The sequence below is a fragment of the Pseudomarimonas salicorniae genome (assembly GCF_023156535.1).
GTDB classification, from domain to species: domain Bacteria; phylum Pseudomonadota; class Gammaproteobacteria; order Xanthomonadales; family Xanthomonadaceae; genus Pseudomarimonas; species Pseudomarimonas salicorniae.
This window is the reverse complement of sequence record NZ_JALNMH010000002.1, coordinates 288358-403700: the sequence shown is the minus strand read 5'-3', so window position 1 is coordinate 403700 and position 115343 is coordinate 288358. Positions and strand designations below refer to the sequence as shown.

Annotated in this window: 87 protein-coding genes and 2 tRNA genes (2 of these 89 only partly in view); 42 read left to right on the top strand and 47 right to left on the bottom strand. The window is 69.5% G+C overall.

The window, feature by feature from the left end; translation table 11 throughout:
• On the top strand, nt 1-277 hold the 3' portion of the coding sequence (locus M0G41_RS04150) for a hypothetical protein (protein ID WP_248205389.1). Its footprint begins 230 nt before the window's first position; the window shows 277 of its 507 coding nt (coding positions 231-507); its start codon lies off the left edge, out of view; the stop codon is at nt 275-277.
• Nucleotides 278-673: 396 nt separating this feature from the next.
• On the opposite strand, the gene M0G41_RS04145 is transcribed toward M0G41_RS04150, so the two are convergent.
• The 3 genes from M0G41_RS04145 to M0G41_RS04135 are packed head-to-tail and all read right to left on the bottom strand — an operon-like array spanning nt 674 to nt 3323.
• Complete coding sequence (locus M0G41_RS04145) at nt 674-1243, bottom strand: nucleoside deaminase (protein ID WP_248205385.1); 570 nt, start codon at nt 1241-1243, stop codon at nt 674-676.
• The gene (locus tag M0G41_RS04140; RefSeq protein ID WP_248205383.1) at nt 1243-1590 is read right to left on the bottom strand and encodes a hypothetical protein; all 348 of its coding nucleotides are present in this window, start codon (nt 1588-1590) and stop codon (nt 1243-1245) included. The genes M0G41_RS04145 and M0G41_RS04140 overlap by 1 nt, the downstream gene beginning before the upstream one ends.
• The gene (locus tag M0G41_RS04135; protein WP_248205378.1) at nt 1587-3323 is read right to left on the bottom strand and encodes a glutamine--tRNA ligase/YqeY domain fusion protein; all 1737 of its coding nucleotides are present in this window, start codon (nt 3321-3323) and stop codon (nt 1587-1589) included. Before M0G41_RS04135 ends, M0G41_RS04140 begins: the two co-directional genes overlap by 4 nt.
• A 154-nt stretch (nt 3324-3477) precedes the next feature.
• On the opposite strand from M0G41_RS04135, the gene M0G41_RS04130 reads away from it, so the two are divergent.
• The 4 genes from M0G41_RS04130 to M0G41_RS04115 all read left to right on the top strand — a co-directional run bounded on the left by M0G41_RS04130 (nt 3478) and on the right by M0G41_RS04115 (nt 7239).
• On the top strand, nt 3478-3780 hold the full coding sequence (locus M0G41_RS04130) for a putative signal transducing protein (RefSeq protein WP_248205374.1): 303 nt from the start codon (nt 3478-3480) through the stop codon (nt 3778-3780).
• Nucleotides 3777-5978, top strand: coding sequence for a diguanylate cyclase (locus M0G41_RS04125; protein WP_248205371.1), 2202 nt, complete (start codon nt 3777-3779; stop codon nt 5976-5978). Before M0G41_RS04130 ends, M0G41_RS04125 begins: the two co-directional genes overlap by 4 nt.
• A 71-nt stretch (nt 5979-6049) precedes the next feature.
• Entirely contained in the window at nt 6050-6712 is a 663-nt protein-coding gene (locus M0G41_RS04120) for a glutathione S-transferase family protein (RefSeq protein WP_248205369.1), read from the top strand.
• A complete protein-coding gene (locus tag M0G41_RS04115) occupies nt 6709-7239 on the top strand; it encodes an adenine phosphoribosyltransferase (RefSeq protein ID WP_425511228.1) in 531 nt (176 codons plus the stop codon). The genes M0G41_RS04120 and M0G41_RS04115 overlap by 4 nt, the downstream gene beginning before the upstream one ends.
• Before the next feature lie 93 nt (nt 7240-7332).
• Here the strand turns inward: M0G41_RS04115 and M0G41_RS04110 are convergent, their stop codons facing one another.
• The 16 genes from M0G41_RS04110 to M0G41_RS04035 all read right to left on the bottom strand — a co-directional run bounded on the left by M0G41_RS04110 (nt 7333) and on the right by M0G41_RS04035 (nt 26706).
• Nucleotides 7333-7983 (bottom strand): prepilin-type N-terminal cleavage/methylation domain-containing protein, encoded by a 651-nt coding sequence (locus tag M0G41_RS04110; RefSeq protein ID WP_248205363.1) that lies wholly within the window; start codon nt 7981-7983, stop codon nt 7333-7335.
• 85 nt (nt 7984-8068) lie between these two features.
• Complete coding sequence (locus M0G41_RS04105; protein ID WP_248205360.1) at nt 8069-9115, bottom strand: histidine kinase; 1047 nt, start codon at nt 9113-9115, stop codon at nt 8069-8071.
• Nucleotides 9108-9761: a response regulator gene (locus M0G41_RS04100; RefSeq protein WP_248205357.1), complete on the bottom strand. Its 654-nt coding sequence runs from the start codon at nt 9759-9761 to the stop codon at nt 9108-9110. Before M0G41_RS04100 ends, M0G41_RS04105 begins: the two co-directional genes overlap by 8 nt.
• A gap of 10 nt (nt 9762-9771) precedes the next feature.
• A complete protein-coding gene (locus M0G41_RS04095; RefSeq protein ID WP_248205354.1) occupies nt 9772-9975 on the bottom strand; it encodes a hypothetical protein in 204 nt (67 codons plus the stop codon).
• On the bottom strand, nt 9975-10742 hold the full coding sequence (locus M0G41_RS04090; protein ID WP_248205353.1) for a type II secretion system protein: 768 nt from the start codon (nt 10740-10742) through the stop codon (nt 9975-9977). Before M0G41_RS04090 ends, M0G41_RS04095 begins: the two co-directional genes overlap by 1 nt.
• Before the next feature lie 20 nt (nt 10743-10762).
• Nucleotides 10763-11638 (bottom strand): hypothetical protein, encoded by an 876-nt coding sequence (locus tag M0G41_RS04085; protein WP_248205351.1) that lies wholly within the window; start codon nt 11636-11638, stop codon nt 10763-10765.
• On the bottom strand, nt 11635-12084 hold the full coding sequence (locus tag M0G41_RS04080) for a hypothetical protein (protein ID WP_248205347.1): 450 nt from the start codon (nt 12082-12084) through the stop codon (nt 11635-11637). The genes M0G41_RS04085 and M0G41_RS04080 overlap by 4 nt, the downstream gene beginning before the upstream one ends.
• Nucleotides 12081-12752, bottom strand: a complete 672-nt coding sequence (locus M0G41_RS04075) for a hypothetical protein (RefSeq protein WP_248205345.1) — start codon at nt 12750-12752, stop codon at nt 12081-12083. The genes M0G41_RS04080 and M0G41_RS04075 overlap by 4 nt, the downstream gene beginning before the upstream one ends.
• The gene (locus M0G41_RS04070) at nt 12749-14239 is read right to left on the bottom strand and encodes a hypothetical protein (protein ID WP_248205342.1); all 1491 of its coding nucleotides are present in this window, start codon (nt 14237-14239) and stop codon (nt 12749-12751) included. Before M0G41_RS04070 ends, M0G41_RS04075 begins: the two co-directional genes overlap by 4 nt.
• The gene (locus tag M0G41_RS04065) at nt 14239-15447 is read right to left on the bottom strand and encodes a type II secretion system F family protein (RefSeq protein WP_248205338.1); all 1209 of its coding nucleotides are present in this window, start codon (nt 15445-15447) and stop codon (nt 14239-14241) included. The genes M0G41_RS04070 and M0G41_RS04065 overlap by 1 nt, the downstream gene beginning before the upstream one ends.
• Nucleotides 15444-17153: a GspE/PulE family protein gene (locus M0G41_RS04060; protein ID WP_248205336.1), complete on the bottom strand. Its 1710-nt coding sequence runs from the start codon at nt 17151-17153 to the stop codon at nt 15444-15446. The genes M0G41_RS04065 and M0G41_RS04060 overlap by 4 nt, the downstream gene beginning before the upstream one ends.
• Nucleotides 17150-18829: a tetratricopeptide repeat protein gene (locus M0G41_RS04055; protein ID WP_248205331.1), complete on the bottom strand. Its 1680-nt coding sequence runs from the start codon at nt 18827-18829 to the stop codon at nt 17150-17152. The genes M0G41_RS04060 and M0G41_RS04055 overlap by 4 nt, the downstream gene beginning before the upstream one ends.
• Nucleotides 18826-20574, bottom strand: a complete 1749-nt coding sequence (locus tag M0G41_RS04050) for a hypothetical protein (RefSeq protein ID WP_248205609.1) — start codon at nt 20572-20574, stop codon at nt 18826-18828. Before M0G41_RS04050 ends, M0G41_RS04055 begins: the two co-directional genes overlap by 4 nt.
• Nucleotides 20575-20576: 2 nt before the next feature.
• Nucleotides 20577-21998, bottom strand: coding sequence for an ExeA family protein (locus M0G41_RS04045; protein ID WP_248205328.1), 1422 nt, complete (start codon nt 21996-21998; stop codon nt 20577-20579).
• The gene (locus M0G41_RS04040; protein ID WP_248205325.1) at nt 21995-25051 is read right to left on the bottom strand and encodes a hypothetical protein; all 3057 of its coding nucleotides are present in this window, start codon (nt 25049-25051) and stop codon (nt 21995-21997) included. Before M0G41_RS04040 ends, M0G41_RS04045 begins: the two co-directional genes overlap by 4 nt.
• Nucleotides 25052-25221: 170 nt before the next feature.
• On the bottom strand, nt 25222-26706 hold the full coding sequence (locus M0G41_RS04035; RefSeq protein ID WP_248205321.1) for a RimK family protein: 1485 nt from the start codon (nt 26704-26706) through the stop codon (nt 25222-25224).
• A gap of 49 nt (nt 26707-26755) precedes the next feature.
• Here M0G41_RS04035 and M0G41_RS04030 point away from each other — a divergent pair, with 49 nt between their 5' ends.
• From M0G41_RS04030 to xerC, 8 genes are all read left to right on the top strand, one after another.
• A complete protein-coding gene (locus M0G41_RS04030; RefSeq protein ID WP_248205320.1) occupies nt 26756-27241 on the top strand; it encodes a GNAT family N-acetyltransferase in 486 nt (161 codons plus the stop codon).
• Nucleotides 27242-27566: 325 nt separating this feature from the next.
• Complete coding sequence (locus M0G41_RS04025) at nt 27567-28136, top strand: DUF2179 domain-containing protein (protein ID WP_248205317.1); 570 nt, start codon at nt 27567-27569, stop codon at nt 28134-28136.
• A 139-nt stretch (nt 28137-28275) separates the two neighbouring features.
• Nucleotides 28276-30363 carry a prolyl oligopeptidase family serine peptidase gene (locus M0G41_RS04020; protein ID WP_248205607.1) on the top strand — a complete coding sequence of 696 codons (2088 nt, stop codon included), beginning with the start codon at nt 28276-28278 and terminating at the stop codon, nt 30361-30363.
• Between the two features lie 405 nt (nt 30364-30768).
• A complete protein-coding gene (locus M0G41_RS04015) occupies nt 30769-31281 on the top strand; it encodes a hypothetical protein (RefSeq protein WP_248205315.1) in 513 nt (170 codons plus the stop codon).
• Complete coding sequence (lptM, locus tag M0G41_RS18885; protein ID WP_425511227.1) at nt 31220-31462, top strand: LPS translocon maturation chaperone LptM; 243 nt, start codon at nt 31220-31222, stop codon at nt 31460-31462. The genes M0G41_RS04015 and lptM overlap by 62 nt, the downstream gene beginning before the upstream one ends.
• Nucleotides 31463-31471: 9 nt before the next feature.
• Nucleotides 31472-32293 carry a diaminopimelate epimerase gene (gene dapF / locus M0G41_RS04010; RefSeq protein ID WP_248205312.1) on the top strand — a complete coding sequence of 274 codons (822 nt, stop codon included), beginning with the start codon at nt 31472-31474 and terminating at the stop codon, nt 32291-32293.
• Nucleotides 32290-32985, top strand: a complete 696-nt coding sequence (locus M0G41_RS04005) for a DUF484 family protein (protein ID WP_248205308.1) — start codon at nt 32290-32292, stop codon at nt 32983-32985. The genes dapF and M0G41_RS04005 overlap by 4 nt, the downstream gene beginning before the upstream one ends.
• Nucleotides 32985-33890: a tyrosine recombinase XerC gene (gene xerC / locus M0G41_RS04000; protein ID WP_248205305.1), complete on the top strand. Its 906-nt coding sequence runs from the start codon at nt 32985-32987 to the stop codon at nt 33888-33890. Before M0G41_RS04005 ends, xerC begins: the two co-directional genes overlap by 1 nt.
• Before the next feature lie 447 nt (nt 33891-34337).
• Here xerC and lptG read toward each other — a convergent pair whose 3' ends face one another.
• Both lptG and lptF read right to left on the bottom strand, forming a co-directional pair.
• On the bottom strand, nt 34338-35432 hold the full coding sequence (gene lptG / locus M0G41_RS03995) for an LPS export ABC transporter permease LptG (protein WP_248205302.1): 1095 nt from the start codon (nt 35430-35432) through the stop codon (nt 34338-34340).
• On the bottom strand, nt 35429-36517 hold the full coding sequence (gene lptF / locus M0G41_RS03990) for an LPS export ABC transporter permease LptF (RefSeq protein ID WP_248205300.1): 1089 nt from the start codon (nt 36515-36517) through the stop codon (nt 35429-35431). Before lptF ends, lptG begins: the two co-directional genes overlap by 4 nt.
• 112 nt (nt 36518-36629) lie before the next feature.
• Here lptF and M0G41_RS03985 point away from each other — a divergent pair, with 112 nt between their 5' ends.
• Together M0G41_RS03985 and M0G41_RS03980 are read left to right on the top strand one after the other, a co-directional pair.
• Nucleotides 36630-38102, top strand: a complete 1473-nt coding sequence (locus tag M0G41_RS03985; RefSeq protein WP_248205298.1) for a leucyl aminopeptidase — start codon at nt 36630-36632, stop codon at nt 38100-38102.
• A gap of 163 nt (nt 38103-38265) precedes the next feature.
• Nucleotides 38266-38706: a DNA polymerase III subunit chi gene (locus M0G41_RS03980; RefSeq protein ID WP_248205604.1), complete on the top strand. Its 441-nt coding sequence runs from the start codon at nt 38266-38268 to the stop codon at nt 38704-38706.
• A 38-nt stretch (nt 38707-38744) separates the two neighbouring features.
• Here the strand turns inward: M0G41_RS03980 and M0G41_RS03975 are convergent, their stop codons facing one another.
• On the bottom strand, nt 38745-39800 hold the full coding sequence (locus M0G41_RS03975; protein WP_248205294.1) for a glycosyltransferase family 9 protein: 1056 nt from the start codon (nt 39798-39800) through the stop codon (nt 38745-38747).
• Between the two features lie 190 nt (nt 39801-39990).
• Between M0G41_RS03975 and M0G41_RS03970 the strand changes: the two genes are divergently transcribed.
• From M0G41_RS03970 to M0G41_RS03960, 3 genes are all read left to right on the top strand, one after another.
• The gene (locus M0G41_RS03970) at nt 39991-42756 is read left to right on the top strand and encodes a valine--tRNA ligase (RefSeq protein ID WP_248205291.1); all 2766 of its coding nucleotides are present in this window, start codon (nt 39991-39993) and stop codon (nt 42754-42756) included.
• Nucleotides 42757-42996: 240 nt separating this feature from the next.
• Entirely contained in the window at nt 42997-43620 is a 624-nt protein-coding gene (locus M0G41_RS03965) for a glutathione S-transferase family protein (RefSeq protein ID WP_248205288.1), read from the top strand.
• A 62-nt stretch (nt 43621-43682) separates the two neighbouring features.
• On the top strand, nt 43683-44189 hold the full coding sequence (locus M0G41_RS03960) for an arsinothricin resistance N-acetyltransferase ArsN1 family A (RefSeq protein ID WP_248205286.1): 507 nt from the start codon (nt 43683-43685) through the stop codon (nt 44187-44189).
• A 418-nt stretch (nt 44190-44607) separates the two neighbouring features.
• On the opposite strand, the gene mutS is transcribed toward M0G41_RS03960, so the two are convergent.
• The gene (gene mutS / locus M0G41_RS03955) at nt 44608-47187 is read right to left on the bottom strand and encodes a DNA mismatch repair protein MutS (protein WP_248205601.1); all 2580 of its coding nucleotides are present in this window, start codon (nt 47185-47187) and stop codon (nt 44608-44610) included.
• Between the two features lie 222 nt (nt 47188-47409).
• On the opposite strand from mutS, the gene M0G41_RS03950 reads away from it, so the two are divergent.
• The 13 genes from M0G41_RS03950 to M0G41_RS03890 all read left to right on the top strand — a co-directional run bounded on the left by M0G41_RS03950 (nt 47410) and on the right by M0G41_RS03890 (nt 61291).
• On the top strand, nt 47410-48360 hold the full coding sequence (locus M0G41_RS03950) for a lysylphosphatidylglycerol synthase transmembrane domain-containing protein (protein ID WP_248205282.1): 951 nt from the start codon (nt 47410-47412) through the stop codon (nt 48358-48360).
• A gap of 141 nt (nt 48361-48501) precedes the next feature.
• Nucleotides 48502-51054, top strand: coding sequence for a phosphoenolpyruvate--protein phosphotransferase (gene ptsP, locus M0G41_RS03945; RefSeq protein ID WP_248205278.1), 2553 nt, complete (start codon nt 48502-48504; stop codon nt 51052-51054).
• A 243-nt stretch (nt 51055-51297) separates the two neighbouring features.
• Nucleotides 51298-53085: a PTS glucose transporter subunit IIBC gene (gene ptsG, locus M0G41_RS03940; RefSeq protein WP_248205275.1), complete on the top strand. Its 1788-nt coding sequence runs from the start codon at nt 51298-51300 to the stop codon at nt 53083-53085.
• Between the two features lie 68 nt (nt 53086-53153).
• Nucleotides 53154-53228 (top strand) — tRNA-Val (locus M0G41_RS03935).
• Between the two features lie 211 nt (nt 53229-53439).
• Nucleotides 53440-55347 carry a threonine--tRNA ligase gene (gene thrS / locus M0G41_RS03930; RefSeq protein WP_248205272.1) on the top strand — a complete coding sequence of 636 codons (1908 nt, stop codon included), beginning with the start codon at nt 53440-53442 and terminating at the stop codon, nt 55345-55347.
• A 44-nt stretch (nt 55348-55391) separates the two neighbouring features.
• Nucleotides 55392-55910, top strand: a complete 519-nt coding sequence (gene infC, locus M0G41_RS03925) for a translation initiation factor IF-3 (protein WP_248205599.1) — start codon at nt 55392-55394, stop codon at nt 55908-55910.
• A 279-nt stretch (nt 55911-56189) separates the two neighbouring features.
• Nucleotides 56190-56387 (top strand): 50S ribosomal protein L35, encoded by a 198-nt coding sequence (gene rpmI, locus M0G41_RS03920; protein WP_248205269.1) that lies wholly within the window; start codon nt 56190-56192, stop codon nt 56385-56387.
• 14 nt (nt 56388-56401) lie between these two features.
• Entirely contained in the window at nt 56402-56761 is a 360-nt protein-coding gene (gene rplT / locus M0G41_RS03915; protein ID WP_248205265.1) for a 50S ribosomal protein L20, read from the top strand.
• A gap of 228 nt (nt 56762-56989) precedes the next feature.
• Nucleotides 56990-57988, top strand: coding sequence for a phenylalanine--tRNA ligase subunit alpha (gene pheS, locus M0G41_RS03910; protein ID WP_248205262.1), 999 nt, complete (start codon nt 56990-56992; stop codon nt 57986-57988).
• Between the two features lie 101 nt (nt 57989-58089).
• Nucleotides 58090-60462 carry a phenylalanine--tRNA ligase subunit beta gene (pheT, locus tag M0G41_RS03905; protein WP_248205260.1) on the top strand — a complete coding sequence of 791 codons (2373 nt, stop codon included), beginning with the start codon at nt 58090-58092 and terminating at the stop codon, nt 60460-60462.
• Nucleotides 60463-60495: 33 nt separating this feature from the next.
• Nucleotides 60496-60795, top strand: a complete 300-nt coding sequence (gene ihfA / locus M0G41_RS03900; RefSeq protein ID WP_248205258.1) for an integration host factor subunit alpha — start codon at nt 60496-60498, stop codon at nt 60793-60795.
• Entirely contained in the window at nt 60776-61132 is a 357-nt protein-coding gene (locus M0G41_RS03895) for a MerR family transcriptional regulator (RefSeq protein ID WP_248205255.1), read from the top strand. Before ihfA ends, M0G41_RS03895 begins: the two co-directional genes overlap by 20 nt.
• A gap of 82 nt (nt 61133-61214) precedes the next feature.
• Nucleotides 61215-61291: transfer RNA gene (locus M0G41_RS03890), tRNA-Pro, on the top strand.
• Between the two features lie 469 nt (nt 61292-61760).
• Here the strand turns inward: M0G41_RS03890 and M0G41_RS03885 are convergent.
• The 5 genes from M0G41_RS03885 to M0G41_RS03865 form a co-directional block, all read right to left on the bottom strand.
• Nucleotides 61761-65072 carry a S41 family peptidase gene (locus tag M0G41_RS03885; RefSeq protein ID WP_248205250.1) on the bottom strand — a complete coding sequence of 1104 codons (3312 nt, stop codon included), beginning with the start codon at nt 65070-65072 and terminating at the stop codon, nt 61761-61763.
• A gap of 558 nt (nt 65073-65630) precedes the next feature.
• The gene (locus M0G41_RS03880) at nt 65631-66530 is read right to left on the bottom strand and encodes a dienelactone hydrolase family protein (RefSeq protein ID WP_248205249.1); all 900 of its coding nucleotides are present in this window, start codon (nt 66528-66530) and stop codon (nt 65631-65633) included.
• A 120-nt stretch (nt 66531-66650) separates the two neighbouring features.
• The gene (locus tag M0G41_RS03875; protein ID WP_248205247.1) at nt 66651-69209 is read right to left on the bottom strand and encodes a TonB-dependent receptor plug domain-containing protein; all 2559 of its coding nucleotides are present in this window, start codon (nt 69207-69209) and stop codon (nt 66651-66653) included.
• Between the two features lie 339 nt (nt 69210-69548).
• Entirely contained in the window at nt 69549-70415 is an 867-nt protein-coding gene (locus M0G41_RS03870; protein ID WP_248205244.1) for a helix-turn-helix transcriptional regulator, read from the bottom strand.
• A gap of 876 nt (nt 70416-71291) precedes the next feature.
• A complete protein-coding gene (locus M0G41_RS03865; protein WP_248205239.1) occupies nt 71292-72155 on the bottom strand; it encodes a helix-turn-helix transcriptional regulator in 864 nt (287 codons plus the stop codon).
• A 245-nt stretch (nt 72156-72400) separates the two neighbouring features.
• Here M0G41_RS03865 and M0G41_RS03860 point away from each other — a divergent pair, with 245 nt between their 5' ends.
• From M0G41_RS03860 to M0G41_RS03850, 3 genes are all read left to right on the top strand, one after another.
• Entirely contained in the window at nt 72401-73183 is a 783-nt protein-coding gene (locus M0G41_RS03860; protein ID WP_248205237.1) for an AraC family transcriptional regulator, read from the top strand.
• A 168-nt stretch (nt 73184-73351) separates the two neighbouring features.
• The gene (locus M0G41_RS03855; protein WP_248205234.1) at nt 73352-73723 is read left to right on the top strand and encodes a response regulator; all 372 of its coding nucleotides are present in this window, start codon (nt 73352-73354) and stop codon (nt 73721-73723) included.
• A 44-nt stretch (nt 73724-73767) separates the two neighbouring features.
• Nucleotides 73768-74616: a chemotaxis protein CheX gene (locus tag M0G41_RS03850; protein ID WP_248205230.1), complete on the top strand. Its 849-nt coding sequence runs from the start codon at nt 73768-73770 to the stop codon at nt 74614-74616.
• 215 nt (nt 74617-74831) lie between these two features.
• On the opposite strand, the gene M0G41_RS03845 is transcribed toward M0G41_RS03850, so the two are convergent.
• Nucleotides 74832-77705, bottom strand: coding sequence for a choice-of-anchor D domain-containing protein (locus M0G41_RS03845; protein ID WP_248205228.1), 2874 nt, complete (start codon nt 77703-77705; stop codon nt 74832-74834).
• Nucleotides 77706-78179: 474 nt separating this feature from the next.
• Here M0G41_RS03845 and M0G41_RS03840 point away from each other — a divergent pair, with 474 nt between their 5' ends.
• From M0G41_RS03840 to M0G41_RS03825, 4 genes are all read left to right on the top strand, one after another.
• Nucleotides 78180-80987, top strand: coding sequence for a carboxypeptidase-like regulatory domain-containing protein (locus tag M0G41_RS03840; RefSeq protein WP_248205225.1), 2808 nt, complete (start codon nt 78180-78182; stop codon nt 80985-80987).
• 375 nt (nt 80988-81362) lie between these two features.
• Entirely contained in the window at nt 81363-83378 is a 2016-nt protein-coding gene (gene tkt, locus M0G41_RS03835; RefSeq protein WP_248205222.1) for a transketolase, read from the top strand.
• Nucleotides 83375-84157, top strand: coding sequence for a S1/P1 nuclease (locus M0G41_RS03830; protein WP_248205220.1), 783 nt, complete (start codon nt 83375-83377; stop codon nt 84155-84157). The genes tkt and M0G41_RS03830 overlap by 4 nt, the downstream gene beginning before the upstream one ends.
• Before the next feature lie 72 nt (nt 84158-84229).
• Complete coding sequence (locus tag M0G41_RS03825) at nt 84230-85768, top strand: aminotransferase class V-fold PLP-dependent enzyme (RefSeq protein ID WP_248205217.1); 1539 nt, start codon at nt 84230-84232, stop codon at nt 85766-85768.
• Nucleotides 85769-86640: 872 nt separating this feature from the next.
• Here the strand turns inward: M0G41_RS03825 and recD are convergent.
• From recD to M0G41_RS03805, 4 genes are read right to left on the bottom strand one after another with little or no spacing between them, the layout of a single operon-like run.
• Nucleotides 86641-88398: an exodeoxyribonuclease V subunit alpha gene (gene recD / locus M0G41_RS03820; RefSeq protein ID WP_248205213.1), complete on the bottom strand. Its 1758-nt coding sequence runs from the start codon at nt 88396-88398 to the stop codon at nt 86641-86643.
• Nucleotides 88395-91880 (bottom strand): UvrD-helicase domain-containing protein, encoded by a 3486-nt coding sequence (locus M0G41_RS03815; RefSeq protein WP_248205210.1) that lies wholly within the window; start codon nt 91878-91880, stop codon nt 88395-88397. Before M0G41_RS03815 ends, recD begins: the two co-directional genes overlap by 4 nt.
• A complete protein-coding gene (locus M0G41_RS03810) occupies nt 91877-95209 on the bottom strand; it encodes an exodeoxyribonuclease V subunit gamma (RefSeq protein ID WP_248205207.1) in 3333 nt (1110 codons plus the stop codon). The genes M0G41_RS03815 and M0G41_RS03810 overlap by 4 nt, the downstream gene beginning before the upstream one ends.
• A 10-nt stretch (nt 95210-95219) precedes the next feature.
• On the bottom strand, nt 95220-95525 hold the full coding sequence (locus M0G41_RS03805; RefSeq protein WP_248205203.1) for an Mpo1-like protein: 306 nt from the start codon (nt 95523-95525) through the stop codon (nt 95220-95222).
• Nucleotides 95526-95882: 357 nt separating this feature from the next.
• On the opposite strand from M0G41_RS03805, the gene M0G41_RS03800 reads away from it, so the two are divergent.
• Both M0G41_RS03800 and M0G41_RS03795 read left to right on the top strand, forming a co-directional pair.
• Complete coding sequence (locus M0G41_RS03800; protein WP_248205199.1) at nt 95883-98402, top strand: S8 family serine peptidase; 2520 nt, start codon at nt 95883-95885, stop codon at nt 98400-98402.
• A gap of 407 nt (nt 98403-98809) precedes the next feature.
• A complete protein-coding gene (locus M0G41_RS03795; RefSeq protein ID WP_248205196.1) occupies nt 98810-100669 on the top strand; it encodes a S8 family serine peptidase in 1860 nt (619 codons plus the stop codon).
• A gap of 1058 nt (nt 100670-101727) precedes the next feature.
• On the opposite strand, the gene mazG is transcribed toward M0G41_RS03795, so the two are convergent.
• Genes mazG through gspG form a run of 12 tightly spaced genes read right to left on the bottom strand, consistent with a single transcriptional unit; the run spans nt 101728 to nt 110067 of the window.
• Nucleotides 101728-102540, bottom strand: a complete 813-nt coding sequence (mazG, locus tag M0G41_RS03790; protein WP_248205193.1) for a nucleoside triphosphate pyrophosphohydrolase — start codon at nt 102538-102540, stop codon at nt 101728-101730.
• 31 nt (nt 102541-102571) lie between these two features.
• Complete coding sequence (cysQ, locus tag M0G41_RS03785; RefSeq protein ID WP_248205187.1) at nt 102572-103375, bottom strand: 3'(2'),5'-bisphosphate nucleotidase CysQ; 804 nt, start codon at nt 103373-103375, stop codon at nt 102572-102574.
• The gene (gene nudE / locus M0G41_RS03780) at nt 103372-103926 is read right to left on the bottom strand and encodes an ADP compounds hydrolase NudE (RefSeq protein ID WP_248205186.1); all 555 of its coding nucleotides are present in this window, start codon (nt 103924-103926) and stop codon (nt 103372-103374) included. The genes cysQ and nudE overlap by 4 nt, the downstream gene beginning before the upstream one ends.
• On the bottom strand, nt 103923-104714 hold the full coding sequence (locus M0G41_RS03775; protein WP_248205182.1) for an inositol monophosphatase family protein: 792 nt from the start codon (nt 104712-104714) through the stop codon (nt 103923-103925). The genes nudE and M0G41_RS03775 overlap by 4 nt, the downstream gene beginning before the upstream one ends.
• 9 nt (nt 104715-104723) lie before the next feature.
• On the bottom strand, nt 104724-105488 hold the full coding sequence (locus M0G41_RS03770) for a type II secretion system protein N (RefSeq protein WP_248205181.1): 765 nt from the start codon (nt 105486-105488) through the stop codon (nt 104724-104726).
• Nucleotides 105489-105523: 35 nt separating this feature from the next.
• The gene (gene gspM, locus M0G41_RS03765; RefSeq protein WP_248205177.1) at nt 105524-106003 is read right to left on the bottom strand and encodes a type II secretion system protein GspM; all 480 of its coding nucleotides are present in this window, start codon (nt 106001-106003) and stop codon (nt 105524-105526) included.
• Nucleotides 106000-107139, bottom strand: a complete 1140-nt coding sequence (gspL, locus tag M0G41_RS03760) for a type II secretion system protein GspL (protein WP_248205174.1) — start codon at nt 107137-107139, stop codon at nt 106000-106002. Before gspL ends, gspM begins: the two co-directional genes overlap by 4 nt.
• 43 nt (nt 107140-107182) lie before the next feature.
• Nucleotides 107183-108121 (bottom strand): type II secretion system minor pseudopilin GspK, encoded by a 939-nt coding sequence (gene gspK / locus M0G41_RS03755; protein ID WP_248205171.1) that lies wholly within the window; start codon nt 108119-108121, stop codon nt 107183-107185.
• The gene (gspJ, locus tag M0G41_RS03750; RefSeq protein ID WP_248205168.1) at nt 108118-108714 is read right to left on the bottom strand and encodes a type II secretion system minor pseudopilin GspJ; all 597 of its coding nucleotides are present in this window, start codon (nt 108712-108714) and stop codon (nt 108118-108120) included. The genes gspK and gspJ overlap by 4 nt, the downstream gene beginning before the upstream one ends.
• The gene (gene gspI, locus M0G41_RS03745) at nt 108711-109106 is read right to left on the bottom strand and encodes a type II secretion system minor pseudopilin GspI (protein ID WP_248205167.1); all 396 of its coding nucleotides are present in this window, start codon (nt 109104-109106) and stop codon (nt 108711-108713) included. Before gspI ends, gspJ begins: the two co-directional genes overlap by 4 nt.
• Nucleotides 109103-109612 carry a type II secretion system minor pseudopilin GspH gene (gene gspH / locus M0G41_RS03740; RefSeq protein WP_248205164.1) on the bottom strand — a complete coding sequence of 170 codons (510 nt, stop codon included), beginning with the start codon at nt 109610-109612 and terminating at the stop codon, nt 109103-109105. Before gspH ends, gspI begins: the two co-directional genes overlap by 4 nt.
• On the bottom strand, nt 109609-110067 hold the full coding sequence (gene gspG, locus M0G41_RS03735) for a type II secretion system major pseudopilin GspG (RefSeq protein ID WP_248205161.1): 459 nt from the start codon (nt 110065-110067) through the stop codon (nt 109609-109611). The genes gspH and gspG overlap by 4 nt, the downstream gene beginning before the upstream one ends.
• 40 nt (nt 110068-110107) lie before the next feature.
• Between gspG and M0G41_RS03730 the strand changes: the two genes are divergently transcribed.
• Nucleotides 110108-111460, top strand: coding sequence for an adenosylmethionine--8-amino-7-oxononanoate transaminase (locus M0G41_RS03730; protein ID WP_248205158.1), 1353 nt, complete (start codon nt 110108-110110; stop codon nt 111458-111460).
• On the top strand, nt 111453-112187 hold the full coding sequence (locus M0G41_RS03725) for a 16S rRNA (uracil(1498)-N(3))-methyltransferase (protein ID WP_248205154.1): 735 nt from the start codon (nt 111453-111455) through the stop codon (nt 112185-112187). Before M0G41_RS03730 ends, M0G41_RS03725 begins: the two co-directional genes overlap by 8 nt.
• Nucleotides 112188-113095: 908 nt before the next feature.
• On the opposite strand, the gene M0G41_RS03720 is transcribed toward M0G41_RS03725, so the two are convergent.
• Entirely contained in the window at nt 113096-114214 is a 1119-nt protein-coding gene (locus M0G41_RS03720) for a prephenate dehydrogenase (RefSeq protein ID WP_248205151.1), read from the bottom strand.
• Nucleotides 114211-115343, bottom strand: partial view of a threonine ammonia-lyase, biosynthetic gene (gene ilvA, locus M0G41_RS03715; protein WP_248205149.1) — the 3' portion only. The gene runs 454 nt beyond the window's last position; the window shows 1133 of its 1587 coding nt (coding positions 455-1587); the start codon falls outside the window, past its right edge; its stop codon occupies nt 114211-114213. Before ilvA ends, M0G41_RS03720 begins: the two co-directional genes overlap by 4 nt.

Here is a 115343-nt window from a genome sequence, read left to right as displayed (position 1 = left end):
CACCAGCCTGAACTTCTATGACCGCGGCGACGGCCGATGGCACCAGCTGTGGGTCGACTCACAGGGCAACGTTCTGCGGCTGGCCGGCAATGCTCCGGCCAGCGGCGAGATGCGCCTCGAATCCGACCCCGCCGCTCCTGGTCCTCGGCAGCGCATCCACTGGCGCCTGCGCGAGGACGGCGTTGTCGTCCAGCACTGGGAGCAGAGCACCGACGGCGGCGAGAGCTGGACCACCGCGTTTCTCGGCGAATACCGCAAGGCCGCCGAAGGGAAGTGAGGGCGTGAACGAGACCTTCCGCAGAAGCCGAATGTAGGAGCCAGCTTGCTGGCGATCGTCCCGTCCGGGGCGCCTATCGCCAGCAAGCTGGCTCCTACACACGCAACAGCATTTCCAGGTCAGGTTTGCGCCGCGAAGCAGACCTTGCCGCAGTCAGATTGTGGGAGCGCCCTTGGGCGCGACCTCGGCGCTACGGATTCACCACGGACCGCGGCCAGAGCGGATCTCCGCGGTCGCGCCCATGTGCGCTCCCACAGTCGGGCTTCGTTGGGCGTCAGCGAGACCCATAGGGCGTGCCTTGGCGCACCGATACGGGCGTTCGGACGGTACGCCCGGTGCGGCCAGCCGCACCCTATGAACGTCTTCTTCGCGCCCGCAGCTGCCGGTCCCTTCCGGTCAGTACCGCACCCCGGATTCGGCATACTGGCGGAGCACGGCGCGGGCGTTCTCGCGGAGGATGTCGCGCTGGACGGAGATTCCGCGGCGCTCCAGCTCGCCGATCCAGTCGGCGGGCAGCGGGCCCTCGTCGAACTCGGTCAGCTCCATCACGTCTTCGGAGCGGGCGCCGATCAGCAGGCGGTCGAGGCCGGCCCAGAAGCTGGCGCCGTAGCACATGCAGCAGGGCTGGGCCGAGGTGGCGAGGGTGATCGGGCCGTGGGCGCCGCCAGCGGGATCGTTCAGGCGGAACAGCTGCAGGCGCTGCTGCGCGGTCATGAAGGCCATCATCTCGGCGTGCGCCACCGAGCAGGTCTGAGGGACCACGCGATTGACCCCGGCGCCGATCAGCCGGCCCGACCCGTCGAAGATTGCCGCGCCGAACGGGCCGCCGCTGGCCTCTGCGACGTTGCGCGCGGCAAGGTCGATGGCCAGGGCCACCTGCGACTCGGCGTCGGGGTAGCGGCGCTCGTGGATGTCCAGCTGGTGCAGCCAGGCCGGCAGGGTGAGATGGACCTGTGCATAGAGCATCACTGCACCTCGGCACCGGCGGCGGGGGCCGCCACGCAGCGGTTCTCGACGCACTGGCAGGCGTCGATCTCGGCGAATCCGCAGATCGCCATGCGGCCCTCGCGGGCGCACTCGGCCTTGACCTGTTCCGGGAAGGTGGCGGCGTCCTTGTGGACGCAGGCCGGGAAGTAGCCGCAGCAGTTGCCGACGTTCTTCACCGCGCAGTCGGCGTCGACTTCGCAGTGCCGGGATGGCTCCTGGACGGCAGCTTCGGCTGGCTGCGCGGGCGGCGACTCCTCGCGCGGCGCGGCGCCGGCGCAGGCCGCCAGCCACACGCAGCAGGCCAGCGCCAGGCCGCGCCCGATCATGCCTTGCTGGCCCAGGTGTCGCGCAGCGAGACGCTGCGGTTGAACACCGGTGCGTCGCTGCGATGGTCGCGGCGATCGGTGACGAAGTAGCCGGTCCGCTCGAACTGGATGCTGTGCTCGGCGGGCAGGGTGGCGGCGGCCGGCTCAACCCAGCCGCGGACGATGCGCTTCGATTCGGGGTTGAGGTGGGCGCGGTAGCCCGGTCCGCCCTCGTCCTCGTCATCCGGATCGGCGACATTGAACAACCGGTCGTAGAGGCGGATCTCGGCGGCCACGGCGTGTCTTGCGCTGACCCAGTGGATGGTGCCCTTGACCTTGCGGTCGGCGCCGGCCATGCCGGGCCGGGTCTCGGGATCCAGCGTGCAGCGCAGCTCGACCACGGCATCGCCGTCCTTGATCACCTCGTTGCAGCGGATGATGCCGACACCGCGCAGGCGCACCTCGCCCTCGGGCTTCAGGCGGTGGAAGCCCTTCGGCGGAACCTCGGCGAAGTCGTCCTGCTCGATCCATACCTCGCGGGAGAACGGCACCTCGCGCTCGCCCTGCGACGGATCCTTGGGATGGTTCGGGAAGCGCAGGGTTTCCTCGTGTCCGGCGTCGAGATTGGTCAACACCAGCTTGAGCGGATTGACCACCGCCAGGCGGCGCTGGGCGTGGGCATCGAGGTCGTCGCGCAGGGCGGCCTCGAGCAGACCGAAGTCGGTCATCGAGTTCTGCTTGCTGATGCCGACGCGCTGGGCGAAGAGGCGCAGCGAGGAGGGCGTGAAGCCGCGCCGGCGCAGGCCCTGGAGGGTCGGCATGCGCGGGTCGTCCCAGCCGTCGACCAGCTGCTCGGCGACCAGGGCGATCAGCTTGCGCTTGCTCATCACGGTGTAGTTGATGTTCAGCCGCGAGAACTCGATCTGACGCGGTTTGGCGGCCTCCTCGTGCCAGCCGAGGCGGTCCAGCGGGGCCAGCAGCTCGCGGTGGTTGACCAGGTCGACGTGGTCGACGAACCAGTCGTAGAGCGGTCGGTGGTCCTCGAACTCCAGCGTGCACAGGGAGTGGGTGATGCCCTCGATGGCATCGCTCAGGCAATGCGCGTAGTCGTACATCGGATAGATGCACCAGGCGTCGCCGGTGTTCTGGTGGGCGACGTGCTTGATCCGGTAGATCGCCGGGTCGCGCAGGTTGATGTTGCCGCTGGCCATGTCGATCTTCGCCCGCAGGGTGCGCGCGCCGTCCGGGAACTCGCCGGCGCGCATGCGGCGGAACAGGTCGAGGTTCTCCTCGACGCTGCGCGAGCGGAACGGCGACTCGCGGCCCGGCTCGGTCAGGGTGCCCCGGTACTCGCGGACCTGCTCGGCGTTGAGGTCGCAGACGAAGGCAACGCCGTCTCGGATGAGCTTCTCGGCAGCTAGGTAGAACACCTCGAAGTAGTCCGAGGCGTGGCGCAGCTCGTGCCACTCGAAGCCGAGCCAGCGCACGTCGTCCTTGATCGCCTCGACGTACTCGGGATCTTCCTTGGCCGGATTGGTGTCGTCGAAACGCAGGTTGCAGGTGCCGCTGAATTCCTCGGCGACGCCGAAGTTCAGCACCAGCGACTTGGCGTGGCCGATGTGCAGGTAGCCGTTGGGCTCGGGCGGGAACCGCGTATGCACCTGAGCGTGCTTGCCCGAGGCGAGGTCCTCGCGAACGATGTTGCGGATGAAATCGAGGCGCGGGGCGTCGGTGGCGGGATCGGCGGCGGTCATGGTCTGTGCACTGCGGAAAGCGCGACATTCTAGCCCGCGCGCCCCATCACCGCAGGCGGCGGCCGAACGTGGGCGCAACGCCCACCAAGTGGGGCAGGCTCGGCACGCTCGGCGTATGCTTGGAAGCGCCGGGCGCGGAAGCCGAGGACGACGCATGCAGGTGGTCTACCAAGCCGAGCACCTGATAGATGCCCACCTGGTCAGGGGCCGGCTGCAATCCGAAGGCATCGACGCCCACGTGCGTGGCGAGTGGCTGACCGGTGCGCTGGGTGAGTTGCCCCTTCAGGGCCTGCTCGGCGTCTGCGTGGCGGAGCGCGACGTCGAGGCGGCGCTGGCCCTGCTCGCGACCTGGCAGGACGAGGCGCGCCGGGAAGCAGAGGAGGAGCGCGCCTCGAATCCGGATGGCGGCGACGACGAGGATGCCGGCCCCGATCCCGACGCGGCCTTCCTCGCATGATCCGCTTCCGGGTCACACTGCTGATTGCCCTGTGTGCGTTGATCGCCGCGCCTTCGCTGTTCGCGGCGGCGCGCATCGAGCTCGCCCGGCTGGATGCCTCGATGGATCTGGCCGAGGTGCTGCAGCAGGACGGCGCGTTCGAGGCGGTTTCGGATGATCGGATCGTGCTGGAACCACAGCAGGGCAGCCGCTACTGGCTTCGTATCGAGCCGATGCAGGAGCCCGGGCGTACCCAGGTCCTGCGCCTGGACCGGGTGCCGGTGTCGCGCCTGGTGGCCTGGTATGACCCGCTTCCGGGCGAGGCCCCCGGGGAACTGATCGACAGCTTCCTTGCGCCCCCGTCGGGTGAGCCCCTGCGCTCCGACTTCAGCCTGCCGTTGCGCGATGCGCGGCGCATCCTGGTCGCCATCGATCCGCTTCTGCCGGCCACGGTCAGCTGGTCGCTGGGCGGCGAGCGCGAGGCGCTGATCGCGTCGCGCGGGGCGGGCAACCTCGCAGCCGCCAGCTATGCCGCGATCTTCGCCACCGCCCTGGTCAGCCTCGCCCTGACCCTCGCCGTGCGTGAGCCTGCCTACCGGGACTTCACCGCCTTCGCCGTGCTCGCCGGCGGTTTCCTGGCCCTCGCGCAGGGCCATGCCTTTGAGCTGCCGCTGCTTGGCCCCCTGCTCGGTGCCTGGGGAATCGGTGTGCTGTGGATGGCCGCCGCGCTCTGCGCCGCGTCCGCGCTGTCCGCGGCCCAGGGACTGCTCGGGCTGTCCGGACGCGCGCCGGCGCTGGTCCGGGTGGCGAGGGCGCTGGTCTGGACCCTCGCCGGATTCGGACTGCTGCTCGGCATACTGCCCGCGACCGTCCACGCGCAGTTCGCCCCGGCGGCATCGGCCGTGCTTTCGGCCGGCCTACTGTTGCCGGTGCTCGCCACCGGTTGGGGCTGGGCGCATGGCGCCCGGCCGGCCGCGGCGCAGTGCCTGATGTGGGCCGTGTTCTGGCTGGCCGCCACCTCGCAGCTGGCCCTTCTGTCCGGGTGGCTGGCCGACTCCGGCGGGCTGGCCTGGCTGCAGCAGGGGGGCACGGCGCTGGCCGTGCTGGGCCTTTCCATCGCGCTGACCGACCGGGTCATCGCGCTGCGCCAGCGCGCCGAGGCGATGCAGGCACTGCACGCCTCCAGCAGCGCCGTACTCCGGATCGAGCAGAAGCGCCGCGAGCTGGTCGAGACGCTCGAAGCCTCGACCGGCACCGCGGTGGAGCCGAGCGACCTCGAGTGGCGGGCGTTCCGTCAGCTGCTGGTGGTCCTGCCGGACGTGCTGCCACTGCGTGCGCAGGCGCTCACCGTCAGTGGCTACCGCGGCTTCGATTACCTGCTCGCCGAGCCGATGAAGGAGAAGCCGCGCATCTGTGCCCTGCTCGCCGACCGCAGTTCGACGCTGAAGGGGATCTGCCGGGCGCGGACCGCCATGTCCCTGCCGCCGGAGGGCGCCGATCCCGCGGGGCCGCGTTTGGGCGTCGTGCCGCTTCCGGTGCCGCGACCGGGCTGGGGCGCGCTGCTGCTGGAGCGGCAGGAGGGCGCGTTCGCAACCGAAGAGCTGGAACTCGCCGGCGAGTTCGCCGAGCTCGCCTTCAAGGCGGTGGAGCAGGGCGCCCGCGCTGTCGAACTCAAGCGGCGCGCCGAGACCGATCCGCTGAGCGGGATGCTGAACCATCGTGCTGGAGAAGAGCTGCTGGACAGCCAGCTTCGCGCTGCGCGCCACGCCGGTGAGCCGCTTGGGGTCCTGTTTCTCGATGTCGACCTGCTGCGGACGGTCAACGAGCGGTTCGGCATGGCGGTCGGCGACCACTTCCTGCGCAGCCTGGGCGGCAACCTGCGCCCCCTGCTGCGCGACGACGACCTGATGTATCGCCACGGTGGAGACGAGTTCGTGATCGTCCTGCCTGGCCTTGGCATCGAGCAGAGCGAGGCGGTGGCCGAGCGCATGCGCGCACAGGTCGCCAGCCAGCGCTTCCGCAGCGAGCAGGGGCCGATCAAGATCACCGTCAGCCTGGGGGTTGCGGCGCTGCAGCCGGGCGACGAATCGGCACGCCGATTGGTCGAGCGTGCCGCCCGCGCCACCGAGATGGCCAAGGGTCAGGGTCGCAACCAGGTGGCGCGTGCCAAGGGTTTCGGAGCCTCTGCCGAGGCCCCCGATGCGCCGCCGATATTCTGAATCCAACATGCCGGGGCTTGGTGGCCCGGCGCGGCTCGGCGACACTGTCGCGGGATTCTGCGGAGACAGGCATGCAACCGCTTCTGGTCATCGGAAACAAGAACTACTCTTCCTGGTCGCTGCGCCCCTGGCTGCTGCTCAAGGCCTTCGGGGTTCCCTTCGAGGAGCGCCGGCTGGCGCTGGGCAGCGAGGAGTTCCGGCGCGAGATTGCGCGCTTCTCGCCGAGCGGCCGGGTGCCGGTGCTGCATCACCAGGGCCGGGTGATCTGGGATTCGCTGGCCATCGTCGAGTACGCCAATGAAGTCTTCCTCGATGGCCGCGGCTGGCCGACCGACCTCGACGCACGGGCGCTTGCCCGCAGCGCCTCGGCCGAGATGCATTCGGGCTTCACCGACCTGCGCACCCAGTTGCCCATGAACTGCGGCCGCGACCCCTCGACCGGCGTCTACCGCTGGGATGCCAATGCCCAGCGCGATATCGACCGGGTCCAGCAGCTCTGGCGCGAGCTGCGCGGCCGCGCCGGGAGCGGCGAGTTCCTCTGCGGCGCCTTTGGTATCGTCGATGCGATGTTCGCCCCGGTGGCGGTTCGCTTCCGTGGCTACGGCGTCGCCCTGGACGACACGGCGCGGGCCTATTGCGACGCGGTAGAAGCCCTGCCGGCGATGCGTGAATGGCGGGAGGGCGCGGCGGAGGAATCCGAGCGTCTGGCCAAGTACGACAACGTCGGTCAGTGAGCGCCCCGGACTGGCGCGGCCGGATCCGCCGGTACGCCGACTTTCCCCGGCCTGGTGTCGGCTTCCTCGACCTGATGCCGGTGCTCGCCGACGGCGAGAGCTTTGGCCAGCTTCTGGAGGCCCTGGCCGAACCCTGGCGCGGCTCGATGAAGCCGGATGTCGTGGCTGGCGTGGAGTCCCGAGGCTTCCTGATCGGCGCACCGCTGGCCCGGGTCCTGGGCTGTGGCTTCATTCCCCTGCGCAAGCCGGGCAAGCTGCCCGGCACGGTGCATCGCCGGTCCTACTCGCTCGAGTACGGAGAGGACGCCCTCGAGATGCAGGCGGACGCGCTGGCGCCCGGCCGCCGGGTGCTCCTTGTCGATGACGTGCTTGCCACCGGCGGCACCCTCGCCGCCGCGCTGGCGCTGCTGGGCGAGCTCGGTGCCGAGGTGGTCGGCGCCGGGCTGGTGCTGGAGATCGTTCCCCTTGGCGGTCGCGCCCGGCTGCCGAGCGACTGCCGCGTCGAGGTGCTTGAGCGGGTCGGCTGAGCTGGCCGCTTGCGCGGCGAACTTTCCTGGTCCGCAAACGACGACGCCCCGCGGTGCGGGGCGTCGAAGGAGACAGCGGGAGACCGCTGGCGGTTACAGCTCGGCGCAGACGGTGAACACCAGGTCTTCGGCGTAGGCTGCGGCAGCATTGGTCGGCGCCGCGTTCACGCCGGCACCGCTGGTGAAGCCGCGGAAGGAACCGGTGGTCGGATTGCCGTCGTCCAGGCGGTTGTCCAGCGCAGTCGCCGCCTTGCCCGGCACCTGGCTGACGCAGACGGCGCGGCCATTGATGCCCGGAACACCGTTACCGGCGACGCCCAGCAGGCCGCCCCAGGGGTTGCGCGGCATGGCGGCCGCGCCAACCTGGGCCGGGTCACCCGAGATGAAGCCGGCGGCACGCAGCTGGCGGAAGAAGTTGTCGACTTCGCCCTGTCCGGTGAAAGTCTGGGCGGCAGTGGCGTCGAGCACGCCGTTGTTGTTGCCGGCCATGTTGGCGGTCCAGGAGCCGCCACGAGCAGCCACGGCGGCGCCGGGGCCATCATCGCCCGGCAGGCGGCGGTAGCGGTCGAGGTAGGCATTGACCGCGGCGCGAGTGCCGTTGATGTCATTGGTGGCGTTGGTGACGCGGGAGTTCTCGATCAGCTCCTGACCCTTGAGGATGCCGCCGAGGAGCAGGCCGATGATGACCAGCACGATGGCGATCTCGACCAGGGTGAAGCCGGACTGCTGACGATGGGAAGTCATGCTCGCGTTGTCCTGTGGGAGGGAGGATGGAACGTACTCTAGTGGCCTGCGGGCCAGCGAGGGAGTGCAGAATCCTTACGCGGGTTCAACCCGATGGCAGGGTCAGCGCGTAGACCAGGCCCTCCCCGCGGGGCTGGGCGGTCAGTCCACCGCCCAGCGACAGCGCGGCGGTGCGGGACTGGTACAGACCGAGCGCCGGCAGGCCGTGCTCGTCGCGGATCCGCGGCTCGAACAACCGGGCAAGGCTGATCGGCGGGCGGCGGTCGGAGCGGATTTCGATCTTGGTCCAGCCGTCTTCCTCACGCAGGTCAAGGGACACCTTGGGTGGTGGCGTGATGCCGGCGAGGCTGGCGAACAGCGGGTCGAGGATGCGTTCGACGTTTCGCTTGGGCAGCGCCACGCGGAGCGCGCCGTCGGGAGTCTGCAGGTCGAGGCCGTGGAGGGAGGCGAATATTCGCGCCTCCTGCAGCAGGTCGTAGGGCTTCTGCTGCTCACGGATATCGCCACGCGGATCGCTGAGCTGGTCGACCAGTCGCTCGGCGCGCTGGCGCGCAAGCGGGGCGTGCTCGCGAAGGTGTCGGGCGAGCATCAGCAGTTGGTCATCATCGGCAGCCGCGAACTGGTCGGTCACCAGCAGCACCCATTGGGTGAGGTTCTTCAGGTCGTGCTGCAGATACAGGGACAGCTCGGCCTGCTGGGCCAGCGCCGCGGCCACTGCCTCGGACTTGGCCAGCACCGACTGCTGCAGCAGCAGGTCGAACACCGAGAGCACGCCCTCGCGCAGCATCCGCCGCTCGCCGCGCATCGGGCGAACCCATAGTTCAACCGTCAGGCTGAGGTCGCCCGCATTGAGCATCCGCGTGCGGCGCTCGCCGCGTCGCTCGCCCCAGTCGCCCTCGACCTGGCCGCCGAACCACAGGCCGCGATAGCGCAGCCCGTTCACGCCGGCCTGCTCGAGCGTGGTGCGGCAGGCGGCGAACCAGGACAGCACGTCGCCGCCGATGTCGGCGCGGCGGGCGGTCAGCTCCTGCGCGAGGGAGACGTACTGCCTGGCCGCGCGGCGCAGCCATGACAGGCTGAGCACCATGCTGAGCCCGACCAGCACCAGACTGCCGGCGAACCACTCAAGCATCGCGCTGGATGCCGAACTTCTTGATGAAGTAGTAGAGGTTCTCGCGCTGCAGGCCCAGCCGGCGGGCGCTCTCGGCGACATTGAAACCGGTGTCGGACAGGACCTGGCGCAGCAGTCGCTCGGCCGCCGCCTCACCGGCCTCGCGAATGCCCTCCTCGAGTTTCGCGGCGATGGTGATCCGCGATTCGCCGGCTTCGAGAAGATTGGCCTCGGTCCGCACGAAGAGCTGTGCTCGCTCCACTGCCGCCAGCACCTGGGCAGGTGCCACCGGCTTGGCGAGGAAGTCGAACGCGCCGGCGCGGATCGCCGCCAGCGCCGCGGCCTGCTGGTCCTGGCCGGTGACCACGATGATCTTGAATTGCGGCCGCAGCTGCAGCAGCTGGCCGATCAGGGTGATGCCCTCCTCGACCTGGTTCGGTCGAGGCGGCAGCCCGAGGTCGCAGAGTGCGATGCTGGTCTCGGGATAGGCGCGGGCCAGCTGCATCGCTCCTGCACGGTCGCCGGCGGTGACCACGTGGTGGCCGGCGCCGGCGAGCATGAAACCGAGCAGGTCTGCCAGCGAGGCATCGTCCTCGACCACCATCACCGCCTGCGGGCGGGCGGTGGTCTCGGCGTCAGGGGTTTCTTCGGCTACTCCGTGTTCCATGCGCGGGCTCTCAGATCCAGCGGCTGAGTATGGCCAGCCCCGCCCCGGCGATCACCAGCGCCATGCCGGTGAAGGCATGGTCGGTGGCCTCGTCGGGGCTGACCTCGGGATCGACAAACAGGTGCCAGTATCCGCCTGCGATCAGGCCCAGGCCCAGGACCAGAAGCCCCCAGCGCAACCACCTGAGATCGCGGCGGCGATGGGCCAGCGTCATCAGGGCAGGCGGCCTGCTTGCACCATGCGGTGCATCAGGATCGAGGGCACAACCCAGTCCAGCTCGTCGTCGAACTCGCCGGCGGCGGCGCCTGCATCGCGGCGCGGACCACTTCGAAACTGGTCGTCCGCATCACTGTTCTCGACTTCATCGGCACTGCCGCCAGCCACCTGGACGCCGCTGATGATGAAGCCCCCGGCCTGGTTGGGGCCATGCGAGACCATGACGGCGGGAACGTTTGAGGCCAGAGGCGTGCCGGCGCCGCCGGGGTTCTGCACCGTGAGGGTGGCGAGCGAACAGATCGCAAAGGCCGATTGCGCGGGTGCGCTGGCCGGCGCGGTCGCGCAGGCGTACTGGTTGGTCGGGCGGGCGGGGCCTGCGGTTCGGGCAAAGGTGGCATCGACCCGGTAGCTGATGCGCCCGCCATAGGCGTCGGTCTCGGCAAGGCCCAGGGTGGCCCAGGGCAGGACGCCGCTGAGGGCCGCAGCTCCGCCGGTGCAGCCGGCGGCGGTCGGCACCCGCTCGATGCCCGCGTTCGCCGCGCCCGAGGCAACGTTCGGCGCAGCCGGGCAGGGCAGGCGGCCATTGGTCATGGCAAAACCGTAGAGCGCCTCGCGGGCCTGGCTCAGATAACGCCGTGTCTCGGCCTGCCGGGAGGCATCCTGCTGGGCACCCAGGGTCATGATCAGGCCGGTCAGCAGGATGCCGACGATGGCCAGGGTGACGCCCATCTCGATCAAGGTGAAGCCGTGCTGGCGCGCGCTCATGGCAGGGATCTCCGGATCGGCTAGCAGCTCTGCAGGGCAGTGATGGCCGCCTGGCACTGGGGTGGATTGAGGTTGTTGATGCAGGGCGGATTGACGAACTGCTGGGCCTCCGTCGCGCAGCTGCAGGCGTTCGCCGGGTCGGTCAACGCATTCGCCGCGGCCTGGCAGCTCGCCGAAACCGAATTGCCGGGCGGAACCCGGCAGTTGTTGGAGTTGCCGCTGACGTTCGAGAGCAGGGTTTGCGCGTTGCTGGTGCAGGCAGAGGCGGCCGGGCAGGCGGTGGCCGCCTGCTGCAGGTCGGCGTAGCGGATCTCCAGGATGCTGTCGTTCGGCATCGGCGGTGGGGCGGTCCGCTCGATGTAGTCACCGGCCACGCCGTGGTTGCCACATGCTCCGTTCTGGCTGCCCGGGCGCGACTGTCCCTGCAACGCCGGCCCGGGCGCCAGCACCCGGGCGACGACGGTGTCCGGCGGCGGCGCGGGGGAGACCTGATTGGGCTCACGCTCGTACCACAGGCATTCCGCCGCGGCATCCCGGAGCGGCCCGGTCACCAGCGTTCGCCAGGGCAGGCGACCGGTTTGCCGGGCGGTGGAGCTGCAGGCCCCGAGCGCGTTGCCATCGCTGTTGGCGCCTGCCGGGCAGGGAAGCCGCCACTGGGGAGTCTGTCCCGGCTGGGGACTGCTGCACCATTGCTGGGTGGCGAAGGCGACCAAGGCATCGCGGCCTTCGGCAAGGTGTCGCTGCTGCGTCTGCTGTCGCTTCTGCGGCCGGTGCTCGTTCTGGAAAGTGGCGAGCATGAAGGCCACCAGTCCCACCACCGCCAGCAGGACCAGGGCCAGTAGCGCCGCCCCGCGCTGGCGGTGTCGGCGGCAGGGCAGGTTGCGGGGCAGGTTCATGGCGGGCTGCTCAGCGAATGCGGTGGCAACGGGTCGACGATACGCCCTTGTTCGCGCATCAGGGACTGACCCACCAGAAGTCGGACACGCTGTCCGTCGGCGCCGAGGAGGGTGACACTGCTCGTGCCGGCGACGACCCGGTACTCGAGGATCGCGCCGCCGTCCTCCACGGGCCGCCCGTTGAGGAAGGCGATGGAGGGCTGCGCATCGCGGTGGACCAGTCCATCGAGGCGGAGCATCGGGACGGCGATGGCGACCGGCGTGGCGGTGTCGGTCGGCTGTACCCCGGCGAGCGGCTCGGGGCCCGGCGCGAGGCGCATGCCAACCAGTGCCACACGTTCGGCGGGGGTGAAGAACAGGCGCCCGAGCTGGGTCGAGGTCCCGCTGTCCTGGGCGGCCGCCCATGCAGGGACAAGCGCTACGAGCAGAGTCGCCGCGCGGATCACGGGGCGGCCTCCTCGTAGTCTTCCTCCAGGAACTCGGGCTCGGGCGCTGGCGGGGGCAGGTAGGTCACCCAGCGAAGGGTGCAGTCGAGCGCCAACCCGATGCCACGGGGGTCGCGCTCCATCTTGCAACGCTGCACCCTGAAGAACCCCACCTGTTCGGCCTTGAGCTGGGCCAGCAGCGCCAGCACTTCGCCCTCGTGCACGCGCTGGATCTGGATCCTGAGGTCGTGGGCGAGCGGCCCCGAGGCGGCGGCCGTCTGGCCGTCGACCGGAGGCAGGGACGGGTCGGTCATCGGCGGTTCGAGCATCTGCTGCGGGGCCAGTTCGAAACTGGTCTCCGGGAGACCGAGGCGCTGCTGCACGCGCAGCAGCGCCTCGGTCCACGCTATCCGGTCGCCGCCGCCGATGAAACCGCCGCGCTCGAGGCTGCGGTAGCGTTCGACGTTCCCTTCAAGCATGGCGAGCGACTCCTCCAGCCCGGCGCTTTCGCCCTGCAGGGCCGCCAGCTGGGCCTCGGCCTCGCTGCGCGAGCGCTGCTCGTCCCCGATGTCCGCTCGTGCGACCAGCAGGGCCGCGGCACCCACCACCAGCATCGCCGCCGCGATGCCGATATGCATCCCGGCCCGGCGAAGGCTGTCGCGGCGCAGGGACATGGCAAGCAGGCTCACGGTGGGGGCTCCATCGACAGGCAGTAGTTGAACGCCCGCTGCGCCGCTTCCTCGCCGCCGCCGCGGAGCACGCCGGTGCCACTGGAGTCGACGGCAGCGGATTGGGTCTGCAGCGAGAATCCCGGCACCTCGCCGAGCAACGCATCGAATCGTTGCCGGGCGTCCAGCATCTGGCGCAGGGAGGTGTCGCCCACGAACTCGCCGGACAGGGAGAGGCCGACCCGGGGCAGCACCGGGCGCTCGCCGGTCAACGGGTTTGCCGGCCAGGAAAGCGGGCAGTTGCCCGTCGGGGCTTCGGCGGCCAAGCCGCTCATGGGGTCGATGCGGGGTGGATCAGCTACCGACCAGACGAGGGTGTCGAGGCGATACGCGGATTCGGCATCGAACGCGCGGCTCGTTGCGACGAGAATCGGTGACAGCTCGGGCAGCTTGCCGAGATGCGTATCGAATGCGCGAATGCTTTCCGCAACGGTCTGCGGGTCGGCGGCGATCGCCTCGATCCGCTCACGAAGCGCGGTGTTGGCCTCTTCGACGGCCGTTGCCTGCATTTCCAGCTCCAGCCGCTGCGCCCGGAGGTCTGCTGCGCCATACCAGCTCCAGGCTGCGACAAGGGCCAGCAGCAAGCCGCCGGATGCGCCCCCCAGAAGCAGGCCGCGGCGCAGCCGGGCGAGCGCGTGGAAGCGGCGGATCGCGTCCGGTGCGAGCTGTTCGGCGGGGGGATGTTCGGCCGCAAGGCGGAGCAGGCATCGCATGCCTTCCCGGGTCGGGTCACCGAGTCTTGCATCCGCCGGTCCCTGGGCCTGCTGCAGGCCCGCCAGCTCCCGCTCACGAAGACCCTGGCAGGCAGGCTCGCTTCCCCACACCCACATCTCGATGCGCTGGCCCCGGTCTACCAGGCGCGCGTTGTAGAAGTACTGGACGGTGCGCTCGATCTCTTCTGCGAGTGCGGGCGCGCCCTCCGGGTCGGACGGATCCACGCCCGATGTGAGGCGCGACAGCACCGCCTGGCTGCGGTCGAGCAGGACGAAGCGCACGCCGGCCGGCGTCGGCAGGACCACGAGCCGCGGTGCGACTGGAGCGCGCCCGCGGCGGGCCCAGTGCGCCACCAGCATGGACGGCGTGTAGATGCCCCGGACCGCCACTCCCTGTTCCACCAACGGCCGCAGCCGCTCGTCGAGACGCTTGGCGATGGGCAGCCCGACGAACAGGAAGTCGAGCTGCTTCTCGGTGCGCGAAGCCCCCAGTCGCATGGCGGCGCGATACGGAGTCTCGCGGAACTCCTGCTCGAGGCGGCGCTGGACCAGGGCCTGCATGTCGCGACCGAACATCTTCGGCAGTGATGCCCGGACCAGGGTTTCCTCGACAAAGTCGGCGACTACGCTCAGCGTCTCGAATCGCGTATCGGAGGCAACCGGCGCCAGCCCCCCGCGCTCGACCCGGTAGAGCTGTTCGACTTCCGATCCGAGGTAGAGCAGGCCGTGCGCCATCAGGTCTTGATCTTTGAAATGGTGTCGTAGATCGGGCCGAGGACGGAGAGCATGATCCAGCCGAGGATCAGGCCCATCACCACGGTCATCGCCGGTTCGATCATGGTCTGCAGGCGGTCGACCGACTCCCGGATGTCCCGCGAGTAGAAGTAGCTGACGTTGCGCAGGGCATTGTCCAGCTCGCCGGTCTGCTCGCCGACCTTGATCATGCGCAGCACAAGGGGCGGGAACAGGCCCACCGTGGCGAAGGCCTCCGAGACCGGCACGCCCTGGGTGATCAGATTGCGCACCATATGGATGGCATCGCCGACTTCGAGGTTGCCGGCGGCCTCCTCGCAGCTGGTCAGCCCCTCGATGATGGTGAAGCCGGATGAGTACATCAGGCCGAAGGTATTGGCGAAGCGCGCCAGCAGGATCTTCTGGATCACCTCTCCGATCACCGGCACGCGCAGCCAGTGGCGGTCGATCCACAACCGGACCGAGCGGTTGCGGGCAGCGAGCCAGCGGATGCCGAGGAACAGCGCCACGGGCACCGTGATGATCGCCCACCACCAGGCGATGACGAAGTCCGAGGTGGCGATGAGGGCCCGGGTGTGCAGCGGCAGGTCCTGGCCCATGTTCTGGATGAAGGCCACCAGCTGCGGCACCAGGTAGGTCATCAGGAAGAAGACCACGCCGGTGATGACCACCGCCACAAAGGCCGGGTAGGTCACCGCCTTCTTCAGCTGCGCCGTGACCTCGTCCTGCCACTTCAGGCTGGCGGTGATCTCTGCCAGAACCTCGGGCAGCTTGCCAGCCATCTCGCCAGCCCGCACCAGACCGATCAGCAGCTTCGAAAAGGTTTGCGGGTAAGCCTCCATCGCAGTCGACAGGGGCGAACCGGTCTCGATGCGGTCGCGCAGGCCACCGGCCAGTTCGCGCATGGCAAGGGTGTCCGCCGAATCACGGAGATCGGCCAGCGCCTCGAGCATCGGCACGCCCGCGCGCAGCAGCGACTCCATGTGGAAGAAGAAGTTGATCAGCTCGCGAGAGCCGACCTTGCGTCGTCGCAGCAGGCTGGCGCCATCGTCGCGCAGGGCATCGGCGCGGATCAGGGAGAGGCCGATGCGTGACAGGCGTGACTCCAGTTCCGGCAGGTTCAGCGCGTCGGCCTGGCCGGACACCACCTTGCCGTCCTCCGCCACCGCGCGGTACTTGAACTGGCTCATGCGTGGACGAGACCGGTGAGGTCGATGACGCGGGCGACCTCGTCGATGGTCGTGATGCCGTCGCGGACCCGGCGCAGCCCATCCTGGGCGATCGGAATGAAGCCCTGGGAGATGGCGTAGTCGCTGATGTCGCGCTGGGTGGCGCGGCGCGCGATCAGTTCGTCGAGCCCGGTATCGAACTTGAGCGTTTCGATGATCGCCACCCGGCCCTTGTAGCCGCTGAAGTTGCAGCGGTCGCAGCCGACAGCTCGGTAAAGGGTCAGCGGCTCGTCGTCCTCGGCGCCCAGCAGGGCCCGCTCGACCGGCTCCGGAGCGTATTCCTGGCGGCAGTGCGCGCAGAGCTTGCGCAGCAGGCGCTGGGCGACGATGCCGATCACGTTGCCGGCGATCACCTCGGGTTGAACATTGAGATCCAGCAGGCGCGGAATCGAGCGGATCGCCGAGTTGGTGTGCAGCGTGGTGAACACCTGGTGGCCGGTCATCGCCGCGCGGAAGGCCATCTCGGCGGTGTCCTGGTCGCGCACCTCGCCGACCAGGATGATGTCCGGGTCCTGGCGCATCATCGAGCGGATACCCTCGGCGAAGCCAAGCTTCGCCGCCTCGGACACCGCGGTCTGCCGGATCATCGGAATCGAGTACTCGACCGGATCCTCGAGAGTCATGATGTTGACCTGCTCGGAATTGCGGTAGTTGAGGATCGAGTACAGCGTGGTGGTCTTGCCCGAGCCGGTCGGGCCGGTGACCAGCAGGATGCCCTCCGGTCGCGACAGCATCAGCTTGAGCTGGGTGAGCTGGTCGTCGCGCAGGCCGAGGGAATCGATCGGCACGATGCCTTTCTTGCGGTCGAGGATGCGGACGACGTAGTTCTCGCCGTGAATGGTCGGCTGCACCGCGGCGCGGAAGTCGAACTCGCGTCCGGCCAGCACCAGCGAGATGCGGCCGTCCTGGGGCGCGCGGTTCTCGGCGATGTTCATGCCTGCGAGGATCTTCAGGCGCACCAGCATCGCCGCCCAGTAGCGCGAATGCAGGGCACGCACCTGACGCAGCACGCCGTCGACGCGGTAGCGGATGCGCAGGAAGGAGGGCTCGGGCTCGAAGTGAAGGTCCGAGGCGCCCATGAGGGCGGCGTCGGCGAGCAGGGCGTCGACCAGGCGGACGACCGGATGGCTGTACTCCGAGGCATCCGAGGCGGACAGCGAGGTGAAATCGATCTCGCCGGTCTCGATCTCGTTGAGGATGCCGTCGATCGACAGCTCGTGGCCGTAGTACTGCTCGATCGCACGCAGGATCTCGCCGCTGGAGGCCAGCCGCCACATCGGTTCGGCGCGGTCACCGAGCAGCGCCCGCGTCTGGTCCATCGCGATGATGTTGTTGGTGTCCGAGATCGCCAGCGTCAGGCGTCGCGTCTCGCGGTCCAGGCTGACCGGGAACAGGGTGTGTCGGCGCGCGACCTCCTTGGGCACCAGGAGCAGGGCCTCGCGGTCGACGAAGATGTCGGACAGCGAGATCGACTCGAAGCCGAGGTTCTCCGACAGCGCCTCGCGCAGCGTGTTCTCGGTGAGGAAGCCGAGGGTGACCAGCACCTCGCCGAGCGGCTTCTTCAGCCGGTTCTGCTCGAACAGGGCGATCTTCAGCTGGTCGGAGGTGATCAGCCCCTGGTGGAGCAGTTCGTCACCCAGCCGGCGCTTGGTCGGCTGGGCGCTCATCGCGTGCCGTCTCCGCTACGGGCCAGCTGCTGGCTCAGGGTGGTGATGCGCGCTGCCAGCGCGTAGGGGTCGTAGTTGGCGGGACGGGCCCGGCGCAGTTCCTCCGCGCGCAGGTAGTGGTCGAGCGCCAGACGTGGCTTGTGCAGCCGGTCCAGTGCGACGCCGAGGTTGAACACGACGTCAGGGTCATCAGGGGCCAGCACGGCGGCGTCGAAGTAGGCCTGCTGGGCTTCGTCCCAACGGTTGGCTGCTGCGAGCAGGTTGCCCAGGGCGAAGTGCAGGGCGGGCGAGCGTGGCTGCGCCGCCAGCGCCTCGCGGAGTTCGCTCTCACTCCGCCGGCCGGCAGCCGGCGGCGCGCTTCCGATCAGGGCGGCAAGGGCGGTTGGATTGCGCGGGTCGACCTTCAGCACCTCGCGGTAGCGGCGGGTGGCGCCCTCGTAGTCACCCTCCCGTTCGGCGATCACCGCGAGGCCAAGCAGAGCGTCTGGATGGCCGGGGTGCAGCTGCAGGGCGCGCTGGTAGTCACGCCGGGCCGCGGGCAACTCGCCGCGATTCAGCGCGGCATAGCCCGAGAGCAGGGGTTGCTGGGCCTGGCGGGCACGTTCGATGCGCAGGGTGGGGGCCGGATCAACGCGTTGCGCCGGTGAGGCGATCAGGACCGGGGTGGCGGCCGCGGGCATTCCGGGCGCAGTTTCACCGCCGCCCCCCGCGAAGGCAGCCGGGCCGGCGGCGGGCGCGACGGCGTCCGTATTCGGCTGCGGCGGGTTAAGCGTGCCCGGCGAGCTCCCGTCGGACCCTGCCACGAGGCCGGTGGTCTCGGAGGGGGGCGCTGCTGTCACGGTCGGGTCGGCGGTCGGGAGGGCATCGCCGGCGCCGGCATCGAAGCCCTGCTCGGCCTCGGCCAGCACCGCGTCGGAGACCGGCTGCACGCCCGTTGGCGTGGTCGCGAACTGGCTCTGGTTCTGCTGGGTCAGCCACCACATGCCGCCGGCGAGGAGCAGGGCGACCACCACCAGGGCGCCGAGCAGGACGCGCCAGCCCCTGCGTGGCGTTGCGGGACGCTGCTGGGCGGCGGCCGCCATCACCTCGCGGGCCGCCTTGCGCCGTGCATCGGTCCCGGGGCCAGGACGCGACGGGGGCTCGATTCGCGCGGCCTCGGCCGGCGTCGGCGTGCGCGGCGCGGGGCCGGGGGCAGGCGCGGAAGGAGGCGCCTTCGTCACGGGTGGCGGCACAGGGGCAGCAGGTTCGGAGGGGCCTGGCGTGGGTGCCGGGACGTCGGCTTCGGCCGGGCCTGGCCCGGCGCTACGCGGGGCAGGCGCCGGCTGACTCGCAGCAGGCGCGGAATCAGCGGGCGGGTCCTGCTCCTGCGCTTGGCTGGCGGGCTTCCCTTCGTCGGAGTCTTCGGACGGCGCCTCGCGCGTGGGCTCCCGCGGGGGCCGCTCCTCCTGCGGGGCGAGGCTCAGCTGCAGACCGCCCTCGCTATTGCCGGAGGACGCCTCCGCTGCCGGCGCGCCGGCAGCGTCGGCGCCGGTTTCGGGTGTCGATTGGGCCGCGGCCTGGTCGTTGTCCTTGTCCTTTGCCTCGTCCTTTGCCTCGTCCTTGCCTTCGCCGGGCTTGCCGCCCTTGGGGCCCTTGCGGGCCTCGGCCTGCTTCAGGGCTTCGATCAACAGGCTCATGGCCGTCCGCCGGTGACCGGCGCCTCGCCTTCGAAGAAACGTTCATTGGGCAGACGATCGGCCAGCCCGCGGTAGTCACCCTGCAGGCTGGGGTCGCGGATGATCGTGGGACGCAGGAAGATCACCAGCTCGCTCTTGCTCTTGCGGTCGTTGCGGTAGCGGAACAGCTCGCCGACCACCGGGAGCCGGCTGGCGCCCGGCACGGCGTCGCTATTGCGCTCGCTCTGGTCGCGCATCAGGCCGCCGAGCACGGCGGTCTGTCCGTCGCGCACCTTGATGATCGACTCCATTTCGCGGGTCTGGATCTCGGGCACCAGGCTGGAAATCGCCGGCAGGCTGGCGGCGCTTTGCCGGGCCAGGGCCAGCGTCAGGGCGACGCCCGGGTCCTGCACGTAGCGGGTCAGGCGCGAGATCGTCGGCCGCAGGTTGAGGGTGACCTGGTCGTCGTCGCCGATCTGCGGAGTGACGTTCATCAGGAAGCCTACCGGCACCGTGCTGGGCGTCGACTGCACGGTAATCTGCGGCGGCGTGTTGTCGGTGGCCGGAGTCGAGTCGATGGTCAGGGTGAAGTAGACCAGGTTGTCGACCACCTTGATCAGCGCGGTCTGGTTGTTCAGCACGCTGATCTTGGGGCTGGAGAGGACCCGCGTGCGGCCGAAGTGTTCAAGCAGCCGGATCGACAGCGCGACGTCGACGCTGCCGATCGAACCCAGGTGTTCAAGCACGCCCAGTGCCGGGATATCGCTGTCCACCGGCGTGCCTCCGGGCAGCTGGGTGCCGCCACTGGGCCCCTGGCTCAACCGGAACCGCGAGTTGCTCTGCCGCAGCAGGTTCCAGTCGATGCCCTGCTGGTAGCCGTCACCCAGTTCCACCTCGACCACGGTCGCCTCGATCAGCACCTGGCGCTGGGCGTTGTCGATCAGTCCATCGATGAATTCGCGCACCTTGGCGTGCTGTCGCGAGCTGGCCCGCACCGCGAGCATGCCGGTCTCGGCATGTGCAATCACCGAAGCGGCTTCGCGGAACCTGACCGGTTGCGCCTGCGCAGGCGTGGGGGCCCCGCCCTCCGCGGCCGATGCGGCCGGCGCCGCGGCTCCGCCACTGCTGGTTTCCGGAATCAGCCTGTCGGTCTCGCGGAGCAGGTCCTGCACCGCGGTGATCAGGCTCTCCCAGAACCGGTTGTTGGCGGTGTTCGACAGCTCGGTCGAGGAGTTGTTGCCGACTTCGCCCTGCGCCTCGCCCAGACCACCGGGGGCCGCGACCTGGGTGGCGATCGACACCCGCGAGACCGCCTCGCGGGACATGTTGAGGTAGTCGATCTTGTACATCTGCAGGTAGGGCGAGTCCGGCATCACCGTCAGGTTGTCCTCGCTCAGCTCGTAGCGCATGTCGACCTGGCGGGCGATGCGATCGAGGATCTGCGGCAGGGTCTGGTCAAGGGCGTTGAGGCTGACCGTGCCCTGGATCGCCGGGTGGACGTCGACATTCAGCCGGGCGTCGCGGGCCAGGGCGAAGAGCAGCTCCTGGGCCGGCACGCCATTGACCACCACGTTGTAGGTCTCGACCGGCGGAAGGGTCCGCGGCGGCGGCAGGCTGGCGCTGCGCTGTACGGGCTGCGGGATGTCCGCGGCGGGCATGCTGGGCAGCGGCCCCTGGAGGTGACCTTCGGAAACCTGCGGGGGCTGGTGGGCACAGCCGGCCACGAGCAGGGCAAGCGGCAGGGCGAGGCGCAGTCGGGGGAGCATGTTCACCGGATCGAGTCTCCGCTTCGCAGGGTGGCGCGTGAGCGCACGATGGGCTGGTTGGTTCGGATGGCGGCCGGCAGCTGGTCGACGGCGGCGGCGGCGCTGGCGGCATCCTCGTGGCTGCCCACGAAGACCACCAGCGTCGGCGCCGCATCGCTGCCGCGCAGCGCGGCCATCGGCGGGCGCCCGTCGAGTTCGGCGGCCAGGGTGTCGAGCTGGCGCAGCAGTCCGGCTCGCTCGCGCCCGGCCAGCGTCGCCACCTGCAGGGTGTAGGCATTGCCTTCGGCAGACAGCCAGTGGGCGAGGCGTTGGGCCGCCAGCTGCAGGGTGTCGCCGCCCATCGGCGCAGCCGTGGGCGGCGCATCGGCGGGAGTCGGCGACGACGCCACCGCGGCGGGCTCGGGAGGCATTGCCGCCGGGGATTCGGGGCTGGCCGCGGCGCGGTCCGGACGCCCCTCGGGCCGGGGTGCCGGGACCAGGCTTCCGCTCGCCGGCGCCGCGTCGGCAGCGGCGGGGCCCCCACCGGTGCCGGCGCTGAAATGACCGATACCGAAGGCCAGGGCCACCGCCGCAGCGATCCCGGCGGCCCGCCATCCGGGGCGCCAGGCCGAAGGCAGGGCCAGGCCGGCGTCGCGGCAGGCACGGCGCACATCCTCGGACTCGGCGCGCGGCGCATTGCGCGCAAACGCCGACAGCAGGGCCTTGTCGGCCAGGATGTGGATGCGACGGGTGATGCCCCCGGCGGCCCGGGCGATCAGCGCCACGGCGGCGTCGCTGAAGGGCAGCGCGCCCCGGTAGCCCGCTGTCTGCATTCGGTAGGCGAGGTAGTCCCTGAGCTCGCCACGTGGCAGGGGCCCCAGCTCGAAGCGCTGGACCACCCGCTCGCGCAGCTGGCGCAGATCGCGCTGGGCGAGCAGCTCATTGAGCTCGGGTTGGCCGAAAAGGACGATATTGAGCAGCTTCTGCGTGCTGGTCTCGAGGTTGGACAGCAGGCGGACCTCTTCCAGCGAGTCACGCGGCATGGCGTGGGCCTCGTCGATCAGCAGGACCACCCGGCGGCCCGCTCCGAAGCGGCGGATGAGTTCGGCGTTCAGGGCGTCGACCCGGGTCGGTGCCTGACTGGTGTCGACGCCCAGGTCATGGGCGATCGCGTCGAGGATCTCGTTGCGCGAGAAGGAGGGGTTGGCGAGATAGATCGCGTCGATGCCCTCGGGCAGGTCGTCGAGCAGCATGCGACAGAGCATGGTCTTGCCCGACCCGACCTCACCGATGACCGTGACGATGCCCTCCTCGGACTGCACCGCATAGCGCAGCGCCTGCAGCAGCGAGCCGCGCCCGCTTCCGGCGTAGAAGAAACGCGGATTCGGCGTGATCGAGAACGGCGCCTCGCCCAGTCCGAAGTGCTCGAGGTACAGGGTGCTCACGGGGCGTCGAACCGGATGATCGTGGTCACTGGCGGATTGCCCGCGGAGATCGGACAGCTCCAGCTGCCGCTGATGGTCGTCCCGCTGTTCAACACGAAGCTTGCCGAGGTGGCGCCCTGCTCGTTGGTCGGCGCGATCGTGGTGGGTGCCAGGATAAAGAATCCGGACGAACTGCCCGGATCACAGGCGCCGACCACGGGACGGATGCCGGAGACCGGCACCAGCGTGCCGCCGCCGCCCTGGGCGAACACCGCGATCTGTACGTTGAGCTCGGCGTTCTGCTGGTCGGGCTGGATGCTGAAGGTGCCGGGAATCGCATCCACGCGGACCACGTTGGGTGTCGCGGCATCGAAGCGGACGTCCGCCGACTGGTCGCCGGCCAGGATGCTGCAGGTCACACTGCCCAGCGGCAGTGCCCCGGCGTCGATCTCGAAGGTCAGCGTGGTGGTGCCGGTACTGTCGGTGGCGCCGATCGTCGCGGGTTCGGTGATCTGGAAATCGGCCGCATTGGCCGACGGGGTGCAGCGAACCCCCGGAGTCACGCCCGAGAACGGACGGCGCTCGTTGCCCGTGCCGGCGAAGACGCCGACGCTGACGGTCACCCTGCGATCGGCATCATTGGGCTGGACGGTGAACTGGCTGGGGTTGACCACCACCGAGCCGACCGAGGTGTCGCCTCCCTGGCAGCCCGGGGGCAGCGGGGCCGGCAAGGCGTCGCAGGCGCGGATGTCGGTCACCGTGATCTGCCGGCGGCTCACCACGCCGGAAGGCGAGGACACCGAGACCGTGAGCTGCCCGCTCGAGGGCTCACCGTCACCGATCAGCTGGGCCTGCAGGCGCAGCGGCCCGCGGGCATTGCTGTTACCCACGGTGAAGCTGGCCTCGCTCAGCAACTCGCCATTGCTGGTGGTGACCTCGACCGTACTGCCGGCGGGAGGAAGATTTCCGTTGAGGTCGGAAATGTCGATCAGCACCGTTCGCGGCGACAGTTCGTCAAGGCTGAGCTGGGAGGGCGAGATACTGATCGAGGCGCTGCTGGTCGAGAATACGATAACCGTGCTCGCGCGCACATCGACCTCGGAGCCCTGCGGGCAGCCGGCGCTGGTGCAGAGGATGCCGTCGTAGCGGCCGTTGCCGGGGTCGCGCACGCCGTTGCCATTGCGGTCAACGAAGGGCTCGCCAATCTGGTATCGCCCGTCCTCATTGTCGTCGCGGAACGCTTCTGCCAGGTCCTCGAACGGCTCGCCGGTGTCGTACTGGCCGTTGCCGTTCTGGTCGGTGAAGCTCTCGTCACCGGGCAGGGTGAGCAGAACGCTGACGCGTCCATCGGCCGGGCGGGGATTCTGCGAGCGCAGGACCACCGAGCAGACGCCGCCTTGCAGCACACAGACCGGATCCACGGCGCCGCCCTCGGTGGACAGGACAGCAAGGGTGCCGTCGGCGACCGGGTTGTTGAAAAAGTCCGCGGCGCGCAGGGTCAGCTCGGTGTCCACGCCGTCGATGTTGAAGCCCTCGATGTTGAAGGTACGCACCGCCAGTGACGTCGAATCCTGGTCCGCCGTGCCCGAGGAGATGCTCAGCGTCGTCGACTGCGCGACCAGGCCGTTGTCGAGGCTGGCCAGCACCCGGAAACCCACCGCGCGGGTGCCGCTGGTGACGTTGACCGCAACCAGGCCCTCGCTGTCGCTGACCGCCTCGGTCGGGCTCAGTGAGATGCCGCCGGCCGAATTGCTGAGGCTGAAGCGCACCCGCGCCCCCGGAACCCCGATGCCGCTGCTGCTGCTGGCTCGGAAGCGCAGGGTGGCGGACTCGGGGCGCCCGCTGCCGCCGCGTCCACGCAGGGCCAGCTGGGTCGCGCTGGCGTCGACGAAGACCAGTCCACCGGCCGGCGCCTGCTGCACCGACAGCACCGCGCTGGCGGTGGCACCGAGCACCTGGCCGGGCAGCCGGGCATCGGCCTCGATGAGGTCCTCGCCCAGGCAGCCGGACTGTGGGGTGTAGCTGGCGTTGAAGCGGCCGTTGAGGGCGCGCACCGGGCTGGTCAGCTGGGCGCTGCCGAGCGCGGCGCAGCGGCTGCTGAGGAACACATCGACCGGCGCGGCGAAGACCACGCCATTGGCGTCACGCAGTTCGCCGCTGACGGTCACGGTGTTGCCGACCGCAATGCTTGACTGCGACAGGGCCAGACGACCCGGGGTAAACGGGCTGCCGCTGCCCAGCACCAGGCTGGGCAGGCGGATCTGCAGGCTGCGCGAGGCGCTGAGGGTCGTGTCCTCGCCGAGCTGCAGGCTGGCGGTGACCTGGAAAGCGCCGGCGGCGGTGCCGGCACGCAGCTGGGCCACTGCCACTCCGTCCGGGCCGGTCAGCACGCGCCCGCTGGCCGGCTCGAACTGGCCGCCATCGGTGCTGAAGACAATCTCGGCATTGGCCATCGGCTGGCTGTTGACGACGCTGCTTCCATCGGAACCCAGGGTGACCTGGGCGGCCCGCGCCTCGACGGCGACGACCTCGCCGGCGCGCAGGGTGCTGGTCTCGATGCCGGTGGCGTCAAGCACGCGCAGGCTGATCCGCGGCGTCGGCCCCGGGACGATCTCGAAGTTCAGGCTGGCAATGCCCTGCACCCCGCCCGAGCTGGCGCTGGCCTGCAGCACGCTGGCGCCGGTTTCGCTGCCGGCAATCAGCACCGCCCGGCCGCGGCCCTGACTGTCGGTAAGCACGTTGCCATTGCTCGGCTCGAAGCTGGCGCCGCCGGCGCTGAGCGCGACGATCAGGTTGCCAAGCGGGGCGCTGGTGTCGCTGGTGACCCGTCCACCCTGGCTGACCACCGTGCGCAGCACCGCAGTCACTTCGACCTGGCGGCGCGAGCCCGCCGGCACCCGGGTCGACGGCTGGCCCGCCGGATCGAGCAGCACGAGGCTCAGCTGCAGCGTGCGGCTGGTGGTGGTGGGAATCGGATTGCCATCGGCGTCGGTGCTGGATCCGCCGCAGGCGGCGAGCAGGCAGCTGCACAGCAGCAGGAGGATGAGATGTGCGCTGCGGCCGAGTCGTTGCATCCAATGCTTCCCCGATAGAGCAGGCTGGACCCGCCCCGCGGGGCAGGTGGTTGGCCTGCATTGTGCAGCACCGGCGCGGTGCGTGCATTCGGGAATGCCCCCCGTTCTCGGGGGAGGTGGTACAGCCGCCCTCGGGCGGAACGCCCGATGGGGTCTGTCAGCGGGAAGTGCTAGTGGGGAATGCCGAGGCGCTTGCGCTCAAGGCGGCGGAGGAACTCCTCCATCACCCGGCGGTACAGGTCATCGCCGAGGTAGGCGTCCTCGATGCCGGCGTCGATGTTCGGGTTGTCGTTGACCTCGATGATCGCGAGGCGCTTGTCGGCGGCCTTGATGTCGACCCCGTACAGGCCATCGCCGATCGGCGCGGTGGCGCGCAGGGCCAGCTTGACCACCTCGGGCGGCGCCTCGCGGATCGGCAGGGTGCGGAACTCGCCGCTCTTGGCCGCGCCGGTGGCGCCATGGTTGTAGATCTGCCAGTGGCCACGCGACATGAAGTACTGGCAGGCGAACAGCGCCTGGTTGTTCAGCACCCCGATCCGCCAGTCGAACTCGGTGTACATGTACTCCTGGGCGAGCAGCAGGGCGGTGTGCTGGAACAGCTGCTCGGCCCCGGTCTTGAGCTCGGCCAGGGACTCCGCCTTGGTGATCCCGCGCGAGAAGCTGCCGTCGGGAATCTTCAGCACGATCGGAAAGCCGAGCAGCTCGGGCAGCTGCTCGAGCCGCTTGAGGTCATCGCGGAACACGGTCTCGGTCCGCGGCACCGGCAGCTTGCGCGACTTCAGCAGATCGTTGAGATAGATCTTGTTGGTGCAGCGCAGGATCGAGACCGGGTCGTCGATGACCACCATGTCCTCGCGCTCGGCGCGGTGCGCGAAACGGTAGGTGTGGTTGTCCAGCGAGGTGGTCTCGCGGATGAACAGGCCGTCATATTCGGCCAGCCGGGCGAAGTCGTTGCGGCCGATCGGATCGACCTCGATGCCCAGTTCCTTGCCCGCCTCGATGAAATGCTTGAGGGCCTTCTTGTTCGAGGGCGGCATCGCCTCGGCCGGGTCGTGCAGCATGGCCAGGTCGTAGCGGAACTTGCGCCGTGCCCTCGGCTTGCGCCACAGCTTCTTGCTGAAGGCGTCCAGCGCGGCGGCGAAGGCGTCCTCCTGCTGGTCGGTCAGGGTGTGGAAACCGGCCGGGCGCAGGGAGGCGATCTGCCAGACCTTCTGCCGCTCGAACTCGATCTTCAGGATCGGGCAGGGAAAGGTCTCGAACACCTGGCGGGCGAGGTCCTGCAGCGGGCCGTAGCTGGTCTGGCCGAAGTAGACCAGCAGGCTGAAGTCGGTGGTGTCGCGGCCGTCCTCGGGCAGGAACTTGGCCAGCTTCTGGTTCAGGTCCTCGATGTCGATGCCGTAGAGGGAGCGCCGGCGCAGGTCGTTGATCGTGCGCACCGAGGGGATGACCTTGTGCCCGCGGGCCTCCGCCAGCAGGGAGACGTAGTAGCCAAGGCCTAGATACTTGAAGTTGCGGCACAGGTTGATCACCTGTACGCGCTCGTCATCGGCACCGACCGGCTGCTTCAGGTAGTCGATGGCGGCGACCACGTTCTCCGAGGGATAGTAGGACCCCCAATCGGACAGCTTTTCGACAACAATGACGAGGCGGCTCATGGCACGGGCGCGGCAAGGGACGGCAAAGTCTGAAGCAAAGCGGCCGTCGGTGCACCCCGCGGCGAAGCGGGACGTTCAGGCGGCGGCCGAGCGCATACGCCCGGCAACCCTGACGGATCTGCCTCGCCTTCTGGACCTGGAGGCGCGCTTCCCCGGCGACCGGCTCAGCCCGCGCCAGTTCAGGCATCACCTGCGCTCGCCGCGTGCGGTCCTGAGGCTGGCCGAGGCGGGCAGCGTGGTCGGCTACAGCATGCTGCTGCGCCATGGCCAGCGGCCGGCCTGGCGCCTCTACTCCATCGTCGTGGATCCGGACTGCCGCGGCCGCGGCTGGGGTGCCCGACTGCTGGACGACGCCCTGGAGCAGGCGCGGCGCGCCGGGGCTCCAGGCCTGACCCTTGAGGTACGCGCCGACAACGCCGCAGCTCTCGCCCTGTACCGGGCGCGCGGCTTTGAGGAGATTGGCCTGCGCGCCGGTTACTACGACGATGGCGTGGCCGCGGTCTGCCTACGGAGGGTGTTGCTACCGGGCTCGTAGCGGCCGAGCTTGCTCGGCCGGCAACTGCCGGCGTTTCGATGGCGGGCCACGGCTCGTCAGTTGTATTTGGTTTCGCGGTGTCGCGGTGTCGCGGTGTCGCGGTGTCGCGCTCGCACCGGGGGCTCGGGCGCGATGGTCTGCCGCAACGCTTCGGAGTGGCTGGGTTGCAGAGCAGCAAGCTGCGCTCCACGAACGCCGGTGCCGCCCGTTCCCCGTTCCCGAGCCCCGACCGAGCGCAGCGAAGACGCAGGCAGCGCAGCTGCCGTGGCCGCGTAGCGGCCGACTCCCGAGTCCCTGACCCCAACCCCCGGTACACTTCGCCGCCATGATCTCCCCCGACCTGATTCCCTGGCTGCTGGCGCCGGCCATCTTTCTTGCCCGCGTCGCCGATGTGTCGCTGGGCACGGTGCGGATCATCATCGGCTTCCGCGGATACCGCTGGCTGGCCGCGCTGATCGGTTTTGTCGAGGCGCTGATCTGGGTGCTGGCGGTGCGCCAGGTGCTGCTGCACCTCGACGCCCAGCCCTGGCTGGCGGTGGCCTATGCCTCGGGATTCGCCGCGGGCAATTACCTCGGCATCTCGCTGGAGCGGCGCCTGGGCGTCGGCCGCGAGCTGGTCCGGGCCATCTGCTACCGCGAGGACGCCTCGCTGGCCGGCCACCTGCGCGAGGCCGGCTACCGGGTGGTCGAGCTGGAGGGCAAGGGCAAGGGCGGGCGGCGCGTCCAGGTGGTCTACGTGGTCGAGCGGCGGCGCAAGGTGCCTGCCCTGGTCGCACGGATCGCCGCCTTCGACGCCGAAGCGATCTATACCGTGGCCGACGTCAAGACCCACGTCGGCGAGGAGGGTGACCTGCCCCCGGAGAGCGGGTTTTCGCTGCGGTTCAAACGAAAGTAGGGGTGCGGTCGGCGTGACTTCCGGGACTGGACCATGCCCGGCAGCCCCGCAGACTGCCCGCGCATCGGGTCTCCGGACCAGACCATCGACGAGGGAGAAGAGCGTGAATCGGAACATCTGGACGCTGGGCGCCGTGGCCATGTTGGCCGCGCCGCTGGCCATGGCGGAGAAGGCAATGCAGGAAGACCCCTACCTCTGGCTGGAGGACGTGGGCGGCGACAAGCAGCTCGACTGGGTCCGCGCCCGCAACGCGGAGTCCGAGAAGCTGCTCAAGGACGACGTGGCCTTTGCCCAGCTCGAGGCCGACCTCAAAGCCATCCTCGACTCCGACGAGAAGATTCCCTACGTCAGCAAGCAGGGCGACTACTACTACAACTTCTGGAAGGACCAGAAGCACGAGCGCGGCATCTGGCGGCGTACCACCCTGGCCGAGTACCGCAAGGACGAGCCGGAGTGGGAGGTCCTGCTCGACATTGACGCGCTGAACAAGGCCGAGGGCGAGAACTGGGTCTGGCACGGCGCCAACTGCCTGAAGCCGGACTACACGCGCTGCCTGGTCGCGCTCTCGCGCGGCGGCGCCGACGCCGACGTCACCCGCGAGTTCGACCTGTCGACCAGGCAGTGGGTCAAGGACGGTTATTTCCGCCCCGAGGCCAAGGGCGGCCTGCAATGGATCGACCGCGACACCGTCTACGTCTACACCGACTTCGGTGACGGCAGCCTGACCAGCTCCGGCTACCCGCGCATCGTCAAGGAATGGAAGCGCGGCACGCCGATGGTCGAGGCCAAGGTGGTCTACGAGGGCACCGACGAGGACATGTATATCGCCGGCTACCGCGATCTGAGCACCGGCTTCGAGCGTGACTTCGTCAGCCGGACCATCGCCTTCTACAACGACGAGCTGTACCTGCGCGGTCAGGACGGCAAGCTGACCAAGATCGATGCCCCGAACAGCGCCAACAAGTCGGTGCACAAGGACTGGCTGATCCTCGAGTTGCGCGAGCCGTGGAAGGTTGGTGACAAGGAGTATGCCGCCGGCTCGCTGATCGCGTCCCGCTTCGATGACTTCATGGCCGGCAAGCGCGAGTTCGACGTGCTCTTCGCGCCGACCGACACCACCTCGTTCGCCAGCTTCAGCCCGACCAGGAACCACCTGATCCTCAACGTTCTGGAGGACGTCAAGAACCGCCTCTACGTGCTGACCCACAAGGACGGCAAGTGGGAAAAGGCGCCGCTCAAGGGCGCGCCGGCCTTCGGCACGGTCAGCGCCGGCGGAATCGATGATGAGGAGTCGGATGCCTACTTCCTGACCGTCAGCGACTACCTCACCCCGACCACGCTGATGATCGGCGAGATCGGCAAGGACCCCGAGCCGCTGAAGAAGATGCCGGCCTTCTACGACTCGTCGAACTACGAGATCGCCCAGCACTTCGCGACCAGCAAGGACGGCACCCGCGTTCCGTACTTCATGGTCGCCCGCAAGGGCCTGAAGCTGGACGGCAGCAACCCGACCCTGCTCTACGGCTACGGCGGCTTCGAGATCTCGTTGACCCCGAACTACGCGCCGGCAGCCGGCCGCGGCTGGCTGCAGTACGGCGGCGTGTTCGTGGTCGCCAATATCCGCGGCGGCGGCGAGTACGGCCCGCGCTGGCACCAGGCGGCACTCAAGCAGAACCGCCTGCGCGCCTACGAGGATTTCGCCGCGGTAGCCGAGGACCTGATCAAGCGCGGGGTGACCTCCAGCGAGCGGCTCGGCATCCAGGGCGGCTCGAACGGCGGCCTGCTGGTCGGCAACATGGTCACCCTGTATCCGAGCCTGTTCGCCGCGGCGGTGTGCCAGGTCCCGCTGCTCGACATGCAGCGCTACAACAAGCTGCTGGCCGGCGCCTCGTGGATGGCCGAGTACGGCAATCCGGACAAGCCCGAAGAGTGGGAGTTCATCAAGACCTTCTCGCCGTACCACAACGTGAAGGCCGGCGTGGACTACCCGGCCGTGCTGTTCACCACCTCCACCCGTGACGACCGCGTCCATCCCGGCCATGCCCGCAAGATGATGGCGCGGATGAAGGAGCAGGAGCACGAGGTGTACTACTACGAGAATATCGAGGGTGGCCATGGCGGCGCCGCCAACAACCAGCAGTTGGCCCACATGCAGGCCCTGGCCTACACCTTCCTGCGCCGCCAGCTGATGCCGGCGCCGGGACAGCAGGCAGCCGGCGCCCGCTGAAGCCGCGTCGGCGCGCCCGAACGGGCGCGCCGACGGTCCCGATACCCCGGTGACGCCCAAGCCCCTCCGGACCCCTCGGGCCAGGGGATGCGCACGACCCCGCCGCCCCTCTCCCCGCCCGGCGTGCCGCGCAGCATCGCGGTGCCCGGCCGCGCCCACGCGTGCGCGGCTCGTCTGCGTTGGCTCGCCCGTCTGTCATCCGGACTGACTGTGCGCCCGCCGGAATCTCCCTCCGAGACATGCGCCGAACCGGAGGGGCCAGGCAGCCAAGGCTCCGGGAAAATCCCTTGGGCACCTCGCTAAACTGTGACAGGCTTCATGAATCGGGCCGGATTCGCCCCTAAAGTTTCCGCAGAACCGGCCGATAGCCCCCAACAGGCACCAATCCGTTTACCGAGTCGCGTCGTGCAGATCTCTCCGAGCCAAGTGGTAGTGCAGCTGGCCTCGACCTCCTTCGGGAGCGCCGAGATGCCGGTATTCAGCATTTCCACCTCGCCCTCGCCCTCCGGGCAGGCGGGTACGGTGCAGATTTCTGCCCTGGCCCGGGCCATGGCCGGGGTAGCGCCGGTGGGGGCCACTCCGCAGCTCAACCTGGCCGTGCAGTACGTCGGCAGCTTTGGTACCGGTTCCTCCCTCAGCTTCACCCCCTTCTCCCCGGCGGCTGCTGCAGCGGATCGCTACTCGGTGATCGACAGCGATCCGGGTGAGGCCGCGCGCACGGCGGCGGCCGACGCTGCCGCCGAGAAGTTGGCTGCGGAGCAGGTCGCGGCAGGGGCAGCGCAGCAGGCCGAGCCGATTCCGCTGGCGGCATCTCTGCCCGCTGCTCCCGCTCCCGCTCCGGTGGCCAGTGCCGCCTATGCCAGCACTGCGTCCGCCGCCCCGGCGCCGGCCGCGACCACGGTCGACGTCAGCGTCTGAGCGCGACTGTACGCCTTCGGGTGCTCAGCCGCGTCGTTATACTTCGTCGATGACTACCTCCCGCCTGGCCGCGCGCCTGTTACTGATCCTCTGTATTGCCAGCCTTGCCGCGCTGGTCGGTTGCGGCAACAAGGGGGACCTCGTCCGCCCGGGGCCGGCCCCGCCCGCCAGCGCCGGCTGAGACGCCCCGATGGGGCTTCGTTTCACCAAGATGCATGGGGCCGGGAACGACTTTGTCGTGATTGATCGCCGCAGCGCCACGGCGCCGCTCGATGCCGCGCTGATCGCCCGGCTCTGCGACCGTCATCGCGGCGTCGGCTGCGACCAGCTGCTGACCATCGAGCCGCCGCGCACTGCAGGCAGCGCCTTTGGCTATGGGATCTGGAACCAGGACGGCTCGCCGGCCGGGCAGTGCGGCAACGGCGCCCGCTGCGTGGTGGCCTGGGCCCGCCGGGCGCGGATCTTCGAGGGCGCCAGCGTACGCGTCGACAGTCCCAGCGGTCCCGTGCAGGCGGCCCTGCAGGGTGAGGGCATCGAAATCGACATGGGTCGCCCGGATTTCAGTCCGCATGCGGTGGGGTTCGACGGTGACCGGCCCGAGGCGACGCTGCGGGCGGAGGGACACGACTGGTGGTTCGGACTGGTCTCGATGGGCAATCCGCACGCGGTCACCCGGGTGGACGGCGTTGAGGACGCCCCGGTGTCCGCGGTGGGGCGCGCGCTACAGGCCGACCGGCGATTCTCGGACAGCTGCAATGTCGGATTCGCCGAGCTGATCGGTCGCGACCATATTGCGCTGCGCGTCTTCGAGCGCGGGGTCGGCGAGACCCTGGCCTGCGGCAGCGGCGCCTGCGCGGCGGTGGCCGTGTTGCACCGGCAAGGCTTGCTCGATGACCAGGTGAGGGTCACCCTGCCCGGAGGCGACCTGCATATCCGCTGGAGCGGCGATGGATCGCCGGTGCGCATGCGTGGGCCGGCGCAATTCGTATTCGAAGGAGAGATCGAGGCATGAGCGACATCGACCGCGAAGGTCCCTCGCCGCACGAGGTGGCGTCCTACCTGCGGCGCAATCCGCGTTTCCTCGCCCAGTTTCCGGATCTGGCGCTGGGTCTGGTGGTGCCGCGCGACAGCGGCCCGGCGACCTCGCTGGCGAGCTACCAGCTGGAAGTGCTGCGCGACAAGAACCGCGAACTCAACCGGCGGCTGCAGGAGCTGTTTGCCAACGCCCAGGACAATGAGCGCCTGGCGGTGCGGGTGCACCAGCAGGCGCTGCTGCTGATGCGCCAGCGCAGCGCCACCGACACCCTGCGCGCCCTGGCCGCCAACCTTGCCGAGGACTTTGCAGGCGAGCTGTTCCAGGTCCTGCTGTTCGAGCGCCCGGCCGATCTTGAAGACGACGCACCCTGGCTGCGGGTGATTTCCAGAGGCAACCCGCGCCTGGCCCCGTTCGAGGAGTTTCTTGCCGCCGGCGAGCCGCTGTGCGGGCGCATTGATCCGGACAAGCTCGAGGTGTTGTTCGACGCGCGTACGGTCGAGGTCCAGTCGGTGGCGCTGCTGCCCCTGAACGGGCGCGGCATGCTGGCCGTCGGCAGCCACGATGCGAACCGCTTCTTCCCCGGCATGGGCACGCTGTTTCTGCGCATGATGGCGGACAGCCTGGAGGCGGCCCTGGCCCGTTTCGACGAAGCATCGCCGGAGCGCTGATGCAGGCCCTGCCGCAGCAGCGCGAGATCGAGGCCTTCCTCGAGCGCCTGCGCGTCGAGCGGCGGTTGTCGCCGCACACCCTGCTTGCCTACCGGCGCGAGCTGGAGGTGCTGTCGAGGATGATGGCCGATCAGGGCATCGATGGCTGGCAACGGCTCGACGCCGGCGCCCTGCGCCAGTCGCTGGCCGCGGCGCACCGCAGCGGCCTGTCGCCGCGCTCGATCCAGCGCAGGCTGTCGGCTTGGCGCTCGCTGTTCGACTACCTGGTCGAGGCCGGGCATCTGAAGGCCAGCCCGGCGCTGGGAGTGAAGGCGCCCAAGCAGGCCCGGCGCCTGCCCCAGGTGCTGGACGTCGACGAGGCCAGCCGGCTGGTCGAGGTGGAGGGCGATGATGCGCTTGCGCTCCGCGACCGGGCGATCCTCGAACTTTTCTATTCCTCGGCCCTGCGCCTGTCCGAGCTGTGCGGGCTGCGCTGGGCCGACATCGATCTTGGCGAGGGCGAGCTGCGGGCCCTGGGCAAGGGCCGCAAGGTGCGCGTGGTGCCGATCGGCCGCGCCGCGCGCGAGGCTCTGCAGGCCTGGCGCGCAGAGTCCGCTGGCCCACCCGACTCGCCCGTCTTCCCCGGCCGCGGCGGCCGCCCACTGTCGCCCCGGGCCGTGCAGCAGCGCCTGCGCCTGCGCGCCCAGCAGCAGGGCGTGTGGAAGCGCGTCCATCCGCATCTGCTTCGCCACTCCTGTGCCAGTCACCTGCTCGAGTCCTCCGGCGACCTGCGCGGCGTCCAGGAGCTGCTCGGACACGCCGACATCGGCACCACCCAGATCTACACCCACCTGGACTTCCAGCACCTCGCCCGCGTCTACGATGCCGCCCACCCCCGCGCCAAGCGCCGGCAGGGCAAGGACTAGGCGCGTTCCCTGCGCAAATCAGGCCCTCATAGGGTGCGGCTGGCCGCACCGGGCATACCGTCCGAACGCCCGTATCGGTGCGCCCAAGGCGCACCCTATGGAGCTCGCCGACGCCCAACGAAGCCCGACTGTGGGAGGGTCCTTGGGCGCGACCGCGGAGATCCGCTCTGGCCGCGGTCTGTGGTGAATCCGTAGCGCTGCGGTCGCGCCCAAGGCGCACCCACAGTCGGGTCTCGTTGAATTGCGAGAATGCGGTCGAAAGAGGGTGGGATTCAGACGCGCCGGAAGGGCGCAAGCTGGACCTGGCAGCGCCGTTGCACGTAGGAGCCAGCTTGCTGGCGATAGGTGCCCCCGGACGGGAGGATCGCCAGCAAGCTGGCTCCTACGTTCGGCTTCTGCGGAAGGTCCGCTTCGCGCCAGAAGCCGCCCCTCGCTCCGACCGCGGGCCTAGCCGCTGCGCCGGAAGTACAGCCAGGCACCGGTGGTTGCGAGGGCCATGGGGGCGATGTTGGCGAGCCTGAGGTCGATGCCGTAGACCTGGGCAAGGTCGACCGAGAGGCGCTGCAGCAGGAAGTAGCCGAGACCGAAGACCAGGCCCAGGAAAAGCCGCTTGCCGAAGCCGCCCGAGCGCAGGGCACCGAAGGCAAACGGCATGGCCGACAGGCACAGCACCAGGGCGTGCAGCGGGTAGAAGAAGCGCGACCAGTAGGCGACGGCGAACTGTCCGGGGTCGAGGTTGTTGCGTTCGAGGTAGTCGAGGCTTTCGCGAAGGGTGGCGGTCGAGAGGTAGCGCGGTCGCTGAAGCGACAGGTTGAGGATCTCCGGGGTCAGTCGCGACTCCCAGGCCTCGCTTTCGGCCTGGGCGCTGCGCACCCGTCGCGGTTCGAACTCGACACGGTGGATCTCATGCAGCGTCCAGCGGCCGTCCGTGTGCTCGGCGCGCGCGGCATGGGTCAACGAGGCCAGCTTGCCTTCGTCATCGAAGCGGTACAGTCGCACCTGGTCCAGCACCACCCGCGCGCTGGCCGCGCTGCCCTCGACGCGTCCGGCACGGGCGTTGAGGAAGGTGTCGCCCTCTCGGGCCCAGATGCCCGACCCTTCGGCCAGCGCGACGTCATCGCGGGTCGCCGTGAGCTGCAGGGCCTGGGCCTTCTGCTCGCCCCAGGGGCCGAGGGTCTCGCCGCTGGCCACCATCAGCGCGGTGAGCAGCAGAACGCTACCGGCAGCGCCGAAGCAGATGCGCAGTTTGGACAGGCCCGCGGCGCGCAGCGCGGTGAGCTCCGAGCTGGCCGCCAGCGCGCCAAGACCGAGCACGCAGCCGATCATCGCGGCGCTGGGAAACAGCTCATAGGCGCGACGCGGGATGGTGTACAGGGTGTGCAGCAGCCCCGTGCCCACGGTATAGCTGCCCCGGCCGATGTCCTCGAAGGTGCCGGAGAAGGCGACCAGGGCATCGAAACCGAGCAGGGCAGCCCAGACCAGCAGGGCAGAGAACAGCACCTGCCCGCCGATCAGACGGTCGCTCTGGCGCAGCAGGATCACGCGGCGGCCCTCCGCCGCGGCTTGCGCAGCCGATCGCCCCGCCAGATCAGGATCAGCGCGCAGGCCAGTACGGGCAGGTGTACCCACCACAGGCCGAGCGCTGCCGGTACGCGCTCCTCGCCGATCCAGGAGCGGCCGAGGAGCAGGGTGTTCAGGTAGACCAGATAGCCGAGCAGGGCGATCAGCAGACCACCGTAGCGAGCGGCCCGCGGCGGGCTCCGTGACAGCGGCAGGGCAAGCAAGGTCAGTGCGAAGGCGGCGATCGGCGCCGCCAGGCGCCAGTGCAATTCGGCGCGCCGCGGCGCCTGCTCCTCTTCGAGCAGCTGCAGGGTCGGCACGCGGCGGTCGCGGTCGCGGTCGCTGCCAGGCTCGCTGTCCGGCACCCGGATGTCGTTGCGCTCGAAGCGCATCACGCGGAAGTCGTTGCGCCCCGGCACCCCTTCGACGCGGAACCCTTCCTCCAGCCGCAGGTAGCGCTCCTCGCCGACGCTTTCGGTGAACAGCTCGCCGGCCCGGGCGGTGACCACGTCGATGCGATCCTCGCGTTGGCTGTGTACGAACAGGCGTTGGAAGCGACTGCCGTCGCTGCTCATCGCCCCCAGATAGACGACGCTATGGCGCCCGGGCAGCTCGACGAAGCGGCCGGGCTCGAGGCCTGCCACCAGAAGCGAGCGGTTGGCTTCGTCGAGCATGCGTTTGGACAGCGCCATCGCCGCCGGAGCCGCCCACAGCGAGAGCAGGCCGACCAGCAGGGCGACCAGGCCGCCAAACAGCAGGGCCGGCCGCAGGAGCTGGCGCAGGCCCTGGCCGGCCGAGGCCAGCACCGCCATCTCGCTGTCCCGGTACAGGCGCGAGTAGCACAGCAGTACGGCGACGAAGAGTGCCAGCGGCACGAGCATCGGCAGGGCATCGACCAGGCGCAGGCCGAACTGCGAAAGAAGGAGGCTGGCCGGCACCTTGCCCAGCGCGATGCGCCGCAGCAGGTCGACCAGCACGCCGGTCGCCGAAGTGAGCAGCAGCACGGTCAACGAGGCGGCAAACGCACCGGCCAGTTCTCGCAGCAGATATCGGTCGATCAGGCGCATCGGGCTCAGGCGAATGGCTCCGGGCTGGTAACATTACGGGTCCTGCCCGCGAAACCGGCCGTGCAAAGCCCGGGGCGGCAGTATCTCCCACCGACTGCAACCCGGAAAACCCATGAACCTGAACTATCGCCTGCTCGATCACGATCCCGCCCAGCTCGACGTCGACTGCATCGTGGTGGCGGTGTTCGCTGATGGCAGCCTGTCGCCGGCAGCCCAGGCCCTGGACGCGGCCAGCGGTGGCGCCCTGCGCGGCTGGATCGAGAGCGGCGACGTCCAAGGCAAGGCGGGCAAGTGCGCGCTGCTGCGTGGCCTGCCGGGCGTGGCCGCCCGCCGGGTGCTGGTGGCCGGTGCCGGCCCGGCCGGCGAGGTGGCGCCCCGCACCTTCCTCAAGCTGTGTGCAGAATCGGCGAAGCTGCTTGCCCAGGGCACCGCGCGCTCGATCCACGTCACCCTCCACGAGCTGTCGATCGCAGGCCGCGATGCCGACTGGGCCCTGCACCAGGCGCTGCTGGCCTTCGACCACGCGGCCTACCGCTACACCACCACCCGCAAGCCACGCAGCGACGCCGGCTACCACAGCGTCAGCTTCGCCGGCAGCGATGCGGCGACGGCCGTGCTGCAGCGTGCCCAGGGCATCGCCGAGGGCGTTGCCTTCGCCCGCGAACTGGGCAACCTGCCGCCGAACATCTGCAACCCTGCCTACGTGGCCGACAAGGCGCGCGAGTTCGCCGCCGCCCACGAGGGCCTGCGCTGCGAGGTGCTGGAACGCGAGCAGATGGAAGCGTTGGGCATGGGCTCGCTGCTGGCAGTTGCCCGTGGCTCGGCCAATGCGCCGCGGCTGATCGTGCTCGAGTACCGCAACGGTGGCGAGGCCAAGCCGCTGGTGCTGGTCGGCAAGGGCATCACCTTCGACTCCGGCGGCCTGAACCTCAAGGTGCAGGGCGGCATCGAGGAAATGAAGTTCGACATGTGCGGCGCGGCCAGTGTGTTCGGCAGCTTCGTCGCCGCGGTCAAGGCAAAGCTTCCGGTGAACCTGGTGGTGGTGATCGCCGCGGTCGAGAATATGCCGGACGGCAACAGCTATCGTCCGTCCGACGTGCTGACCTCGATGTCGGGCAAGACCATCGAGGTGCTCAACACCGACGCCGAGGGCCGGCTGATCCTCTGCGATGCGCTGACCTATGCGCAGCGCTTCGAGCCGGCGGCGCTGATCGACGTCGCCACCCTGACCGGTGCCTGCGTGATCGCGCTGGGCAAGCATGCCCACGGCCTGATGACCAAGCACGACGATCTGGCCGCCGAACTGCTTGCCGCCGGTGAGCACAGCGGCGATCGCGCCTGGCGCCTGCCGATCTGGGACGAGTACCAGGTCCAGCTCGACTCGGCCTTCGCCGACGTTGCCAATATCGGCGGCAAGTCGGCCGGTGCGATCACCGCCGGCTGCTTCCTCTCGCGCTTCACCGAGGGCCAGCGCTGGGCGCACCTCGATATCGCCGGCACCAGCTGGGACGAGGGCCGCAAGGGGCTGGCCAATGGCCGCCCGGTGGGGATGCTGGCGCAGTGGATGGTGGACCGCGCGAGCTGAGCCCGCGCGATCGTGATTCGTGATTTGTGATTTGTGATTCGCAACAGCCGGCTGCCGGAAGCGGGGGGACAATCGTGCTTGCAGCGCGCCCCGAGTTTCGCCGCGAGACATGGCCAGGTCCGTTCGTGGGGGAGTTCCAGCGTTGACGAATCACGAATCACGAATCACCAATCACGGCGCGGGACGCGCGGATTTCTACCTCATCGACAAGCCGCGCTTCCGCGAGGATCCGCTGCTCCTGGTCTGCGAGCTGGCCAAGCGCTGCTACGGCACCGGCAAGCCGACCCTGATCCTCGCCCGTGATGCGGAGCAGGCCGAGGCCATAGACGGCCTGCTCTGGGAGTTCGACGAGTCGGCCTACCTGCCGCACCAGATCGCCGGCCAGGACGAGGATGACGAGATCACCCCGATCCTGATCGCCACGCCGGATGTCGACGTGCCGGCGCGGCCGATGCAGATCAATCTCCGCGATGAGCCTGCCGCAGGACCCTGCGAGCGGGTGCTTGAGGTCGTGCCGGCCGACCCCGCGGCCCGCGGGCCGCTGCGCGAGCGCTGGAAGCAGTATCAGTCGCGCGGCTGGGAACTGAACAAGCACGACATGTAGGGCGCGGCGGTGATCTGCCGAGCCGGGCCGACGTGATGCTACGTCGCGTTGGGCGGCGCGCGCGGCGGCAGGGCGAGACTCGCCTCGAGCACCTGATCAAGCGCGATGTCCGCGACCCGCGACAGGCCGTCCTCCTCGCCGCCGATCGGCACCACTGTCGTGCCGGCAGGGCCGCGTGGCAGCCAGGCGCTGCGGCTGGCCCGGCCGTAGAGCACCACGCTGGGACAGCCCAGGGCCACCGCCGCATGCGCCGGGCCGGTGTCCACCGAGGTCATGCCCACAGCGATCCGGCACAGTGCCAGCAGACGGGGCAGGGGCAGGGCATCGCCCAGGGCATGGACCCGCCCATCGCCTGTCGCGGTCACGATCGACTGCAGCAGGGGCTGTTCCGGCGGAGCACCGCAGAGCAGGACGTGCGCCGCGCGACCGTTGGCAAGCAGGGCATTTGCAAGCCCCGACCAGCGCTCCACCGGCCACCACTTGTCATCGTCGAGCGCCGCCAGACGGCCACGTTTCAGGGTGCGTTTGCTGCCGGGCTGCAGCAGCCACAGCGGGCCTTCGATGCTCCGTGCAGCCAGGAAGCCAGCCAGATCGGCGCGGGCGGCATCGCCCACCACCAGGCGTGGATGGGCCGGCAGCGCGGACGCGGGGGGCACTGCGGCATGCGCCTGCGGCGCGAGCTGGCCGAAGCGCTGCAGGCGCTCGATCCAGGGGCGAGTCGTCTCGTTTGGATCGCGCTGGCGCAGCAGGACATGGCGGTCGGCGATGCCCGCGCGGCGCAGCCAGGCCTGCAGGCGGTCCTGCTTCGTGGTGTCGACGACGTAGACCGCTCCCGGGGAGCGCGCGCGCAGTGCGCGGACCAGGGCCCACTGCTGCGGATCGCTCCAGTAGGGGCGGGTGCGGCTGCCTATGACCGTGATGGTGCTGACCGAGGGCTGGCCCTCAAGCAGGGCGCGGCTCCAGGCGCCCGAAGTCAGCAGGTCGCAGGGACGGCCGTAGCGCTCGGCCAGCATGTCCAGCAGCACGGTCAGCAACACCATGTCGCCCATGGCTCCGAAGCGGATCACCAGCGGCGGCGCGGTGGGGTCGTTCATGGCGGATTGGTCCGTTCTGGCGCGCCGCGCTTGGGTCGCGGGCGCGGCTCGCCTAAAATCGCGGGTTTCCCGGCTCGAGGCCGCGAATCCGGCCTGGTCCGGGCCGCGATTATCCCCGATTGCCGATCCCGCGCCCGCCACCCGAGCGCCGCCGACACCCGGCGCGTTGCTCCCGATACCGAGTGTGCCCATGAGCATGGACAAGTCCTTCGAGCCGTCTGCCATCGAGACCCGCTGGTACCAGCACTGGGAGGACAGCGGCTGCTTCAAGCCGAGCGGCCAGGGCGAGCCCTACAGCATCATGCTGCCGCCGCCGAACGTCACCGGCACCCTGCACATGGGCCACGCCTTCCAGCACACCCTGATGGACGCGCTGATCCGCTATCACCGGATGCTTGGCCGCGACACCCTCTGGCAGGTCGGTACCGACCACGCCGGCATCGCCACCGAGATGGTGGTCAACCGCAATCTGGCCCAGGAGGGCAAGGGCGAGACGCGTGACTCGCTCGGGCGCGAGGCCTTCATCGAAAAGGTCTGGGAGTGGAAGCAGCAGTCCGGCGACACCATCACCCGGCAGATGCGCCGCATCGGAGCCTCGGGCGACTGGTCGCGCGAGCGCTTCACCATGGACGAGGGCCTGTCGAAGGCGGTGGTCGAAACCTTCGTCCGCCTGCATGAGGAAGGCCTGATCTACCGCGGCCAGCGCCTGGTCAATTGGGACCCGGTTCTGCAGACCGCGATCTCGGACCTGGAAGTGGTCAGCGAGCCAGAGGACGGCTTCCTGTGGTCGATCGCCTATCCGCTGGCCGACGGCAGCGGGCAGCTGGTGGTGGCGACGACGCGCCCGGAAACCATGCTCGGCGATACCGCGGTGATGGTGCATCCCGAGGACGAGCGCTATGCCCACCTGATCGGCAAGTCGGTGCGCCTGCCGCTGTCCGATCGCGAGATCCCGATCATCGCCGACGACTACGTCGACCGCGAGTTCGGCACCGGCTGCGTCAAGGTCACCCCGGCGCATGACTTCAACGACTACGCGGTGGGCCAGCGTCATGGCCTGCCGATGATCAACCTGTTCACCCCCACCGCGCACATCAACGACAACGCACCGGAGAAGTACCGCGGTCTCGATCGCGTGGCCGCGCGCAAGGCCGTGCTCGCCGACCTCGAGGCCCTCGGCCTGCTCATCGAGGAGAAGAAGCACAGCCTGCAGGTGCCGCGCGGTGACCGCACCGGCCAGGTCATCGAGCCCTACCTGACCTACCAGTGGTTCGTGAAGATGGACGCGCTGGGCAAGCGTGGCCTGGAGCTGGTCGAGTCCGGCAAGGTGCGTTTCGTGCCGCCCAACTGGATCAACACCTACCGCCACTGGATGAACAACATCCAGGACTGGTGCATCTCGCGCCAGCTGTGGTGGGGGCATCGCATCCCCGCCTGGTACGACGAGGACGGCAACATCATCGTCGCGCGCAGCGAGGAAGAAGCTGTGGCCAAGGCCGGCGGCAAGCCCCTGCGCCGCGATGAGGACGTGCTGGAGACCTGGTTCTCTTCGGCCCTGTGGTCGCACTCGACCTTGGGCTGGCCGGATGAGGTCGCCATGCAGCAGCAGGGCTTCGATCGCTACCTGCCGAGCTCGGTCCTGGTCACCGGCTTCGACATCATCTTCTTCTGGGTCGCCCGGATGATCATGATGACCGACCACTTCACCGGTCAGGTGCCGTTCCGCGACGTCTACATCACCGGTCTGGTCCGCGACAAGGACGGGCAGAAGATGTCGAAGTCCAAGGGCAACGTGCTCGACCCGATCGACCTGATCGACGGCATCACCCTCGATGCGCTCGTTGCCAAGCGCACCGCGGGACTGATGCAGCCGCAGATGGCGGCCAAGATCGAGAAGGCGACGCGCCGCGAGTTCCCCGACGGCATCCCCGCCTTCGGCGCCGACGCCCTGCGCTTCACCTTCGCCTCGCTGGCCACCCACGGTCGCGACATCAAGTTCGACCTGCAGCGCTGCGAGGGCTACAAGAACTTCTGCAACAAGCTGTGGAACGCGGCGCGCTTCGTGCTGATGAACTGCGAGGGGCATGAGCTGCATCAGGCGCCCGCCGGCTGGCCGGTGACCGACGCCGAGAAGTGGATCCTCGACCAGCAGCAGATGATGCTGGACGAGGCGAGCGAGGCCTTCGCCGCCTACCGCTTCGACCTCGCCGCGCAGGCCATGTACGAGTTTGTCTGGAACCAGTTCTGCGACTGGTTCCTGGAGCTGGCCAAACCGGCGCTCAACGGCGGCGATTCCGCTGCGGCGACGAGCACCCGGTATACCCTGCTCCACGTGCTGGAGCAGGCTCTGCGCGCCCTCCACCCGGTGGTGCCCTTCATCACCGAGGAAGTCTGGCATCAGGTCGCGCCGCGCCTTGCGATCGGCGGCGACAGCATCAGCCGGCAGGCCTATCCGTTGGCCCGCGCCGAGTTGCGCTTTGCCGGCGAAGCACGCGATATCGAGTGGCTGAAGACGGTCATCGGTCAGCTGCGGCGCATCCGCAGCGAGTTGCAGGTGGCGCCTTCGAAGCAGATCGCCCTGCTGTTCGACGGCGGCAATGATGCCGACCGCGCGCGCAGCGAGCGCTATGCCGACGCCATCGCCTTCCTTGCCCGCACCGAGTCGCAGCGCTGGCTGGCCAAGGGCGAGGACGCGCCGGCAGCGAGCGCGGCCGTGGTCGGCGACATGAGCCTGCTCGTGCCGCTTGCCGGCCTTGTCGACCTTGATGCCGAGAAGACCCGCCTGGCCAAGGAGATCAAGCGCATCGAATCCGAGATCGGCAAGTGCAATGGCAAGCTTGGCAATGCCAACTTCGTCGCCAACGCGCCGGAGGATGTCGTGGCACAGGAGCGCCAGCGTCTTGCCGACTACCAGGCCCAGCTGGTCGGGCTCAAGCGCCAGGCCGAGCGGCTGTAGCATCCCGAGAGCAGCGCGCGTTCCGAGGTTCGGCGGACGTCATTGCCGCGAAAGCGGGAATCCAGATGCGCAGGCGCTGACGACTCGCGTCGCGCGGATCCCCGCCTTCGCGAGGATGACGGATTGGCGCACAGCGTCCTGTGAAGTACGACCCGGTTGGAGTCTGGCCGCGCATCCAGACTTGGCCCCGCCACGTAGCAGGCGCACAATCACATGACATCTGCAGGGGGGAGATTCCGCGTGACCCGCAGGATGGTGCTCTATTCATTCGTGCCCTTTGATCGCAGCGCCCGGGTGCGCTGGCTGGCGCACGAGCTGGGCATCGAGGTCGAAGAGCACAAGCTGGACTATGCCGGCGGCGAGCACCGCGGCGAGGCCCATCTGGCCCGGCATCCGTTCGGCCTCGTGCCGGCGATCGAGATCGATGGCGACAGCCACTGGGAGTCGGTGGCCATCTGCCAGGCGCTTGCCGAGCAGCAGCCCGAGGCCCAGCTCACCGTGCCGATGGCCTCGCCGCTACGCCGGCAGTACCTGTCCTGGCTGATGTTCGCCGCCTCGACCTTCGACTCCGCCGCCTTCAACGTCTTCCACCCGACCGCGATCAAGCCGGACGAGGAGCGAGCCAAGGTCGGCAAGGCGGCGCTGTTTCCCCTGCTGGTGCATCTCGCCCGCCACCTGCATCAGCGCGACTACCTGATGGGCGAGCGTTTCATGCTGCCCGATCTGATTCTCGGCCATTCGGTGAACCTGCTCTACCTGGTCAAGGCGCTGGACGACTATCCGGTGCTCAAGGACTACCGAAAGCGCCTTGCAGAGCGGCCCGCCGCCAAGGCCAGCAAGGTCTTCACCCCGCGCCCCGGCTGAACATTGCCAGGGCGCCGCGGCCGGCGCCACACTTCGCGCCCCGTTCCCTGCGAGTGGCTGCCGTGTCGTCCGCGCCGCTGATCCGACCCGCCGTTGAATCCGACGCCGAGTCCATTGCCCGGATCTACAACCAGGGCATCGAGGAGCGGCGCAGCACCTTCGAGACCCGGTTGCGAACCGTCGACGATACCCGCGCCTGGCTCACGCCCGCTGCCCGCTATCCGGTACTGGTCATCGACACCGGTGGAGGGATCGGCGGTTGGGCCAACCTGTCCAACTATCGCCCGCGGGCCTGCTACGACGGCAACGCCGAGTTCTCGATCTACGTCGACCGCGCCTGCCGCGGCCGCGGCTACGGCGCCCTGCTGCTGCAGGCACTGATCGACGAAGCCCGCGGCCGCGGTTACTACAAGCTGATCTCGCGGATCTTCACCGACAACCAGGCCAGCCTCGCCCTGTGCCGGCGACTGGGCTTCCGCGAGGTTGGCACGTACCTGCGGCACGGTCAGCTGGACGGCGTCTGGCGTGACGTGGTCATCGTCGAGCGCTGGTTGCCCGAAGAAGCCTGACGGCCGGAGAGGGCGCCAAGCAGACCTTCCGCAGGACCCGCCTGTAGGAGCCAGCTTGCTGGCGATCATCCCATTCGGGGCACCTATCGCCAGCAAGCTGGCTCCTACACACGCAACGGCGCTGCCAGGTCCGGTTTGCTCCGCAAAGCAGACCTTGCCGCAGTCAAATTGTGGGAGCGCCCTTGGGCGCGACCGCGACACTACGCATTCACCACAGACCGCGGCCAGAGCGGATTTCCGCGGTCGCGCCCATGTGCGCTCCCACAGTCGGGCTTCGTTGGGCGTCAGCGAAGCCCCATAGGGTGCGTCTTGGACGCACCGATACGGGCGTTCGGACGGTACGCCCGGTGCGGCCAGCCGCACCCTATGAATGTCTTCTTTATGAATGTCTGCTTCGCGCCCGAATCTGCCGTCGCGCTTACCGCTCGGCGAGCTTTTTCAGCCGGTACAGCGCCTCCAGCGCCTCGCGCGGGCTGAGGTCATCCGGGTCGATCTCCTTCACCGCCTGTTCCAGCGGCGAGGCCGGCGCGGCGAACAGCGACATCTGCGGGCTGGGCGGGTCGCGCCGAGGCGCAGGCTTGTGACCGCTCTCCAGCTCCTCCAGCACCTCCCGGGCCTCGGCGATCACGCCCTTGGGCAGGCCGGCCAGGGCCGCGACCTGCAGGCCGAAGCTGCGGTTGGCCGGGCCGTCCTTGACCGCGTGCATGAAGACCAGCTTGTCGCCGTGTTCCACCGCGTCGAGGTGGGCGTTGGCGATGCCGTTGCCGGGCGCGGCGAGCTCGGTCAGCTCGAAGTAGTGGGTGGCGAACAGGGTCATGGCCCGGTTCACCCGTGCCAGCTGAAGCGCGCAGGCCCGGGCCAGGGCCAGGCCATCGTAGGTGGACGTGCCGCGGCCGATCTCGTCCATCAGCACCAGCGAGTGCTCGCTGGCGTGGTGCAGGATGTAGCTGGTCTCGGCCATCTCGACCATGAAGGTCGACTGGCCGCGGGCCAGGTCGTCCCCGGCGCCGATGCGGGTCAGGATGCGGTCGATCGGCCCGATCCGCGCGCTGCGCGCCGGGACGAAGCTTCCGATATGGGCCAGCAGGACGATCAGCGCGGCCTGGCGCATGTAAGTCGACTTGCCGCCCATGTTCGGGCCGGTCAGCACCAGCAGGCGACGCTCGGGTCCGAGCCGCAGCGAGTTGGGCTCGAACGGCTCGGCGCGGACCGCTTCCACCACCGGGTGGCGGCCGTCGATGATCTCGATGCCCGGCTCCTCGACCAGCTCCGGCGCCGACCAGTCCAGCGCCTCGGCGCGTTCGGCGAAGCCGCACAGAACATCCAGTTCCGCCAGGGCCGCGGCGCACTGCTTGAGCGGGGCAAGCTCGGCGTTCAGGGCGTCGAGCAGGGATTCCCACAGCGCCTTCTCGCGGGCTAGCGACTGGTCGCGGGCCGAGAGCACCTGGTCCTCGAACTGCTTCAGCTCCTCGGTGATGTAACGCTCGGCGTTGGCCAGGGTCTGCCGGCGGGTGTAGTGCGTCGGCACCTTCCCGGCGTGCGCCTTGCCCAGTTCGATGTAGTAGCCGTGCACCCGGTTGTAGCCGACCTTCAGCGCGCTGATGCCCGTGGTCTCGCGCTCGCGCAGCTCCAGTTCGGCAAGGAAACTGTCGGCATCCGATGAGAGGGTGCGGTAGCGGTCGAGTTCGGCGTCGAAGCCGTCGGCGATGACGCCGCCGTCGCGAAGCAGCACCGGCGGCTGCGGCAGGATGGCCCGCTGCAGCAGGTCGGCGGTCGGTGCGTGGTCGCCGAGGCGCTCGCAGAGTGCCGCAAGCCCGGGGCTGTCGACGCCCGGTGCCGACAGGGCCCCGCGCAGGGCGGGCAGGGCGATCAGGGCGTCGCGCAGGGTGCTGAGATCGCGCGGGCGGGCGCTGCGAAGGGCGACCCGGGCGAGGATGCGTTCGACGTCGCCGACCCCGCGCAGGGCCTCGCGCAGCCCCTCGTAGAGCGCCGAGTCGCGCAGGGTGCCCACCGCCTGGTGACGCTGGCGCAGCAGTTCGCGGCGGCGCAGTGGCCGGTGGATCCAGCGGCGCAGCAGGCGGCCCCCCATCGGCGTGATCGTGCTGTCGAGCACGCCGACCAGGGTATGTTCGTTGCGGCCGTCGACGCGCTGGTCCAGCTCCAGATGGCGGCGCGTCGCCGCATTCAGCGCGATGCTGTCCGAGGCTTCCTCCACCGCGATGCCGGTGAGGTGCGGCAGCTGCTGCTTCTGGGTCTCCTCGACGTAGTGCAGCAGCGCACCGGCCGCGCCGACCGCCATCGGGCGCTCCTCAATGCCGAACGCGGTGAGGTCATGCAGGCGGAAGAACCGCAGCAGGGCGCGGCGCGCGCTGTCCGGGTCGAAGTGCCACGGACCGCGCCGGCGCAGGCCGCGTTGTGACTGAAGGAAGGCAGGCCAGCCATCCTCATCGGGCAGCAGCAGCTCGGCCGGGTCGAGTCGCGCGATCTCGGCGGCCAGCGCATCCTCGCTGTCGACCTCGCAGACCTGGAAGCGGCCGCCGGCGAGATCCGCCCAGGCCAGGCCAAAGCCCCGCCTGCCTCGGCTGACCGCCATCAGCAGGGTGTCGCGGCGCTCTTCCAGCAGCGCCTCGTCGGTGACCGTGCCCGGAGTGATCACCCGCACGACCTTGCGTTCCACCAGCCCCTTGCTGGCGGCCGGGTCGCCGATCTGCTCGCAGATCGCCACCGATTCGCCGAGCGCGACCAGCCGCGCGAGGTAGCCTTCGGCGGCGTGATAGGGCACGCCGGCCATCGGAATCGGCGCGCCGGCCGACTGCCCACGCTGGGTCAGGGTGATGTCCAGCAGTTTCGCGGCGCGGCGCGCGTCGTCGTAGAACAGCTCGTAAAAGTCGCCCATGCGGAAGAACAGCAGGATGTCCGGATGGTCCGCCTTGGCGGCGAAGAACTGGCGCATCAGCGGCGTGTGCTGGGCGTTGGGGTCGACGGTGTCGCGGGACATTCGCAGGGCGGGGCGGCGTTCGGGGCCGGACATGGTACCTGCAGGGCGCCGCATCCCGCCGCGGCGGCCGGCGCGGCAAGGCCAGGTAGCGTCTGGCGCAAGGCCGCTCACGGCGACCTCGCGAAATGTCCCGGCTGGCTATACTTCGCGCGCCGGGCGTTCCGTGCGCCGACCGCTGGCCGGTCGTGCGCGCGGCAGCCCCATGGAAGCGACGGCAAGCGGATGGCATGGCGAAGTGATCGGGCCTGGGCCCTGGTGGGACTGCTGGCGGTGGCCCTGTCGGGCTGGCTGCTGTATCGCGAACTTGAGGGCATGTCGCTGGACAGCCTGCTCGGCAGCCTGCGCGCCATCCCGGCCGGCGACTGGGCGCTGTGCGTCGCGGCCACCCTGCTGGCCTATGCGGCGCTCGCCGGCTACGACCGCATCGCCCTGAATCACCTCGGCCGGCGGATCGGCTGGGGCTATATATCGGTGGTCTCGTTCACCACCTACGCGGTCGGCCACAACGTCGGCGCCTCGGTGTTCTCGGGCGCCCTGGTCCGCTACCGCGCCTACCGGCACAAGGGGCTGACGCCGGTGGAGATCGGCCTGCTGGTCGCTTTCTGCTCGTTCACCTTCGTCGTCGGCACCCTGCTGCTGGCGGCAGCCGTGCTGCTCATCGAGCCGGAACTGGTACAGCGATTCCTGCCCTCGGTGGGCGTCGGGCTGGCCCGCGGCATCGGCGTGCTGCTGCTGCTGGCGGTCGGCCTCTACGCGCTGGGCAGCCTGCTCAAGTTCTCGACCCTGCGGCTGCGCGGCATGGAGCTGGGCTATCCGCGCCTGCCGACCGTGCTGCAGCAGCTGGTGATCGGCCCGCTGGAGATCATCGGCGCCGCGGCGATCCTCTATTTCGCCCTGCCCGAGGCCGGCAACCCCGGCTATCTGGTCGTGCTCGGTGTGTTCCTTGCCTCGTTTTCCCTGGCCCTGGTGTCGCATGCGCCGGGCGGGCTCGGCGTGCTCGAGGTCAGTGTCCTGCTCGGCCTTCCGGAGATGGACAAGGCCGACGTGCTGGTTGCGGTGCTGGTCTTCCGCCTGCTCTACCTGCTGATTCCGCTGGCCCTGTCGATGCCGGTGATCCTCTGGTTCGAGCGTGCGCGCTGGCAGGATGGCCTGGCGGGTCCGCCCCCGCCCTGAAACCCCCGGGCGTGGAGCCTGCATACGAATGCGTTGGATATTCCGCGCGTTTCGCCTTGCGCGCGCCGCCCGACCGGCTACGCTGGCCTGCACCCCCGGCGGCGCTGACCAGGGCAGCCGGGGCCGTTCCGGGAGGGGAACATGGCAGACAGCACATCGGCGGTGGCCGTCCTGGCGCCGCTGTCGGGGATCCGCGTGGCGCTGGAGCGCGTGCCGGATCCGGTATTCGCGCAGCGCATCGTCGGCGACGGCTGCTCACTCGACCCGGTTTCGGGCACCCTGCTCGCGCCGATCGACGGGCGGGTCGTCCAGCTGCATGGTTCGCGCCACGCGCTGACCCTGCGCAGCCCGGCCGGGATCGACCTGCTGCTGCATATCGGCGTCGACACCGTCGGCCTGCGCGGCGAGGGCTTCGAGGCCCTGGTCGCCGAGGGCGAAGAAGTCCGCGCCGGCCAGCCGCTGATCCGCTTCGATATCGATGGCGTCGCCCAGCGCGCGCGTTCCCTGCTGACCCAGGTGCTGGTCGCCAACGTCGACGCCATCGAGCGCATCGAGCTGGGCCGCGGCGCGCTCGAGGCCGGAGGCAGCGTGCTGTTCCGGGTCTTTCCGAAATCGGCAAGCACCGGCGCCCCGGTCGGCGGCGACGCCGCGGCCGGTGAGCTGCTTGTCAGCGACCCGCTGCCGCTGCCGAATCCGGCCGGCCTCCACGCCCGGCCCGCCGCCGTGCTCGCCGAGCGGGCGCGGGCCTTCGATTGCCCGATCTTCCTGCTGCTTGGCGAGCGCCGGGGCAACGCACGATCCGTGGTCGAGATCATGGCGCTGGGCAGCCGGCAGGGCGACGCCCTGCGCATCGAGGCGCGGGGTCCGGCGGCGACCTCGGCCATCGAGACGCTGTCCGCGCTGATCAGGCAGGGCTGCGGCGAGGACCTCGAAGCCGCCGCGGCCCAGCTCGCGGCGATGACGGCCGCCGCCAGCCAGCCCGCGGCGTCTAGCCGTCGCGAGCCCGGCGTGCTGGTCGGGGTCACCGCGTCCCCCGGCATGGCGCTGGGCGCGGTCGCCCGCTGGCGTCGCGCCGCGCCGCGGATCGTCGACCAGGCCGGCGCGCCCGAGGCCGAGCGCGAGAAGCTGACGAAGGCCCTGGACGAGGTCCGTCGCCGGCTGGCCCGGCTCGGTTCGGCAGCGCATGACGCTGCGCGCTCCGGCGTGCTCGGAGCCCAGCAGGGCATGCTCGACGACCCCGGTCTGGCTGAGAAGGCCGAGGAAGGCATTGCCGCCGGGCTCAGCGCCGGCCGCGCCTGGCAGGCGGCGGTGGAAAAGCAGGCAGGGGTGCTCGAGGCCCTCGACAACCCGCTGATGCGCGAACGCGCCGCCGACCTGCGCGATGTCGGCGCGGCGGTGCTGCGCGCGTTCAGCGGTGAGGTCGAGCAGCCGGCGGAGCTGCCCGAAGGCTGCATCCTGGTGGCCGAGGACCTGACCCCCTCGGAAACCGCCCAGCTAGACGTGTCGCGCGTACGTGGCCTGTGCACCACCGGTGGCGGGCCGACCGGACATGTCGCCATCCTCGCCCGATCACTGGGACTGCCGGCGCTGTGCGGCGTTGATGCGGGGGTGCTGGACCTGCCCGAGGGCAGCGAGGTCCTGCTCGACGCCAGCGCTGGTCGTCTGCTGAGCGCTCCCGATGACGGGCAGCGCGAGGCGGCGCGGGCCGCGATCGAACGCGCGCGCCAGCGGCAGGCCTCGATGCAGGCTGCCGCGGCGAGGCCGGCGCACAGTCGCTGCGGCGCGCGCATCCTGGTGGTCGCCAACGTGCGGCACGCGGGCGACGCCCGCGAAGCGCTGGCCGCTGGCGCCGAGGGCGTTGGCCTGCTGCGCTCGGAGTTCCTGTTCGATGCCCGCGACAGCGCGCCGGACGAGGCGGAGCAGGCAGCCGCCTACGCCGAGGTCGCCGAGGCGCTGGGCCCGCAGCGTCCGCTGGTGATCCGCACCCTGGATGTCGGCGGCGACAAGCCGCTGCCCTACCTGCCCCTGCCGCGCGAGGACAATCCCTTCCTCGGGCTGCGCGGCATCCGCGTCAGCCTTGCCCACCCCGAGCTGTTCCGTGTCCAGCTGCGCGCCCTGCTGCGCGGGGCAGGGCAGGGCGACCTGCACCTGATGCTGCCGATGGTGGCCGGCGTCGAGGAGCTGCGCGAGGCCCGCACCCTGCTGCAGCGCGAAGCCGATGCGCTGGGCGTCGCGGCGCCCAAGCTCGGGGTGATGATCGAGGTGCCCTCGGCGGCGCTCACCGCCGACGCGCTGGCCGCCGAGGCCGATTTTTTCTCGATCGGCAGCAATGACCTGACCCAGTACACCCTGGCCATGGATCGCGGCCATGCCCGCCTCGCCGCCCAGGCCGACGCCCTGCACCCCGCCGTCCTGCGCCTGGTCGGGATGACCGCCGAGGCCGGCAGCCGGCATGGCCGCTGGGTCGGTGTCTGCGGCGCGATCGCCGCAGATCCGCTTGCCGTTCCGGCCCTCCTCGGGCTTGGGGTCACTGAGCTATCCGTTCCCGCGCCGGCCGTGGCGGCCACCAAGGCCACGGTCGCCGCGCAGTCGCTGGAAGACTGCCGCGCGCTGGCCGCCGAGCTGCTGCGCCTCGGCACCGCCGCCGAGGTGCGCGCGCGTCTTGCCGACTGGGAGGCCGCCCATGCGATGTAGGAGCCAGCTTGCTGGCGAAGGCCGCCTAAGAAACGACGCGTTGAGAGAGGGTCGTTCCCGCGAAGGCGGGGAGTCAGTCCTTGTGTTGGGGATAGGCCGCGGCCGACGGATCCGTGGCTTGGCGGGAGCACCGATTTCTTGCAATGGCTCCGCGCGATTCCCGCCCATCGATCGCCAGCAAGCTGGCTCCTACGGCAAGACTCGAGAATCGATGTGGGTCATGGCCCACCTAGGTGAATCCTGATGTTTAAGAAGCTCTACGTACTGCTTCAGCAGATCGGAAAGTCGCTGATGCTTCCGGTCGCCGTGCTGCCCATCGCCGGCCTGCTGCTCGGCATCGGTGCCGCCGGTTTCGCCTGGATTCCCGCCGAGGTCTCGGCGGTGATGAAGGTCTCGGGTGACGTCATCTTCGGCAACCTGCCGCTGATCTTCGCCATCGGCGTGGCCCTGGGATTCACCGAGAACGATGGCGTGGCGGCCGTGGCGGCGACCATCGGCTACCTGGTGATGTGCGCCACCCTCGGCGTCGTCGCCGGCATGCTCAGGCTGCCAACCGATACCGTGATGGGCATGCCCTCGGTCCAGACCGGCGTCTTCGGCGGCATCCTCGCCGGCATGCTGGCGGCCTGGCTGTTCAACCGCTATTACCGGATCAGCCTGCCGCCCTACCTCGGCTTCTTCGCCGGCAAGCGTTTCGTGCCGATCGTCACCGCGCTCGCTGCCATCGGCCTCGGCCTTTTGCTGGTGGTGGTCTGGCCGCCGATCGGATCCGGCATCAAGACCTTCTCGCACTGGGCGGCGGTGTCCGACCCGCGCACGGCGGCGACGGTCTATGGCTTCGTCGAGCGACTGCTGATTCCGTTCGGCCTGCACCACATCTGGAACGTGCCGTTCTTTTTCGAGATGGGGGCCTTCACCGACCCGAGCACCGGCAAGGTGGTCAGCGGCGACATCAACCGCTTCTTCGCCGGCGACCCCACCGCCGGGGTGCTGGCCGGCGCCTTCCTGTTCAAGATGTTCGGCCTGCCGGCGGCGGCCATCGCGATCTGGCACAGCGCCCGCCCGGAGCGCCGGGTGGCGGTCGGCGGAATCATGATCTCGGCGGCGCTGACCTCCTTCCTGACCGGGATCACCGAGCCGATCGAATTCGCCTTCCTGTTCGTAGCCCCGCTGCTATACCTGATCCACGCCGTGCTGGCGGCCTCGGCCCAGTTCGTCGCCAATACGCTGGACATGCATATGGGATTCACTTTCTCCCAGGGCGGCATCGATTTCCTGATGTTCAACGTGCTCGGCCGCAATGCCCAGAACGCCTGGTACGTGTTCATCCTCGGGCCGATCTACGCGGCGATCTACTACGGCGTGTTCCGCGCCTGCATCCACTACTTCGACCTGAAGACGCCCGGCCGCGAGGCGCAGGCGCTGGGTGCCGAATCGGCCTCGGGCGATGAGGGCGGGATCGCCGCATCGCTGGTCGCTGCTTTCGGCGGCCGCGACAATATCGCCAGTCTCGATGCCTGCATTACCCGAGTGCGGGTGGCCGTGCGCGACCCGGCCGGGGTCGACGTCGAGCGGCTCAAGGCGCTGGGGGCCGCGGGGGTGGTGACCGTCGGCAACGCCGTCCAGGCGGTATTCGGCCCGCTCTCGGAGAACCTGAAGACCGACATGGAGCTGTACCTGCGCCGGGCCGGATCCGATCCACTGCTGGCGGCCACTCCCGCGCTGGAGGCGGGCCGGGGCCAGCCGGCCGGAAGCGGCGCCGGGACCGGGGCCGCGGACACGCCGCCCGACTGGCTGCGCGAGGCGGCGCCGGCCCTGCTGGCGGCCCTGGGCGGCCGCGACAACCTGCGCGAGGTGCGCGCCATCGCCCATACCCGGCTGCGGGTCGAACTTGCCGACGCCGGGCGCTTCGATGCCGCCGCGGCGCGGGCCGCTGGGGCCGATGCGGTGCTGGACCTGGGGGGCGGTCGCTATCACCTGCTGGTCGGCGAGCCGGCCGGGCAGTGGGCCGCGGCGGTGCAGGCCGGCTGACCCGTTGTGCGCCGCCCCAGGCACTGCTAGACTTCGCGGCCCGCAGCGGCGTGTCCGCCGCGGACCTCGGGCGGTTAGCTCAGCGGTAGAGCACTACCTTGACATGGTAGGGGTCACAGGTTCGAACCCTGTACCGCCCACCACGACCTGGAGTCGTGGCACCGAGGAAGACGACCGGCATCCAGCAAAAGGTGGTCGACGGGAAACCGGCGATCGAGCGTGCGACATGAGCACTACCGGAACCGCTGTTTCCTGACGCATACCGGGCGCTCGCTGCAGGCTGCATGACGAAGGGCGCTCGGCGCCCTTTTTTGTTGTCCCGAGCCCGGGACGCCCGGAATCCGGAGTTCCCCCATGCCCGCCATCACTCTCCCCGACGGTTCACAGCGTGCCTTCGAGCAGCCGGTCACGGTCGCCGAGGTCGCTGCCTCGATCGGCCCGGGCCTGGCCAAGGCCGCCCTGGCCGGCAAGGTCGACGGCAAGCTGGTCGACACCAGCCACCGCATCGAGCAGGACGCCGCGCTCGAGATCGTCACCGACAAGCACCCCGATGCGCTGGAGATCCTTCGTCACTCCACCGCGCACCTGCTCGCCCAGGCCACGCAACGGCTGTTCCCGGACACCCAGGTCACCATCGGCCCGGTGATCGACAACGGCTTCTATTACGACTTCGCGCGCAAGACGCCGTTCACCCCGGAAGACCTCGAGAAGATCGAGGCCGAGATGGCGAAGATCGTCAAGGAGGACCAGCCGGTGCAGCGCTCGGTCATGGCGCGCGACGAGGCGGTCGAGTTCTTCCGCGACAAGGGCGAGGTCTACAAGGCCGAGATCATCGAGTCGATTCCGGCCAACGAGGACCTGTCGCTGTACTCGCAGGGCGAGTTCATCGACCTGTGTCGCGGCCCCCACGTGCCGAGCACCGGCAAGCTGCGCGCCTTCAAGCTGATGAAGGTGGCCGGGGCCTACTGGCGCGGCGATGCCAAGAACGAGATGCTGCAGCGCGTCTACGGCACCGCCTGGCTGAACGACAAGGAGCTCAAGGCCTACCTGCACCAGCTGGAAGAGGCCGAGAAGCGCGACCACCGCAAGATCGGCAAGGCCCTGGACCTGTTCCACCAGCAGGAAGAGGCCCCCGGCATGGTGTTCTGGCACCCCAAGGGCTGGCAGCTGTGGCAGACCGTCGAGCAGTACATGCGCCGGGTGTACAAGGACTGCGGCTACCAGGAAGTCCGCTGTCCGCAGATCCTCGACGTGTCGCTGTGGAAGCGCTCGGGGCACTGGGACAACTACCAGAACAACATGTTCTTCACCGAGTCCGAGAAGCGGACCTATGCGGTGAAGCCGATGAACTGCCCGGGCCACGTGCAGATCTACAACGCCGGCCTGCACAGCTACCGCGACCTGCCGATCCGCTACGGTGAGTTCGGCGGCTGCCACCGCAACGAGCCTTCCGGTGCCCTGCACGGGATCATGCGGGTGCGCGCCTTCACCCAGGACGACGGCCACATCTTCTGCACCGAGGAGCAGGTCGAGGCCGAGGTCACCGCCTTCCACGCCCAGGCGATGAAGGTCTATTCGGACTTCGGCTTTTCCGACATCTCGCTGAAGATCGCCCTGCGCCCGGAGCCGCGGCTCGGCGACGACGCCACCTGGGACAAGGCCGAGAACGCCCTGCGCGCGGCGCTGAAGGCGTCGGGGGTGGAGTGGGAGGAGCTGCCCGGCGAGGGCGCCTTCTACGGCCCGAAGATCGAGTACCACATGCGCGACTCGATCGGCCGCGGCTGGCAGGTGGGCACCATGCAGGTCGATTTCATGATGCCCGAGCGCCTCGGGGCCGAGTATGTCGATGAATCCTCGACCAAAAGGCATCCGGTGATGCTGCACAGGGCCATCGTCGGCTCGATGGAGCGCTTCATCGGCATCCTGATCGAACACCACGCCGGACTCTTCCCGTTCTGGCTGGCACCGACCCAGGTCGTGGTGGCCAATATCACCGACGCCCAGGCCGACTACGTGAACGAAGTGGCCAAATCCCTGTCCGATCAGGGGGTTCGCGTCCGTGCCGACTTGAGAAACGAGAAGATCGGCTATAAAATCCGCGAACACACGCTGCAGCGGGTCCCGTATCTGCTCGTGGTCGGCGACCGCGAGAAGGAAAACGGGCTCGTTGCGGTGCGCGCGCGTTCAGGGGAAGACCTCGGCTCGATGAGCCTTGCCGACTTCCTTGCACGCATCAGCGCGGAGCGCGGCCCGCTGGCCTGAGATGGTCTTCGGATGCGGCATGTCACCGACAAGAGGAATAGCGAATTAGCACCGACAAACTGAATCGGAAGAACGAGGAGATACGGGTGCCGCGCGTGCGCGTCATCGGGTCCGACGGCGAGATGGTCGGCGTACTCTCCCGGGACGAGGCACTTCGCCTCGCGGAAGACGAGGGCCTGGATCTGGTCGAGATCCAGCCGAATGCGGATCCCCCCGTCTGCCGCGTGATGGATTTCGGCAAGTTCCGCTTCGAAGCGCAGAAGAAGGCCTCGGCCGCGCGCAAGAAGACGAAGCAGGTCGAGATCAAGGAAGTGAAGTTCCGCCCGACCACGGACGACGGTGACTACGCGATCAAGCTGCGCAACATGCGCCGCTTCATCGAGGAAGGCGACAAGATCAAGATCACCATCCGCTTCAAGGGCCGCGAGATGGCGCATACCGAACTGGGTGTGCAGATGATCCAGCGGCTCGAAGAGGATCTGAAGGACGAGGTCGTCATCGAATCCCGCCCGCGCCTGGAAGGCCGGCAGATGGTGATGATGGTCGCGCCGAAGAAGAAATAGTTTCAGCGAAAGATCGGGCATCCTGCCGCGACTTTCGCGAAGGCAGCAAGAAGCGTGGTTCTTGCTGCCTTCCGCCCGCCGGCGCTGCCGTCGGGCGCCGGGCCTTCCCTGGCCCGGGTCGCTTCGTTGAGGCGCCTTCGGGTGCCGAAGCGGGCTCCACGCAAACAGGAACAAGCCCGGCAACGGGCCTACAAGCCGCATCAGGCAGGAAGGAAAGCGCGGGTAACCGCCGCCTGGTTCAGTGTCATAACTAGATGTTCAGTCAAGAGAGTTTCAGTCATGCCCAAGATCAAGACCAATCGGGCGGCCGCGAAGCGCTTCCGGAAGACTGCTTCCGGCAAGTTCAAGTGCGGTCACGCCTTCAAGAGCCACATCCTCACCAAGAAGGCGACCAAGCGTAAGCGCGGTCTGCGTGCCACCAACCACGTACGTGCGGAGGACGCAGGTCGCGTCCAGCGCATGCTGCCGTACCTGTAAGGGGAGGATGAACCATGGCACGTGTTAAGCGTGGCGTTACCGCCCGTCGTCGTCACAAGAAGATTCTCAGCCGCGCGAAGGGCTACTTCAATGCCCGTCGCAAGGTGTTCCGCGTTGCCAAGCAGGCGGTCACCAAGTCGCTGCAGTACGCCTACATCGGCCGCAAGCAGAAGAAGCGTCAGTTCCGCGCCCTGTGGATCGTGCGCATCAATGCCGCGGCCCGTCAGTACGGCCTGTCGTACTCGCGTCTGATGAACGGCCTGAAGAAGGCCGGCATCGAGCTGGACCGAAAGGCCCTGGCCGACATCGCCGTGCACGACATCAACGCCTTCGGCGCCATCGCCGAGAAGGCCAAGGGCGCGCTGGCGGCGTAAGCTGCGTCCACATTGCGGGGCTTAGGCCCCGCGATGAACGGCAAACGAGCGGGGTTCGCCCCGCAACCGATGGGGAAGGGCGCCGCTCTTCCCCATTTGTTTTTTTGCAGGTCTGAACGGCTCGCCCGGTGGAATGATCGCCAGCAAGCTGGCTCCTACAGGGTAATCGTGATGTAGGAGCCAGCTTGCTGGCGAGGTGTTCCCGGGGCGTCCGCCAACGGAAGAACAATGAGCGACCTCGACACCCTGCAGTCCAAGGCCCTCGCCGACATCGGCGCCGCTGACAGCCTCGACGCCCTGGAGACCCTGCGCGTCGCCCTGCTCGGCAAGAGCGGCGCGATCACCGCCCAGCTGAAGACGCTCGGCACCCTGCCGCCGGAGCAGCGCAAGGCCCAGGGCGAGCAGATCAACCGGGTCAAGGACGCGGTGGGCGCGGCGATTGGCGAGCGCAAGCAGGCGCTCGAGGAAGCCGCCTTCGCCCAGCGCCTGGCCAGCGAGCGCATCGACGTGACCCTGCCGGGCCGCGACGGGCAGCGAGGCACGATCCACCCCGTGTCGCGCACCCTGGAGCGCATCGCGGCGATCTTCGCCGGGCTCGGCTACCAGGTCGCTGACGGCCCCGAGATCGAGGACGACTGGCACAACTTCGAGGCCCTGAACTTCCCGCCGCACCATCCGGCGCGGGCCATGCACGACACCTTCTACTTCCCCGACGGCCGACTGCTGCGCACCCACACCTCGCCGGTGCAGATCCGCTCGATGGTCGGCCGCGAGCCGCCGATCCGGATCATCGCCCCGGGCAAGGTCTATCGCAGCGACAGCGACCAGACCCACACCCCGATGTTCCATCAGGTCGAGGGCCTGCTGGTCGACGAGACCTCCAGCTTCGCCGACCTCAAGGGCACGCTGAAGCAGTTCGTCGACGCCTTCTTCGAGCGCGACTTCGAAATGCGCTTCCGACCGAGCTACTTCCCCTTCACCGAGCCATCTGCCGAGGTCGACATCCGCTGGGATCGCGGCGACGGCAGCGAGCCGGGCTGGCTGGAAGTGCTTGGCTGCGGCATGGTCCACCCCAACGTCCTGCGCCACTGCGGCATCGACCCCGAGCGCTACACCGGCTTCGCATTCGGCCTCGGCGTCGAGCGCTTCGCCATGCTGCGCTACGGGGTGAATGACCTGCGCAGCTTCTTCGATAACGATCTGCGCTTCCTGCGCCAGTTCGCCTGACCCGCGAGGGCCAAGGGGCCAGGGCCCAGGGCTCGGAAGAGCCCGCTCTGGCCTGAGCCCTGAGCCCTGAGCCCTGAGCCCTGATATCTGAGCCCTCTCCTATGAAATTCCCCGAATCCTGGCTCCGCGAACATGTCGAGGTCGACGCCGATACGGCGCGGCTGTGCAGCACGCTGACCGCCATCGGCCTTGAGGTCGAGGGCAGTGAAACGGTGGGTGGTGAGCTGCCCGGCGTGGTGGTCGGCGAGATCATCGCCTGCGAGAAGCATCCCGAGGCCGACCGCCTGAAGCTGTGCAAGGTCAGCGTCGGTGGCGGCGAGCCGCTGCAGATCGTATGCGGCGCGCCCAATGCGCGTCTGGGGCTGAAGGCGCCGCTGGCGAGCGTCGGTGCCGAGCTGCCGGGCGGGCTGAAGATCAAGCCGGCCAAGCTGCGTGGCGTGGAGTCCTTTGGCATGCTCTGCTCGGCCAAGGAGCTGGACATCGATGCCGATGCCAGCGGGCTGATGGAGCTTCCGGCCGACGCACCGGTGGGCGAGGCGCTGTCGAAGTATCTCGGCCTTCCCGACACCAGCATCGAGATCAAGCTGACCCCGAACCGCGCCGACTGCTTCTCGGTGCGCGGCATCGCCTACGATGTCGCCGCGGCGCTGGGCAGCTCGGTCAAGCCGCTGCTGATCGAGCCGCAGCCGACCAAGATCGAGCTGATGCTGCCGATCGAGCTGGCCGCCGGCGCCGACTGTCCGCGCTATGCCGGTCGCCTGATCCGCGACGTCGATGCCTCGACCCCGACCCCGGTGTGGATGGCCGAGCGCCTGCGTCGCTGCGGCATCCGTCCGATTTCCCTGCTGGTCGACGTCACCCAGTACGTGATGCTGGAGATCGGCCAGCCGATGCACGCATTCGACGCCGACACCCTGCGCGGGCCGGTCGGCGTACGCAAGGCGCGCGACGGCGAAACGCTGAAGCTGCTCGACGAGCGCGAGGTGAAGCTCGACGAAGGCTTCCTGCTGATCACCGACGCCGACCGTCCGGTAGCCCTGGCCGGGGTGATGGGCGGCTGGGACACCCGGGTGACCGAGTCGACGCGCAATGTCTTCCTCGAGGCCGCCCACTTCGCCCCCGAGGCCATCATCGGCCGGGCCCGCAAGCTCGGCATGCACACCGATGCCTCGCATCGCTTCGAGCGCGGCGTCGACCCCGGCCTCCCGCGACAGGCCATCGAATTCGCCACCCGGCTGATCATCCAGATCGCCGGCGGCAAGGCCGGCCCGCTGAAGATCGCCGAACGTGCCCAGGACCTGCCGCAGCCGCAGCCGGTCACCCTGCGCCGCGCCCGTCTGGCCCGCGTGCTCGGCATGCAGGTGGACGACGCCGTGGTCGACGCCCTGCTGCGCGCGCTGGGGATGGAAGTCGAGTCGACCTCGGAGGGCTGGCGGGTCACCGCGCCCAGTCGGCGCTTCGACATCGCCATCGAGGAGGACCTGATCGAGGAGGTCGCCCGCATCCACGGCTACGACCGCATCCCGATGAGTTCGCCGACCGGCGCCGTGCCGCCAGGCCGCCATCCCGAGGACCGCGTCCCGGTCGCCCAGCTGCGCCAGGCCACAGCTGCGCGCGACTACGCCGAGGCGGTCAACTTCGCCTTTGTCGACGCCGCCCTGCTGCAGCGTTGGGGCCTGCCGGCCGAAGTCGTGCTGGCCAATCCGCTGGCCTCGGACATGGGCGTGATGCGTCCCTCGCTGCTGCCCGGCCTGGTCGAGGCCGTCCACCGCAACCGTGACCGCCAGCAGGACCGCGTGCGCCTGTTCGAGATCGGCCGGGTGTTTGCCCGTGGCGCCGATGCCCCGGTCGAGACCGAGCGCCTGGCCGCCGTGGCCCTTGGCGCCGCGCGGGCCGAGCAGTGGGCGGCCGACGACCGCGCCGTCGACTTCTATGACGCCAAGGGCGACCTCGAGGCCATCTCGGCCCTGTCTGCGACGACCGACCTGCGCTTCGAACCCGGCCAGCGTGCCTTCCTGCATCCGGGGCGCTCGGCCGAGGTCTTCCGCGGCGACGTCCATCTCGGCTGCGTGGGGCATCTGCATCCGCGGCTGCTCAAGGCGCTGGACCTGGCCCAGGAAGTGGTGGTGTTCGAACTCGACGTCGGGCCGCTGGCGCAGCGTGCCGTGCCCCAGGCCGCTGTGCTGTCCCGCTTCCCATCGGTGCGCCGTGACCTCGCCATGGTGGTGCCGGAAGGGACGACATGGGGCGCCCTGGAAAGCGTGATCCGGCGCACGCTTGGTCCGCAGCTCAAGCGCGTCTGGGTCTTCGACCAGTACGTCGGCCCCGGGCTTGAAGCTGGTTTCAAGAGTCTCGCTATGGGCTTGATTTTGCAGGACGACTCCCGCACCCTAGCCGAGCAGGACGTAGAGCAGATGGTGCAGGGGGCGGTGTCCGCCCTTGAGACCCACTGCGCTGCCCGGCTGCGCGGCTAGCCGCACGGACACCGCGGTACCACAGGGGATACGATGGCGCTCACCAAGGCCGAGATGGCCGAACGTCTCTTCGAGGACGTCGGCCTGAACAAGCGCGAGGCGAAGGAGTTCGTCGACGCGTTCTTCGACGCGATGCGCGAGGCGCTGGAGGGCGGGCAGCAGGTCAAGCTGTCCGGCTTCGGCAACTTCGACCTGCGCGAGAAGAACCAGCGCCCCGGCCGCAATCCCAAGACGGGAGAGGAAATCCCGATCTCCGCCCGGACGGTGGTGACCTTCCGGCCGGGACAGAAGCTCAAGGAACGAGTGGAAGCGTATGCTGGACCCGGGCAGTAACAGCGAACTCCCGCCGATCCCGGCGAAGCGCTACTTCACCATCGGTGAGGTCAGCGAACTGTGCGACGTCAAGCCGCACGTGCTGCGCTACTGGGAGACGGAATTTCCGGCCCTCAAGCCGGTCAAGCGGCGTGGCAACCGGCGCTATTACCAGCGCCACGATGTGCTGACCATCCGCCAGATCCGCTCCCTGCTCTACGAACAGGGCTTCACCATCACAGGCGCCCGACAGCGTCTAGAAGGCGAGCAGGGCCGGGCTGACAGCAGCATGACCCTGCAGGTGATCCGTCAGGTGCGCATGGAGCTGGAAGAGGTCCTGCACCTACTCAAGCGCTGATCACGCCGCGCCTCATGGCTGCACGCCGGCCCCGCGAGCCTGTATACTTCGCGGCCCGGCCAGAGCGGCCGGACAGACTACCCGGGGTATAGCGCAGCCTGGTAGCGCACCAGTCTGGGGGACTGGTGGTCGTCGGTTCGAATCCGGCTACCCCGACCAAAACGCCAGCGGCGGATCCGGCAACGGATCCGCCGTTTTCGTTTGCGCGGATCGCGCATCCGGCGGGGAGGTCCGGGCGCAAAGCAGACATTCATAGGGTGCGGCTGGCCGCACCGGGCGTACCGTCCGAACGCCCGTATCGGTGCGCCAAGGCACACCCTATGGGGCTCGCTGACGCCCAACGAAGCCCGACCGTGGGTTCGCCCTTGGGCGCGACCGCGGCGCAACGGATTCACCACAGACCGCGGCCAGAGCGATCCTCCGCGGTCGCGCCCAAGGGCACTCCCACAATTTGACTGCGGAAAGGTCTGCTTCGCGGCACAAACCGGACCTGGCAGCACCGTTGCTGTAGGAGCCAGCTTGCTGGCGATCGTCCCATCCGGGGCGCCTATCGCCAGCAAGCTGGCTCCTACATTCGGGTGATGCGGTACGTCTGCTTCGCGCCTCTTCCGGCACCTCCAACCCGGGCTCAATTCGGTGGCTGTACGTCCTGTCCTGCCTCGCCGACCGGCGGAATGGGCTGCGCGGGAGGCTGCTCGACGGGGGAGGTGCTCAGCCGGTCCTTCAGCAGTTGGATGGCGGCGTCGAGCTGCCGGTCCTCGCCTTGCCAGGACGCGTGCGGCAGGTTGTCGACCTCGATGTCGGGACTGACCCCACGGCCCTCGATCAGCCAGCGGCCGTCGGCGCCGAACTGGCCGAACTCGGCGATCCGGGCGATTCCGCCGTCGGCCAGCCGATTGCGGTCGGACAGCCAGATCCCGGCCCCGGCGGTTCGCGTGCCGATGACCGGTGCGATACCCAGCGCCTTGACCCCGGCGGCGAAGGTCTCCCCATCGGAATAGGTCAGCGGATCGACCAGCACGACCAGGTGGCCGCGGAAGCTTTGCTGCATGTTCCAGTAGGGCCTGCGACCCGGCGACTGCCAGAACGCCCAGGTCCGGCGCAGCAGCTTCTCGATGATCCAGGAGTCGATGTTGCCGCCGCGGTTGCGGCGCACGTCGATGATCAGGCCCTCCCGGTCGACCTGGGCGTAGAAGTCGCGGACGAAGCTGGCGATGTCGTTCGGGCCCATCGCGCGCAGGTGCAGGTAGCCGATGCGGCCTTCGCCGCCTTTGTCGACTACGGCGCTGCGACCCTGCACCCAGTCGGCATAGCGAAGTCGTGCATGGGCGCCGGCATCCACCGGGACCGCCACCGTGCGCAGGGTGCGGCCCTGTCGTTCGAGTTCGAGCAGCACCTGCTGGCCGGCCTGGTGGTGCAGGGCCGCGGCCAGGTCGCCGGCGTGGGCGATGTCGCGGCCATTGACGCGCAGCAGCCGGTCGCCCGCTCGCGCGTCCACGCCCGGACGCGCGAGCGGGGAGCGCTCGCCCGGCAGTTCCGGGTCGCTGCGGTAGATGTGCGCGATGCGCAGGCCGTCGGCGCCCTGCTCGAAGCGCGCGCCCAGCATGGCGGCGCGCGGGGCCTCGCGATCCTGGGGAAAGTCGGCGCCGCGTACCTGCGAGTGCAGGATGCCGAGATGCCCGATCATCTGGGCAAGCAGGTCGTCGAGCTCGGCGCGATCGGTGAGCCGATCGACCAGGGGCGCGTAGCGATCGCGCACCGCCTCCCAGTCAAGCCCGCGCATGCCGGCGTCGAAGCTGAAATCGCGATGCATGCGCCAGGCATCGCTGAACATCTGTTTCCACTCCTGCACGGGGTCGATGGCGAGGCGCCAGTCGGCAACCCGCACCGTGGCCTTGGCGGTATCCGAAGGCAGGGAATCGCCGGCCTCCACCACCAGAAGCTTCGGGTCACCCTCGCCCTGCCGCTGGACCAGGGCCAGGCGCTTGCGGTCGGCGGACAGCTCGAACTGGACGACATGGTCGGCCAGCAGTTTCGGCTCGCTGCCCTGGTTGCCGATGTCCAGGGTTTTCAGCTGCTGGCGCTGATCCACGCTTTCGAGCAGGTAGAGCCGCTTGCCGTCTGCGGCCAGCGCTTCGTAGTCGCCCGCCGGCGCCGGTACCTCGTGAAGCCGCATGGCAAGACCATCGAGCGCGATGGCCGGCCAGACCTTGGGGTCGGTCTGCTCCGACGAGTCCTCCGGGGTCGCCTTGCCATCGGCCGACGCCGCGTCCTTGTCCTGACTGGCGGCTGCCAGCTCATCCTCGGGGGCGAAGGGGAACCGGTTGCCCGGCTGCAGCGCCAGTGCGTACAGCTTGGCCCGCCGGGTGAAGCCCGGACCGGTATTGCGGTCGCCCCAGGGCGAGCCCGGCGAGGCAACGAAGTTGCGCTGGGAGAGGAAGTACAGCCAACGACCATCCGTCGAGAAGGCCGGGGCGTAGGACTCGAAGCGGTCGCTGCTGAGCGTTTCGGTGCGTCTGGAAGCGACATCATGCAGGAACAGCTGGTCGCGGCCGGCGGCACTGCCGACGCGTACGAAGGCCAGGGTCTTGCCGTCGTCCGACCAGACCACATGGCGGTAGGCGTCATCACCGCCCCATTCGCTGCGGTCGATCTGGCGGTTCTGCAGCTGCTGCAGATCGAGCAGGTGCAGGGCACCGCGCTTGTCGGTATGGGCCAGCCAGCGCCCGTCCGGTGAGGGGTAGAGACGCCATCGGTGCGCCTCGCCATCGCGGGTCAGCTGCCGGGACTCGCTGCGACCATCCGCGGCGAAGCGCCAGATCTCGTTGCGTCCGCTGGCGTCGTTGATGGCATAGACCCAGCGCCCGTCATGGCCGGGCACGGCCTCGCGCGAACGGCTGTCTGCCGGGGTCGCGATCTCGACCCGGCGCCGGGGCCCGGGGCCGGCCACGCTGATCCGGCCGCGTACGGTCAGCGCGACCCGGTCATCCGTGGCCGACAGCCGCGTCGAACTGAGATGGGCGAGCGGCTTCTCCAGCCAGCGTTCGCGGCGACCAGCAAAGTCCGACAGCAGGCGCACTTCGAGTGCGCGGTCCTCGCCGGTTGAAAGCTCGAGCAGGCGCAGGTCTGCGCCCAGCTGGTAGGCGATGCGCCCACCGTGCAGGCGAGCGCTGCGCACCTCGAAGCCGGCGTGCCGGGTCAGCGCGCGCGCGTCGCCGCCCTCGGCGTCCATCGTCCACAGGTTGTCCTGTCCGTCGCGGTCGCTGACAAAGAGCCAGCGCCCGTTGTGCCACATCGGCGTATGCATCGCCCCATCGGCGTCACTTCCCAGGCGGCGTGCCTCCTTGCCGCTGGCGGGGTCGAACAGCCACAGCTGGGCCAACGCACCGCCGCGGTAGCCCCGTGCATTGTCGCCGTTGAGGTGCTGGCCGAAACGGGTGAACAGCACCCGGCCGCGATCATCGAAGGCCGCCTGGTTGGCGTCGTGCAGGGGCAGTTCCCGCGTCGCCCGCGACACCGGGTCGACCAGCCGGATCACCCGCAGCAGGGTCGGGCCGGTCAGGTCCTCGCTGCTGTAGATCACCTCGCCGCCCGGAGACCAGCCATGAACCTGGACGCGGCCGGCATCGAAGCTCAGTCGCCGCGGTTCGCCGCCGGCCAGGGGCATGACGTAGACGTCCTCGTCGCCCGCATAGGTGCCGACGAAAGCGACCTGGCGCCCGTCGGGGGAGACCGCGGCGTGGGTTTCCTGGCCCTCATGGGTCGTGATCCGCCGCGCCTCTCCGCCGCTGATCGGTACCCGCCAGAGGTCGCCCTCGGCGGTGAACACCAAACCGTCTGCAAGCGGAGCGGGAAAGCGGAAATAGCCCGGCGTGGCCAGCCCCGGTGCGCTCCACGACAGCAGCGCTGCGGCAAGAGCCAAGGCGAGGAATCGATGCATCGGAGTGCACTCCGTCCGTATCAGCCCGCATCTTTGCCCGAAGCGGCGGGGCAGGGCTATCCCGCGCGGTGGATCGAAGCCCATCGCAGGTGGAGCGAGCGGGGCCGAAGGGCAGGGCAGGGGGCGAAGCAGACATTCATAGGGTGCGGCTGGCCGCACCGGGCGCACCGTCCGAACGCCCATGCCGGTACGCCAAGGCACACCCTATGGGGCTGCGCCGACGCCCAACAAAGCCCGACTGTGGGAGCGCCCTTGGGCGCGACCGCGGAGTTCCGCTCTGGCCGCGGTCTGTGGTGAATCCGAAACGCCGCGGTCGCGCCCAAGGGCGCTCCCACAGTCGAATCTCGTTGAAGTGCGGTAATGCGGTCGAAGGGGGTGGGATTCAGACGCGCCAGAATGGCGCAAACCGGGCCTGGCAGCGACGTTGCGTGTAGGAGCCAGCTTGCTGGCGATCGTCCCGTCCGGGGCGCCTATCGCCAGCAAGCTGGCTCCTACATTCGGGTCTTGCGGAAGGTCTGCTTCGCGCCCATATCCGCCCGCCGTGCCGGGTTCCGGCGCCTAGGTGGCAAGCCTCCGGGCAAACAGCTCGAGCGTGCGCTTCCAGGCCTCCCTGGCCGCCGCCTCGCTGTAACGGGGCGTGGTGTCGTTGTGGAATCCATGGACCGTATCCGGCGGCTGGAACAGGCTGAAGCTGATGCCGTGCCGGGTCAGGGCTTCCCTGTACGGGGGCCAGGCGTCGTTGATGCGAGGGTCTTCCGCGGCCAGCACCACCAGCAGTTCCGCTTTGATGCCGGCGACCTTGTCCGCCGGCGCGGGGCCGCCGTAAAAGGGGGCCGCCGCGTTGAGCTGGGGTAGCTCCGTGGCAAGGAAACTGGTGATCGCGCCGCCATAGCAGAAGCCAACGGCGCCCAGCCGGCCGTTGCCGCCGTCCTGTGCCTCGAACCAGGCCGCGGCAGCGAGGAAATCGGCCCGGCACTTGTCCTGCTGCAGGGTGGCGAACAGGCTGCGTGCCTCGTCCTCGTTGCCGGGATAGCCGCCGAGCGGGAAGAGTGCATCCGGGGCGAAGGCGTCATAGCCGGCAAGCCCCAGTCGGCGGGTGACATCCTCGATGTGCGGGTTAAGTCCGCGATTCTCGTGGATCACCAGCACCCGGGGCAGCGGCCCCTTGGCCTCCGCGGGCAGCACCCGGTAGCCCCTGCCCCGGCCGTGCCCCGCCGGTGAGTCGAATTCCTGACGAGAGGTGGTCAGGCGGGCATCGTCCTCGGGCACCTGCTGCGCCTGGGCAAAACTCGGCGCCAGGGCACCCAGCACGCCTACCGCGGCGGCCGCGCCGACGAGCTCGCCGACCCGCGAGAGAAAGCCGCGGCGATCAAGCTCGCCGTGCACATAGGCATCGAACAGCACCAGCACCTGGGGGTCGAAGTCGTGGTGGGTGAGGCGCGGAGGCTGGGGCTTCATGGCCGATCCCTCTATGACGTTCGGACCAGCGTCCACCCCGCGGCGTGAAGACGGCGCAGGCGGCCCCGGAAACGACACGGGGGCCCGAAGGCCCCCGTGCGCTGCATGCGCCAGGCTCGATCAGAAGCGTTGGGTGTAGCGGACGAAAGGCACGCGGCCGTAGCCGTCGTACAGCTGGGTGCAGTAGCCGCGCGGAGACCCGTCGGAGGCGCAGCCGCCCGAGGGATCCAGCACCGGATCCTTGTCGGTGGCGTTGTTGACGCCAACGCTCAGCTTGGCGTTCCACGGCGCGTCCCAGGTCAGCACGATGTCGTGGGTGGTCCACGAGGCCAGCTGGCCATTGCCGAGGAAGTTCTCGTGCGAGTCGATGTGGCTGAGGTTCCAGGCCACGCCGAAGTCGCCGTAGGTCCAGCTGTTGGCCAGCTGGGCGCGGTACTTCGGAGCGCTGTTGGTGCCGATCTGTTCCGCGCCGTCCTGCTTGAAGCTGTCGGTGTAGCCGATGTTCAGCTGGTTGCGCAGGCTGCCCCAGTCGCCAAGGGTGAAGTTGGTCGTCAGGTTCAGGTCGGCGCCGCGGGTGTCGATCTTGCCCTGGTTGGCGTAGCCCTCGTTGACGAAATCGATGGTGCCATCGGCGAAGCGGAACACGCCCAGGCCGGGCGGGATCGGCCGGTTGGTCAGGTTGCGCTGCACCAGCTCCTGCGAGCTGAAGAAGGCGATCCGGTTCTCGATCTCGATGTTCCAGAAGTCGAGGGTGAAGCTCAGCCAGTCGGTCGGATCCATGGCGATGCCGAACGAGATCTGCTTGGAGCCTTCCGATTCCAGGGTCGGGTTGGAAAGGCGGTAGGCCTCGATCTGGATCGAGCAGTTGGCAGCCTGGCCGAAGGCGGCACAGGTGGCCGGGTCACTGACCGCGGCGGCGGTGAACGAGGTGGCCTGGGTCAGGATGTTGAGGTTCGGCGCCGCAAAGCCCTCGCCATACGAAGCGCGGACGGTCAGGGTGTCGAGCGGCTGCCAGCGCAGGCCGAGCTTGGGCGAGAAGTCGCTGCCGTAGTCGCTGTACTCGTCGTAGCGGCCGGCCAGGCTGACCTCGACGTTCTCCAGCACCGGGAACAGCGCTTCGGCGAAGGCCGCGCGGACGCTGCGGCCACCGGCCGCGGAATTGCCCGACGAGCCGCCGATCACGCCACCCTCGGACAGCGAGTCGTAGCGGTCGGCGTAGTCCTCGCTACGGTACTCGAAACCCGCCGCGAGACCGGCCATGCCGCCGCCCATCTCGAACAGGTCCATGTTCGCCAGCAGGAACAGCTCCTCGATGCGGAACTCGGACTCGCGCGCCGTGGTGGTCTTCATGCCGTTCAGCACGTTGGCCGGGTTCTGCCGCGGGCGGAAGATGTTGTAGTCGCCGCGGGCGATGAACTGTTCGGCCAGCGGGATGACCAGGTAGTTGCGGCCGAGGTTGATCGACTTCGACTCGCTGCTGCGGATGCCGAAATCGAGGTCGACGCTGCCCATGCGGCCGTTGAAGCCGAACAGCACGTCATAGACATGGGCGTCGACGAAGTTGTCGCGGTTGCCCAGCGAATCGAAACGATGGCGCAGGAACATCGGCGAGCTGGACGGGTTGTTCGGCGTGTTCGGCGGGATGAACACCGTGGCCGGTACCGGCGCGTAGCGGCCGAAGGACTCGACGCGGCTGACCGTCGAGTTCAGGTAGGTCGCCCACTCGTCATTGATCTGGTAGTTCGCGCGGGCAAACATCGCGCTGTTGCGGACCTCGGCCTCGTCGGCAGCGACCCGTGCGAAGTCGTACAGGCACAGCGCCTGGCCCTGGGCGCCGGAGCCCAGCGAGAAGCCAGGGCCCGAGCAGCCACCCGGCACCGCAAACTGGGCCGCGGTCGAGCCGGGCTTCCAGTGCCGCGCGTTGGTCGGGTCGGGATTGGCGACAGTCGGCGTTGCCGACACATAGTTGTTCGAGAAGGTCGAGACGCCGACCGCCGACCACGGGCGGTCGCGGGCGAAGACGATGCCGCGGTTGCTGTACGACACGCCGGCCAGCAGGCTGGCGCGGTCGTTGGAGGCGCCGAAGATGATAGAGCCCTCCTCGGTCTCGCCGCCCTCGCGCTTCGGATTGCTGGCACCGGCGGTCACTTCCACGCCGCTGAAGTCCTTGCGGGTGATGATGTTGACCACGCCGCCGATGGCGTCGGTGCCGTAGATCGCGGAGGCGCCGTCGGAAAGGATCTCGATGCGCTCGACCGCGGCCATCGGAATGGCATTAAGGTCCTGGATGCCCGAGACCACCGCCGAGGCGGCCTGCGGAGCGCGCCGGCCGTCGATGAGGATCAGGGTGCGGCCCGAGCCGAGACCGCGCAGGCTGAGGCCAGCGGTGGCCTGGGCGCTGGAGCCCGACTGCGGACGGAAGCTGCCAAAGCTGTTGAACGAGGTGTTGCGCAGGAAGTCGGCCACGGTCACGTCGCCGGAGATGTCCAGCTGCTCACGGTCGATGACGGTGACCGGCAGGGCACCCTCGATGGCGGCACGCTTGATGCGCGAGCCGGTGACTTCGACGCGGTCGAGGGTGGATAGCGTGTCCTGGTCGTCCTGCGCCATGGCGGCGGTGGCAGGAAGGCCGGACAGCAGGGCGCCGGCGACAGCGCCGGCAAGAACATTGCGTTTCATCAATACTCTCCAATCGGGGCGAACCGTCACCTCGCGTGACAGTGCCGTGGAGGGTAGAAGGCAGACTCCGCACAGCCTGCGCAGGCCGTGCGCATCTGCCTGACATTTGGTGCGATTTGCGCAACTTTCGAAAAGAAGCGCTTGCGCAGAGGCAGGGCGATTGAACGATGCGTTAACCCGGAGTCGCGTCGGCGACTCCCGATAGGGAGCGCCTCGTGCCTGCCGGGACGGGTGTTCGGAGGGTACGTCCGGTGCGGCCCGCCCCAGCCTATGCGGTGACGGCGCGGCCGGGCGCCGCGCCTGCGGCTGATCGGCGGCGGTCGACTCCGGCTTGCCGGTCTACCCGGCCTTCTTCAACAGTTCCGCCTCGCGCTGGAAGCGCCATTCGCTGGCCGAGCGGCCATAGTGGCTGCGGAAGGCGCGGGCGAAGGAGGCGTGCGAGCCGTAGCCGGCCATGCAGGCGATCTCGGAGATCGACAGGTCGCTGGTGGCGAGCTGCGAGGCACACCAGTTGAGCCGGGTCTCGCGGAGGAACTCGGCCGGGGTGTCACCGTAGATCGCCGAGAAGGTGCGGATGAAGTGCCAGCGCGTATAGCTGGTGCTGCGGGCCAGATCATCGACGTCGGCATCAAGCAGGGACTCCGACCAGGCAAAGCGCAGTCGCGTCCGCTCGAAGCGGGCAAGCACCGCGCGACGCTGACTGCCGGTTCGGCCCGGGCAGCGCGCCTGCAGGGGCGTATAGCGCTGGTCGAGCAGCAGGGCCTCCCGCAGGCAGTCCTGCAGCACGCCTTCGCCGGGCGTGCGGGCCAGCGCATCGCCGCAGGCCTGGGCCAGGTGGGCGCCGAGTGCTTCCGCATCGTGGTGCACCGCGGTGATCCACAGGGGCTCGAAGCGATGCAGGGGGGCGATCTGCGCCAGACCCTCGGCGAGCGTGGACTGGTCGAGTCGCAGCAGTACGGCCTGGCTGCCACGGTCGACCTGGATGACCGCCGGTGCATCCTGGCTGCTCAACAGGCACTCACCCGGGCGGACCCAGGGCAGGGCATGGCCCAATCGGACCCGTGCCGATCCGTGCAGGCAGAACAGGGCGAACGCCCAGCCTTCGCCCACCTGGGCGGAAGGCCGTCGGGCATCAAGGCGGACAATCTCGGGCTGGCCGGCGAAGCGGCCGTTCCAGGGGAGCGGCCGGGAGGTGAGGGAAAGCATGGTGGCGAATCCTGGAGGGCAGGCGGGCCGGGTCGGCCCGCCCGCGGGTCACGTCAGTGGCAGCGGTACTCGGTTGCCGGCGTCGCGGGGGAGTCGGCGAGCGCGGCGGGAGGGAAGTGATACGACCCGGTGGTGGGCGGGTGGGGAAGGTTCTCCTTCAAGCAAATCTCCTTGTTGTGGGCTGTCGTGGCACAGAGCGCTCCACGCGCCGGGGGAACGACCGGAGGGAATGGTTGGCGAGTGTCCGGAAGCGATTCGCGACGCCCTTGCACAAAACTGACGTGGCTCTCGGAGCTGAAACTACGAAAGAGCCCGTAGAGCGAGGTGTTATCCAGGTTTGCTGAAAGTTCGGCACCATGAAACGCACAAGCGGTGTTCAGCTGACGGTGGGTTTCGCGACTCGCAAAGCGGTCTCCGGCGGCGTGGTCAACCAGCGTGCCTGCGAGAACGCAGATCCGCGGCTGCACGTGTCATGCACTAGATCATCGCTTCGTCTCGCGCGAATCCCGGGCGCCGCAGCGCAAGTCCAAACCTGCCGTTGCGCCCCAATGCCCGAGCGTCGAAAGGGCGCAAATCGGACATTTGCCACCGACCCCGACCGGGCGGGCTCTTCGTAGGAGCGGACATGGCCGCGACCGTGGAGGTTCGCTCTGGCCGCGGTCTGTGGAGAACACGTCACGCCGCGGTCGCGCCCGTGTGCGCTCCTACAGTCGGACTTCGTTGCGCGTCGGCGAAGCCCCATAGGGTGTGCCTTGGCGCACCGATACGGCCGTTCGGGCGGTACGCCCGGTGCGGCCAGCCGCACCCTATGAATGTCTTCTTCGCGCCCCCTCCCACCGCTCGATCCGAGGCGCACGCGACCCGAGTGGCTGCGCTCTAGGCGCTGGCCGCGCCGCGCTCGGCGCGGCCGAGGCGCTGGTAGGCCAGCGGGCTGATCCCGAAGGTCTTTCTGAAGGCGGTGGAGTAGTGGCCGTGCGAACTGAAGCCCGTGGCCAGGGCGATGTCGATGATCCGCAGGCCACCGGCCTCCAGCAGGTCGAAGCTGCGCCGCAGCCGGATCTGCAGCAGGTACTGGTGCGGAGTGAGGCCAAGCCCGCGTCGGAAGCTGCGCAGCAGATGGAAGGAGGACAGCTCGAAGTGCGCGGCCAGCGCCTCGAGGCAGGGTCCTTCCTGCCAGTGCATCTCGATCAGGGCGGCGGCCTGCTGGGCGAGTTCGAAGCGGCTGCGGCCGCCGGCCACCTGTGCACCGGCGTTCGGCACCGGGCGCCGCCTCCAGTCGTTGGCGGCGCAAAGCAGTACCGCGCGGCACACCGCTTCCAACGCCTCAGGCCCGCGGTCTGCCGCATTGGCGGACCAGTCGAGCAGGCGCCAGCGGAAATAGGCCTCGGGGGACAGCCGCGCGATCGGCATGCGGAAGCGCCGATTGCCGGCGGCCAGCACGCCCAGCTCACGCTCGGCGACGGCCAGGAGCCCGGTCGGAACAGGAAGCTCGGCGACGTGGCCTGCCACCCCGTCGAGCGGCGACTCCTCGTGCGCATCGCCGGGACCGAGGAGCAGAACCGAATTCTGCCCGGCGAGCAGCGGCTGGAAACCAGGCAGCTCGACCCGGCAGGGTGTCGAAAGCCGGCGCAGCCTGAATCCCCGCAGCGACGGTTGGTCACGCTCGGTCGTCCGGTTCAGCAGATCCCCGCTCGGCAAACGGGAGCTGAACAACACGTTGGAAGTGGGCTGCATGTCCATGAGGCCTGATCGTCGGGCCGCAACAGACAGCCCGCTGAGTACAAATTAGGCCCGCGCCCTGGTCCCGGCCTGTGCCGGAATTGCTGGATCGGACCCAACACATCGCATCCGCGGATCGCTCCGGCTGCGACGGGCTCGCTTCGGCGCATCGAGGGCGCGTCGACACGAAGAGCATGACTTCCGCCACAAGAGTACGAACGCGTTCGTACGAAATTATCAGGATACCAGCGAAAGGAGCGGTACTGATGCAAGGGGTGGCCTCAGGCCTGGCATGGCTGCGACCGGGAGAGCCGGGATACGGCATGCTGGGTATCAGCGTGGCGGTGCAGGCCGACGCCGAGGCGGGCGCCCCGGGGACCGAGGTCGCCGCCGACCTTGTCTTCGCCGCGCTCGACCTGCCACCGGCCCTGCCCGAGCGGCAGATCGAACAGTGGCTGGTGCTGCAGCCACAGGCGGCGGGCCTGCGCGAGGCCCTGATGCTGGCCAGCGTGGCCCATGCCGCGGTCTACCTGCCGCCGGCGCTGCAGCTTGGCCTCGCCTGGGTGGCCCAGCAGCAGCGGGCCGGACTGCGCGTCGACCCGGCCCGCCTGGTCGCGCTCGGTGAGCAGCTGGCTGGCTGGCTGCTTGCCCTGCGCAGGCTGCCGACCAGCATCGCCCGCGCCCGGCGGGGTGACGGTCAGGCCGACAGCCTGGCCCGCGCTCGCGCCGCCGTCCACGCATGCCTGCCGAGTCTTGGCGGCCTCGACGCGATGGCGGCCGCGGCGGACCTCTCCCGCGGACAGTTGAACCGTGTGCTCAGGCGCGGCTGTGGGCTGTCCGCCGGACGCTACCGCAGCGAGCTGCGCCTGCGCCGCGCCGCCCTGCTGATCCTGGTCGACGGCGAGCGCTGCGCCGAGGCCGCCGCCGCCGTCGGCTACCGCTCGGGCAGCCAGTTCAGCCAGGAGTTCCACCAGCTGTACGGTGTCCGCCCCTCGCGATTGGTTTCTCTGGTGGAAGCCCTGCTGATGCGCTGGTCACAGGCGGCCTGAGCGCGGAGCCGGGGCGCGCCCGTCGCCTGATCCTGCTGCGGGTTTGCCCTGTCTTTCCTCGGTCCTGCCTGATCGGGCTACACTGCGGCTGCAGCCGTCATCCGTGCGCTGAGGCAGGCGCGGCAGGGCGGCCTTGCGGCATCCGCGTTTCCCACAAGGAGCTTTCGCATGACGGCCAAGACTCGGGTTCTGCTCTGTGACGACTCCCGGGCCATGCGCGTGATGACCGCCTCCATCCTCGAGGAGAACGGTTTCGAGATCGCCGGCGAGGCCGACTCGGGCCTGGCGGCCATCTCCCAGTACAAGGCCACCCGCCCCGACGTAGTGCTGCTCGATCTGGTCATGCCGAAGATGGACGGCAAGGCGGCGCTGCGCGAAATCCTCGATTTCGACCCGAAGGCGGTGGTCATCGTGCTGAGCTCGCTCGGTGCGCAGAGTGATATCGAGAAGTGCCTCAAGGTCGGTGCGAAGTCCTACCTGCAGAAGCCGATCGAGCCCGAGGCCCTGCTGCGGGTGATCGGCGAGGCGGCGGGCGGCTGAGCCGGTCGACGGTGTCCACACAGAGCGTGCAGGGGAGGTAGCGGATGGCGGTCAAGTTCCTGGGGCAGTACCTGCTTGAGCAGGGCCTGCTGACGCGAGAGCAGCTGCTCGAAGCGCTTGAGGTGCAGCGCCAGTGCAGCCCGATGCTGGGCGAGCTGGCGGTCGAGGCAGGCCTGCTCGATGCCCGCCAGGCGCAGACCATCAACGACCGGCAGCGCCAGGAGGACAAGCGCTTCGGCGATATCGCCGCCGAGCTCGGCCTGCTCGACGCCGCCCAGGTCGACCAGCTGCTGGCCCTGCAGAAGTCCCGACGCAAGCTGTTCGGCGAGATCCTCACCGAGCGCGGCATGCTGACCCGCGCCCAGCTGGAGCAGGCGCTCGCCGAGCAGCAGGCCGAGCGGGCCAGTGCCGAGCAGGACTACCGTCAGGCCCTGGCCGGACATCCGCTGGAGCGCGAGATCGCGCTGGCCATCGACACCGCCAACAAGCAGTTCACCCGCATCCTGAAAAGCCGCTCGCAGTTTTCCGCGGTTCGTGATGCACCGTTGGAGCAGGTCGACCGGGTCAGCGCCTGCATCGAGGTAGAGGCCAGCCGCCGCCTGCTGATCGGCCTCGCGGCCGATCCGGCCACCACCCGCCAGATCGCCTGTGCCTTCATGCGCATCAAGCCCGAGCGCTGCGACGATGAACTGGCGCGCGACGCCCTCGGCGAGCTGCTCAACGTGATCATGGGCTATGTCATCCGCGACACCCTCGCCGACGACGAGGGCTACACCCCCTCACCCCCGGACCTCGACCTCGGCCTGCCCGCCCTCGCCGCCAAGGCCGACCACGCCCTCACCGTCGCCATGACCTCCGAACTCGGCGAGTTCGAGCTGCTGGTCGGGCGATAGCGCGCAGCGCTGGCGAATGCGCAGGGTGGGCGCGAAGAGGACCTTCCGCAAGACCCGAATGTAGGAGCCAGCTTGCTGGCGATAGGCGCCCCGGACGGGACGATCGCCAGCAAGCTGGCTCCTACACGCAACGGTGCTGCAAGGTCCGGTTTGCGCCGCAAAGCAGGCCTTGCCGCAGTCAAATTGTGGGAGCGCCCTTGGGCGCGACCGCAGCGCTACGGATTCACCACAGACCGCCGCCAGAGTGGATCTCCGCGGTCGCGCCCAAGGGCGCTCCCACAGAAAACCGGCCCCTTTGATGGGCCGGCTCGAATGCGCACTTCGCGCCCGAAGTTCCCATCGGTGCAGCCCCTCCCCTTGCGCCGCGGAGCGGCGTAGGGGGAGGTTGGGAGGGGGTTCGCCGGGATCGCCACGTTCGAGCCGATGGTCGGTGGGTCCGGGACCCGCCCAGCACGATCTCGCTGCGCCCTGGGCGCGCCGATACGGGCGTTCGGACGGTACGCCCGGTGCGGCCAGCCGCACCCTATGGCTGTCCTTGCGCCCGGCCGGTAGAGACTGCGAATCCGATGCGACTCCACCGCGGCCTTCATCCACAGGTAGGTGTCGTCGTCGCTGAACATGTAGTAGGTGGTGTCGTTCGGCAGCAGCAGCACGCTGATGCCGCCGTAGCCCGACATGAAGGGCACCCAGACATCGACGGGGCAGCCGACGTTCGCCTTGATCTCGTGGGCCCAGAACCCGTTGTTGTACTTGTAGCCGCTGAGGGGGTCGAGGCCGCGGTCGCCGGGCGAGCGCTGCATCGCGGCATCCAGGTGTGCGGTGTTGACCAGCGGCGTGCCGGCGAGCCTGCCGTCGTCGACGTTGATGAAGCGGGTGATCTTGGCCACATCGTCGCGCAGGAAGCTCATGCCCCAGCCGGTGAACGGCTGCTGCACCGCGTCGTAGGTGCGCCGCGAGACGTGCGAGGTGGGGCTGGTGCCGATCGGGGCGAGGATCTCGGCGACCAGGGTATCGGCGAAGATGTCCTTGCCGCTGCCCTCCAGCGTCTTCAGATGCGCATTCATCGCGGTGCCGAGGATGTAGGTGTCCGAGGTGTGGTAGACCCACTTGGTGCCCGGCGCCACCTTGCGTGAGTACTGCGTGCAGCTGTAGCTGATCTTGCTCGCGTGGTCGAGCGGCAGGAACAGGTTGTTGGTGTGGCTGCGACCCTCGTCGCTCATGTACAGCGCCGAGCCGTAGTTGCCGGTGCCCATGTCGATGGCATGGCGGTACTTCACGTCGCCCCAGTTTCCGTTGGCCGCACAGTCCGGCACGCGCGGCGCGATGGTGCTCTCGCTGAACCCCGGGTACTTGAGCTCCATGCGCATCAGGGCAAGGCCGGCAAACACCGACTTGGCCGAGGAGTACGAAGGCAGCACGAGGCTGTTGCAGTAGGGGTAGGTGCCGTAGCGGGTCTGGCAGCCCCCGGTGTAGTGCACGCCGTCGATGATGAAGCCGAACAGCGTGACGTGGGCCGGATCGGTTTCGCTGCTGGCGCCGAACTGGCTGGGGTCGGCCCCCGGATGGTCGGTGGCCAGGGCCGAGATCGGCTTCACCGGCATCCGTCCGTTGACCTCGGCCTGGTAGTCGGCGCGCAGGCCGTCGGCATTGGCCACCGGCATCGGCGTGTAGCTGGCGGCCAGCGAGCCCCACATGTCCACCTTGAAGTACAGGCAGGTCTCGCTGGAAATCTGGTAGGCCACCCGCGAGGTGCTGCCATCGGCCTTGAACAGGAAGCTCATCACGCCGTTGTGCATGCAGTTGGCGTTCTTCTGGTGCAGGGTGAAGGGGATCGAGGCGCGGCTGTAGCCGTTGTCGCCGTTCTCCTTCCACACCCGTCCGGCTTCGAGGATGTACTCCCACTCCGGATGCGAGTCGGTCATCGTGCCGCGGGCCACCGGGAACAGGTGGGTGCCGGTCTGCACGAACTCGAAGTCGAACTCGGGCAGGTGCTTGCGCGTGGTGTCGGCATTGCCGGTGTACGCGAAGTCATCCTTGATCTCGGCAAACCCGCCGCCCGTCGCCTCGCCGAAGAGCTCCAGCGAGCCCTCGAACAGGTGATCGGGCTGGGCAGCATTGGCCGGCACGGCGTAGGCGGACAGGTCCACCCGGCTGCCCGGGTCGGGGCCGTTCATCAGCGTGCTGTAGGTGAGCAGGCTGCGGCTGACGTTGCCGTTGCCGGTCAACGGATCGAAATTGGGGTCGAAGCCTCCACCGCCCGGCGCGCTGCCGGTGCCGGCCACGGCCAGGGTGGTCGTGGGCTGGTCCGGGTCGTTGGACGGAATATTCAGGGTGTCGGAGAAACTGCCGGTGGCGGTCGGGGCAAAGCGCAGGGTGACGTTGCAGCTGGCAGCCGGCGGCAGGGTGGCCTGCGAACAGGCATCGGCCTGGATCGCGAACGGCGGGGCGAGGCCGTTCAGGCTGACGATGACCAGGTTCGCCGTGCCGGTGTTGCTCACCGTCAACAGGCGATCCGCGGTGTTGCCGGTGGTCACGCTGCCGAACTGGCCGCTGCCGCTGAGTGAAAGGTCGGGCGCCGGGTTGCCGCCGCCGGCGGTGCCCGACACCAGGACCTCGTCGTCGTAGCAATAGTCGCCGGTCGTGCCGCCGGTGCTGCGGAAGCGGACCTTCAGGTTGGGGTTGTTGTCCGCCCCGGCCGGGCTGACCGACTGGGTGAAGAAGGTGCCGTTGTCCTGGCCGTTCTGCACCAGCACCACGGTGGTCCAGCTGCCGCCCCCGTTGGTGCTGACCTCGGCGTAGCAATCATCGCCGGTCTCCAGCGAGGTCGCCGCCAGGCTCATGCTGACGCTGACCCCGGTGAAGCCGGTGCTCGGTGTGTTCAACACCGAATTCGCCGTCGCCCGCAGGCGCAACGAGTAGCTGCCGATGGCCTGGGCCGTGCTGACCGACACATCGCCAGTCGAGGTCCAGCCATTGGCATCGCCGTCCTCGAACGTGTCCTGGACGATGACCGCCGCCCAGGCGGGAGCCGCCACCAGCAGGGCGATGGAAAACGCGGCAGAGCAAAGCGCAAGGCAAGGGCGATGCATGGCAACCTCCACGACCGGCTGGACGCGGCCAGCAGTACGAACGGGAAGAACCAGGAAGGCGCGAGCCCGGCGCCCTGTCGTGACATCGACCCTAATCCGGGCTAATGGCCTCGGATAGGGCCAGTTCGGACCTGTCGATGTGGCCAGTTGGGGGCTCCGCGGAGTCGATCACTCCGGCGACGGACGCCGCACCCCGCAACCGCTGCGCAGCGGCAAGGTCGGGACGACTGGTCGCGCCGATCACGGTGCTTGCGTCCGAAAGGCCCCTTGTTGATGATGCGCGCGGCGACAGAAAGGGCTCAGGGCTCAGGGCTGAGGGCTCAGGGCTCAGGGCTCAGGGCTCAGGGCTCAGGGCTCAGGGCTAGGGGCTAGGGGCTAGGGGCTAGGGGCTAGGGGCTAGGGGCTAGGGGCTAGGGGCGGCCCGGCCGCCAAGAGCGAAACGCAGTCTTCGCGAGGTTGGATCGCCCGATCCAAATGCGTGAACAACAGGTGGCTTCCCGCGGGCTGCACTGCAGGCTGTGCGACCCCTGTTCCCCGGGGGCGGTCAGCTGTTACAGTTCTGAACACATAGTTTGTCTTTATTTTCCGGGCCTCCACATGCTACGAGTTGCGTGCGCGCTGCTGCTGATCTTCCTCCCCGATCTGCTGTTGCCCGGCGCCGCTGCGCACGCGGCTGAGCGCAGCGAGATTGAACGACTCCATACGATTCACGCGGCCCTGCAGCGCAGTCTGTTCGTCGGCCTTCCTCCCGGTCCGCTGCCCGACCTGCCGGCCTCCGCGGATGCCGGAGCCGAGGCAAAGCGCCGCCATGTCCTCGCCCTGCACGCCCGACTGTCCTCCCGACCGGCGCCCGAGGCCAGTCGGCAAGGTGAATCCACGACTGGCAGTCGTCTCAAGGTCGGGCAGACTGCTGCGCTGGGCAATGCGTGCACGAACGCGGTTCTGCTGCAGGAGGGCGATGCCTCCACGCTGAGCCTGGCGCCGGGTGACTCGGCCTGGCTTGGCTGGAATGCCGGCGAGGCGGGCAGCTTTCTTCTCTCGACCCGTGGCTCGACCGCGGATACCCGCATCGAACGGTTCGAGTCCTGCGCCGAACTTGCGGACCCCCTAGCCGTGGCAGATGACGGGTTCGGGCTCAACGCCGAGTTGGGTGGAACGACAAGCTATGCCGGACAGCCGGTCCTGGTCCGGATCAGCAATCTGGGTGGGGAGGATTCCGTCAAGGTGGCACTGAACCGCTCAGTGGTCGTCTCGGGTCGGGTATCCGCCCGAAACAGCGGCCTCGGGCTTGTAGGAATCTGGGTAGCCCTCATCGAGCAGCAGTCCCCCTGGCGGGAGTTTGTTGCCTATACCGATCAGAATGCCCGCTATGAGTTCCACCTTCCTGCGTACGGCAGTACCGTGGCGTTCAAGGCGCGGACGTTCGAGGGGTGGCAGACCTTGCCGGGCTATCTGCATCGTGGGCTTGGCGGGGCCTACTGCCGCGTTCCGACCAGTCGCAGCATGTCTGACTGCGATCCCAGTCCAGATCTTCTAGTCCCTGAGGCCGGTGTAGGAGGCGTCGACTTCCAGCTCGATCAGGGACATGTGATTACGGGCGGCGTCACGGTACGCGGCGGCAGCGAGGGCATTGCCCATTCCACGATCGAGGCGACGGGTGAGCGAGGCGGACTTTTCTCGGCCAGGGCCGACTCGACGGGCCAGTTCAGGCTGGAGGGTCTCGCACCCGATCGATACAGGCTGGTCGCCAGACATTTCGGCTACGAATCGCGTTGGCATGATGACCAGCGCTGCACAAGTGGGTGCGACCCGCAGAGTGTCGCGCCGCTGGAGATCGACGTGCCCGGCCAGAGCCGTGTCGATTTCGCTCTGGCGCCGATGGGTCATATCAGCATCCAGCTCAGCGTCGATGGACAGGCTCCCGCCCATCCGTCTTCCGTGTTCGTCGCGCTTCACAGCACCGATGGCTCGATCGTGCAGGTCGTTCACAGCGCGTCCCGCGAAGGCGATCGGTATCGGGTGGGGGGAATAGAGCCCGGCGCCTATCTGCTGCGTGTAAGCCCTTACGGTACTTTTCCCGGGCTGTATCCGGACATCGTCTGCAGCATTTCCTGCATGGAAGAAATGGCGCTCGCCGAGCCGATCAACGTGCCCTCTTCGCTTGAACCCCTGCAGCTGACGGTGGCCCTCCGCTCGTTGCCGTCCATCACCGGCCGGGTGATCGACCGGAACTCCGGTGCAGGCATTGCGAACGCCTGGGTGAGGTTGTTCACCACGCGGCATGAGACGGCGGGCGCCGTGAGGACCGATGCGGACGGCTACTACCGTCTGGCTCAGCTTTCACCGCGCAGATACTTCGTCCACGTGGCCTCCGATGCCCACATCGACCAGATCAGCCCGGGGATTGAATGTCAGAGGCCCCTGCCTTCGAGAGACTGCGCCGGTGCGCAGACCGTGGAGGTCTCGCTGCAGTCCGGCGACGTCGAGGCCGATTTTTCACTGGGGCCGACCGGCAGCATGCGGGCGCGACTGCTGGATCCGAAGCAGTCGCCCATCGCGCTTACCCGGGCAGGCCTGGGCGCGCACTCGGTCCGCCTGCTGGACGAGGCTGGGGCGTCCGTCACCCTGGCCCTGACCGATGCCGACCCGCAGACCGGCGAGTTGCTGCTGACCAACCTCGAGCCTGGGCGCTATCGGCTCGGCGTGCAGCTGGATGGATTCTGGCCGCAGTTCCATGGCGCGCCGCCCTGTCGCCTGCCCGAGGACCCGGCCGCGGACCGCTTCTCGCTGTGTGCGAGTGGTGCCGGTAGCGAAATCGAGGTCGCCGAAGGCGAGACGAGGCTGGATGTTGCTGTGGAGCCCTGGGCAGCGCGCAGCATCCGCGTCTCGCGTCAGCTTGACGACGTTCCTCTGGGCCATGTGTTCATCGATGTGTGGAACGAGGCGGGGCAGCCTCTTGCCCAGCTGCGCTCGGGTAGTGACGGTAGCGTCCCGCTGCGACTCCCGGGCCAGGGCCCCTACGACGCCCTGCCGGGCAGCGTGCTGCTTTCGACCGACAATTACGCCGGTTTCGTCGACCAGGTCCACGCTGGTGTCAGTTGCTCGCCCGGCACCTCCGTCCACCGTGGCGGATGTGATCTTGCCGGGGCCACGCCGGTTTCCCTGCTGAATCTCGACCCCGGCGTCGCGCCACTGCAGTTCAGGATGAGCGGCTCGGATGCCGGCAGCGGCGTGCCCCTGTTGTTCGTCTCCGGCTTCGAGATCCCGCGCGCACCGCGTTAGGCAATAAGTGGGCGGCCATGGCCCCGCCGTCGCCATGAGCTCCGGGCTTGGCCAGTTCGCGCTGGCGGTCGCACGCCGGCGCTGCGCCGCTCTGTTGAGCCGCGCCGTCGAGCGGCAAGGTCGGGCGCAAAGCAGACATTCCAAAACACCCGAATGTAGGAGCCAGCTTGCTGGCGATCGTCCCATCCGGGGCGCCTATCGCCAGCAAGCTGGCTCCTACAGCGGGGCCGGGGCGAATGCGAACTTCGCGCCCGCTCCGCGCATTCAGCTCCGCCGCCCCGCCCCGGGTTACCCCCAAGGCGACAAGCCGGCCGGCATCGGGGACAATATGGGCCCCCCGGTTCCGGGGGTTCTCCCCCAAGCAGACAGGTTGCCATGACCACGCCCAGCCGGCGCGAGCTCGCCAACGCCATCCGTTTTCTTGCCATCGACGCGGTCGAGGCGGCCAAATCCGGGCATCCGGGCATGCCGATGGGCATGGCCGACATCGCCGAGGTGCTGTGGAACGACTTCCTGGTGCACAGCCCGGGCAACCCGAAGTGGTTCAACCGCGACCGCTTCGTGCTCTCGAACGGCCATGGCTCGATGCTGCTCTACGCCCTGCTGCACCTGTCGGGCTATGACCTGCCGATCGAGCAGCTCAAGCGCTTCCGCCAGCTGCATTCGATCACCGCCGGGCATCCGGAGGCCTCTGAAACCCCGGGCGTCGAGACCACCACCGGTCCGCTGGGGCAGGGTCTGGCCAATGCCGTCGGCATGGCCCTGGCCGAAAAGGTGCTGGCGCAGCGCTTCAACCGTCCGGGGCACGAGATCGTCGACCACCGCACCTGGGTGTTCCTCGGCGATGGCTGTCTGATGGAAGGCATCTCGCACGAGGCCTGTTCGCTGGCCGGCACGCTGGGCCTGTCCAAGCTGGTCGCGTTCTGGGACGACAACCGCATCTCGATCGACGGCGACGTGGCCGGCTGGTTCAGCGACGACACGCCGCAGCGTTTCGAGTCCTACGGCTGGCTGGTGATCCGCAATGTCGATGGCCATGACCCGGAGGAGGTCTCGCAGGCCATCCGCACGGCGATGGGCCAGAGCGAGCGCCCGGTGCTGATCTGCTGTCGCACCACCATCGGCTTCGGCTCGCCGGGCAAGGCCGGCAAGGAAAGCTCGCACGGCGCGCCGCTGGGCAAGGACGAGGTGGTGGCGACCCGCGAGAAGCTTGGCTGGTCGCATGCGCCGTTCGAGATCCCGCAGCCGGTCTACGACGGCTGGCGCAGCCAGCAGAAGGGCGCCGAGCGTGAGCAGGAATGGGAGCAGCGCTTTGCCGAGTACGGCCGCGCCTTCCCGGAGCTCGCCGCCGAGCTGCTGCGCCGGCTGCGCGCCGAGCTGCCGGCCGGCTTCACCGAAGCGGCCTGGGCCTATGCCGACAAGCTGCAGGCAGAGGGGCCGGTGGTGGCCTCGCGCAAGGCCTCGCAGATGGCCCTTGAACACTTCGGTCCGCTACTGCCCGAGCTGATCGGCGGCTCGGCCGACCTCGCGCACAGCAACCTGACCCTGTGGAAGGGCTCGCGCGACGTCAACGCGGGCGGCGAAGACGGCAACTACGTCTACTACGGCGTGCGCGAGTTCGGCATGACCGCGATTGCCAACGGCATGGTCCTGCACGGCGGCCTGATTCCCTACGACGCCACCTTCCTGGTCTTCTCCGACTACGCCCGCAATGCGGTGCGGATGAGCGCGCTGATCCCGGCCGCAGCGATCCACGTCTACACCCATGATTCCATCGGCCTCGGCGAGGACGGCCCGACCCACCAGCCGGTCGAGCACCTGGCCTCGCTGCGCTACATCCCGAACAACCGGGTCTGGCGCCCCTGCGACGCGGTGGAGTCGGTGGTGGCCTGGAAGGCGGCCATCGAGCACCGTCTTGGCCCGTCCTGCCTGATCTTCTCGCGGCAGAACCTCGACCACCAGCCGCGCAGCACCCAGCAGGTGCGCGACATCGAGCGCGGCGGCTACGTGCTGATGGAGGCCGAGGGCGGCAAGCCGGATCTGATCCTGATCGCCACCGGCTCCGAGGTCGGCATCGCCATGGACGCGGCGCGCACGCTGATTGCGGAAGGCCGCGCGGTGCGCGTGGTGTCGATGCCCTGCAGCAATGTCTTCGATGCCCAGCCGGTCGAGTGGCGTGAGGGCGTGCTGCCGTCGTGGTGCCGGGCGCGGGTGGCGGTCGAGGCGGGCGTCACCGACTTCTGGCGCAAGTACGTCGGTCTCGACGGTGCGGTGGTCGGCATCGACCGCTTTGGCGCCTCGGCGCCGGCCGGCGACCTGTACAAGCACTTCGGCATCACCGCCGAGGCGGTGGTCGAGGCGGCGAAGGGCGTGGCCAAGCCGGCTGCATGAGGCACTGGATCGCCCTGCTGCTGCTCATCGTGCTCGCCGGCGCGACATCGCCGGCGCGCGCCTGGAGCATGTTCGGCCACGAGCTGGTCGGAGAGCTGGCCGAGCGCCAGCTCTCCGCGAAGGCACGGGTCGGGGTGCAGGCCCTGCTCGAGGAGGGCGAGAGCCTGGCCTCGACAGCGGGCTGGGCCGACCGCATGCGCGACGACAAGGCCTACGCCTGGGCCACGCCGCTGCACTTCGTGAACTTCCCGCGCGGCCGCTGCGAGTACGTGGCGCGGCGCGACTGCCCCGGGGGCGACTGCGTGGTGGCCGCGGTAGAGCGCTTCCGCGCCGAGATGCTGGATGCCTCGCTGCCGCGCCAGCGGCGTGCCGAGGCGCTGAAGTTCCTGGTCCACTTCGTCGCCGACATCCACCAGCCGCTGCACTGCGGCTACGGCCATGACCGCGGCGGCAACACCTATCAGGTCAACGTCGACGGCGAGGGCAGCAACCTGCACCGGGTCTGGGACCATTTCATGCTGGCCCGGACCGGTCGCGATCGCGCCGGGCATCTGGCCGCGCTGTCGGCCGAGCCGCTGCCCGAGGCGGGCCCGTTCCAACCCGTGACCTGGGCCGAGGACAGCTGCCGCATCGTCCAGGCTGACGGCTTCTATCCGCAGCGCCGCCGCCTGTCCGACGCCTATTTCGAGCGCTTCCGGCCGCTGGCCGAGGCGCGCCTGCGCCTCGCTGCCTCGCGCCTTGCCAGCATTCTCGAGGCCGGCTTCGCGCCGAGCCCCTAGCCGTCCGCGGGCAGCCGCCCGCGAAATCCGCGACAATGACCGGCACCTGCCGGACACGGAGGGAGAACGCTCATGTCCGCCGCCATTCCGCACCCGGTACCGCACCGGGACGACACCGCTGCCAATGGATCGCGCAGTCCGGGCGAGCTTGAGGCCTGGTTTGCCCGCTTCCGCCCCGGCGTAATCGGCAACGATCTGGTCCATCCGCTTCCGGGCGGCGCCCGCCGCGTGGTCTATGCCGACTGGACCGCCAGCGGCCGCCTGTACGGTCCGATCGAGGACTATCTTCGCGACACCCTCGGCCCCTTCGTCGCCAACACCCATACCGAGACCACGCTGACCGGCACGGCGATGACCCGCGCGTACCACCAGGCGCAGTGCATCATCAAGCGCCACGTCAATGCCGGCCCCAAGGACGTGCTGATCGCCCAGGGCTCGGGCATGACCGGCGTGGTCAACAAGTTCCAGCGCATGCTCGGCCTGCGCATTCCCGAGCAGCTGTGCGACAGGGTGGCGTTCTGCGACGAGGAGAAGCCGCTGGTGGTGGTCACCCACCTCGAGCACCACAGCAACCAGACCAGTTGGGAGGAGTGCGCGGTCCACGTCGAGATCATCCGCCGCAAGCCGGACGGCAATCCCGACCTCGACCACCTCGAGCAGATCCTCCGCGAGCACGCCCACCGACCGCTGAAGATCGGCGCCTTCTCCGGCTGCTCCAACGTCACCGGCATCGTCACTCCCTACCACCGGATGGCGGCGATCATGCACGCCCACGGCGGGCTGTGCTTCGTCGACCTCGCCGCCTCGGCGCCCTACGTGCCGATCGACATGCATCCGGCCGACCCGGCCGAGAAGCTCGACGCGATCTACTTCTCGCCGCACAAGTTCCTCGGCGGTCCGGGCTCGTCCGGCGTGCTGGTCTTCGACGCCTCGCTCTACCGGCTGAAGGTGCCGGACACACCGGGCGGCGGCACCGTGGCCTGGACCAATCCCTGGGGCGGCCACCGATTCGTCGACAACATCGAGGCGCGCGAGGACGGCGGCACGCCGGGCTTCCTGCAGACCATCCGCGCCGCGCTGGCGATCCGCCTGAAGGAAGCGATGGGCGTCGACCGCATCCATGCCCGCGAGGAGGAGCTGAAGTCGATCTTCCTCCGCGAGCTGCTGAGCCAGCCCGGCATCCAGCTGCTCGAACCGCAGCGCCACGACCGCCTGTGCATCTTCTCCTTCTACTCGCTGGAGAAGCACCACAACCTGATCGTCAAGCTGCTCAACGACCGCTTCGGCGTGCAGGTGCGCGGCGGCTGTTCCTGCGCCGGCACCTACGGGCACATCCTGCTCGGGGTCGACCCCCAGACCTCGCAGAAGATCACCTGCGAGATCGACGCCGGCGACCTCAGCAACAAGCCCGGCTGGGTGCGCGTCTCGCTGCACCCGACCATGACCGACGAGGAAGCCGCTTACATCGCCCACGCCATCCATGAGGTGATGCGCCACTACCACGCCTGGAAGGACGACTACCGCTTTGATGCAGGGTCGGGCGAATATCACCACAAGTCGTTCGAGCAGCCGTATCCAGATCTGGGCGATTGCAGGCTGGTGGCTGGGTAGGGCTCAGGGGCTAGGGCCTAGGGCTCAGGGCCTAGGGCTCAGGGCTCAGGGCTCAGGGCTCAGGGCTCAGGGCTCAGGGCTCAGGGGATAGGGTTCGGCCGCTACGCGGCAACGGTGGCTTCGCCACCCGCGCCTTCGCCCGCAACTCCGACCCTGTCCGGAGGCTCGACTGACCACATCGGGCAGTGGTCTGACCGGCCGAGTTCGGCCGGGAGCGAGCGTTTGCAGAAGCGAAATCTGGGCGCGAAGCAGACATTCATAGGGTGCGGCTAGCCGCACCGGGCGCACCGTCCGAACGCCCGTATCGGTGCGCCCAAGGCGCACCCGATGAGCCTTCGCTGACGCCCAACGAAGCCCGACTGTAGGAGCGCACAAGGGCGCGACCGCGGAAATCCGCTCTGGCCGCGGTCTGTGGTGAATGCGTAGTGTCGCGGTCGCGCCCAAGGGCGCTCCCAAAATTTGACTGCGGCAAGGTCTGCTTTGCGGAGCAAACCGGACCTGGCAGCGCCGATGCGTGTGTAGGAGCCAGCTTGCTGGCGATAGGCGCCCCGAATGGGATGATCGCCAGCAAGCTGGCTCCTACAGGCGGGTCCTGCGGAAGGTCTGCTTGGCGCCCAAAGCACACGTCAACGAACGCGCGTTCTGGGTCGATATCAGCCCGTCAGCTTGCTGCCAGGGCTGGGCAGTGCGCTTGCCCGTGGCTGTCATGCGCACCGGCAACGCCGGTCATTGAGCTTGGCAGGAGCCGGTCAGCCTCACGGCCACATGCAGTGGTCACGACCCCGCAGTGCGCGAGGATTGCCCGAGACCCCATAACACCAATTTCCCGCGACGGGTGCATTCCCGCGAAACGCGCCTTCGCTCCGCGCACCCTACGCGCGCATAAGGCGCTCGCGCAGTCCGCCCTGGCGCAGGCTGCGCCGGGCGAGGGCGGCGCGGAGGGTGGGTTCGTCGGCCCAGAGTTCGAATCCGTGGCGGGCGCGGGAAAGGGCGGTGTAGACCAGCTGGCGGTCGAGCAGGGCCAGGGCCGGGTTCGGCGGCAGGATCAGGGCGATGCGGTCGTACTCCGAGCCCTGGGCCTTGTGCACGGTGAGCGCGCTGGCCGAGGCATGCTCGGGCAGGTCGCCGGGGGCGAAGGCGCGCAGGGCGGGGTCGCTGCCGGCGGGAGCGAACCAGGCGCGGAGCTGGCCGTCGTCACCGGGCAGCAGGACGCCGAGGTCGCCATTGAACAGGCCGCGGCTGTAGTCGTTGCGCAGAACGATCACGCTGCGCCCGGCCCACAGGCGGGACTCGGGGGGATGGCCGAGCGCCTCGCGTATAAGCGTATCGATATGTTCAGCGGCGGCCGCGGCGCCGAAGCGTCCCTCGCGCAGGGCGCAGAGCAGCTGCTGGCGCTGCCAGGCGGCGAGCAGGGCGCGCGCGGCCGGCTCGCCGCGGCCGGCGGCCAGCGGCGCGATCGTCTCGACCAGCTGCCCGGCCCAGGCATCGAGGCGCGCCGAGAGGCCGGTGGCATCGGTCAGCGGCCGGAAGTCCAGCGCGGCCTCTTCGCGGCACAGCATCAGCAGGCCGTCGGCATCGCCCTGCCGCGCCGCGCCGAGCGCCGGCATCAGCGCGGCATCGCTTCGGAAGCCGTGGTCGAGGCGCACCACCGGACCGCCGACGCGGCCCTCCAGCGCCTGCACGACATCGTCCAGCACCGATCCGCTGGCCACCGAGCTGAGCTGCTCGGCATCGCCCAAGAGGACCAGACCGGCGTTCTCAGGCAGGGCATCGCAGACCGCTCGCAGTGTCCCGAGGTCAAGCATCGAGACCTCGTCGAGCAGGACCAGGTCGACCGCCAGGCGCTCCTCGATGCCGTGCCGGAAGCGCCGCATCGAGGGCGACCAGCCGAGCAGCCGGTGGACGGTGCGGGCCGGCTGGGCGAGGACCCGGGCGCAGGTTTCGCCGAGCTGCGGATCGAGGGCGACGATCTGCTCGGCGCCCTGCTGCAGCGATTCATTAAGTCGGTGCGCGGCCTTGCCGGTGGGCGCGGCCAGCGCAATGCGCAGAGGTTCGCCGCGGCCGGCCCGGTCGGCGAGCAGCTGGCGCATCAGCAGCAAGCGCAGCGCGGTGCGCGTCTTGCCGGTGCCCGGGCCGCCGGTCAGCACCAGCAGCGGAGCGTCGGCGGCGGCCACGGCGCGACGCTGGGCCTGGTCATGGGCGGCATCGCTGCCGGCGAACAGGCGCTCGACCAGGGCGGCCCGGGTGTCATCCGCGGCCGGTACCTGCAGCCGGGCGCCCAGCACCTTGGCGATGCGCAGCTCATGGCGCCAGCTGCGCCACCAGTAGCAGCGCCCGGCGGCGTCGATCACCAGCGGGGCGCGCGCGGCGCCATCGCTGACCAGACGCTCGCCGCGCAGGGTGTCGATTACCGCTGCGTCCCAGCCCGGACTGCCACAGCGCTGCGGCGTGCCCAGCGGCAGGCAGCTGTCGCCCTGCGACTCGGCGCGGCGCAGCCAGGCGGCGACCGCGGCCAGGGCCTCGCTGCCGCCGTGGCCGCGGATCCAGCTGGCCAGCATGCGCTCCTCGGGGCGCCAGCCGTCCTCGGGCGCCGGCACGGGCTCAAAGGGCAGCAGGGACAGGCGATTCATTGCGCGTCTCCGGCAAACACGGCATCGACGGCCTCGATCAGGGCGGGCTCGAACGGCCGCCGCCAGACGCCGGCGCCGGGGGCCAGGCCCATTCCGCGGAGGAACAGGTACCAGCTCTCGCCGAGGTGGGTGCCCGGGTCGTAGTCGCGTCGCCGCTGGCGCAGGTAGCGGTGCACGGCCAGGGTGTAGAGCAGGGCCTGGAAGCGGTAGCCGCTGTGGTCCATGGCCCGCTCCAGCGAGCCGCCCAGATAGTCATCCACGGCCGGGCCGAGGCGGTTGCTCTTGTAGTCGGCGACGTGCAGCCGGCCGGCGTGCTCGAAGACCAGGTCGATCTTGCCGCTGAGCAGGCCGCTGACCGCGCGCAGCGGCACCGAGGCGGGCAGCAGGCGCGATTCACCGAGGTCGCCCAGCGCCTCCTTCAGTCGCGCGAAGGACACCGCATCGAGGCGCATGCGGAAGTCCATCTCGGCGCGCTGGGCCGCCGCGGGCAGGGCGGCCAGCCGGATACCCTCGCCCAGGTCTGTGTCGAGGGCGGCGTCCAGGCGCTCGGTCACCCGTGCCCGCCAAACAGCGTCGCGATGCGCCGGCGGCCAGCCCTGCTCGCGCAGGCAGGCCTCGACAAGCGCCGGCTGCTCGGCCAGCGTCCGGCCGATCGCGCGACGCTCGAGGATGGCGTGCAGGGCGTTGCCGACGGTCGCGCCGCGCAGCGGTTCCCATTCAAGCAGGGTCGGATGCGGCGGGGCGGGCTCGGGGTCGGCGGCGGCCTCGACCTCGTCCTGGGCACCCCGGGTCTCGCTGCGCCGCTGGTGGGTCAGGCTGGAGAAGCTGACCAGGCTGTCCAGCACCGGGGCGCCCGGGACGGGTGGCCAGTCGGGCAGGGCGCTGGCGTCCGACTCGGCGCCGAGGCGCGCATCGCCTTCCGGCCAGCCCGGCAGCCAGGCCACCTGTTCGAGGGCGGCCGCATCGGGCCTTGCAAACAGCGGCGCCAGAAGCAGGTCGAGCGCGCTGCGCACGGCTTCGTCCTGGGGGCTCCTGGCCCGCGCATGGGCCAGGCGCTCGGGGTCCATGGCCCAGACGTCGCAGCGGTACACGGCGCGGGTCAGGGCCACGTAGAGCACGCGCAGGCGCTCGCGCTGATCGTCCCGGGCGGCGGCCTCGGCCGCCTCGGCCCACTGCGGGCTGCCCAGGTCGAGTACGCGCTGGCCGGCCGACTCGTCCCAGGCCACCGGCCAGTCGATGGAACGCGGTGTGTGGTTCCACATCAGGGGCAGCAGGACCCAGTCGAACTCCAGTCCCTTGCTGGCATGCAGGGTCATCAGGCGAACCCGGCGGCCGTCCGATTCGATGCGCAGCTGGCGCGTGTCGGCATCCTGCGTGGGTTGCTCGCGCTGCGCCGCCAGCCAGTGCCAGAGGGCTTCGCCGCGCTGGCCGGCGGCTTCGGCTTCGGCCAGCAGCTCGCCGAGGTGGCGCAGGTCGGTCAGGGCACGCTCGCCGGCACCGGGTTCGGCAAGCAGGTCGGCGCAGCGCGCGTCGACCAGGGCGCCGATCGCGGCCTGGATGCCGGCGCGTCGCCAGCGCTCGGCCTGGGCGGCATTGGCGCGATGCGCCGCGGCCAGCAGCCCCGGATCCTGGGCTGCGGGATGCAGGGCGGACAGCGGCCAACGATAGAGGGGCGAGCGCAGCACCTCGCGCAGGGCGTCGCCGTCCTCCGGATTGAGCCAGGACCAGAGCTGCAGCTGCAGGGCGCGGGCCCATTCGGTGGTGAACACATCGCTTCGCCCTGCGCCGCTGCTCGGGATGCCGCGGCGGCGCAGGGCCTCGCGCATCGCGGTGACATCGCTGTGCCGCGGCAGCAGCACGGCGATGCGACCGGCATGCAGCGGCGCATCGCCGATGCGCTGGTCGCCGCGGGTGAGGGTCTCTGCGATCAGCGCGGCGCAGGAGTCGATGGCGCGCTCGACGCGCAGCGGCGCCTTCTGCGGATCGTCCTCGGATGGCAGCACGTGCAGACGCAGCGGACGAGCGAGTGGCCGGCCGTCGTCGCGCCAGGGCGCGTCGTCGCGGCGGTTGCTGGGGCGGACCGGGACATAGCCGAAATGACCGGGCCCCGGCGGGATACGGAAGCCGTCACCGCCCTGCGCGTACAGCTCGTTGAGCGCGGCAACCATCTCGCGGCTGGCGCGGTGGTTGGTGGCGAGGCTCAGTCGCTGGTCGCTGGCCGCCGCGGCCCGCTGATAGGTATGGATGTCGCCGCCGCGGAAGGCGTAGATCGCCTGCTTGGGGTCGCCGACCATCAGCAGGCAGCCGCGCGGCCGGCCGTCCGCGCCGCGGAACAATCGGTCGAAGATCGCGTACTGGCGCGGGTCGGTGTCCTGGAACTCGTCGATCAGGGCCACCGGCCAGCGTGCGAACAGGCGCTCGGCCAGCTCGCCGTCGGCGGCCAGCACCGCTGCATGCACGCGCTCGACCATGTCGTCGTAGCCGATTGACCGGTTCTGCTGCAGCCGCTGCTGGCGAAGGCCCAGCAGGCGCTCGCGGCACTCGGCGAGGGCAGCGCCGCCGAGCAGGCGCCGCGCCTGCATGGCCGCCGCGCCGGCGCGCAGGGCAAACCGGAAGTCCGGGTCGCCGCCCAGCCGCTCCAGCGCGCCGTCCGCAAACTGATCGGCCAGCGATTCCAGCGAGGCGTGTCCCTCGGCAAGTCGGGGGAACTTGTGGTTCGCTTCGGCCTCGTCCTCGCCCAGCTCCAGCCGCTCGGCCAGCTTGCGCAGCTCGGTGCGGACCGCGGCGTTGGCGCGCCTGTACAGGCTGCCGTCGTCGACCAGCCGGCGCAGCGCCGGCGCCCGGGCGGCTTCGTCGAGCAGGGCGCAGTCGGCCAGCGCCGCGGCGTCTGGCCGGCGCACCTCGATGCCGGCCTGGAGCAGGCCCGGCAGGGTCGACTGCAGGAAGGTCCGGCCCTTGCGCAGCAGCCAGGTGGTCAGCGCATCGGCCTGTTGCTCCGACTGCATCCGTTCGCGCCAGATGTCATCGATCAGCGCGCGGCGCAGGGCCGGCTCGTCGACCAGGGTCAGCCCAAGCACATCGCTGCCGGTGAGCAGCGGAAACTCCCGCAGTACGCCAAGGCAGAGACTGTGCAGGGTGCCGATCGGCGCGCGATCGAGGTCGAGCAGGGCGAGCTTGAGCCGCGGGGCGAGCCGGGACGGCGCGGTCGGCAGGCCGCTGAGGTACGCGTCCAGCGCGGCATCGCCGGAAGGACGCCCCTGCAGCACGTCCAGCGCCTCGCGGACCCGGGCCCGGATGCGTCCGCGCAGCTCCTGCGCCGCGGCCTCGGTGAAGGTGGTGACGGCAATCGCCTCGGGCGCGTGCCCACCCTCCAGAAGCAGGCGCAGGTAGAGCATGGCAAGCGTCCAGGTCTTGCCGGTGCCGGCGCTGGCCTCGACCAGCACCCGGCCCTCGAGCGGCAGGTTTCGCCAGTCAAGGCTCATGCGCCGCGCTCCGGTCCCGGCGCCAGCAGGGCGGCCAGTCGCCGGGCGGTCTCGGCGAAGAGCGGGCTGGCCGGGTCGCGTGCGTCCCAGAATTCGCGCTCTCCGGCCAGCAGCCAGGCATAGCCCGGCGACCAGTCGCGCTCGCCGGTCTGCCGGTCGCTGCCAAGCCAGGCGCCGGCGATGTCGCCGTCCTCGAGCAAGGCCTGGCTGGCCTTGGGGAAGTAGGCCAGCGGCTCGCGCAGGGCCGCCTCCCAGGATCGGGCTATCGTGGAAACGACCTGTTCAAGACCGGCGCGCCGCACGGTCAGATCGGAGGCCTCGAGCGAAAGCGTCGCCGCCCAGCTGTCCTGCTTGCCGGGAGCCAGGCGCAGCACCTGCAGGGCCTCTCCGGGCTGCAGGCAGAGGCCAAGCAGGGCGGCGCGCAGGGCGAGGTCCAGCCGACCCGACAGCCCCTTGAAACGCTTCGGTTCGTCGGCGAACTCGACCAGCCAGAGCACCTTGCCGCAGCGCCAGACCGGGCCAGGGCGGCCCTCGATGGTCTGGCCTTCGAGCTCGAACGAAAGGTCCGGGACGAGGCGCTGCGAGGGCAGGGCGAAGCAGGGCAGGCCGGCGGACTCCTCGAACAGGGCGCGTGCGATCGCGGCCTGGCGGGCGTAGGCCATCCGCCCGGGGCGGCCCGGCGGGAGCTGGCCAGAGGCGAGCAGGATCTCGTCGGGCTCATCGGGCGGCGCCCGGCCGCTGACCAGGGCCTGCTGGAGCAGGGGGCGCCAGAGCGCCTCACGGGCATCGAGCCGGGTATCCAGCGGCTCGTCGGCGGGCAGGGTCTCGGTATCCAGGCCGCGCATCGGCATGCGCCAGCGCTGGCGCAGCAGCTCCTGGGCCGGATTGCGCAGCCAGCCGCGCAGCGATTCGATGCGCAGCGCGGCCGCTGCCGGCTCCGGCAGCTCTGCCCCGTCGCCCGGGACGGGTACCGGCGCAGGGCGCCAGATCGGGCCGAAGCTGTGCAGCGGCTCGCGGGCGGCCGGGTCGCGGGCGTAGCGCACATCGAAAGGCTGCAGCGGATGCTCGATCAGCCAGGCCTCGCGTGGCTCGGCCCCGGCGACCGACTGCAGCAGGCCGATCAGCTCGCCGAGCACCGGCGAGGGCTCGCGGGCGCTGCCGTCGCGCGGGTCCTCGCCGACCCAGGACAGGTGCAGGCGATCGCGGGCCGACATCAGGGTCTCGAGGAACAGGAAGCGGTCGTCGCTGACCACGTCGCGATCGCCGATCCGCGGATGCCGCGGCATCGGGTCGCCCAGCACCGCCGTGGGGCGGCGCGGAAAGTCGCTCTCCGACATTCCGAGCACGCAGATCATCCGGTAGGGCAGGGCACGCTGCGGAACCATGCCGCAGAAGGTGATGCCGCCATGCAGGAAGGCGCCGCGCCCTCCCAGCTGGGCGAGCAGGCCGTCGAGCATGGCCATGGCCTGGGCATGGCTCATCGTCGGGTCGACCCCGGCATCGGCGATGGCGCGCTGCGCGCCGGCCAGGCACTCGAGCAGGGCGTCCTCGGAATCGACTTCGTCGCGCAGGGCGGGATCGACGCGGAACAGCGACTGCCAGAGGCGCCTGAACAGGTCGATCCAGCGTCCGGCCGGGCGCGGCGAGCCGGCCTCGATGCGCAGCCGCTTGATCGCCGACAGCAGGCGATACAGTGCGCCCAGCGCGTGGGCGTCGCCCTCGTCCGGCGCGCCGGACGGGCGCAGGCCATCGAGCAGGGCCGGTTCGCCCTCCTCGTCGCCCAGGGCGTAGGCAAGGCACAGCCGATCAAGCCCCCAGCCGAGGGTGTGCGCCTCCAGAGGCGGCAGCCCCTCGTCGGCGCGTGCCTCGCCGTCGAGTCCGAGCGCTGCGGCGGCGGCGCCGAGGCCGTGTTGCAGGGATTCGAGGTCCGCCTCGTCGAGGTCCAGCGCCCGGCGCACTGCCCCCAGGCGCAGCAGGGCCATCAGCCCCGGCGCGGTGCTCCGCTGCCGCGCCTGCTGCAGCAGGTCGAACCAGGCCAGATGCAGCGGATGGCTGCGGCCGATGGGCAGATCCGCCACGTGATAGGGCAGGGGCGTGTCGGCGCTGCCCGCCGGGCCGAACACCGCGCCGAGCAGGGGCAGGTAGTCGGCCATCGAGGGCGCCAGCACCGCGATCTCCGACGGCCGCAGGTCGGGCAGGTCGACGCGCGCCTTGAGCAGGGCATCGCGCAGCACTTCCAGTTCGCGCCAGCGGCTGTGGCAGCGGTGCAGGCGCAGCGAGGCGTCGCCGCGATCCGAGTCCGCCGCGACCAGGCCGGCATCGAGCCGGCGGATGCTCTCCTGCAGGCGGCCGAGGCGGCTCCCGAGGGCGCCGCGCTGCGGCTCGGCATCCAGGCTGTGACGGACGTCGATGACGATGTCCTCTTCCGCGGCCGCCAGCAGGGCACCAAACTGCTGCCCGAGGCGGCCCAGGCTGGCCAGCAGCGGATGACCGGTTTCCAGATGGAGCAGGGCGACCTCCGGACCGGCCGGTGCCTCCAGCAGCTGGCGCAGCCGGGCGCGCTCGTTGCCAAGGCCGGCCCAGTGCTCGACGCAGGGGTCGGGGCAGTACATCACCACCAGGCGTTTGCGCGACACCGCGCGCAGCACGTCGAGGTGCCGCGGTGGCAGATGGCTGAGGCCGAAGACGTGCAGGGGGGCATCGCCGCCGGGCGCCTCGGCCACCGCGCGCAGCAGCTCGGCGTGGCGCTCGCTGCGGTGCGGGCTGCCGATCCGCTCGCGCAGGGCTCGCCACAGCGCCGGCAGCTCGCCAGCGCCCTCGATCGGCTGCTGGCCGCGGGCCCAGGCCTGAAGCCAGTCCGGCCGGTAGACCAGCAGGCGCCCGAACAGCTCGCCCAGCGCCGCGGCCAGCTGCCAGCGGCGCGGGCCGGCGGGATCGGCATCCAGGTACTCGGCCAGACGCGGCGCCTCGATGTTCCCGTCGCTGATCGCGCCGGCCAGCTCGAACAGGCGCCAGCGCAGCGCATCGGTGCCGTAGGCCGACTGCGCATCGGACAGGCCGGGTTGCCAGCGCCGGCTTAGCCGGTCGATCCACTGCCCGGGCAGATCGATGTCGATATTGGCCGCGATGCCGTAGCGGCCGCCGGCCTCGGCGAGTCGGTTGAGTAGCCAGCGACGCATGCCCGGATGCGCGGTGATCAGCTCGGCCGGCTGCAGCAGGCCGTCGGGCGGAGCCGCCGCGAGCAGGGCATGCAGCGGCTCGAGCAGGGCCTCGAGGCGGCTCGCGCGGTAGACGATCAGCCCGTTGCCGGGTACCTCGCTCGACTCCACCGGGTGCAGGTCAGAACGGAATGCGACCGGTCAGCATGTCCCGGAACATCACCCAGTCGCCCATCAGGCTGTACCAGGGATGCTTGAAGGTCGCAGGCCGGTTGTGCTCGAAGAAGAAGTGGCCGACCCAGGCGAACCCGTAGCCGATCAGCGGGATCGACAGCAGCCACCAGGGCGACAGCGAGCCGATCAGCACCGCCAGCAGCACCCCCAGCACCAGTGCGCTGCCGACGAAGTGCAGGCGGCGACAGGTGCGGTTGCTGTGCTCCTGCAGGTAGTACGGATAGAAGGCGGCGAAGTTGTCGAAGCGGGCCATGGGGACCTCCCTTCAATCCATTGTTGCGGCCCGTACCCGGGGGGGCAAGCCCGCGCCGGTTTGCGCAAGAAAACTGAACAGGTCGGAAACGAAGAGCTCCGTATTGTGAAGAGAACAGCCGTTAGTCGGCAAAAAAGCACCGTTCGTCATGAGTCGCGCAGAACTGCGCGTCTCATCACGAATTCGCAAGTGGTTGAAGCAGCATGGGCCACGCGCGTCGGCTCGGGGAACTCCCGATACCTGAAGAAAAACTGAACACCACGCGAACACTGCTAGTTTCCGCCCACGTCGTTTCATCCATTCACCGCCGGCGGACCCTGGGAGGGGACCTACGGCCCAAGAGCTGGGGATCGTTTCGTGAAGAAAGCAGTGCGTATCGGCGTGTTGGCGGCCGGGATTTCCCTGGCCATGGCGGGGACGGTATCGGCGGCCGACGGCCACCGCTACATCGTCCAGCTGGAAGAGGGCGTCTCGGCCAAGCAGATGACCGGCGCGCTTGCCGGCAAGGTGGCCGGGCAGGCCGCCAAGGTCCACCACGAATTCGAGGACCTCGGCGCGATCGCCATGACCCTGTCCAAGGCCCAGCTCGCCGCCATGCGCAGCGATCCGCGGGTGAAGTCGATCGAGATCGACCCCGAGCGCTACCCGATGGCGCAGACCCAGCCCTACGGCATCGCCCAGGTCGGCGCGCCCAGCGCCTGGGCCAGCGGGCACACCGGCAACGGCGTCATGGTCTGCGTGATCGACTCCGGCCTGAAGGCCGACCACGAGGACTTCGCCGGCGTCGACATCCGCGGCGGCTATCCGAGCGGCTGGAACACCGACACCTGCGGCCACGGAACCCATGTCGCCGGCACCGTCGCTGCCCAGGACAACAACGTCGGCGTGGTGGGCGTCAGCCCGGGCGTCGTCTCGCTCTACATCGTCCGCTACTTCGGCGGCGCCAACTGCGGCCTCAACTACGCCTCGACCCTGATCGACGCGGCCAACCGCTGCAAGACCGCGGCCGACGCCGCGGGCAAGAAGCTGGTCATCAACATGTCGCTCGGCGGCTCGGGCTCGAGTACCACCGAGCGCAACAGCTTCCAGTCGCTGCTTGACCAGGGCGTGCTGTCCATCGCCGCTGCTGGCAACGACGGCAACAGTTCGCTGAGCTACCCGGCGTCCTATGATGCGGTGATGTCGGTCGCCGCGATCGACTCGAACAAGGCCAAGGCCGACTTCTCGCAATTCAACAGCCAGGTCGAGATCTCCGGTCCCGGCGTCGGGGTGCTCAGCACCTACCCGATCGCCTCGGCGACCACCAGCGTCGGCGGCGCGGCCTACAGCGTCACCGCCATGACAAACACGCCCCAGCTCACCCGCAGCGGCGCCATCGTCAACGGCGGCACCTGTGAGACCGTGGGATCGTGGTCTGGCAAGGTCGTCCTGTGCCAGCGCGGCAACATTAGCTTCGAGCAGAAGGTGGTCAACGCGCAGACCGGCGGCGGCACGGCGGCCATCGTCTACAACAATGCTCCCGGCACTTTCGGTGGCACCCTGTCCTCACCCACGCAGACCACCATTCCTTCGGTGGCCATGTCGCAGGAGGACGGCCAGGAGATCGTGGCCTCGCGACTGGGCCAGAGCGCGACCGTCAGCACCATCGCCAACAACAACACCAGCGCCTACTCGCCGCTGGACGGCACATCGATGGCCACTCCGCACGTGGCCGGCGCGGCCGCCGTGGTGTGGAGTTCGAATCTGTCCGCTACTGCCCTCGACGTGCGCAACGCCCTGACCTCCACGGCGGAGGACCTCGGTACCGCCGGCCGCGATACCAGCTTCGGCTTCGGCCTGGTGCGGATTCCGAACGCGATCGCCGCCCTGGCCGGCCCGGCGCCCGACACCACGCCGCCCAGCACCGTCGCCAGTCTCTCGGCTTCGTCCGCCGGAACCTCGGCAGTCTCGCTGTCCTGGTCTGCGGCCACCGATACCGGTGGCTCGGGTCTGGCCGGCTACAAGATCGAGCGCTGCTCGGGCGCTAGCTGCTCGAACTTCGCCCAGATCGCCACCACCACGTCGACCAGCTACAGCAACACCGGGCTGACCGCGGCGACCACCTACCGCTATCGCGTCCGTGCCTATGACGGCGCCGGCAACAACGGCAACTACAGCGGCATCGCCCAGGCGACCACCGACTCCGCCGGCGGCGGTGGCGGCAGCGTGCTGAGCAACGGCGTGCCCGTTAACGGCCTGTCGGGCGCGACCGGCACGCAGCTCGCCTATACCCTCGTGGTGCCTGCTGGTGCGACCAACCTGTCGTTCAACCTGTCCGGTGGCAGCGGAGATGCGGACCTCTACGTGAAGTTCGGTTCGGCGCCGACCACTGGGAGCTACGACTGCCGCTCGTGGGCTTCGGGCAACACCGAGAGCTGCAGCTTTGCCAGCCCGCAGGCCGGGACCTACCACGTACTGGTCAACGCCTATTCGACCTTCTCCGGCGCCAGCCTGGTCGGCAACTTCACCCCGCCGAGTGGCGGAGGTGGCGCCACGTTCTTCGAGAACACCGCGGACTACGCCATCCCCGACAACAACTCCACCGGCATCACCAGTCCGATCACCGTCAGCGGCCGGACCGGCAACGCACCGACCAACCTGAAGGTCGCGGTGGACATCCGGCACACCTATATCGGCGACCTGATCGTGGACCTGATCGCTCCGGACGGCAGCGTGTACAACCTGCACAACCGCACCGGTGGCAGCGCCGACAACATCATCCAGACCTACACCGTGAACGCCTCCAGCGAGGCGGCGAACGGCACCTGGCTGCTGAAGGTGCGCGACCGTGCCCGGGCTGACACCGGCTACATCAACGCATGGAGCCTGCAGTTCTAAGCACTCCGTTCCACAGCGTAAAGCGAAGACCCGGCCCCGGCCGGGTCTTCGTCGTGGCGCGAGCGCCATCTTTGCCAGTGGTCGCGAAACAGCCTGCGTCGCCCTGTTCGCCCGCCCCGCAGGCGACACCTGTCCCACGCCCCAGCCGAGCAGAACGTGAAGGCGGCAACCGTTTATCGCTAAATATCTACCGCTTATCTGGCAAATAGATCGCTTGCGCTTTCGCTCGAAACCATCCAAGTGATTGACACGGGGTGATTCGGAGGCCCCGACTGGGGAACCTCCCGATGGCTGAAGGAAGTATGAACGCCCGTTGAGCGCTGGTAGGGTCACCCCTCCACCAATCGATCCACTCACGCCGGGCGGGTTGCATCAGGGGCGTCCGGCTTAACGCTGGAGGGTAGCAAGTGAACAAGGCAGTACGCAGAAGTGTGTTGTGGGCTGGCATCGCGCTGGCCATGGCCGGTGCGACGTCGGCCCAGGGGGGGCAGCGCTATATCGTCGAGCTGGAGGAGGGGGTCTCCGCCAAGCTGATGACCGACTCGCTGGCTGGCAAGCTCGCCGGGGCCACGGCCAAGGTGCACCACGAATTCGAGGATCTCGGCGCCATCGCCATGACCCTCAGCAAGACCCAGTTGCATGCTCTGAAGAAAGATCCGCGCGTGAAGTCGGTCGAGCCCGACCCCAAGCGCTACTCGCTGGCCCAGTCCACGCCCTATGGCATCAACCTGGTCGGCGCGCCCAGCGCCTGGGCGCAGGGCCACACCGGCAACGGCGTCATGGTCTGCGTGATCGACTCGGGCGTGAACGCGAGCCACGAGGACTTCGCCGGCCTCGACATCCGCGGTGGCTATCCGAGCGGCTGGAGCAGCGATGCCTGCGGCCACGGCACCCACGTCGCCGGCACCATCGCCGCCCAGGACAACACCAAGGGCGTGGTGGGCGTGGCGCCGGGCCCGCTCTCGATGTACTTCGTGCAGGTGTTCTCCGGCTCGCAGTGCCAGTGGACCTATGCCTCCGACCTGATCAACGCGGCCAATCGCTGCAAGAGCGCCGCCGACAGCGCTGGCAAGAAGCTGGTGATCAACATGAGCCTCGGCGGCGGCGGCTCGAACAGCACCGAGTCCAACGGCTTCCAGTCGTTGTACAACCAGGGCGTGCTATCCATCGCCGCGGCCGGCAACGGCGGCAACTCGTCGTTCAGCTATCCCGCCTCGTACTCGAGCGTCGTGTCGGTGGCGGCGGTGAACAGCTCGAAGGCGCGCGCGAGCTTTTCGCAGTACAACAGCCAGGTGGAGATCTCCGCGCCGGGCGTCAATGTGGAGAGCACGTACGGCAGCGGCTACAGCAGCCTCAACGGCACTTCGATGGCCAGCCCGCATGTGGCCGGCGCCGCCGCGGTGGTCTGGAGCTCTGACCTCAGCGCGAGCAACGCCGACGTGCGCAACGCGATCAATGCCAGCGCCGAGGATCTTGGCAGCAGCGGTCGCGACAATTTCTATGGCTACGGCCTCGTCGATATCCCTGCTGCGATCTCCGCTCTCAACGGCGGTGGTGGCGGCGGCGGCGGCGGGGGTGGCGGTGGCGGAGGTGGCGGCGGCGCGCTGACCAACAACGTGCCGGTGACCGGCCTGTCCGGTGGTGCCGGCAGCGAGCAGCGCTTCACCCTCGACGTGCCGGCCGGGGCCAGCAATCTGGACTTCCTGACCAGTGGCGGCTCGGGCGACGCCGACCTGTACGTGCGCTTCGGCTCGGCCCCGACCACCAGCAGCTACGACTGCCGTTCCTGGACCAGCAGCAGCACCGAGAGCTGCAGCTTCACCAGCCCGCAAGCGGGCACCTACCACGTGCTGGTTCGTGGCTACACGAGCTTCTCCGGCGTCAGCCTGGTCGGCAGCTATGATCCGCCCGGCGGCGGAGGTGGCACCACCTTCTTCGAGAACACCAGCAACTACACGATCTCCGACTACCGCACGGTGGAAAGTCCGATCACGGTCAGCGGGCTCTCCGGCAATGCGCCTTCAGATCTCGTGGTGACGGTGGACATCAAGCACACCTACCGCGGTGACCTGGTGGTCGATCTGGTGGCCCCGAACGGCGCGACCGCCAACCTGCACAACCGCAGCGGCGGCAGCGCCGACAACCTGCAGCAGAGCTGGACGATCAATGCCTCCTCGGTGTCCGCCAACGGCACCTGGAAGCTGCGCGTCCGCGACGCCGCACGCGGCGACACCGGCTACATCGACGACTGGAGCCTGCAGTTCTAGTCGAAGCGATACAGCGTGACCCAGGAAGGCCCGGCGATTGCCGGGCCTTCCTGCATCTGCCGCGGGATAGCGGGATCAGGCATCTGATCGGGTCGATGCTAGGTATGGGCACAAGTTTGCCGTTCGCCCTGGCCGGCGAGATGGGCCTTTCGGGCGAAGCCAGATCAAGAACAGGATCAAGAGCTTTCAGACCGACCTGCGGTCGGCCCGAGTCACTTTCTCTTGATCGGCACGAGCCGCGCAGGAGCGCGGCCGAACGCCGCAGGCGGCCCGAAGGGCGGCGGACAGGAGGTCCGCCGTAAGAGAAAGTAACCAAAGAGAAGCCGACCCGACTTCCGCGCCGTCATTGCTGCGCAATGCCGGTGCCCTGCGTTGCTCGGAACCCGGCGGCCGGCGTGAACTCGCGCATCCCTGCGCTCAAACATCCACGCCTTTCCCCGCCGGCTTCCTGCGCTACTCGGCGCTGCACACGGGACCCACGCGCAATGAGGTTTTCGAGATTCGAGGGCCACGTTCCGCGACACGCCGCCTGAAAAGCCTTGCCCGGTCGGTCCACGGGCTGTGCGGCCAGGAAGGCCGATCAACGGGGCCCCTGTCTGGCGGCGGGCGGGTGGAGGGTGAGCCGGACAAAGGCGACGCATGCGTCGCCCCGGCGAACGCCACGGGCACGGAATGCCCGTGGCCGGACCTGCTGGAATAAGCATGGCCAGGATGGCCATGCCCAGCAGGAGCCCGCAGGGACGCGCGCACGATGCGCGCGTGTTTTTCGCCAGGACAAGGACGTGCTGTCGAAAAACCCCGGAGCCCGCACGCGAACCTGGAGGGCAGGAAGCCCGGAAGGCGCCTGACCGGGGTGCCCTTTCTCTTGGTTACTTCTCTTTGGGCACGCAAAGAGAAGTGACTCGGGCCGGCCGAAGGACGGTTCGAAATGCCCTTGATGTTGATCTTGATCCGGCTCTGGATCCAGAAAGAAGGCCCTATTCGCCGGCCAGGGCGAACGGCAAATATGCGCCCCAAGCGGGCTCTGGGTCGCTCCCTCTTGAAGGCGCGCAAGCGCCCTAACCTTTGCGCTCCTCGCGCTTGGCTTCGTCCCAGAGCTTGTCCTGCTCGGCGAGAGGCTGGGCGGCGAGCTCGATGCCGCGCTCGCGGGCGAGGGTTTCCATGCGCCTGAAGCGCCGCTCGAATTTGGCGTTGGCGCGACGCAGGGCGCGGCCGGGATCGACGCCGGCGTGCCGGGCCAGGTTGGCGGCCACGAAGAGCACGTCGCCCAGCTCGTCCTCGAGGCGCTCCAGGCGACCCGGGTCCTCGGCGCGGAACTCCGCGCGCAGCTCGTCGATCTCCTCATGCAGCTTGTCGAAGACGGGATCGGGCGAGGGCCAGTCGAAGCCCACCCGCGCCGCGCGCTTCTGCAGCTTGATCGCGCGCATCCACTCAGGCAGACCGCGTGCGATGCCGGCCAGTGCGCTGTCGTCCGTCTCCCCCTTGGCCGCGCGCTCGGCGGCCTTGCCCTGCTCCCAGGCCTCGGTCTGCTCGGCCGAATCGCGCATCTCCACGTCACCAAACACGTGCGGATGGCGGGCGACCATCTTGTCGCTGATCGCCCGGGCTACGTCGGCGAGGTCGAAGGCGTCGCGCTCCCGGGCCATCTGCGCGTGGAAGACCACCTGGAGCAGCAGGTCGCCCAGCTCCTCGCGAAGATCGCCCATGTCGCCGCGCTCGATGGCGTCGGCCACCTCGTAGGCTTCCTCGATGGTGTACGGGGCAATGCTGGCGAAGTCCTGCTCGAGATCCCAGGGGCAGCCACCCTCGGGGTCGCGCAGGGCGGCCATGATGGTGATCAGGCGCTCGAGTTGATCGGCGGCGTCACTCATCGGGCAGGGGCCCTGCGGGTCAACGAGCCCATCACACCCAGTTCCGCCATGGCAGGTCGCGGCTGGCCAGGGCCAGGAAGTCGGTGTTCAGCAGGCTGTCCTTGGTGTTGTAGCGCAGCGGCTCGCCATCGACCTTGATCACCGCGCCCCCGGCTTCCTCGAGCAGGCACTGCGCGGCCGCCGTGTCCCACTCCGAGGTCGGCCCGAAGCGCGGGTAGAGGTCGATCTGACCCTCGGCGATGCGGCAGAACTTCAGCGAGGAGCCGAGGCCGATGCGCTCGTGCTCGCCGACCCGCTCGAGCAGGGCGAGCGTGCGTTCGTCGAGGTGGGAACGGCTGGCGGCGACGCGCAGCGGGCCGGCGGACTGCGGCCGGGTGGAAAGGGCGATGTCCTGACCGTTGGCGGCGCGACGGAAGGCGCCGCAGCCGGCCGCAGCGTAGGCGAGGTAACCCAGCGCCGGCGCATAGACGACGCCGAGCACCGGCCGGTCGTCGTCGATCAGGGCGACGTTGACGGTGAACTCGCCGTTTCGCTTGACGAACTCACGGGTACCATCGAGTGGGTCGACGAGCCAGTAGGTCCGCCAGCCACGCCGGGTCTCCCAGGGGATATGGGCGGACTCCTCGCTGAGCACCGGATAGCCGCCTGCCAGCGCTACCAGACCGGCGTCGAGGATGCCGTGGGCGGCGCGGTCGGCGGCGGTCAGCGGGCTACGGTCGTCCTTGTGCTCGACGTCGAAGTCCTCGGCGTAGACCGCCATGATCGCCTCGCCGGCCTCGTGCACCAGGCCGATGACCGGTTCCAGCAGGGCCTGCACGGTGGCCGGCTCGCTCATGCCTTGCTCCTCTTCCACAACAGTTCGCGGGCGATGAACAGGGCCGCCAGCGAGCGCCCCTCGGACACGTCCTCGCGCAGCATCAGCTCATCCAGGGCATCGAGCCGCCAGGGGACCACATCGAGGGGCTCGGGCTCGTCGCCTTCGAGCTTCTCGGGGTACAGGTCGCTGGCCAGCACCAGATGGGTCTGGTGGCTCATGTAGGTCGGAGCGAGGGTCATTGCCCTCACCACCTCAAGTTTGCGCGCGCCGTAGCCGGCCTCTTCCTTGAGCTCGCGGTCGGCAGCCTGCTCCGGCGTTTCGCCGGGGTCGATGCGCCCCTTGACCAGGCCCAGCTCATAGCGGTGCACGCCGCAGGCGTACTCGCGGACCAGCAGCACGGTGTCGGCGTCCCGCATCGGCACCACGATCACCGCGCCGCGGCCGCGTGGCTTCATCCGCTCGTAGATGCGCCGGGCGCCGTTGCTGAACTCGAGATCCAGGCGCTCGACCTTGAACCGCCCGCCGAAGTCGAGGTCCTCCTGGCCATGCACGGTCGGCAGCGGCTTCATGCGCGCCAGTTCCTGAAATGGTCCAGCCCGCGGGCATGCAGGTCGGGCACGCCGGCCAGCACGCTTGTGGTGGCAAGCCCGGGCGGCTGGCCGTCGAGATCGGTGAACACGCCGCCGGCCTCGCGGACGATCACGGTGAGCGCGGCGATGTCGAGAATGTTGACGTCGGACTCCAGAACCAGGTCGATCGAGCCACGGGCCAGCAGGTGGTAGTGGAAGAAGTCGCCGTAGCCGCGGATCCGATGCAACTTCGGAACCAGCTCGCCAAGCTGCCGCCATCCACGCCCGGTGGCCAGCGACTTGAGGTTGCCGGTGGACAGGGTCGCCCGGTTCCAGCCCTCGGTGGTGGCGCAGCGGACCGGCCGGCCGTCGAGGAAGGCACCGCCGCCGCGCCGGGCCCAGGCGGTCTCGCCAAACTCGGAGGCGCAGGACACGCCCAGCACCAGCTCGTCGCCGACCATCAGCGCGACCTGGGTACTGAACATCGGGTAGCTGCGAACGAAACTCTTGGTGCCGTCGATCGGATCGACCAGCCAGAGGAAAGGACTGTCGCCGCGACGCCCCTCCTCCTCACCGTAGATGGCGTGGTCAGGAAAGGCGCCGAGCAGGACCCGGCGGATGGCCTGCTCGGACTCGACATCGGCGCGGGTCACCGGCGAGTCGTCGGCCTTGTGCTCCACGCCGAGCGTCTCGCTGCGATAGTGGCCATGGATCACCTGCGCCGCGGCGTCGACCGCCTGGCGGGCGACCTGCAGCGCATGGTCAAGGAAGGCGTCGTCGAGGTTCATGGGCAAAGGCTAGCGGATCGGCAGCATCGAGCCGGTGATCGTCAGGTAGGCGCTGCCGTCCGGCTGGCGCTCGCCGATGTGGTTGAGGGCCTTGTCGAGGGCCAGATTGCTGCCCCGCGGGGTCAGCAGGGCCTCGGCCTCATAGCCGGTAAGCGCAAAGCGGAAGCTGCCCTCGACCTTGAGCGGGCCGCCGAGGTCGCTGATCACACCGGTGATCGCCCCATCGGCCGTGGTGCGGAACTCGGCCTTAATGTCGCCCAGCGCAGCCGCGGCCTCGCCGGCTACCGCCGCGTCGCGCCAGATCGCCTCGCCGCGCAGCGAGCGCGGATAGCCGCCGACGATGTTCGCGCTGGGCAGGTCGACCTCGACCGTGCCGGTGGGCACGAGGCCGGGCACGTCCAGCGCCGGGCGCAGCTTCTCCGCCGGGAAGCGGAACTTCGCATCGGCCAGGTCCATCGACAGCGCGCCGTGCAGCACCGCAAGCGTGCTGCCCTGGTAGCGCTCGCCCTCCAGCTCCAGATTCACCCGCGGCGCCGCGCGCAGGGCGCTGATCGGGCTGGCCGTCCAGCGCAGGCGGCCCAGGTCCTCGCCGAAGGCCGTGGCCCGACCGGCATGGCCGTCCCAGATCGTGCCGCCCACCTCTTCGAGCTGGACCGGTCCGAGGCGACCGCCCATCCAGCTGATCGCGGTACTGGCGGGAAACAGGAAGATCGCCAGCGCGGCCAGCGCCAGCAGGAGCAGGATCACCAGCAGCAGCGCCTTGATGAACTTCATCGAGCCATGTCTCCTGAACAGATTGAATCGTTGTCCTAGCCGCCCGGCGCGGCCAGCGTGATCCGCGCATCGACCAGGCCGACGCCGGTGCTGCGCTGCACGGACAGCTCCTCGACCTGGACGCCCTGGGCGCGCAGCGGCTGCAGCCAGTCCATGGTCTGGTCGAAGGGCGCGGCCTGAAGCTGGATGCGGACGCGGCCGTTGGCCAGTGGCTCGACCCGCAGCAGCGAGGTGCCGAGGCCGGCGCTGCGTGCGCCCTCGTCGACCCGCGCCAGCAGCGAGCGACGGTCGTCAAGCGCTGCCGGCGCGGCCGGTCGCGCCGACAGCTGGCTGGCCGCGGCCTGCATCCAGCGCAGCGCGGCATCGGCGGACTCGGCACGCTGCCGCCATTGATCACGGGCCTCGCGGGCCGGGGCGAACAGCAGTCCGAACCAGAGCATCAAAAGGGCCAGCCCGGCGCCGAAGCGGACAAGGCGGCGTTCGCGCTCGGCCAGACCCTGCCACCAGGCCCTCATGCTCCACCCCCGCTGATCCGCAGCCGGCCCTCGACGCCCTGCGAACCCGGATTGGCCGCGGTCAGCTCGGCCTTCAGTCCCTGCTGCACCAGCCGCTCGCGCAGCCCATCCAGGGTCGCCACATCGGCGGCGATCACGGTCATCTCGAGGGTACCGGCGCGATACTCCACGGCGTCGAGCGTGGTCCGCGTGCCGCCGGCGAGCAGAGGGGCCACGCGGGTGAGCAGCTCCAGTCCGTCACTGCCGGCGCCGGTCTGGCGCAGGGCGGTGCGCATCTGGGCCACCGGGTCGACCACCCGCGTGACCGAGGGCACGGCCTGCTGCAGCAGACGCGACATCTCGGCCTGCCGGGACTCGACGTGCCGCTCCAGCATGCCGCGCTCGACCAGCGGCAGGGCGGTGCCAAGGGCCAGCGCGCCCAGCACGAAGGCCGCGGCCAGACGCCACAGGGTCTGCTGGCGCTGCGAGCGGCGGCGCGGCGCAAAGCTGCCCTGCAGCAGATTGAAGGGACGCCGCCCCAGTTGGGCCGCAAGCGTCGCCAGCGGCGCATCGACCGGCTGCTCGCCGGGCGCCGCGGCGCCGTCGGCGCGGAAGCGGGACAGGGCCTGCGGATCGAACCCCTGGTCGCGCAGCCAGTCGCCGAGCGCGGGCAGGTCCGCCTCGGGCAGGCAAAGGGCGCGGCGCTCGTCGACCAGCAGGACGCGGCCGCGCTCCAGCCAGATCCGGCTGCCCTCGCCCGGCAGCAGCTGCCATTCGGCGTGGCAGGCATCGACGGCCAGTCCGGACTCGGCGAGGTCGTCGAGCCGCCGGCGCAGGGCCTCGGCATCGACCACGGCGGCCGGCACCCGGTCGCCGGCGGCCGCTGCGTCGAAGGCGACGTGCAGGGACTCCACCGGTGCCGCCAGCTGCTCCTCGATGGCATACGGCAGGGCCTGGGCCAGGGCCGCGGGGCTGCGCGCCACGCGCGGGGCGGAAAGGCAGAGCACCTGTTCGGCCGGCAGCACCAGGCTGGTCCGCTCGGCCGGCGAGGACGGCAGGCCGGGCTGCGGCCCGGACAGGATGCGTCCCTCGCGGTTCAGCGACAGCCATTCGCTGGTGCCGTCGGGCAGGCAGCGAACGAGGTGGTGGTGCGACATGGATGGCCCTGGCGGGAAAGCCCCGCAGTGTAACCCGGGCTTCCTACCAGCGCCCGCGCAGGCGGACGTGGGTGCGCAGCCCGGCGCGGTCGCGGCGGATCAGGGCGGCGTACTGGAACGGCAGACCGTCGACGTCGACCTCGGCCTCCAGCGCAAACCAGGTGCTGTGCACCGAGAGGCCTTCCAGCGGCGGCGGGGCGAAGCCCAGGCGCTGGGCCTCGTCGCGCAGTTGGTCGGGCTGCTGGTAGTTGGCCTGGCCATCGCGCCACAGCTGCTGGGCGGTCTGCGCGGTGATCTCGTCGGACAGGCTCATCCACAGCGGCGGAGTGAGGAAGTTGAGGTTCATCGGCGCAGGCTCGGGCAGGGCGCAGACGTGCGGAGCGAGGCGCTCGTAGACCTTGCCGTCGACGCCGTCGACCAGGCGCAGCTCGGAGATGTGGGCCATCGGCCGGTTGGCGGCTCGATAGGCCGGATTGCGCGCCAGATAGCGGCCGTCCTCGGCGCCGCCGGTCTCCGGCATGGCATTGGCGTCGATCCAGTCGACGATAGCCGGCAGCAGACGCGGGTCCAGCTCCAGCGCGCGCAGCAGGCGCTCAAGCCGCTGCCTCTGCAGGGGCGCGGCGGCGGCATCGGCCAGCCGATTGAGGTCGAGGCAGGCGCCGGCATCGCGCAGCCGGCCGAGCAGCTGACCGCCCGGCAATGGCACCGGCGGCAGCGGCTGGCTCCAGCCGTCACCGCGGGCGTCGAACTCGGGCCGGGCCTCGTAGTCGCGGCGCAGGGCGTCCATGGCCCAGTACTCGGCGCCCAGCGCCAGCTGCCAGGTCTGCTCGGCGCGCAGCAGGTTGCGGCTGCGTGCCCGCGACTGCTCACCCTGGTCGAGCAGGGCCGCGACCAGCACGGTGGCCAGGGCCACCACCACGATCGCCGCCAGCAGGGCGACGCCGCGCTCGCGACCGGGCCGCTGGCGGCTTCGACGCGTCACGGCTGCACCGCCTCGGCCAGCTCCAGCACCCGCTCGATGCGGCCGAGGCCGTCGACCTCAAAGCCGATGCGCACCGCGCGCGGCCAGTCGTCCTCCCGCGCGCCGGGCAGCGGCCAGCGATTGACCCAGCGGCCATCGAGGGTCAGGGCCTCGACGTCGAGGGCGGAGACCCCTTGCAGTACGGCATCCTCACGCGGGCGCTCGCTGCCGCCGCGGTCGAGGGCGACAAAGCGGGTCCGGGCAAGGCCCCCTTCCTGCAGCGTCCAGCGCACCCGCTCCAGCTCGGCGCGCGGCTGGGCAAGGCGATTGGCGTGGCCTGATCGGGTGAGTTCGATACCGTCGGGATCGATCAGCAGGGCCGGCAGCTGGCGCAGGTCGCCGAGCCTGACCCCGCGCGGCACGGCGGCGCGCAGGTCACGCTCCAGCAGGCCGACCACGCGCTGCAGCTCGGCCAGCCGGGCGGCCTCTTCCTGCAGCTGGGCGCGGCCGCGGACCACGGCATCCAGGCCGCCGTAGGCCAGGCCCATGGCCAGGGCAAACAGGGCCACGGCGACCAGCACCTCGAGCAGGCTGAATCCGCGGCTGGGCCTCATTGGCGGTAGAACCCGAGCAGGGTTGCGGCAGGCAGGGCCGCGTCCGCGCCCTCGTCGTAGACGCGCAGCTCGACCTGCAGCAGGCCCGGCGTATCGGTGGCCCGGGCATCGAGCTGCCAGCGCCAATCGCGCCCGCCCAGCCGGCTGCGCCCCTGGGCCTGCCCGCTGCGCGGCAGGTCGCGAGCCAGGCGCAGCTCGGCAAGCCGGTTGGCGGCCACCCACTGCGCCAGCGTGGCCTCGCGCTGCTGGCCCAGCGCCGACGCTTCCTGACCAACGCTGCGGACCAGGGCGACCATGGCCAGTGAGAGCAGGAGCAGGGCGACCAGCACCTCGAGCAGGGTGAAGCCGCGGCTGCGCCGGGCTAGCGACTTGACCGGTCGCGAGCGATTCATCGCGGCGCCGGAGTGATCGGCTCGAGGGTAAGCGCGCCGTCGGCCTCGCCCTGCAGGCGCCAGCGTACGGCGCTGCCGGCGTGGCGCAACTCCAGCTCGAAGGGGGTCATCTCGCCGGAGGCGACGCAGAGCAGCTGAGGCTGCAGCGGATCGGCAGCCGGATCGACCAGCAGGCCGTCGCGGCGCAGATCGAACGCCATGCCCTGCTCCCAGCGCCGCGGACGCAGCTCGTCGCCGCTGTCCTCGCCAACCTCCTGCCAGCCATCCGGGCGCAGGAAGCCAAAGCGCCAGCCCTCCGGCTCGAAACGCCAGCCCATGTCCAGCCCGGTCAGCACGGCCCGCTCGCAGGCAAGGCCGATCAGGGCCTCGACGCGGCGGGCGGTGTTCTCCAGCAGACGCTCGGGGCGGCTGCCCAGCGACAGGCTGATCGCGCCGAGCACGGCGCCGACCACCGCCAGCACAACCAGCAGTTCGATCAGGCTGAGCCCGCGCTGGCGGCCGTTCACTCGCCCCAGTTGCCGATGTCGGCAGCGGCCCCGTCACCCCCCGGCTGACCGTCGGCGCCGAAGCTGTAGAGGTCGAAGTCGCCGCGCTGGCCCGGGCTGAGATAGCGGTACTCGCCACCCCAGGGGTCCTTGGGCAGGCGGTCAATATAGCCACCCTGGCGCCAGTTCGGCGCCGCCGGGCTGCCCGAGGGCGCCGACACCAGCGCCTGCAGGCCCTGCTCGGTGCTGGGGTATGCGAAGTTGTCCAGCCGGTAGAGGTTCAGCGCCGTGGTCAGGGCCTGGATGTCGGTTCGCGCCCGGGCCACCCGCGCCTCGTCCGGCTTGTCGAGGAAGCGCGGCACGACGATGGTGGCGAGGATGCCGAGGATCACCACGACGACCAGGATCTCGATCAGGGTGAATCCACGCTGGAAGCGCGGGACGGGTTGGACACACAGCCGGCTGGGACGGATCATTCGGGGTCTCTTGGCAACTCGCGGCGGATGGTAGCAAGGCATGGACGCGGCGGCATGGCGTGAACGCGACCTCAGGGTGCTCTGGCACCCCTGTACCCAGATGCAGGAACACCACGAAGGGTCGCCGCTGATCCCGATCCGGCGCGGCGAGGGCGTCTGGCTGGAAGGCTACGACGGGCGCCGCTACCTCGACGCGGTCAGCTCCTGGTGGACCAACCTGTTCGGCCACGCCGAGCCGCGCATCGCGGCGGCCATCGCCGAGCAGGCCGCGCGGCTGGAGCAGGTGATCCTCGCCGGCTTCAGCCACGCCCCGGCGATCGAACTCGCCGAGGCCCTGCTGCAGCGCGCGCCACCCGGGCTGGACAAGGTCTTCTACGCCGACAACGGCTCGGCCGCGGTCGAGGTCGCGCTGAAGATGAGCTTCCACGCCCATCGCAACGGCGGCGACGAGCGGCGCACCCGCTTCCTTGCCCTGTCCAACAGCTACCACGGCGAGACGCTGGGCGCGCTGGCGGTGACCGACATCCCGCTGTACCGGCGCACCTATGCGCCGCTGATGATGAAGCCGCACTTCGTGCCCTCGCCGGACGCCTGGTACCGCGCCGCGGGCGAGGACGAGGAGGCCTGCGCCCTGCGCGCCGCAGCGGCCCTCGGCGCGACGCTGGAGGACATGGGCGAGGAGATCTCCGCCCTGATCGTCGAACCCCTGGTGCAGTGCGCCGGCGGCATGCGCATGCATCACCCGGCCTATCTGCGCGAGGCCAGGCGACTCTGCGCGGCGCACGGCGTGCACCTGATCGCCGACGAGATCGCGGTCGGCTTCGGCCGCACCGGCACCCTCTTCGCCTGCGAGCAGGCCGGGATCACGCCGGACTTTCTCTGCCTGTCCAAGGGGATCACCGGCGGCTTCCTGCCGCTGGCCGCGGTGCTCACCGGAGACGCCGTGTACGAGCGCTTCCTCGACGACAGCCGCGAGCGCGCCTTCCTGCATTCGCACAGCTATACCGGCAACCCGATCGCCTGCGCGGCCGCGCTGGCCAGCCTTTCCATCTTCGACAGCGACGAGGTTCTGGAACGCAACCGCGAGCGGGCCAGCCTGATGGCTGAAGCGGCCGAACCCTTGGCCGCCCTGCCCGGCGTCGCCGAGGTGCGCCAGTGCGGCATGATCCTCGCCGTCGAGATGGCGCGCAGCGACCGCAGCCCGCACCCCGCAGAGCAGCGCCGCGGCCGCCGCGCCTACGTGCATGCCCTGGAACAGGGCGTTCTGCTGCGCCCGCTGGGCGATGTCCTGTACTGGATGCCGCCCTACTGCATCGATGTCGAGGGCATCGCCCGGCTCGGCGAGGTCACCGCCAGCGCCATCCTGCATGTAGCGGGAGACGACGATGCGTGAGGTCCGCTGCTTCGTTGACCTGCCGCTCGCCGAGGGCGCTTCGATGGAACTGCCTGACGTGGCGGCCGGCCACCTGGTGCGCGTGCTGCGCCTGGGCCCCGGTGCGGCGGTAACCCTGTTCAACGGCGATGGCTTCGACTATCCCTCGACCGTTGAGGAGGCGCGAAAGCAGCTGTGCCGGGTGCGGGTCGGCGCCGCGCAGCGCAACGCGGCCGAATCGGCGCTGTCGATCACCCTGCTGCAGGGCGTGGCCCGGGGCGAGAAGATGGACCTGATCCTGCAGAAAGCCTGCGAGCTGGGCGTGGCCGAGATCTGGCCGGTCATCACCGAACGCACCGAGGTGCGCCTTGACGGTGAGCGCGCCGAGCGCCGCCATGCCCACTGGCTGGGCGTGCTGCGCGGTGCAGCGGAGCAATCCGGCCGGGCCCGCGTGCCGCGGCTCGCGCCGCTGGAGTCGCTTTCATCCGCCCTGGCCCGGCTCCCGGCCGGCCAACGCCTCACCCTGTCGCCGGGCGCCCTCGCCGCGCTGGCTGCGCTCGACCTCGACAGCGCGGCAGCGGTCCAGCTGCTGATCGGTCCGGAAGGTGGCCTGGGCGAGCGCGACCTGCAGACCGCGGCCGCAGCGGGCTTCACCCCCGCCCGCCTCGGCCCGCGCGTGCTGCGCACCGAAACCGCCGGCCTCACCGCGCTCGCCGTGCTGCAGGCGCGCTGGGGGGACCTCGGCTAGCCCGGCGAGCCGGGCCCGCAGTAGAAGGAGTTGGGCGCATTCTTGCCGTTCGCCCTGGCCGGCGAACTGGGCCTTTCGGGCGAAGCCAGATCAAGAACAGGATCAAGAGCTTTCAGACCGACCTTCGGTCGGCCCGAGTCACTTTCTCTTGATCGGCAAGAGAAAGTAACCAAAGAGAAGCCGACCCGACTTCCGCGCCGTCATTGCTGCGCAATGCCGGTGCCCTGCGTTGCTCGGAACCCGGCGGCCGGCGTGAACTCGCGCATCCCTGCGCTCAAACATCCACGCCTTTCCCCGCCGGTTTCCTGCGCTACTCGGCGCTGCACACGGGACCCACGCGCGTTGAGGTCTTTGAGTTTCGAGGGCCGCGTTCCGCGACACGCCGCCTGAAAAGCCTTGCCCGACCGGTCCACAGGCTGTGCGGCCAGGAAGGCCGATCAACGGGGCCCCTGTCTGGCGGCGGGCGGGTGGAGGGTGAGCCGGACAAAGGCGACGCATGCGTCGCCCCGGCGAACGCCACGGGCACGGAATGCCCGTGGCCGGACCTGCTGGAATAAGCATGGCCAGGATGGCCATGCCCAGCAGGAGCCCGCAGGGACGCGCGCACGATGCGCGCGTGTTTTTCGCCAGGACAAGGACGTGCTATCGAAAAACCCCGGAACCCGACCGCGTACCTGGAGGGCAGGAAGCCCGGAAGGCGCCTGACCGGGGTGCCCTTTCTCTTGGTTACTTCTCTTTGGGCACGCAAAGAGAAGTGACTCGGGCCGGCCGAAGGACGGTTCGAAACGCCCTTGATGTTGATCTTTGATCTGGCTCTGGGTCCAGAACAAAGGCCCGTTTCGCCGGCCAGGGCGAACGGCAAATTTGCGCCCGAAGCAGCCGCTCGGCCTGCGCCCTGGCCTTTCGGGCTAAAGCTGGAGCGAGATCACGCAGGCGAGACCCGCGGTCTCCAGCCTCGCGCTGGCCGCGCGGATGGCGGTGTCGTCCTGCTGGCGGGAGAAGCCGATCCGGAACTGCACATCGCCTTCCGGGCTGCGCGATGAGTGGATGGACTCGATGCTGATGCCGTGCTGTTCGAAATCGGCGAGCACCGCGCGCAGCGCGCCGGGTCGGTCCTCGGGCAGGTGCAGGGCCAGACAGCGCGGCTCGGCAAGATCGGCCAGCAGCCAGGCGAGGCGCTCGAACCCGGCATTGCCCTCGCCGAGCGGGGCGCCCCCGAAGGCACTTCTGGGCGCGTCGAGGAAGCGTGTGCGGAAGGCCTCGCGGGCGGCCTCGTCGCCGTCGGCGACCAGGTCCGCCAGCGCCCGGGTGCGGACGGCGAGCCGATCGAGGATCGGTGCGACCGCCTGGCTGCCGAACTGGATGTCCTCGTATATCTGCGGGTTGCTGGACAGGATCCGCGTCATCATCGCGTTGGCCAGCTCGAAGATCGGCGTGCGGTAGGGCAGGAGTGCCGCGGGCGGAGAGAGCGGGGCCTCGTCCTCGGCCAGCACGCCGGCCAGCGAGAGGATGGCGGCATGGGCCAGCGCCTGCACGCGGGCCATGATCTGGTCGTGCTCGGTGGGCGCACAGTGCACGCACTGCGCTTCCAGCGCATCGAGCAGGCGACCGGTGAAGCCACGCCAGTGATCGAGGCGCCCCTCGCAGACCACCAGCACGCGACCCTTCAGGGTGGGCGACTTGGGCGGTGCCGCCATCGGATGCAGGCCGAGCACCTCGACCGGCGCGGCCTGCATGGCTGCCACCGGTGCCTGCTTGATCGAGGTGACGTCAAGCCATAGCGGCGGAACGCCGCGTTCGGGCATGTCCGCCGCCAGCTCGGCGATGATCCGTGCGGTGTGGCGGATCGGCACCGCGAACAGCAGCACGTCGGCGCGGTCGCGAACCTCGCGGGCAGAGGGGCCGTCGGGCAGCGCGGGATCGCAGCCGATCACCGCAAGGCCCATGCGTTCGCGGAAGAAGCGCTCCAGCCAGCGTCCGTAGGCGCCGGCCAGGCCGACGATGCCGACCGTCGGTGCCGCGCTCATCCGCCGCTGCCGACGAACTGCCTCAGCGCCGGATTGGCCGTCTCGTCCACCCACCAGAAGCCGAGCCGCTCGAGTTCGGCCGCAAAGGCCGCATCATCGCCTTCGGCGACATCGAAGCCGGCCAGCACGCGCCCGTAAGCCGCGCCGTGGTTGCGGTAGTGGAACAGGGTGATGTTCCAGCGCGTGCCGAGCGTGTCGAGGAACTGCAGCAGGGCGCCCGGCCGCTCCGGGAACTCGAAGCGCAATAGCCGCTCGCGCTGCAGCTCCCGCGCCGGGCCGCCGACCAGGTGCCGGACGTGCTGGCGGGCGACATCGTTGTCGGTGTAGTCGGCGCAGGCATAGCCCGCCTCGGTGAGCGCGCTGCGGATCGCGCTGCGCTCGGCCATGCCGCCCTTGAGCTGGATACCCACATAGACCTGCGCCGCCACGCTGGCGTGGTAGCGGTAGTTGAACTCGGTGACCGGTCGCCGGCCGATGGCACGGCAGAAGTCGAGGAAGCTGCCTGGCCGCTCCGGGATGGTGACGCCGAACAGCGCCTCGTGCTGCTCGCCGATCACCGCGCGCTCGGTGATGTGGCCGAGGCGGTCGAAGTTCATGTTGGCGCCGGAGAGCACCGCCACCAGTTCCTGGCCCTTGCCGCCGGTCTCTGCCGCCCAACGTTTCAGGCCGGCCAGCGCCAGCGCGCCGGCTGGCTCGACGATGCTTCGGGTGTCCTCGAACACGTCGCGGATGGCCGCGCAGATCTGGTCGGCATCGACGGTCACCACGCCGTCGATGCGCTCGCGGATGACTTCGAAGTTCAGGGTGCCGATCTGGCGCACCGCGCAGCCGTCGACGAACAGGCCGACCTGGTCGAGGCGCACCGGTTTGCCGGCCTCCATCGCCGCCTTGAGGCAGGCGGCGTCGTCCGGTTCCACCGCGATGACCTTGACGGCCGGGTCGAGGGCCTTGATGTAGGCGGCCATGCCGGCGCAGAGCCCGCCGCCGCCGACCGGCACGAAGATCGCGTCGATCTTCCCCCGGTGCTGGGCCAGGAGTTCCATCGCCACCGTGCCCTGGCCGGCGATCACCGCGGCGTCGTCGTAGGGATGCACAAGGGTACGGCCGTCGCGCTGCGCCAGCTCACGGC

Coding starts and splice junctions, on each gene's coding strand:
- M0G41_RS03865 (WP_248205239.1), bottom strand. CDS start 72,155: ATGGACATGCAGCCCACTTCCAACGTGTTGTTCAGCTCCCGTTTGCCG.
- gspL (WP_248205174.1), bottom strand. CDS start 107,139: ATGTCGCACCACCACCTCGTTCGCTGCCTGCCCGACGGCACCAGCGAA.
- thrS (WP_248205272.1), top strand. CDS start 53,440: ATGCCCGCCATCACTCTCCCCGACGGTTCACAGCGTGCCTTCGAGCAG.
- M0G41_RS04020 (WP_248205607.1), top strand. CDS start 28,276: ATGTTGGCCGCGCCGCTGGCCATGGCGGAGAAGGCAATGCAGGAAGAC.
- M0G41_RS03805 (WP_248205203.1), bottom strand. CDS start 95,525: ATGGCCCGCTTCGACAACTTCGCCGCCTTCTATCCGTACTACCTGCAG.
- M0G41_RS04110 (WP_248205363.1), bottom strand. CDS start 7,983: ATGACTTCCCATCGTCAGCAGTCCGGCTTCACCCTGGTCGAGATCGCC.
- M0G41_RS04040 (WP_248205325.1), bottom strand. CDS start 25,051: ATGCAACGACTCGGCCGCAGCGCACATCTCATCCTCCTGCTGCTGTGC.
- M0G41_RS04145 (WP_248205385.1), bottom strand. CDS start 1,243: ATGCTCTATGCACAGGTCCATCTCACCCTGCCGGCCTGGCTGCACCAG.
- tkt (WP_248205222.1), top strand. CDS start 81,363: ATGACCACGCCCAGCCGGCGCGAGCTCGCCAACGCCATCCGTTTTCTT.
- mazG (WP_248205193.1), bottom strand. CDS start 102,540: ATGAGTGACGCCGCCGATCAACTCGAGCGCCTGATCACCATCATGGCC.
- M0G41_RS03970 (WP_248205291.1), top strand. CDS start 39,991: ATGAGCATGGACAAGTCCTTCGAGCCGTCTGCCATCGAGACCCGCTGG.
- M0G41_RS03725 (WP_248205154.1), top strand. CDS start 111,453: ATGCGTGAGGTCCGCTGCTTCGTTGACCTGCCGCTCGCCGAGGGCGCT.
- M0G41_RS03860 (WP_248205237.1), top strand. CDS start 72,401: ATGCAAGGGGTGGCCTCAGGCCTGGCATGGCTGCGACCGGGAGAGCCG.
- M0G41_RS04005 (WP_248205308.1), top strand. CDS start 32,290: ATGAGCGACATCGACCGCGAAGGTCCCTCGCCGCACGAGGTGGCGTCC.
- M0G41_RS03880 (WP_248205249.1), bottom strand. CDS start 66,530: ATGAAGCCCCAGCCTCCGCGCCTCACCCACCACGACTTCGACCCCCAG.
- pheT (WP_248205260.1), top strand. CDS start 58,090: ATGAAATTCCCCGAATCCTGGCTCCGCGAACATGTCGAGGTCGACGCC.
- M0G41_RS04065 (WP_248205338.1), bottom strand. CDS start 15,447: ATGAGCCAGTTCAAGTACCGCGCGGTGGCGGAGGACGGCAAGGTGGTG.
- M0G41_RS03770 (WP_248205181.1), bottom strand. CDS start 105,488: ATGAAGTTCATCAAGGCGCTGCTGCTGGTGATCCTGCTCCTGCTGGCG.
- M0G41_RS03850 (WP_248205230.1), top strand. CDS start 73,768: ATGGCGGTCAAGTTCCTGGGGCAGTACCTGCTTGAGCAGGGCCTGCTG.
- gspJ (WP_248205168.1), bottom strand. CDS start 108,714: ATGAGGCCCAGCCGCGGATTCAGCCTGCTCGAGGTGCTGGTCGCCGTG.
- M0G41_RS03830 (WP_248205220.1), top strand. CDS start 83,375: ATGAGGCACTGGATCGCCCTGCTGCTGCTCATCGTGCTCGCCGGCGCG.
- nudE (WP_248205186.1), bottom strand. CDS start 103,926: ATGAAGCCGCTGCCGACCGTGCATGGCCAGGAGGACCTCGACTTCGGC.
- M0G41_RS03895 (WP_248205255.1), top strand. CDS start 60,776: ATGCTGGACCCGGGCAGTAACAGCGAACTCCCGCCGATCCCGGCGAAG.
- M0G41_RS04085 (WP_248205351.1), bottom strand. CDS start 11,638: ATGAACCTGCCCCGCAACCTGCCCTGCCGCCGACACCGCCAGCGCGGG.
- M0G41_RS03870 (WP_248205244.1), bottom strand. CDS start 70,415: ATGCTTTCCCTCACCTCCCGGCCGCTCCCCTGGAACGGCCGCTTCGCC.
- lptF (WP_248205300.1), bottom strand. CDS start 36,517: ATGCGCCTGATCGACCGATATCTGCTGCGAGAACTGGCCGGTGCGTTT.
- M0G41_RS04125 (WP_248205371.1), top strand. CDS start 3,777: ATGATCCGCTTCCGGGTCACACTGCTGATTGCCCTGTGTGCGTTGATC.
- M0G41_RS04140 (WP_248205383.1), bottom strand. CDS start 1,590: ATGATCGGGCGCGGCCTGGCGCTGGCCTGCTGCGTGTGGCTGGCGGCC.
- M0G41_RS04055 (WP_248205331.1), bottom strand. CDS start 18,829: ATGAGCCTGTTGATCGAAGCCCTGAAGCAGGCCGAGGCCCGCAAGGGC.
- ptsP (WP_248205278.1), top strand. CDS start 48,502: ATGGCAGACAGCACATCGGCGGTGGCCGTCCTGGCGCCGCTGTCGGGG.
- M0G41_RS03825 (WP_248205217.1), top strand. CDS start 84,230: ATGTCCGCCGCCATTCCGCACCCGGTACCGCACCGGGACGACACCGCT.
- pheS (WP_248205262.1), top strand. CDS start 56,990: ATGAGCGACCTCGACACCCTGCAGTCCAAGGCCCTCGCCGACATCGGC.
- ihfA (WP_248205258.1), top strand. CDS start 60,496: ATGGCGCTCACCAAGGCCGAGATGGCCGAACGTCTCTTCGAGGACGTC.
- M0G41_RS04060 (WP_248205336.1), bottom strand. CDS start 17,153: ATGAGCGCCCAGCCGACCAAGCGCCGGCTGGGTGACGAACTGCTCCAC.
- M0G41_RS03720 (WP_248205151.1), bottom strand. CDS start 114,214: ATGAGCGCGGCACCGACGGTCGGCATCGTCGGCCTGGCCGGCGCCTAC.
- gspI (WP_248205167.1), bottom strand. CDS start 109,106: ATGAATCGCTCGCGACCGGTCAAGTCGCTAGCCCGGCGCAGCCGCGGC.
- M0G41_RS03950 (WP_248205282.1), top strand. CDS start 47,410: ATGGCATGGCGAAGTGATCGGGCCTGGGCCCTGGTGGGACTGCTGGCG.
- M0G41_RS04105 (WP_248205360.1), bottom strand. CDS start 9,115: ATGCTTGAGTGGTTCGCCGGCAGTCTGGTGCTGGTCGGGCTCAGCATG.
- M0G41_RS04090 (WP_248205353.1), bottom strand. CDS start 10,742: ATGAGCGCGCGCCAGCACGGCTTCACCTTGATCGAGATGGGCGTCACC.
- ptsG (WP_248205275.1), top strand. CDS start 51,298: ATGTTTAAGAAGCTCTACGTACTGCTTCAGCAGATCGGAAAGTCGCTG.
- lptM (WP_425511227.1), top strand. CDS start 31,220: ATGCCAGCACTGCGTCCGCCGCCCCGGCGCCGGCCGCGACCACGGTCG.
- M0G41_RS04120 (WP_248205369.1), top strand. CDS start 6,050: ATGCAACCGCTTCTGGTCATCGGAAACAAGAACTACTCTTCCTGGTCG.
- xerC (WP_248205305.1), top strand. CDS start 32,985: ATGCAGGCCCTGCCGCAGCAGCGCGAGATCGAGGCCTTCCTCGAGCGC.
- gspM (WP_248205177.1), bottom strand. CDS start 106,003: ATGAGGGCCTGGTGGCAGGGTCTGGCCGAGCGCGAACGCCGCCTTGTC.
- M0G41_RS03730 (WP_248205158.1), top strand. CDS start 110,108: ATGGACGCGGCGGCATGGCGTGAACGCGACCTCAGGGTGCTCTGGCAC.
- M0G41_RS04025 (WP_248205317.1), top strand. CDS start 27,567: ATGATCTCCCCCGACCTGATTCCCTGGCTGCTGGCGCCGGCCATCTTT.
- M0G41_RS04070 (WP_248205342.1), bottom strand. CDS start 14,239: ATGGCGCACGGCCTGCTCTACCTCGGATCGGAAGTCGAACAGCTCTAC.
- M0G41_RS03845 (WP_248205228.1), bottom strand. CDS start 77,705: ATGCATCGCCCTTGCCTTGCGCTTTGCTCTGCCGCGTTTTCCATCGCC.
- M0G41_RS03815 (WP_248205210.1), bottom strand. CDS start 91,880: ATGAGCCTTGACTGGCGAAACCTGCCGCTCGAGGGCCGGGTGCTGGTC.
- M0G41_RS04050 (WP_248205609.1), bottom strand. CDS start 20,574: ATGCTCCCCCGACTGCGCCTCGCCCTGCCGCTTGCCCTGCTCGTGGCC.
- M0G41_RS03775 (WP_248205182.1), bottom strand. CDS start 104,714: ATGAACCTCGACGACGCCTTCCTTGACCATGCGCTGCAGGTCGCCCGC.
- M0G41_RS04095 (WP_248205354.1), bottom strand. CDS start 9,975: ATGACGCTGGCCCATCGCCGCCGCGATCTCAGGTGGTTGCGCTGGGGG.
- M0G41_RS03840 (WP_248205225.1), top strand. CDS start 78,180: ATGCGTGAACAACAGGTGGCTTCCCGCGGGCTGCACTGCAGGCTGTGC.
- rpmI (WP_248205269.1), top strand. CDS start 56,190: ATGCCCAAGATCAAGACCAATCGGGCGGCCGCGAAGCGCTTCCGGAAG.
- M0G41_RS03885 (WP_248205250.1), bottom strand. CDS start 65,072: ATGCATCGATTCCTCGCCTTGGCTCTTGCCGCAGCGCTGCTGTCGTGG.
- gspG (WP_248205161.1), bottom strand. CDS start 110,067: ATGATCCGTCCCAGCCGGCTGTGTGTCCAACCCGTCCCGCGCTTCCAG.
- recD (WP_248205213.1), bottom strand. CDS start 88,398: ATGAATCGCCTGTCCCTGCTGCCCTTTGAGCCCGTGCCGGCGCCCGAG.
- mutS (WP_248205601.1), bottom strand. CDS start 47,187: ATGTCCCGCGACACCGTCGACCCCAACGCCCAGCACACGCCGCTGATG.
- cysQ (WP_248205187.1), bottom strand. CDS start 103,375: ATGAGCGAGCCGGCCACCGTGCAGGCCCTGCTGGAACCGGTCATCGGC.
- M0G41_RS03875 (WP_248205247.1), bottom strand. CDS start 69,209: ATGAAACGCAATGTTCTTGCCGGCGCTGTCGCCGGCGCCCTGCTGTCC.
- rplT (WP_248205265.1), top strand. CDS start 56,402: ATGGCACGTGTTAAGCGTGGCGTTACCGCCCGTCGTCGTCACAAGAAG.
- M0G41_RS04130 (WP_248205374.1), top strand. CDS start 3,478: ATGCAGGTGGTCTACCAAGCCGAGCACCTGATAGATGCCCACCTGGTC.
- M0G41_RS04035 (WP_248205321.1), bottom strand. CDS start 26,706: ATGAGCCGCCTCGTCATTGTTGTCGAAAAGCTGTCCGATTGGGGGTCC.
- M0G41_RS03975 (WP_248205294.1), bottom strand. CDS start 39,800: ATGAACGACCCCACCGCGCCGCCGCTGGTGATCCGCTTCGGAGCCATG.
- M0G41_RS04100 (WP_248205357.1), bottom strand. CDS start 9,761: ATGGAACACGGAGTAGCCGAAGAAACCCCTGACGCCGAGACCACCGCC.
- M0G41_RS04135 (WP_248205378.1), bottom strand. CDS start 3,323: ATGACCGCCGCCGATCCCGCCACCGACGCCCCGCGCCTCGATTTCATC.
- dapF (WP_248205312.1), top strand. CDS start 31,472: ATGGGGCTTCGTTTCACCAAGATGCATGGGGCCGGGAACGACTTTGTC.
- M0G41_RS03985 (WP_248205298.1), top strand. CDS start 36,630: ATGAACCTGAACTATCGCCTGCTCGATCACGATCCCGCCCAGCTCGAC.
- M0G41_RS03855 (WP_248205234.1), top strand. CDS start 73,352: ATGACGGCCAAGACTCGGGTTCTGCTCTGTGACGACTCCCGGGCCATG.